This window comes from Streptomyces sp. NPDC045470 (assembly GCF_040646595.1).
GTDB lineage: Bacteria > Actinomycetota > Actinomycetes > Streptomycetales > Streptomycetaceae > Streptomyces.
This window is the reverse complement of sequence record NZ_JBEZAN010000006.1, coordinates 1-115343: the sequence shown is the minus strand read 5'-3', so window position 1 is coordinate 115343 and position 115343 is coordinate 1. Positions and strand designations below refer to the sequence as shown.

At 72.1% G+C, this 115343-nt stretch carries 92 protein-coding genes, 2 pseudogenes and 1 riboswitch (1 of these 95 running past the window's edge); of the genes and pseudogenes, 42 read left to right on the top strand and 52 right to left on the bottom strand.

Annotated elements, in window-relative coordinates; all coding sequences use genetic code 11:
* A protein-coding gene (locus tag AB0A97_RS19740) for a sugar ABC transporter permease (protein WP_361151351.1) crosses the window boundary here: on the bottom strand, positions 1-512 show its 5' portion. The gene continues 412 nt to the left of window position 1, outside the view; the window shows 512 of its 924 coding nt (coding positions 1-512); the start codon lies at positions 510-512; the stop codon falls past the left edge of the window.
* Between the two features lie 70 nt (positions 513-582).
* Entirely contained in the window at positions 583-2025 is a 1443-nt protein-coding gene (gene ngcE, locus AB0A97_RS19735; protein WP_361151349.1) for an N-acetylglucosamine/diacetylchitobiose ABC transporter substrate-binding protein, read from the bottom strand.
* A gap of 422 nt (positions 2026-2447) precedes the next feature.
* On the opposite strand from ngcE, the gene AB0A97_RS19730 reads away from it, so the two are divergent.
* Together AB0A97_RS19730 and AB0A97_RS19725 are read left to right on the top strand one after the other, a co-directional pair.
* Positions 2448-5861: a GH92 family glycosyl hydrolase gene (locus AB0A97_RS19730; RefSeq protein ID WP_361151347.1), complete on the top strand. Its 3414-nt coding sequence runs from the start codon at positions 2448-2450 to the stop codon at positions 5859-5861.
* A gap of 128 nt (positions 5862-5989) precedes the next feature.
* Entirely contained in the window at positions 5990-6937 is a 948-nt protein-coding gene (locus AB0A97_RS19725; RefSeq protein ID WP_361151345.1) for a VCBS repeat-containing protein, read from the top strand.
* A gap of 214 nt (positions 6938-7151) precedes the next feature.
* Here AB0A97_RS19725 and acnA read toward each other — a convergent pair whose 3' ends face one another.
* The gene (gene acnA / locus AB0A97_RS19720) at positions 7152-9869 is read right to left on the bottom strand and encodes an aconitate hydratase AcnA (RefSeq protein WP_361151343.1); all 2718 of its coding nucleotides are present in this window, start codon (positions 9867-9869) and stop codon (positions 7152-7154) included.
* Positions 9870-10133: 264 nt separating this feature from the next.
* On the opposite strand from acnA, the gene AB0A97_RS19715 reads away from it, so the two are divergent.
* From AB0A97_RS19715 to AB0A97_RS19695, 5 genes are all read left to right on the top strand, one after another.
* Complete coding sequence (locus tag AB0A97_RS19715) at positions 10134-11051, top strand: ABC transporter ATP-binding protein (protein WP_361151341.1); 918 nt, start codon at positions 10134-10136, stop codon at positions 11049-11051.
* Complete coding sequence (locus tag AB0A97_RS19710) at positions 11048-12025, top strand: iron-siderophore ABC transporter substrate-binding protein (RefSeq protein ID WP_361151339.1); 978 nt, start codon at positions 11048-11050, stop codon at positions 12023-12025. The genes AB0A97_RS19715 and AB0A97_RS19710 overlap by 4 nt, the downstream gene beginning before the upstream one ends.
* Before the next feature lie 22 nt (positions 12026-12047).
* Positions 12048-14123 (top strand): iron ABC transporter permease, encoded by a 2076-nt coding sequence (locus tag AB0A97_RS19705; RefSeq protein WP_361151337.1) that lies wholly within the window; start codon positions 12048-12050, stop codon positions 14121-14123.
* A 256-nt stretch (positions 14124-14379) separates the two neighbouring features.
* Positions 14380-14811: a helix-turn-helix domain-containing protein gene (locus AB0A97_RS19700; protein WP_361151336.1), complete on the top strand. Its 432-nt coding sequence runs from the start codon at positions 14380-14382 to the stop codon at positions 14809-14811.
* Complete coding sequence (locus AB0A97_RS19695; RefSeq protein WP_361151334.1) at positions 14808-15677, top strand: alpha/beta fold hydrolase; 870 nt, start codon at positions 14808-14810, stop codon at positions 15675-15677. Before AB0A97_RS19700 ends, AB0A97_RS19695 begins: the two co-directional genes overlap by 4 nt.
* A gap of 43 nt (positions 15678-15720) precedes the next feature.
* Here the strand turns inward: AB0A97_RS19695 and dnaE are convergent, their stop codons facing one another.
* Entirely contained in the window at positions 15721-19329 is a 3609-nt protein-coding gene (gene dnaE / locus AB0A97_RS19690; RefSeq protein ID WP_361151332.1) for a DNA polymerase III subunit alpha, read from the bottom strand.
* 166 nt (positions 19330-19495) lie between these two features.
* On the opposite strand from dnaE, the gene AB0A97_RS19685 reads away from it, so the two are divergent.
* Positions 19496-20443 carry a LysR family transcriptional regulator gene (locus AB0A97_RS19685; RefSeq protein WP_361151330.1) on the top strand — a complete coding sequence of 316 codons (948 nt, stop codon included), beginning with the start codon at positions 19496-19498 and terminating at the stop codon, positions 20441-20443.
* Here the strand turns inward: AB0A97_RS19685 and AB0A97_RS19680 are convergent.
* From AB0A97_RS19680 to AB0A97_RS19670, 3 genes are all read right to left on the bottom strand, one after another.
* Positions 20422-21513 carry an FAD-dependent oxidoreductase gene (locus AB0A97_RS19680; RefSeq protein ID WP_361151328.1) on the bottom strand — a complete coding sequence of 364 codons (1092 nt, stop codon included), beginning with the start codon at positions 21511-21513 and terminating at the stop codon, positions 20422-20424. The two genes, AB0A97_RS19685 and AB0A97_RS19680, sit on opposite strands and share 22 nt — an antisense overlap.
* Before the next feature lie 125 nt (positions 21514-21638).
* Entirely contained in the window at positions 21639-21998 is a 360-nt protein-coding gene (locus tag AB0A97_RS19675; protein WP_361151326.1) for a GntR family transcriptional regulator, read from the bottom strand.
* A gap of 1 nt (position 21999) precedes the next feature.
* Complete coding sequence (locus AB0A97_RS19670; RefSeq protein ID WP_361151324.1) at positions 22000-23034, bottom strand: DUF1648 domain-containing protein; 1035 nt, start codon at positions 23032-23034, stop codon at positions 22000-22002.
* Positions 23035-23191: 157 nt separating this feature from the next.
* Here AB0A97_RS19670 and AB0A97_RS19665 point away from each other — a divergent pair, with 157 nt between their 5' ends.
* The 4 genes and pseudogenes from AB0A97_RS19665 to AB0A97_RS19650 all read left to right on the top strand — a co-directional run bounded on the left by AB0A97_RS19665 (position 23192) and on the right by AB0A97_RS19650 (position 26626).
* Positions 23192-24721, top strand: coding sequence for a UDP-N-acetylglucosamine 1-carboxyvinyltransferase (locus AB0A97_RS19665; protein ID WP_361151321.1), 1530 nt, complete (start codon positions 23192-23194; stop codon positions 24719-24721).
* 33 nt (positions 24722-24754) lie between these two features.
* Positions 24755-25078, top strand: coding sequence for a hypothetical protein (locus tag AB0A97_RS19660; protein ID WP_361151319.1), 324 nt, complete (start codon positions 24755-24757; stop codon positions 25076-25078).
* Positions 25079-25579: 501 nt separating this feature from the next.
* Positions 25580-25870 (top strand): annotated as a pseudogene (locus tag AB0A97_RS19655) (LysR substrate-binding domain-containing protein); the annotation flags it as partial.
* A 264-nt stretch (positions 25871-26134) separates the two neighbouring features.
* Entirely contained in the window at positions 26135-26626 is a 492-nt protein-coding gene (locus AB0A97_RS19650; protein WP_361151316.1) for a hypothetical protein, read from the top strand.
* Positions 26627-26856: 230 nt separating this feature from the next.
* On the opposite strand, the gene AB0A97_RS19645 is transcribed toward AB0A97_RS19650, so the two are convergent.
* The 4 genes and pseudogenes from AB0A97_RS19645 to AB0A97_RS19630 form a co-directional block, all read right to left on the bottom strand.
* Positions 26857-27078: a helix-turn-helix domain-containing protein gene (locus AB0A97_RS19645; protein WP_361151313.1), complete on the bottom strand. Its 222-nt coding sequence runs from the start codon at positions 27076-27078 to the stop codon at positions 26857-26859.
* 810 nt (positions 27079-27888) lie between these two features.
* Positions 27889-28086: a hypothetical protein gene (locus AB0A97_RS19640; RefSeq protein ID WP_361151311.1), complete on the bottom strand. Its 198-nt coding sequence runs from the start codon at positions 28084-28086 to the stop codon at positions 27889-27891.
* 536 nt (positions 28087-28622) lie between these two features.
* Positions 28623-29033, bottom strand: coding sequence for a YceI family protein (locus AB0A97_RS19635; protein WP_361151309.1), 411 nt, complete (start codon positions 29031-29033; stop codon positions 28623-28625).
* Between the two features lie 26 nt (positions 29034-29059).
* Positions 29060-29305: pseudogene (locus AB0A97_RS19630) on the bottom strand (IS5/IS1182 family transposase); the annotation flags it as partial.
* Between the two features lie 792 nt (positions 29306-30097).
* On the opposite strand from AB0A97_RS19630, the gene AB0A97_RS19625 reads away from it, so the two are divergent.
* On the top strand, positions 30098-30451 hold the full coding sequence (locus tag AB0A97_RS19625; RefSeq protein WP_361151306.1) for a hypothetical protein: 354 nt from the start codon (positions 30098-30100) through the stop codon (positions 30449-30451).
* Between the two features lie 551 nt (positions 30452-31002).
* Here AB0A97_RS19625 and AB0A97_RS19620 read toward each other — a convergent pair.
* From AB0A97_RS19620 to AB0A97_RS19610, 3 genes are all read right to left on the bottom strand, one after another.
* The gene (locus AB0A97_RS19620; RefSeq protein WP_361151303.1) at positions 31003-31692 is read right to left on the bottom strand and encodes a GAF and ANTAR domain-containing protein; all 690 of its coding nucleotides are present in this window, start codon (positions 31690-31692) and stop codon (positions 31003-31005) included.
* Positions 31693-31762: 70 nt separating this feature from the next.
* Positions 31763-32491: a GAF and ANTAR domain-containing protein gene (locus AB0A97_RS19615; protein WP_361151301.1), complete on the bottom strand. Its 729-nt coding sequence runs from the start codon at positions 32489-32491 to the stop codon at positions 31763-31765.
* Positions 32492-32507: 16 nt separating this feature from the next.
* Entirely contained in the window at positions 32508-33230 is a 723-nt protein-coding gene (locus AB0A97_RS19610) for a GAF domain-containing protein (protein WP_361151299.1), read from the bottom strand.
* Positions 33231-33518: 288 nt separating this feature from the next.
* On the opposite strand from AB0A97_RS19610, the gene AB0A97_RS19605 reads away from it, so the two are divergent.
* On the top strand, positions 33519-34259 hold the full coding sequence (locus AB0A97_RS19605; RefSeq protein ID WP_361151297.1) for a GAF and ANTAR domain-containing protein: 741 nt from the start codon (positions 33519-33521) through the stop codon (positions 34257-34259).
* Between the two features lie 233 nt (positions 34260-34492).
* On the opposite strand, the gene AB0A97_RS19600 is transcribed toward AB0A97_RS19605, so the two are convergent.
* The 3 genes from AB0A97_RS19600 to AB0A97_RS19590 form a co-directional block, all read right to left on the bottom strand.
* Positions 34493-34729 carry a helix-turn-helix transcriptional regulator gene (locus AB0A97_RS19600; protein ID WP_361151295.1) on the bottom strand — a complete coding sequence of 79 codons (237 nt, stop codon included), beginning with the start codon at positions 34727-34729 and terminating at the stop codon, positions 34493-34495.
* A complete protein-coding gene (locus AB0A97_RS19595) occupies positions 34729-35262 on the bottom strand; it encodes a DUF2975 domain-containing protein (RefSeq protein WP_361151293.1) in 534 nt (177 codons plus the stop codon). The genes AB0A97_RS19600 and AB0A97_RS19595 overlap by 1 nt, the downstream gene beginning before the upstream one ends.
* Before the next feature lie 480 nt (positions 35263-35742).
* Positions 35743-36315, bottom strand: coding sequence for a helix-turn-helix domain-containing protein (locus AB0A97_RS19590; RefSeq protein ID WP_361151290.1), 573 nt, complete (start codon positions 36313-36315; stop codon positions 35743-35745).
* Between the two features lie 83 nt (positions 36316-36398).
* On the opposite strand from AB0A97_RS19590, the gene AB0A97_RS19585 reads away from it, so the two are divergent.
* Positions 36399-37319, top strand: coding sequence for an NADP-dependent oxidoreductase (locus tag AB0A97_RS19585; protein ID WP_361151288.1), 921 nt, complete (start codon positions 36399-36401; stop codon positions 37317-37319).
* Positions 37320-37465: 146 nt separating this feature from the next.
* On the opposite strand, the gene AB0A97_RS19580 is transcribed toward AB0A97_RS19585, so the two are convergent.
* The 3 genes from AB0A97_RS19580 to AB0A97_RS19570 form a co-directional block, all read right to left on the bottom strand.
* Positions 37466-38410: a Gfo/Idh/MocA family oxidoreductase gene (locus AB0A97_RS19580; RefSeq protein ID WP_361151285.1), complete on the bottom strand. Its 945-nt coding sequence runs from the start codon at positions 38408-38410 to the stop codon at positions 37466-37468.
* An 84-nt stretch (positions 38411-38494) separates the two neighbouring features.
* A complete protein-coding gene (locus tag AB0A97_RS19575; protein WP_361151283.1) occupies positions 38495-38896 on the bottom strand; it encodes a VOC family protein in 402 nt (133 codons plus the stop codon).
* Positions 38897-39019: 123 nt separating this feature from the next.
* A complete protein-coding gene (locus AB0A97_RS19570; protein WP_361151281.1) occupies positions 39020-39859 on the bottom strand; it encodes a VOC family protein in 840 nt (279 codons plus the stop codon).
* 210 nt (positions 39860-40069) lie between these two features.
* Between AB0A97_RS19570 and AB0A97_RS19565 the strand changes: the two genes are divergently transcribed.
* The gene (locus AB0A97_RS19565) at positions 40070-41032 is read left to right on the top strand and encodes a WYL domain-containing protein (protein ID WP_361151279.1); all 963 of its coding nucleotides are present in this window, start codon (positions 40070-40072) and stop codon (positions 41030-41032) included.
* Positions 41033-41150: 118 nt separating this feature from the next.
* Entirely contained in the window at positions 41151-41399 is a 249-nt protein-coding gene (locus tag AB0A97_RS19560) for a hypothetical protein (RefSeq protein WP_361151277.1), read from the top strand.
* A 252-nt stretch (positions 41400-41651) separates the two neighbouring features.
* Here AB0A97_RS19560 and AB0A97_RS19555 read toward each other — a convergent pair whose 3' ends face one another.
* Genes AB0A97_RS19555 through AB0A97_RS19545 form a run of 3 tightly spaced genes read right to left on the bottom strand, consistent with a single transcriptional unit; the run spans position 41652 to position 45570 of the window.
* Positions 41652-43865 carry a hypothetical protein gene (locus AB0A97_RS19555; protein ID WP_361151274.1) on the bottom strand — a complete coding sequence of 738 codons (2214 nt, stop codon included), beginning with the start codon at positions 43863-43865 and terminating at the stop codon, positions 41652-41654.
* Positions 43866-43867: 2 nt separating this feature from the next.
* A complete protein-coding gene (locus AB0A97_RS19550; protein WP_361151271.1) occupies positions 43868-44737 on the bottom strand; it encodes a hypothetical protein in 870 nt (289 codons plus the stop codon).
* Complete coding sequence (locus AB0A97_RS19545; protein WP_361151268.1) at positions 44734-45570, bottom strand: vWA domain-containing protein; 837 nt, start codon at positions 45568-45570, stop codon at positions 44734-44736. Before AB0A97_RS19545 ends, AB0A97_RS19550 begins: the two co-directional genes overlap by 4 nt.
* A gap of 391 nt (positions 45571-45961) precedes the next feature.
* On the opposite strand from AB0A97_RS19545, the gene AB0A97_RS19540 reads away from it, so the two are divergent.
* Complete coding sequence (locus AB0A97_RS19540) at positions 45962-46351, top strand: hypothetical protein (RefSeq protein ID WP_361151266.1); 390 nt, start codon at positions 45962-45964, stop codon at positions 46349-46351.
* A 31-nt stretch (positions 46352-46382) separates the two neighbouring features.
* On the opposite strand, the gene AB0A97_RS19535 is transcribed toward AB0A97_RS19540, so the two are convergent.
* From AB0A97_RS19535 to AB0A97_RS19525, 3 genes are all read right to left on the bottom strand, one after another.
* Positions 46383-46868: a PTS sugar transporter subunit IIA gene (locus AB0A97_RS19535; RefSeq protein WP_361151263.1), complete on the bottom strand. Its 486-nt coding sequence runs from the start codon at positions 46866-46868 to the stop codon at positions 46383-46385.
* A complete protein-coding gene (locus AB0A97_RS19530; protein WP_361151260.1) occupies positions 46865-48124 on the bottom strand; it encodes an MFS transporter in 1260 nt (419 codons plus the stop codon). The genes AB0A97_RS19535 and AB0A97_RS19530 overlap by 4 nt, the downstream gene beginning before the upstream one ends.
* 171 nt (positions 48125-48295) lie before the next feature.
* Entirely contained in the window at positions 48296-49054 is a 759-nt protein-coding gene (locus AB0A97_RS19525; protein WP_361151257.1) for a DeoR/GlpR family DNA-binding transcription regulator, read from the bottom strand.
* A gap of 164 nt (positions 49055-49218) precedes the next feature.
* On the opposite strand from AB0A97_RS19525, the gene AB0A97_RS19520 reads away from it, so the two are divergent.
* The 4 genes from AB0A97_RS19520 to AB0A97_RS19505 all read left to right on the top strand — a co-directional run bounded on the left by AB0A97_RS19520 (position 49219) and on the right by AB0A97_RS19505 (position 53864).
* Positions 49219-49809, top strand: coding sequence for an HAD family phosphatase (locus AB0A97_RS19520; protein ID WP_361151254.1), 591 nt, complete (start codon positions 49219-49221; stop codon positions 49807-49809).
* Positions 49810-50623: 814 nt separating this feature from the next.
* Positions 50624-51892: an aspartate aminotransferase family protein gene (locus AB0A97_RS19515; protein ID WP_361151251.1), complete on the top strand. Its 1269-nt coding sequence runs from the start codon at positions 50624-50626 to the stop codon at positions 51890-51892.
* Positions 51889-52851 carry an inositol monophosphatase family protein gene (locus tag AB0A97_RS19510; RefSeq protein ID WP_361151248.1) on the top strand — a complete coding sequence of 321 codons (963 nt, stop codon included), beginning with the start codon at positions 51889-51891 and terminating at the stop codon, positions 52849-52851. Before AB0A97_RS19515 ends, AB0A97_RS19510 begins: the two co-directional genes overlap by 4 nt.
* Entirely contained in the window at positions 52848-53864 is a 1017-nt protein-coding gene (locus AB0A97_RS19505) for an alcohol dehydrogenase catalytic domain-containing protein (protein ID WP_361151245.1), read from the top strand. The genes AB0A97_RS19510 and AB0A97_RS19505 overlap by 4 nt, the downstream gene beginning before the upstream one ends.
* Positions 53865-53945: 81 nt before the next feature.
* On the opposite strand, the gene AB0A97_RS19500 is transcribed toward AB0A97_RS19505, so the two are convergent.
* Positions 53946-54287: a hypothetical protein gene (locus tag AB0A97_RS19500; protein WP_361151243.1), complete on the bottom strand. Its 342-nt coding sequence runs from the start codon at positions 54285-54287 to the stop codon at positions 53946-53948.
* A 188-nt stretch (positions 54288-54475) separates the two neighbouring features.
* Positions 54476-55759, bottom strand: a complete 1284-nt coding sequence (gene aceA, locus AB0A97_RS19495; RefSeq protein WP_361151241.1) for an isocitrate lyase — start codon at positions 55757-55759, stop codon at positions 54476-54478.
* Between the two features lie 364 nt (positions 55760-56123).
* Between aceA and AB0A97_RS19490 the strand changes: the two genes are divergently transcribed.
* From AB0A97_RS19490 to AB0A97_RS19445, 10 genes are all read left to right on the top strand, one after another.
* Positions 56124-57533: a short-chain fatty acyl-CoA regulator family protein gene (locus AB0A97_RS19490; protein WP_361151239.1), complete on the top strand. Its 1410-nt coding sequence runs from the start codon at positions 56124-56126 to the stop codon at positions 57531-57533.
* A gap of 104 nt (positions 57534-57637) precedes the next feature.
* Positions 57638-57811, top strand: a riboswitch (cobalamin riboswitch).
* Positions 57812-58015: 204 nt separating this feature from the next.
* Positions 58016-59515, top strand: a complete 1500-nt coding sequence (locus AB0A97_RS19485; protein WP_361151237.1) for a CoA-acylating methylmalonate-semialdehyde dehydrogenase — start codon at positions 58016-58018, stop codon at positions 59513-59515.
* 14 nt (positions 59516-59529) lie between these two features.
* Positions 59530-60732: an acyl-CoA dehydrogenase family protein gene (locus tag AB0A97_RS19480; RefSeq protein WP_361151936.1), complete on the top strand. Its 1203-nt coding sequence runs from the start codon at positions 59530-59532 to the stop codon at positions 60730-60732.
* Positions 60729-61799, top strand: coding sequence for an enoyl-CoA hydratase/isomerase family protein (locus AB0A97_RS19475; protein WP_361151235.1), 1071 nt, complete (start codon positions 60729-60731; stop codon positions 61797-61799). Before AB0A97_RS19480 ends, AB0A97_RS19475 begins: the two co-directional genes overlap by 4 nt.
* Positions 61796-62767 carry a 3-hydroxyisobutyrate dehydrogenase gene (gene mmsB / locus AB0A97_RS19470; protein WP_361151233.1) on the top strand — a complete coding sequence of 324 codons (972 nt, stop codon included), beginning with the start codon at positions 61796-61798 and terminating at the stop codon, positions 62765-62767. Before AB0A97_RS19475 ends, mmsB begins: the two co-directional genes overlap by 4 nt.
* The gene (locus tag AB0A97_RS19465; protein WP_361151230.1) at positions 62764-63573 is read left to right on the top strand and encodes an enoyl-CoA hydratase; all 810 of its coding nucleotides are present in this window, start codon (positions 62764-62766) and stop codon (positions 63571-63573) included. The genes mmsB and AB0A97_RS19465 overlap by 4 nt, the downstream gene beginning before the upstream one ends.
* Before the next feature lie 574 nt (positions 63574-64147).
* Positions 64148-64702, top strand: a complete 555-nt coding sequence (locus AB0A97_RS19460; RefSeq protein WP_361151227.1) for a DUF5994 family protein — start codon at positions 64148-64150, stop codon at positions 64700-64702.
* Positions 64703-64960: 258 nt separating this feature from the next.
* Positions 64961-65263: a hypothetical protein gene (locus AB0A97_RS19455; RefSeq protein WP_361151933.1), complete on the top strand. Its 303-nt coding sequence runs from the start codon at positions 64961-64963 to the stop codon at positions 65261-65263.
* Positions 65260-65718 (top strand): DUF5994 family protein, encoded by a 459-nt coding sequence (locus AB0A97_RS19450; protein WP_361151224.1) that lies wholly within the window; start codon positions 65260-65262, stop codon positions 65716-65718. Before AB0A97_RS19455 ends, AB0A97_RS19450 begins: the two co-directional genes overlap by 4 nt.
* A 115-nt stretch (positions 65719-65833) precedes the next feature.
* On the top strand, positions 65834-66841 hold the full coding sequence (locus AB0A97_RS19445) for a fatty acid desaturase (protein ID WP_361151221.1): 1008 nt from the start codon (positions 65834-65836) through the stop codon (positions 66839-66841).
* A gap of 21 nt (positions 66842-66862) precedes the next feature.
* Here the strand turns inward: AB0A97_RS19445 and AB0A97_RS19440 are convergent, their stop codons facing one another.
* Positions 66863-68002 carry an acyl-CoA dehydrogenase family protein gene (locus tag AB0A97_RS19440; protein WP_361151219.1) on the bottom strand — a complete coding sequence of 380 codons (1140 nt, stop codon included), beginning with the start codon at positions 68000-68002 and terminating at the stop codon, positions 66863-66865.
* Positions 68003-68307: 305 nt separating this feature from the next.
* Here AB0A97_RS19440 and AB0A97_RS19435 point away from each other — a divergent pair, with 305 nt between their 5' ends.
* Both AB0A97_RS19435 and AB0A97_RS19430 read left to right on the top strand, forming a co-directional pair.
* Positions 68308-69987 carry an AMP-binding protein gene (locus AB0A97_RS19435; RefSeq protein WP_361151216.1) on the top strand — a complete coding sequence of 560 codons (1680 nt, stop codon included), beginning with the start codon at positions 68308-68310 and terminating at the stop codon, positions 69985-69987.
* Positions 69988-70201: 214 nt separating this feature from the next.
* Positions 70202-71110, top strand: a complete 909-nt coding sequence (locus tag AB0A97_RS19430; RefSeq protein ID WP_361151213.1) for a PaaX family transcriptional regulator C-terminal domain-containing protein — start codon at positions 70202-70204, stop codon at positions 71108-71110.
* A 13-nt stretch (positions 71111-71123) separates the two neighbouring features.
* Here AB0A97_RS19430 and AB0A97_RS19425 read toward each other — a convergent pair whose 3' ends face one another.
* Complete coding sequence (locus AB0A97_RS19425) at positions 71124-71888, bottom strand: HAD family hydrolase (RefSeq protein ID WP_361151210.1); 765 nt, start codon at positions 71886-71888, stop codon at positions 71124-71126.
* 423 nt (positions 71889-72311) lie between these two features.
* Here AB0A97_RS19425 and AB0A97_RS19420 point away from each other — a divergent pair, with 423 nt between their 5' ends.
* On the top strand, positions 72312-72965 hold the full coding sequence (locus tag AB0A97_RS19420; RefSeq protein WP_361151207.1) for a TetR/AcrR family transcriptional regulator: 654 nt from the start codon (positions 72312-72314) through the stop codon (positions 72963-72965).
* Between the two features lie 41 nt (positions 72966-73006).
* Here the strand turns inward: AB0A97_RS19420 and AB0A97_RS19415 are convergent, their stop codons facing one another.
* Positions 73007-74107: an NADP-dependent oxidoreductase gene (locus AB0A97_RS19415; protein WP_361151204.1), complete on the bottom strand. Its 1101-nt coding sequence runs from the start codon at positions 74105-74107 to the stop codon at positions 73007-73009.
* Positions 74108-74317: 210 nt separating this feature from the next.
* On the opposite strand from AB0A97_RS19415, the gene AB0A97_RS19410 reads away from it, so the two are divergent.
* Entirely contained in the window at positions 74318-74914 is a 597-nt protein-coding gene (locus AB0A97_RS19410) for a ScbR family autoregulator-binding transcription factor (protein ID WP_361151201.1), read from the top strand.
* A 205-nt stretch (positions 74915-75119) separates the two neighbouring features.
* Positions 75120-76124 (top strand): ScbA/BarX family gamma-butyrolactone biosynthesis protein, encoded by a 1005-nt coding sequence (locus tag AB0A97_RS19405; protein ID WP_361151198.1) that lies wholly within the window; start codon positions 75120-75122, stop codon positions 76122-76124.
* A gap of 4 nt (positions 76125-76128) precedes the next feature.
* On the opposite strand, the gene AB0A97_RS19400 is transcribed toward AB0A97_RS19405, so the two are convergent.
* The 16 genes from AB0A97_RS19400 to AB0A97_RS19325 form a co-directional block, all read right to left on the bottom strand.
* Positions 76129-78429: a bifunctional salicylyl-CoA 5-hydroxylase/oxidoreductase gene (locus AB0A97_RS19400; protein WP_361151195.1), complete on the bottom strand. Its 2301-nt coding sequence runs from the start codon at positions 78427-78429 to the stop codon at positions 76129-76131.
* 2 nt (positions 78430-78431) lie between these two features.
* Positions 78432-79259, bottom strand: coding sequence for an enoyl-CoA hydratase family protein (locus tag AB0A97_RS19395; RefSeq protein WP_361151192.1), 828 nt, complete (start codon positions 79257-79259; stop codon positions 78432-78434).
* A gap of 198 nt (positions 79260-79457) precedes the next feature.
* Entirely contained in the window at positions 79458-80933 is a 1476-nt protein-coding gene (locus AB0A97_RS19390; RefSeq protein ID WP_361151189.1) for an amino acid permease, read from the bottom strand.
* Positions 80934-81171: 238 nt separating this feature from the next.
* Entirely contained in the window at positions 81172-82173 is a 1002-nt protein-coding gene (argF, locus tag AB0A97_RS19385; RefSeq protein WP_361151186.1) for an ornithine carbamoyltransferase, read from the bottom strand.
* A gap of 143 nt (positions 82174-82316) precedes the next feature.
* Positions 82317-83540 (bottom strand): arginine deiminase, encoded by a 1224-nt coding sequence (locus AB0A97_RS19380; RefSeq protein ID WP_361151183.1) that lies wholly within the window; start codon positions 83538-83540, stop codon positions 82317-82319.
* 125 nt (positions 83541-83665) lie between these two features.
* Positions 83666-85747, bottom strand: a complete 2082-nt coding sequence (locus tag AB0A97_RS19375; RefSeq protein ID WP_361151180.1) for a hypothetical protein — start codon at positions 85745-85747, stop codon at positions 83666-83668.
* On the bottom strand, positions 85744-86838 hold the full coding sequence (locus AB0A97_RS19370) for a hypothetical protein (RefSeq protein ID WP_361151177.1): 1095 nt from the start codon (positions 86836-86838) through the stop codon (positions 85744-85746). The genes AB0A97_RS19375 and AB0A97_RS19370 overlap by 4 nt, the downstream gene beginning before the upstream one ends.
* The gene (locus tag AB0A97_RS19365) at positions 86835-87950 is read right to left on the bottom strand and encodes a hypothetical protein (protein ID WP_361151174.1); all 1116 of its coding nucleotides are present in this window, start codon (positions 87948-87950) and stop codon (positions 86835-86837) included. Before AB0A97_RS19365 ends, AB0A97_RS19370 begins: the two co-directional genes overlap by 4 nt.
* Positions 87951-87959: 9 nt before the next feature.
* The gene (locus AB0A97_RS19360; RefSeq protein ID WP_361151171.1) at positions 87960-90611 is read right to left on the bottom strand and encodes a hypothetical protein; all 2652 of its coding nucleotides are present in this window, start codon (positions 90609-90611) and stop codon (positions 87960-87962) included.
* Positions 90608-94015, bottom strand: coding sequence for a tubulin-like doman-containing protein (locus AB0A97_RS19355; RefSeq protein ID WP_361151168.1), 3408 nt, complete (start codon positions 94013-94015; stop codon positions 90608-90610). The genes AB0A97_RS19360 and AB0A97_RS19355 overlap by 4 nt, the downstream gene beginning before the upstream one ends.
* Before the next feature lie 111 nt (positions 94016-94126).
* Positions 94127-96592, bottom strand: coding sequence for a vWA domain-containing protein (locus AB0A97_RS19350; RefSeq protein ID WP_361151930.1), 2466 nt, complete (start codon positions 96590-96592; stop codon positions 94127-94129).
* A gap of 2 nt (positions 96593-96594) precedes the next feature.
* Positions 96595-97191, bottom strand: a complete 597-nt coding sequence (locus AB0A97_RS19345; protein WP_361151167.1) for a Pycsar system effector family protein — start codon at positions 97189-97191, stop codon at positions 96595-96597.
* Positions 97188-98867 carry a hypothetical protein gene (locus tag AB0A97_RS19340; RefSeq protein ID WP_361151164.1) on the bottom strand — a complete coding sequence of 560 codons (1680 nt, stop codon included), beginning with the start codon at positions 98865-98867 and terminating at the stop codon, positions 97188-97190. Before AB0A97_RS19340 ends, AB0A97_RS19345 begins: the two co-directional genes overlap by 4 nt.
* A complete protein-coding gene (locus AB0A97_RS19335) occupies positions 98864-101173 on the bottom strand; it encodes a hypothetical protein (protein WP_361151161.1) in 2310 nt (769 codons plus the stop codon). Before AB0A97_RS19335 ends, AB0A97_RS19340 begins: the two co-directional genes overlap by 4 nt.
* Positions 101170-102141, bottom strand: a complete 972-nt coding sequence (locus AB0A97_RS19330) for a hypothetical protein (RefSeq protein ID WP_361151158.1) — start codon at positions 102139-102141, stop codon at positions 101170-101172. The genes AB0A97_RS19335 and AB0A97_RS19330 overlap by 4 nt, the downstream gene beginning before the upstream one ends.
* 66 nt (positions 102142-102207) lie before the next feature.
* Complete coding sequence (locus tag AB0A97_RS19325) at positions 102208-102954, bottom strand: Crp/Fnr family transcriptional regulator (protein ID WP_361151155.1); 747 nt, start codon at positions 102952-102954, stop codon at positions 102208-102210.
* Between the two features lie 439 nt (positions 102955-103393).
* Here AB0A97_RS19325 and AB0A97_RS19320 point away from each other — a divergent pair, with 439 nt between their 5' ends.
* Positions 103394-103927: a hypothetical protein gene (locus AB0A97_RS19320; protein ID WP_361151152.1), complete on the top strand. Its 534-nt coding sequence runs from the start codon at positions 103394-103396 to the stop codon at positions 103925-103927.
* Positions 103928-104014: 87 nt separating this feature from the next.
* On the opposite strand, the gene AB0A97_RS19315 is transcribed toward AB0A97_RS19320, so the two are convergent.
* Both AB0A97_RS19315 and AB0A97_RS19310 read right to left on the bottom strand, forming a co-directional pair.
* Complete coding sequence (locus AB0A97_RS19315) at positions 104015-106618, bottom strand: polynucleotide kinase-phosphatase (RefSeq protein ID WP_361151150.1); 2604 nt, start codon at positions 106616-106618, stop codon at positions 104015-104017.
* Positions 106615-108156, bottom strand: a complete 1542-nt coding sequence (locus AB0A97_RS19310; protein WP_361151147.1) for a 3' terminal RNA ribose 2'-O-methyltransferase Hen1 — start codon at positions 108154-108156, stop codon at positions 106615-106617. Before AB0A97_RS19310 ends, AB0A97_RS19315 begins: the two co-directional genes overlap by 4 nt.
* 170 nt (positions 108157-108326) lie before the next feature.
* Between AB0A97_RS19310 and AB0A97_RS19305 the strand changes: the two genes are divergently transcribed.
* Positions 108327-109250 (top strand): LLM class F420-dependent oxidoreductase, encoded by a 924-nt coding sequence (locus AB0A97_RS19305; protein WP_361151144.1) that lies wholly within the window; start codon positions 108327-108329, stop codon positions 109248-109250.
* Positions 109251-109386: 136 nt separating this feature from the next.
* Here AB0A97_RS19305 and AB0A97_RS19300 read toward each other — a convergent pair whose 3' ends face one another.
* Both AB0A97_RS19300 and AB0A97_RS19295 read right to left on the bottom strand, forming a co-directional pair.
* The gene (locus tag AB0A97_RS19300) at positions 109387-110628 is read right to left on the bottom strand and encodes a PP2C family protein-serine/threonine phosphatase (RefSeq protein WP_361151141.1); all 1242 of its coding nucleotides are present in this window, start codon (positions 110626-110628) and stop codon (positions 109387-109389) included.
* A gap of 118 nt (positions 110629-110746) precedes the next feature.
* Positions 110747-111304: a quercetin 2,3-dioxygenase gene (locus AB0A97_RS19295; RefSeq protein ID WP_361151139.1), complete on the bottom strand. Its 558-nt coding sequence runs from the start codon at positions 111302-111304 to the stop codon at positions 110747-110749.
* Positions 111305-111445: 141 nt separating this feature from the next.
* Here AB0A97_RS19295 and AB0A97_RS19290 point away from each other — a divergent pair, with 141 nt between their 5' ends.
* A complete protein-coding gene (locus AB0A97_RS19290; protein WP_361151136.1) occupies positions 111446-111928 on the top strand; it encodes a MarR family winged helix-turn-helix transcriptional regulator in 483 nt (160 codons plus the stop codon).
* 476 nt (positions 111929-112404) lie between these two features.
* Positions 112405-112845: a hypothetical protein gene (locus AB0A97_RS19285; protein WP_361151133.1), complete on the top strand. Its 441-nt coding sequence runs from the start codon at positions 112405-112407 to the stop codon at positions 112843-112845.
* A gap of 33 nt (positions 112846-112878) precedes the next feature.
* Here the strand turns inward: AB0A97_RS19285 and AB0A97_RS19280 are convergent, their stop codons facing one another.
* On the bottom strand, positions 112879-114075 hold the full coding sequence (locus AB0A97_RS19280; protein WP_361151130.1) for an FAD-dependent monooxygenase: 1197 nt from the start codon (positions 114073-114075) through the stop codon (positions 112879-112881).
* A gap of 172 nt (positions 114076-114247) precedes the next feature.
* On the opposite strand from AB0A97_RS19280, the gene AB0A97_RS19275 reads away from it, so the two are divergent.
* The gene (locus tag AB0A97_RS19275) at positions 114248-114964 is read left to right on the top strand and encodes a TetR/AcrR family transcriptional regulator (RefSeq protein ID WP_361151127.1); all 717 of its coding nucleotides are present in this window, start codon (positions 114248-114250) and stop codon (positions 114962-114964) included.
* Positions 114965-115343 lie beyond the last annotated feature (379 nt).

The following is a 115343-nucleotide window of genomic DNA, read 5'->3' as shown; positions in this document are numbered from 1 at the left end:
ATGATGCACCAGAGCGCGAGCTGCGGGTCGCCCAGCCAGTTGGGCTGCACGTCGTCCAGCCCGACGGCCTGGAAGAAGGCGTTCAGCGCGCCGCTCTCCGGGTTGTAGGCGAACTGGAAGAGCAGGGCGACGATCGGGACCGACAGCACCTGCGGGAAGAAATAGAGAATCTTGTACGTGCCGGATCCGCGTACGCCGCCGATGACCGCCTTCTTCCTGCGGCGGCCACCGACGTTGAGCATGAAGGCGAAGAAGAGCCCGAGCGAGAGCGTCACCACCGGCAGCAGCAGCAACAGCGCCACGCTGTTTCCCACCGAGGCCCAGAAGACGCTGTCCTTGAAGAGGCGCGTGTAGTTGTCGAACCCGACCATTTTCATGTCCGAGCTGAGGCCGGTCCAGTCCGTGAAGGAGTAGTAGATCGCCTGCACGAACGGCGATATCACGAAGATCGCGTATATCGCCAGGGGGAGGACCAAGAACCCGGCTATGAAGCGGTATTTACCGTGCTGCATGACTACCGATCCCGTTCTTTCCCCGCGACTGCCGTAAAGGCCACCGCTGGTGACGCGTGAGATGCACCGGTCAGCGCTTGTACTTCTTGACGCTGCTGTCGTCGCGCGTCTCGTCCGCGTACTTCTGGATCTTGTTGATCGCTTCGTCGGGAGTCATCCGGCCCGCCATCATCTCGCCCAGCGCGCCGACGCCGATCTTCTCCTTCTGCAGGGCCACGTACCAGTCCTGGATCCGCGGGTTGACGATGTTCCGGCCGGCCTTCCGCAGGACCTGCTGCGCCGAGTCCAGGCCCGGGGGCAGGGTCAGGCCTTCCGTGCCGCCGTTGAGCGAGGTGAGCGAGGAGACCTGCTTGATGAAGTTCTGCGAGGACTTCTTGCTGAGCATGATGCGCAGCATCTCCATGCCGCCGGGGGCGTTCTTGGCCTGCTTGGGCACGATGAACGGTTCGCCGCCGGAGGCCCAGATCGTGCCGAACGGCATCTTGTCCGAGCCGGAGAGGCTGGACGGGGGGCCGACCGCGAGCTGGAAATCCGGGTTCTTCTCGATCTGCTTGGCCGACTCGTTCTCGACCCATGAGCCGTTGGGAATGAAGAGGGCGCTGCCCTCGGCCCACGCCTTCCCCGCCTGAAGGTGGTCCAGACCGGGCGAGCCCTTGAGGACGTACCCCTTCTTGTACAGCTCGTAGTACGCGTCGAAGGCCGCCTTGACCGCCGGGTCCTTCCAGGCGTTCGGCTCCAGGTTGTCGATCTTCCGCAGCACCTCCGTGCCGCCGATCTTGGCGATGAAGGGGTACAGGCTGAAGGGGAGGTAGTAGGGGTACTTGCCCGGGTAGACCCAGCCGGCCACACCCTTCTTCTTCGCCTTCTCGCACACGGCGAGCATCTCGTCCCACGTCTCGGGGTATTCGGCGTCGGCCACCTTCTGGAGGTTGGTCCTGGAATACCAGAGACCGTAGACCGTGTACGCGTAGTACAGGATCCAGGTTTCCTTGCCGCCGAACTGCCCCATCTCGACCACGCCGGGGCGCAGGGTGTCACGCACCTTCTTGTCCGGGTCGTCCGCCGACGGGGCGTCGAGCAGCGGCGTGAGGTCGGCGAGCTGGTTCTTGGAGACCAGCGTGCCGAAGTCCATCTGTTCGGCGCCGGAGTTGTCCACGAGATCCGGCGGGTTGCCTCCGTTGAAACGCGGCTGGAGCGTGGACTGGATCTTCTGGGTGGAGGTGAGCTTGACCTTGCCCTTGGTCTTCGGGAAGGCGACGATGTATTCGGCCTGGGCGTCCTTGGCGTACTTGTCGCCGAATCCGCCGTCGAAGATGACGACGTCGAGGGCGGCGCTGTCATTGACCGCCAGCGGATTCTTGGCGGACTTCTCCCCCTTTTCGACCTTCTCGCCGCCCCCACCGCCACTGCTGGCACACGCCGACAGCGCGCTCATGGCCGGTACGGTGACGATTCCGAGCGCCGCGGCCCGCTTGATCAGGTCGCGACGGCTGAAATTCGAGGTGGATCCCATGCGCAAGTCCTCGCCTTCTTCAGGACTCAGGCGGTGTACCGGAGCCACCCCGGCACCGCGGGTCAGATGAAGCTGAGTTGTACGGGATGTGCACCGGGCGCGCTAGGGATGTGCGGGGCCGATTTCTTGTGCTGCCTCGCAGGTCCTCCCGGGTCCGGGACGTCGTTCGCACAGACGCTCGGACGCCGACAGGTATAGTCCACTTCACGTCAACTCGGCAAGATCGTAAGCAAGTTCGGGCCGCCATCTTTCCCGAGTTGAGACCTCGCCGGTATGCACCGCTTCCGCCACGGACTTCCGGCCGCCGCGCGCAGGGCCACCCTTGACAACAAAGGCCCCACCCACCTTACTTATCCCTGCATTATGTAGCTGACAACGATGTCACCTTCGTTGGAATGCCAACTCCGTCGAGAGGTACGCGCGTGCGGCTCAGACACCGGCACAGACCCCTGCCCGGCACGGCCCGCCCCGTCGCCCTCGCGGCCGCGGCCCTGCTCGTCCTGACGGCCTACTCCCCCGCCGTCGCGGCCCCGCCCCAAAAGCCCCCGGCCCCCCGGGCGTTCAGCTCCTCCTTCGAGGCCGGTGATCCGCTGCCGGACTGGCGGGACACCGTCGAGACCGGTCCGGACGGCACCGCGAAGACCTCCGGGGTCGGCCCGGAAAGCGGCCCGGGCACCGGGATGAGCAGCCACCCCGACTCGGGCCCCACCGCCTCCCCCACCGCCAGGGCGAACGCGGGCTTCAGCGGGCTGCGGGCCCTGCGGTACGCGGGGACGCACACCGCGGCCGGCCGCGGCCACTCGTACAACAAGGTCTTCGACGTCGACGTGCCCGTCACCCGCGCGACCTCCCTCTCGTACCAGGTCTTCCCCGAGATGGCCGCCACCGACCTGGGCTACCCCGCGACCCACGTCGCGCTCGACCTGGCCTTCACCGACGGCACCTACCTCAGCGAGCTGCGCGCCACCGACCAGAACGGCGCCCCGCTGACCCCGCGCGGCCAGGCCGACGCCAGGACGCTCTACGTCAACCAGTGGAACCACCGCCAGTCACGCATCGGCGAGGTGGCGGCGGGCAAGACCGTCGACCGCATCCTGGTCGCGTACGACGCGCCCGCCGCGCCGAAGACCACGCCGGTCTTCCGCGGCTGGGTGGACGACATCACGCTCGGCCCCGAGGCCCGGCAGAAGCCGCCCGCCCACCTCTCCGACTACGTGGCGACCACCCGCGGCACGAATTCCAGCGGCAGCTTCTCGCGCGGCAACACCTTCCCCGCCACCGCCGTGCCGCACGGCTTCAACTTCTGGACGCCGGTGACCAACGCCGGCTCCACGGACTGGCTGTACGAGTACGCGCGGAAGAACAACGCCGACAACCTCCCCACCCTCCAGGCGTTCGCCGCCAGCCACGAACCCAGCCCCTGGATGGGCGACCGGCAGACGTTCCAGGTCATGCCGTCCACCGCCGCGGGCACGCCGGACGCCGGACGCACCGCCCGCGCCCTGCCCTTCCACCACAGCAACGAGACCGCGACGCCGCACCATTACGGCGTCACCTTCGACAACGGCCTCAAGGCGGACATCGCCCCGACCGATCACGCCGCGCTGATGCGCTTCACCTTCCCCGGCGACGACGCGAACCTGATCTTCGACAACGTCAACAACAACGGCGGGCTCACCCTCGACGCCGCGCGCGGCGTCGTCACCGGCTTCTCGGACGTCCGGAGCAACCTGTCCACCGGCGCCACCCGGCTGTTCGTGTACGGCGTGCTCGACGCGCCGGTCACCGCGGGCGGCAAGCTGAGCGGCGGCGGAGGCCCGGACGTCACCGGCTACCTGAAGCTGCGGCCCGGCGCGGACCGGACGGTCACGCTGCGCATCGCCACCTCCCTGATCGGCGTCGACCAGGCGCGCGCGAACCTGGAGCGGGAGATTCCGGCGAGCGACTCCTTCGAGCGGGTCCGGGACCGCGCCCGCGCCCAGTGGGACGGCATCCTCGGGCGCATCGAGGTCGAGGGCGCGAGCCGGGACCGCCTCGTCACCCTCTACTCCAACCTCTACCGGCTCTACCTCTACCCCAACTCCGGGTACGAGCAGGTGGGCGCGCGCACCCGGTACGCGAGCCCGTTCTCGCCGCGGACCGGTCCGGACACCCCGACACACACCGGGGCGAAGATCGTCGACGGTGAGGTGTACGTCAACAACGGCTTCTGGGACACCTACCGCACCACCTGGCCCGCCTATTCCCTGCTCACGCCGGAGCAGGCGGGGAAAATGGTCGACGGATTCGTCCAGCAGTACAAGGACGGCGGCTGGATCTCCCGCTGGTCCTCGCCCGGTTACGCGGATCTGATGACCGGTACCAGCTCGGACGTCGCATTCGCCGACGCGTACGCGAAAGGCGTGCGGTTCGACGCCGTCGCCGCCTACGACGCGGCGGTGAAGAACGCCACCGTCGCCCCGCCCAGCCCCGGTGTCGGCCGTAAGGGCATGACCACCTCGCCCTTCCGCGGTTACACGAGCACGGACACCAAGGAAGGCATGTCCTGGGCCCTGGAGGGATATCTCAACGATTACGGCATCGCCCGTATGGGACAGGCGCTGTACGAGAGGACGAAGAAGCCGCGGTACAAGGAGGAATCCGCCTACTTCCTCAACCGCGCCCGCAACTACGTCAAGCACTTCGACAGCGAGGTCGGATTCTTCCAGGGCAAGGACGCGGCCGGGAACTGGCGGCTGCCGCCCGACCGGTTCGACCCGCGCGTCTGGGGCCACGACTACACCGAGACCAACGCCTGGACCTTCGCCTTCGCCGCCCCCCAGGACACCCGTGGCCTGGCCAACCTGTACGGCGGCCGGGCGGGCCTGGCCGAGAAGCTGGACGCCTACTTCGCCACCCCGGAGACCGCGGCGAAGGAATTCGCCGGCTCGTACAACAACGTCATCCACGAGATGACCGAGGCCCGGGACACCCGCATGGGCATGTACGGACACAGCAACCAGCCGTCGCATCACATCGCGTACGCCTACGACGCCGCCGGACAGCCGTGGAAGACGCAGGAAAAGGTCCGTGACGTCCTCTCCCGGCTCTACCTCGGCAGCGAGATCGGCCAGGGATATCCGGGCGACGAGGACAACGGTGAGATGTCCGCCTGGTACGTCTTCAGCGCGCTCGGGTTCTATCCGCTGGTGATGGGGTCGCCCGAATACGCGGTCGGCTCGCCGCTGTTCACCAAGGCCACCCTCCACCTGGAGAACGGCCGCGACCTGGTCGTCAAGGCACCGCGCAACAGCGACCGCAATGTGTACGTACAGGGTCTGCGGGTCAACGGAAAGCCGTGGCACTCCACCGCACTGCCGCACGCCCTGCTCGCCCGCGGCGGCACCCTGGAATTCGCGATGGGCCCGCGCCCGTCCTCCTGGGGCACCGGCAAGAACGCGGCGCCGTCGTCCGTCACCCGCGACGACCGGGTGCCCGCACCGGACGGCGACCTGACCGTGCCCGGCGGCAGCCCGCTCCTGGACGACACGTCGGACACCGCCGCGTCCTTCACGACGCTCCCGGTGTCCCTCCCGTCGGCGGCGCGGGTGACCTCGTACACCCTCACCTCGGCGGCGCGGGCGGACGCGCCCGCCTCCTGGGTGCTGGAGGGCCGGGACCGGCACGGGAAGTGGCGGACCGTCGACCGGCGGACGGCCGAGTCCTTCACCGCGGACCGGCAAACCCGAGTATTCACGGTCGAAGCGCCCGGCACCTACACCGATTACCGTCTGATTCCGTCAAGCCGCGCCAGACTTGCGGAAGTTGAGCTCATCGGGCCAGACAAACGGACTTAACGGACTAATTCATCAGACCAGCCGCAAACCAGTTGACATGTGAAGGGCTTGTGCAAAGATCCTGAGGATCCCGCGACGCACCTCATGTGGGTGCGTCGCGTCTCATCACATGGCAAATGGAGAATTACGTGGCCAAACTTCCCGGCCGTAAGCGCGGACGCGCCCTGACGCGTCTGGCTGTCGCGGCGGTCGCCGCCGCCCTGGTCGGCACCAGTGCCTCAGCCGCGGTGGCGGACACGCCGGCGCCGGTCCCGGCCCCGGTCAAGAAGCTCGACATCGGCGCAGTGACGCAGACGGCGCCGAAGGCCCGTGCCTCGGCCCGTGTGCAGGCCCAGGACGCGCCGGTCTTCGGCCTCTTCGGCATCGAGCGCTCTTCCGGTTTCCTGTACCACTACGACCCGAACGGCACCGGCGGTCTCGACGAGCGCCTGTTCGCCGGAGCCGACTGGGACCTGCTCAAGGCCGCGGCCCCGGTCGACCACAACGGCGACAGCCGGGGTGACGGCCTCTGGGCCTGGGACTACGCCGGCAACCTGTACTACTCCGACGCCCAGACCGAGGACGAGGCCCGGACGATCGGCAGCGGCTGGAACATCTACGACAAGGTCCTGTCGCCGGGCAACCTGGGCGGCGGCGCCGCGTACGACATCCTCGCCCGCGACAACTCGGGCGTGCTGTGGCTCTACCTCGGCTACGACAACGGCAAGGTCGACCCGCGCGTCAAGGTCGGCGCCGGGTGGGGTGGCTACACCCAGATCTCCGGCAAGGGCGACCTGACCGGCGACGGCAGGGCCGACATCGTGGCCCGGGACTCCTCCGGTGTGCTGTGGCTCTACAAGGGCACCGGCAACTACAAGGCGCCCTTCTCTCCCCGTGTCAAGATCGGTGCGGGCTGGAACGCGTACAACGCCCTGGTGTCCACCGGTGACGTGGACATCGACGGCCAGGCGGACCTGCTCGCCCGTGGCAACGACGGCAAGCTGTGGCTGTACAAGGGCACCGGCAACGCGTCGGCTCCCTTCGCGCCGCGCAAGCAGCTCGGTTTTGGCTACAACATCTACAGCTGGATGTTCTAGTCCGTAAGGACACCGGCAGCCGGGAGACTCCTGTCGCCCCGGCCGCCCGCCGGTGAGGTGGTGGTGCGGCGCGTCCCTCCGGGGCGCGCCGCACCGCTGTTTCGGCGCTCGGAGGCAGCCGGGCGACGCCGCAGAGATACGACGAGGGCCGCACCCCGGTCGAGGGTGCGGCCCTGGTCGCGTCACCCGCGCGCGTACGCGGCAGGCGTGCTGCTTACTTGCGGATCAGCGAGCGCAGCACGTACTGCATGATGCCGCCGTTGCGGTAGTAGTCCGCCTCGCCGGGGGTGTCGATGCGCACCTTGGCGTCGAACGCGACATCGCCTGCCTTGACCTTGACGGTCTCCGGGATGCCGCCGTCGTTCAGCGCGGTGACGCCGGTGATGTCGAAGGTCTCCTCGCCGGTCAGGCCCAGCGACTGCGCCGAGGCGCCCTCCGGGAACTGGAGCGGCAGTACGCCCATGCCGATGAGGTTCGAGCGGTGGATGCGCTCGTAGGACTCGGCGATGACGGCCTTGACGCCGAGCAGCGCGGTGCCCTTGGCGGCCCAGTCGCGGGACGAGCCGGAGCCGTACTCCTTGCCGGCCAGGATGACCAGCGGGATGCCGGCCGCCTGGTAGTTCTGCGACGCGTCGTAGATGAAGGAGACCGGGCCGTCCTCCTGCGTGAAGTCACGCGTGAAGCCGCCCTCGGTGCCCGGCGCGATCTGGTTGCGCAGGCGGATGTTGGCGAACGTGCCGCGGATCATGACCTCGTGGTTACCGCGGCGCGAGCCGTAGGAGTTGAAGTCGCGGCGCTCGACGCCGTGCTCCGTGAGGTACTGGCCGGCCGGGGTGTCGGCCTTGATCGCACCGGCCGGGGAGATGTGGTCGGTGGTGACCGAGTCGCCCAGCTTGGCCAGGACGCGGGCGCCCTGGACGTCGGAGACCGGGCTGGTCTCCATCGTCATGCCCTCGAAGTACGGGGGCTTGCGGACGTAGGTGGACTGCGGGTCCCACTCGAAGGTGTTGCCGGTGGGGATCGGCAGCGCCTGCCACTGGGCGTCGCCCGCGAAGACGTCCTCGTACGACTTGGAGAACATGTCCTCGCCGATGGCGTTGGCCACGACGTCGTTGACCTCGGCCTCGGAGGGCCAGATGTCCTTGAGGTAGACCGGGTTGCCATCCTGGTCGGTGCCGAGCGCCTCGGTGGTGATGTCCACCTTCATGGAGCCGGCGATGGCGTACGCGACGACCAGCGGCGGGGACGCCAGGTAGTTCATCTTGACGTCGGGGTTGATCCGGCCCTCGAAGTTGCGGTTGCCGGAGAGCACCGAGGTGACCGCGAGGTCGGCCTCGTTGATCGCCTTCGAGATCTCCTCGTCCAGCGGACCGGAGTTGCCGATGCAGGTGGTGCAGCCGTAGCCGACCAGGTTGAAGCCCAGCTTGTCCAGGTAGGGCGTCAGGTTCGCCTTGTCGAAGTAGTCGGTGACGACCTTCGAGCCGGGGGCGAGGGTGGTCTTGACCCAGGGCTTGCGGGACAGGCCCTTCTCGACCGCCTTCTTGGCCACCAGCGCGGCGGCGACCATGACGTAGGGGTTCGAGGTGTTGGTGCAGGAGGTGATCGCGGCGACGGTGACGGCGCCGTGGTCGATCTCGTAGGTCGAGCCGTCGGCGGCGGTGACCAGGGTCGGCTTGGTCGGCGTGCCGTTGGAGACCGCCGGGGCGTCGGAGGCCGGGAAGGACTCCTTGCCCGCCTCGTCCAGGTCCGCCTCGCTGACGTAGTTGCGCACGTCCTGCGCGAACTGCTGGGCGGCCTCGGCCAGGATGATGCGGTCCTGCGGGCGCTTCGGGCCGGCGATCGACGGGACGACCGTCGACAGGTCCAGCTCCAGCTTCTCGGAGAAGTCCGGCTCGGCGGCCGGGTCCAGCCACAGACCCTGCTCCTTGGCGTAAGCCTCGACCAGGGCGACCTGCTGCTCGGAGCGGCCGGTCAGCTTGAGGTAGTTCAGCGTCTCGTCGTCGATCGGGAAGATCGCGGCGGTGGAGCCGAACTCCGGCGACATGTTGCCGATGGTGGCGCGGTTGGCCAGCGAGGTGGCGGCGACGCCCTCGCCGTAGAACTCGACGAACTTGCCGACGACGCCGTGCTTGCGCAGCATCTCGGTGATGGTCAGCACCAGGTCGGTGGCGGTGGTGCCGGGCTTGAGCTCACCGGTCAGCTTGAAGCCGACGACGCGCGGGATGAGCATGGAGACCGGCTGGCCCAGCATCGCGGCCTCGGCCTCGATGCCGCCGACGCCCCAGCCCAGCACGCCCAGGCCGTTGACCATGGTGGTGTGCGAGTCGGTGCCGACGAGGGTGTCGGGGTAGGCCTGACCATTGCGGATCATGACCGTACGGGCCAGGTGCTCGATGTTGACCTGGTGGACGATGCCGGTGCCGGGCGGGACGACCTTGAACTCGTCGAAGGCGGTCTGGCCCCAGCGCAGGAACTGGTAGCGCTCCTTGTTGCGGCCGTACTCCAGCTCCACGTTCTGCTGGAAGGCGTTGGCGGTGCCGAACTTGTCGGCGATGACCGAGTGGTCGATGACCAGCTCGGCCGGGGCCAGCGGGTTGATCTTGGCCGGATCGCCGCCGAGCTCCTTGACGGCCTCACGCATCGTCGCGAGGTCCACGACGCACGGCACACCGGTGAAGTCCTGCATGATCACGCGGGCCGGCGTGAACTGGATCTCCTGGCTGGGCTGCGCCTGGGAGTCCCAGCCGCCCAGCGCACGGATGTGGTCGGCGGTGATGTTCGCGCCGTCCTCGGTGCGGAGCAGGTTCTCCAGCAGCACCTTCAGGCTGTAGGGAAGGCGGGCGGAGCCCTCGACCTTGTCCAGCCTGAAGATCTCGTACGACTCGTCGCCCACGCGCAGCGTGCTGCGGGCGTCGAAGCTGTTCGCCGACACGACAGTCTCCTTCAATGCATGATTCGCGCGTACCACCGCAATCCTGCCGTCACAGATCCTTGCCGATCAGCTAAGGTAAGGCTAAGTTAGGCAAGCCTCACTAGCGCGGCAGCGGTACGCCTCCCGGCAGATATCTCGATGTCGAGATAACTCTAGTACATCCCCGCCGCGCGGTCATGCGCGCCCGGCCGTCCAGGACAGGCGGACATCACCCCCGAACCACCCGAATTCGGCCAAAAATTAGGTTAGGCTAACCTTCTCTGCGTGAAGGCCGGTGAAGAACTCCCCCAGGCCGCGCAGTCCCGCGGCCACACCCTGACCGCCACGGACATCACCGTGGCGTACGACGGTGTCGACGTCGTGCACGACGCGTCCCTGCGGCTCTCGCCGGGGCAGGTGACCGTACTGGTCGGCCCCAACGGCAGCGGCAAGTCGACGCTGCTGCGGACCGTGGCACGGTTGCAGCGGGCGCGGAACGCGGCACTGACCCTCGGCGAGGAGACGGACGGATTCGCGCTCTCCCCCCGCGCGTTCTCGCGGCGGGTGGCGCTGCTGCCCCAAGGGCGGCCCACACCCAGCGGGCTGACCGTCCGGGACGTCGTGGAGTTCGGGCGCTACCCGTACCGGGGGCGCTGGGGCCGGGCCGACCCGGACGGGCCCGCGGCGGTGGAGCGGGCGCTCCGTCTGACCGGGGTCGCCGACCTGGCCGAGCGCGGTGCCGAGCACCTCTCCGGCGGCCAGTTGCAACGGGTGTGGCTCGCGGGCTGCCTCGCGCAGGACACCGGCGTACTCCTGCTGGACGAGCCGACGACCTACCTCGACCTGCGGTACCAGGTGGAACTCCTGGACCTGATACGGGACTTGGCGGACGACCACGGGATCGCCGTCGGTGTGGTGCTGCACGACCTGGACCAGGCGGCCGCCGTGGCCGACCGGATCGTGCTGCTCCGGTCCGGCCGGGTGACCGCCGACGGAACGCCCGAGGACGTCCTCACCCCGCAGCGGCTGACGGACACCTACGGCATCCGGATCGAGGTCTCCACCGACCCGTCGACCGGACGGCTGCGCACCCGCGCGATCGGCCGGCACCACACCCGGCGGCCGCCGCACGGCGACACGACACGGAACAAGAAGCACAACGCGCACGACGCGCACAGTGAAAGGCTCGGTGCCACCTCATGAGACGACTCCTCCTCACCGTCGCGGCGGCCACCGCCGCCGCGCTCACCCTGGGGGCGTGCGGCACCGCCGAGCCCGCCACCGACCAGGCGAAGAAGACCGCAGGACACCTCACCCTCACCGGCGCCTCCGGGACGAAGGTGGAGCTGGACGGGCCCGCCAAGAAGGTCGTCGGGACCGAGTGGAACGTCGTCGAGCACCTGGTGGCGCTCGGTGTCGCACCGGTCGGCATCGCCGACGTCAAGGGATACAAGTCCTGGGACAAGGCCATGCCGCTGAAGAACGAGCCGAAGGACATCGGCACCCGCGGCGAGCCGAGCATGGACACCGTCGCCTCGCTCGCGCCCGACCTCATCGTCGCCACCAGCGACCTGCCCAAGGCCGCCCTCACCCAGCTACGGAAGATCGCCCCGGTGCTGGACCTGAAGTCCGCCGACGCCACCGACCCGATCGGGCAGATGACGCGGGACCTGGACCTGATCGCCCGGGCCACCGGCACCACGGAGCAGGCCGGCAAGCTGAAGAAGGGCTTCGAGGCGAAGCTCACGGCGGGCCGGCAGGAACTGGAGAAGGCCGGGCGCAAGGGCACCGCGTTCGCCTTCGCCGACGGCTACGTGGACGGCAGCCAGGTCACCATCCGGCCGTACACCGGCGGTTCGCTGGTCGGCGCGGTGAACGAGAAGCTCGGGCTGAGGAACCCCTGGACCATGAAGGGCGACCCGGCCTACGGGCTCGGCACCACCGACGTCGAAGGGCTGACCAAGCTCGGTGACGTGCAGTTCGCGTACATCGGCAGCGACGACGACAAGACCAGCAACCCGTTCACCGGGGCGCTCGCCGACAACGCGGTCTGGAAGTCGCTCCCGTTCGTGAAGGCGGGCAAGGTGCACCGGCTGCCCGACGGTGTGTGGATGTTCGGCGGCACCGCGTCGATGGAGTCGTACGTGGACTCCGTCGTCGCCGCGCTGAAGAAGTGACGGCGAGGCGCGCGTAGACATCATGGCCGTCACCACCACCGCTCCCCCTGCCCCCGCCACGGCGGCGTCCCGGAAAGGCGGCGCGGCGGCGGTGACGGCTGTGCTCGTCCTGCTGATCGCCGCCCTCGCCCTCGTCGACATCGCACAAGGCACCTCCGGCGTCGGCGCCGCGGAGGTGTGGAAGGCGCTCACCGGACAGGCCGACGCGGCGGACGCCTCCGTCGTCGTCGCTTCCCGGCTGCCGCGGATGGCCGCCGGGCTCTTGGTCGGCGCGGTGCTCGGCATGGCGGGCGCCGCCCTCCAGGCCGTCAGCCGCAATGTGCTCGCCGCGCCGGACACCCTCGCGGTCAACGCCGGTTCCTACTTCTCCCTCGGGCTGGTCGCCGCGACCGGCGTCTCCCTGCCGCTGCTCGCCTCCTCCGGCGTCGCCTTCGTCGGCGGCCTGGCGGCCGCGGCCCTCGTCCTCGGACTGTCCGGTCTCGGCGCCGGAACCGTACGGCTGGTACTGGCCGGCAGCGCGCTGACCCTCGGCCTCAGCTCCGTCACGGAGGGACTGCTGCTGCTGTTCCCCGAGCAGACGGAGGGGCTGTACGCCTGGAACCAGGGCAGCATCGCGCAGAACGGTTTCGGCGGGGTGCTGTGGATGCTGCCGCTCGCCGTCGCCGGACTGGCCGGGCTGCTGCTCGTCGCCCGCCGGGTCGACGCCTTGGCGCTCGGCGACGACGCCGCGCGGGGACTGGGCGTCTCCGTGCGCGCCACCCGGGTCACCGCCGTCGTCCTGGCCGCGCTGCTGTCCGCCACGGCCGTCACCCTCGCCGGGCCGATCGGCTTCGTCGGGCTGAGTGCCCCGGCCGTCGTCCGCCTGCTGGCGCGCCGCTACCGCGGCCTCTCCCGGACGCGCGCGAACGTGACGCGGTCCGCGCTCACCGGCGCGGTCCTGGTCCTCGGCTCGGACGTCGCGCTGCGGGCGCTGGTGCCGGCCGACGTGGCGGTGGCCGTGCCGACCGGCGTGGTCACGAGCCTGGTCGGCGCCGTCTTCCTGGTGGTGCTGGCGACCCGCGGCCGGGACACCGGCGCCGCCGCCCCGCCCGACCGGCTGCACATCCGCAGCCGGACCGTCTTTTTGACGGTGGCCGGGACGCTGGTGGCGGCGCTGATCGCCGTGACGGTCGCATCCGTACTGCTCGGCGACTCCAAGCTGCTGCTCGGCGACGTCCTGAACTGGGCGCAGGGCCGAGCCGGCCGGGTCGTCTCCTTCGTCCTCGACACCCGGGTGCCACGGGTGCTCGCCGCCCTCCTCGCGGGCGCCGCCCTCGCCCTGGCCGGCACGCTGGTCCAGGCGGTGACCCGCAACCCGCTGGCCGAACCGGGCGTCATGGGCGTCTCCGGCGGCGCCGCGCTGGGCGCGGTGGTCCTGGTGACGACCGCGCCCGAGGCCGGGCCGACGGGCCTCGCCGCCGCCGCTTTCGCGGGCGCCGCCGTCGCCTCCGCGCTCGTCTTCGGGCTGTCGGCGCGCGGCGGCTTCCGGCAGAACCGCCTGGTGCTGGTCGGCATGGGCGTCGCCACCGCGAGCGCCGCCCTGATCAGCCTGCTCATCGTCCTCACCGACCCGTTCAACGCCACCAAGGCGCTGACCTGGCTGTCCGGTTCGACGTACGGGCGGACGCTGCCCGACCTGCTGCCGCTCGCCGTCGTCCTCGCGGTGGGCGTCGCCGTGGCCCTAGCCCGGCGCACCGAACTCGACCTCGTCTCGCTCGACGGGGACACCCCGCGGCTGCTGGGACTGGGCGTGCCCGGGGCGCGCCTCGGCTTCCTGGCGCTGGGCGTCCTGCTGAGCGCGGCGGCCGTCGCCGTGACCGGCACCATCGCCTTCGTCGGCCTGGTCGCCCCGCACGCGGCGCGTGCGCTGGTGGGCCGCCGGCACGTACGGGTGGTGCCGGTGGCGGTACTGCTGGGCGCGGTGCTGGTCGGTACGGCGGACATGGTGGGCCGGACGGTGATCGCCCCGGCCCAGCTCGGCGCGGGCCTGCTCACGGCGGTCATCGGCACGCCGTACTTCCTGTGGCTGCTGATCCGGACCCGGTCCTCGGCCCGGTAGCGGCACGAGGCCCGGCCACGTGCCGGGGCGGACGGCGGGCGGTGTACGCGACGGAGGCGACGCGTACACCGCCCACCCGCTTCTGCCCGGCCGGCTTCCCGCCCTCTGCCCGCCATCGCTCCGGCCCGCGCCCTCATGCCGCTGCCCACCCGCGGGGATCACTAGCGCCCGCACCATCCGGCCGTTCCCTAAGCTTCCGCAAACTTCCCTAACCTTCCCTATTGCTCCTCCGGGTAGGGGAGGTTAGAGTCCTTGCGTGAACGACCGCTTCTACTCCGTCGACCAAGTAGCCGAGCACTTGGGCCTGCACGTCCGCACCGTCCGCAATTACGTGCGGGACGGGCGGCTCGCCGCGGTCCGCATCGGCAAGCAGTACCGCATCGCGCACGAGGACCTGGAAGCCTTCACCGGCCGCCCGGTCCCGGCCGCCCCCGGGGAACCGGCCGGGGGGCCGCTGCACAGCGAGGTGTCGGGCATCGTGGAGATCGACGCGGTCGACCGCCGGACCGCCGACCGGCTGTCCACCCTCTTGACCAGCGCGGCGGCCCATCGCGGCCCCGGCGACCGGCCGCTGCGGATCGAGACGGTGTACGACCCGGAGCGGGCCCGGATGAAGGTCGTGATTCTCGGCGGTCTGGCGGACACGGCCCGGCTGTTCGACTACATGGAGGGAGTGCTCGCCTCGTGAGCACGCGCACGGGCACCGACCCGCACACAGCCACGCTCTACAAGTCGGCGGCCGGGGAGCGCGAGATCCGGCGGCGCTACCTGGAAGCCCTGGACGACTGGCCCGTCTCCACCGAACGGATACGGGTGCCGACCCGCGAGGGCGAGACCTTCGTGCTCGTCTCCGGGCCGCCGGACGCACCTCCGGTGGTCCTGCTGCACGGCTCGGGGGCCAACGCGACCATGTGGCAGGACGATGCCGCCACCTGGTCGCGGCACTTCCGTACGTACGCCGTCGACGTCATCGGCGAACCGGGCCTGAGCGCGCCGTCCCGCCCGCCCCTGGCCTCCGACGCGTACGCCCGGTGGCTGGACGAGGTACTGGACGGACTGGGCATCTCGGCCGCCTCCTTCGTCGCCACCTCCTTGGGCGGCTGGCTGGCCCTGGACTACGCCACCCGCCGCCCCGGCCGGGTGTCCCGCCTGGCCCTGCTGTGCCCCGGCGGCCTGGGAAAGCAGCGGATGGGGCTGCTCTTCAAGTCCCTGCTGCTGCGGCCGTTCGGGCGCTGGGGGGTTCACCGGACGGTGCGCAGCGCCACGGGGCTGTACACGCCCGAGGCAAGGCCGGTCCTCGACCAGGTGGTGCTGACGTTCACCCAGTTCAAGCCCCGCAGGGATCGGCTGCCGCGGTTCTCGGACGACGCGCTGCGCGGCCTGGACGTCCCCGTGCTGCTGATCGCCGGTACCGACGACGCCTTCTTCGACTCGGCGGAGACCGCCCGTCGCGTACGGGAGAACGTTCCGGACGCGACGGTGCGGCTGCTGCCCGGGGTCGGGCACGCGGTCCTCGGGCAGACGGACGCTGTGGCGGAGTTCCTGCGGGGGTGAGGAGGCGCGGGGGCGGGGTACGGGGGCGCGGGTTACGGGCACGTCATGCGACGCCCGTCCACGCGTCAGCTCCGAACGCGCCCTTCACGTCGGACGCGACGGTGGCGGCGTCCACCGTGGCCTGGAGGGCGTACACGGTCGTCCTGCGAGGGCCGCGGACGCTGAGGTGGACCGGGCTGTCGCCGGGGTGGTCCGCGAGGATACGTTTCAGCTCCCGGACGGACTCTTCGGTGATCCGGTGGGCGGGGAGGGCCAGCCGCACGGGCGGGCGGCCGCCGTGCTCGGCGGAGGACACGTCCAGTACCGCGAGTTCCTTGCCGAAGACCTGCACGGTTCCGTCCCGCTCCTCGGCCCTGCCCCGGACGGAGACGACGTTGTCCTCGGCCAGGGCGTGCTGCACGAGCTGGTAGGCGGCGGGGAAGAAGAGCACTTCGACGGCGGCGTCGCGGTCCGTGAGCTGCACGACGGCCCAGGCGTTGCCCTGTCGGGTCACCTTGAGCTGGATGCCGGTGATCAGCCCCGACAGCCGCACCTCTGCGGTGGTGCGGCCGGAGGCGAGCAGTTCGGCGATGGAGTGGTCCCGGGCGCCGGCGAGGATGTGTTCGGCGCCGTCCAGCGGGTGGGCGGAGACGTAGAGGCCGAGCATGTCGCGTTCGGTCGACAGGAGCTGCCTGCGGGGCCACTCCGTGTCGTCGACGGGGAAGTCGAGACCGAAGACCGGCCCGCCGCCCCCGCTCCCGTCGCCGTCTCCGCCCAGACCGGCGAAGAGATCGCCCTGTCCGTGACTCGCCGCCTTCTTGACGGGGATGACCGCGTCGACGGCGTCCTCGTGGACGGCCGCGAGGCCCTTGCGGGAATGCCCCAGGGAGTCGAACGCGCCGGCCTTGATCAGGGATTCCACGGCCCGCTTGTTCAGTGCGGGCAGGCCGGCCTTGCCGAGGAAGTCGGCGAAGGAGGTGAACCTGCCTTCCCGGCGGCGCGCGTCGACGACGGCCGCGATGACGTGCTCGCCGACGTTGCGTACGGACCGCAGCCCGAACCGTACGTCGTCGCCGACGGCGGTGAACTCGGCGACGGACTCGTTCACGTCCGGCTGGAGGACGCGGACACCGTTCTTGCGGGCGTCGGCGAGATAGACCGCGGCCTTGTCCTTGTCGTCACCGACCGAGGTGAGCAGCGCGGCCATGTACTCGGCCGGGTAGTTGGCCTTGAGGTAGGCGGTCCAGTACGAGACGAGTCCGTACCCGGCGGTGTGGGACTTGTTGAACGCGTAGCCGGAGAACGGCAGCATGACGTCCCACAGGGCCTTGACGGCTTCCTCGCTGAACCCGTTGCTGCGCATACCGTCGTGGAACTTGTCCCACTCGGCGGCCAGTACCTCCGGTTTCTTCTTGCCCATCGCACGGCGCAGCAGGTCGGCGCCGCCGAGGGTGTACCCGGCCAGCTCCCGGGCGATGGCCATGATCTGCTCCTGGTAGACCAGCAGGTGGAAGGTGTTGCCGAGGATCGGCTCCAGGGCGTCCCGCAGTTCGGGGTGGATCGGGGTGATCTCCTGGCGGCCGGTCTTGCGGTGCGCGTAGTTGGTGTGCGCGTCGGCCGCCATGGGGCCGGGCCGGTAGAGGGCGTTGACCGCGGCGATGTCCTCGAAGCGGGTGGGTTCCATCTGCCTGAGCAGGACGCGCATGCCGCCGCCGTCGAGCTGGAAGACACCGAACGTGTTGCCCTCGGCCAGCAGCCGGTACGTCTTCGGGTCGTCCAGCGGGATCACGACGGTGACCGGGTCGCCGTCCAGGGGGTCCACGGTGGCCAGGCTGACGCCCCGGTTCTCCCGGATGTTCTCGATGGCCTGGTCGATCACGCCCAGGTTCCGCAGGCCCAGGAAGTCCATCTTGACCAGGCCCATGGCCTCGCAGGACGGGTAGTCGAATCCGGTGATCTTCACGCCGTCCGCGGCGCGCATGTGCAGCGGGATGCGGTCGGTGAGCTTCGTCTTGGACAGGATCACCGCGGCGGCGTGCACACCGGTACCGCGGGTGAGGCCCTCCACCCCGCGGGCGGTGTCGACGACCCGCCGCACGTCCGGCTCACTCTCGTACAGGCGCCGGATCTCGGCGGCCTCCGCGTACCGCTCGTGGGCGGGGTCGAAGACGGCGGCCAGCGGGGCCGGTTTGCCGTTCTGGTCCGGCGGGAGCGCCTTGGTGATCCGCTCGCCGTGGGCGTAGGGGTAGCCCAGGATGCGCGAGGAGTCCTTGATCGCGTTCTTGGCCTTGATCCTGCCGAAGGTGTTCACCATGGCGGTGTACTCGTCGCCGTACTTCTCGGTGACGTAGCGGACCATCCGGTCGCGCTGCCGGTCGTCGAAGTCGAGGTCCACATCCGGCGGGTTGATGCGCTCGGGGTTCAGGAACCGTTCGAAGAGCAGGCCGTGCTCCAGGGGGCACAGCTCGGTGATACGGGTGGCGTAGGCGACGAGGGAGCCGGTGGCCGAGCCGCGGCCCGGACCGAGCGGGATCCGGTGCTGCCGGGCGTGGCGGCAGATGTCCGCCACGACGAGGAAGTAGGAGCTGAAGCCCATCGGGCCGATGACCGACATCTCCGTCTCGAAGCGCTCCAGGATGTGCGGGGGCACCGGACTCCCGTACCGCATCGCGAGCCCTTCGAGGACTTCCTTGCGCAGCCACGACTCCTGCGTCTCGCCCTCGGGCACGTCCGGGAACCGCGGCATCTCGTCGACGTGGTCGAAGACCTCGTCGTAGGACTCGACGCGCTCGGCGACCAGCAGGGTGTTGTCGCAGGCCGCCGGCAGTTCCGCGAAGAGGGCGCGCATCTCGGCGGCGCTCTTGAGGTGGTAGCCGGAGCCGTTGAAGCGGAAGCGGTTCGGGTCGTCCTTGTTCTTGCCGACACCGATGCACAGCAGGCTGTCGTGGGCGTCGGCCTGGTCCTCGGTGACGTAGTGCGCGTCGTTGGTGGCCAGGAGGGGAAGGTCCAGGTCCTTGGCCAGGCGCAGCAGGTCCTCCCTGACCTCCCGCTCGATGTCCAGGCCGTGGTCCATCAGCTCCAGGAAGTAGTGCTCGCGGCCGAAGATGTCCTGATAGGCCGCGGCGGCGGCCCTCGCCTCGGCGTACTGGCCCAGCCGCAGGCGGGTCTGGATCTCGCCGGAGGGGCAGCCGGTGGTGGCGATGATGCCCTCCGGACGTCCGGCGATCAGCTCGCGGTCCATGCGCGGCTTCCCGGCGGGGAACTGGCCCTCGTAACTGGCCTGCGTACTGAGCCGGAACAGGTTCCGCAGGCCCTGGCTGTTCCGCGCCCACATGGTCAGGTGGGTGAACCGGCCGCCACCGGAGACATCCTTCGAACCCTCCCCGTCCGCGCCGACGGCACGCCGGCCTCCCGGCCCCCAGAACTCCTGCTTCCGTACGAACCGGGACGAAGGCGCCACGTACGCCTCGATGCCGATGATCGGCCTGATGCCCTCGAAGCCCTTGGCGACCTGCGCGAACTCATAGGCCCCGAACATGTTGCCGTGATCGCTCATGGCGATCGCCGGCATGCCCTGCCGGGCCACCTCGCCGAACATCGGCCGCAGCTTCTGCGCGCCGTCCAGCATCGAGTACTCGGTGTGATTGTGCAGGTGGACGAAGGAATCCGGCACCGGTGCATCGCCTCCGGGAGGGAGCCAAGGGGGGAGCCTGCCAAACCGCAGGTTGATCGCCGCACATCAAAGCGAGCGCGGAGAGCCTGGATCAAGCAACCAGGTGGCCGCCCATGCTCAACGATCGGTTGTCCGCCCAGGCCGTCCGTCCGCCTAGGATGTCGGCGTGGATCTCACTGCCGTACGCACCTTCGTCGCCGCCGCGGACGCGGGACAGTTCCAGGAAGCCGCCGCCGACCTGTCGATCACCCCGCAGGCCGTTTCCAAGCGCATCGCCGTACTGGAGAAGGACCTCGCCGTGCCGCTGTTCAGCCGTACGGCCCGCGGGGCCCGGCTCACCATCGACGGGCAGGCGTTCCTGCCGTACGCCCGTGCCCTCCTCCAGGCCGAGGAACGGGCCGCCGCCTCGGTACGGCCGGGGCGGCGGGCGCTGCGCGTCGACGTGATCGGCCGCCGGGTCTCGGTCGCCGGGCTGCTGCGCGGCTTCCACCGTGCGCATCCCGGGACCGAGCTCGACGTGGTGACCCTGTTCGACTCCGACGCGGCCATCGCCGCCGTCCGGTCCGGGGCCATCGACGCGACCTTCCGCGCCGTGACCATGCCGGGCCGGCGGCTTCCCGACGAGGTGCGGGCCACGCCGGTCTTCGACGAACCGCTGATGCTGTTCACCGGACCGGCGCACGAGTTCGCCACCGCCCGCGCGGTCACGCCCGCCCAGCTCGCCGGGTGCCGGATCTGGATGCCGGGCAACATGCCCGGCACCGAGTGGGCCGCCTACTACGACGAACTCGCCGCCGCCTTCGGTTTCACCGTCGAAGCGACCGGCCCCCACTTCGGTATCGAGCACCTCCTCGACACCATCGCGGCCTCCTCGACCCTGGCGACCTTCGTCAGCGAGCAGACTCCCCTGGTCTGGCCGGCCGGCCACGACCTGCGCAGCATCCCCCTGCACGACCCGACCCCGGTCTACCCGCACTCACTGGTCTGGCGCACCGACAACCCGCACCCCGCCCTGACCGCGCTGCGCGACCACCTCACGTCCGCGTACCCCGGGCCCCCCGAGAGCGGGGTGTGGATGCCGGAGTGGGCGCTTCAGGCCCGCAGCCAGGTGTAGACGGCGGTGCGGGCGCCGAACTTCGCGTAACGGCAGACCCGTTCCTTGAACACGGCCGCGGCGCGCCCGGCGAAGTAGAGCCGCCGCGCCGTACCGTCCCCGCGGTCGACCTGGAGCAGCCCGTCGCGGCGGCCCAGGCTCACCCCCTGCCCGGTGTACCCCATGGCGTACGGCTTGGGCCGGCGCCCCTGGACCGTCCGTGCCAGCGTGTCCGCCGCGTGTGCGCCCTGCGGCATGGCCGTCGCACAGGCCGCCCGCGCGCCGGGGACCGCCGCGCAGTCACCGACCACGAAGATCCGCGGATCGGTGACGCTGCGCAGGAATCCGTCGACCACCGCACGTCCGGCGCCATCCACCTCCAGTCCGCTACGGGCAGCCAGATCGGGCACGCTCCCGATGACCGCCCACAGCGTGAGGTCGGAGGTGAACCGCCGGCCCGCCCGGAGATGCACCATGTCGCCACCGCCGTCCCCGGCGCCGGGGACGACCCGCGTGACCGTGTCTTCCACGACCTCCGCGCGCAACCGCTCCAGCCCCGTACGCACGCGCTTCCGCGCCCCCGCCGACAGGCTCGCGCCGATTGTCCGCCCCACGAGGCGCACACGGAGGTCGGGCCGCCCGAAGGCGATCTCGGCGGCCGTCTCGATGCCCGTCAGGCCGCCGCCGACGACGGTCACCGCTGCCCCGCCGGGCAGCTCGGCCAGCGCGGCCCGCGCCTTCTGCGCCCCCTCCCAGGTCCCCACCGCGACGGTGCCCGGCTGCGGTACGGCCGTGCTGCCCACCGCGAGGAACAGGTGGTCGAAGGCGAGGCTCGTCCCGTCGTCGAGAGCGACCTGCCCGTCACCGATCTTGTCGACGGTGCCCACCCGCGTCGTGATCCCTTCGCCCAGCATGGAGGCCAGCGGAACCGCCGCGGCTCCGGTCCCCGCGACCTGCTCGTGCAGCCGTACCCGTTCGACGAAGTCCGGCCGGGGGTTGAGCACCGTGATCTCCGCCGACTTCACCTTCTTGGCCAGCCGGTTCGCCGCGATCGTCCCCGCGTAGCCGGCTCCCACCACCAAGACCTTCATGTGCGCCTCCCGTTGTGTCGTCACTTCACACACGGGACGGCTCCGGGCCACGCATCTGTGACAGCGGGCCCGAGTGAACTGCGTCACCCGCGGCCGTCACGGGACGGAGCGCCGCGGCCCCTCCCCTACCTCGTCGACAGCCTCGTCCGGACCAGCGTCACGACTTCGTCGTCCGTGAGGCCGAGGGTGCGGGCCTCGGCCACCAGTTGGCCCACCTGTTCGGTGAGGCGTACGCGGGCCGGGGAGGCGTCGCCGGTCACCACGGCGCCACGGCCGCGGCGGAGTTCGATCAGGCCCTCGTCCTTCAGCCGCTGGTAACCGCGCAGCACCGTATGGACGTTGACGCCCAGGGACTCGGCGACCGCACGGGCCGCGGGCAGCCGTTCGCCGGACTTCACGGAGCCTTCGGCGAGCGCGCCGCGTACCGAGGCGGCGATCTGGTCACCGAGCGGGACCGGGGAGGTGTGGTCGACACGGAAGAGCACATCAGCCTCCTTGGCCGGGGCCGGTCGCGGGGCCGGCGCCGGTCGCGGGGGTCCGGGCCGCGAGCCCGTTCAGGAGTGCCGCCGCGGTGGCCGCGTCGTCGACGGTCACCACGAACGCGCGGCCGTTCGTCAGCCGCAGCGCCAGCGCCTCGCCGGCACGCAGCACGATGCCGCTGCGCCCGGACCGCATCCGGTACCCCCAGCCGCCGAAGTCGATCAGTGGGTTGATCCGCTGGACACCCGCTTCGGCCACACGGGCGAGGGGAATACGCAGACGGGGACGCGGTACCACGGGCGAGGCGACGGTCAGACCATGGTGGTCGACGGTGACCCGTACACCCGCGAACGCGACACAGAGCAGACACGCGACGGCGAAGGCGGCCGCCCCGGCCCAGCTCCCCGAGATGCCGATGAACACACCGGCGACGAGGAGCCCGGGGCCGAGGGCGAGCAGGGCGGGCGAACCGACGGTCCGCGACCAGCTCGCCCGCTCTCCGTCCGCGAGGGTGAGGGGCGGCGTGCTCCGTGACGGCCCGGCCACCTTGTCCGCCCGTACCCGGTCGGGTCCGGCGCACAGCCACCCCACCCCGCCGCTGAGTACCGCCACTCCCAGGGCCACACCCAGATGCTCCAGAGGAAGCCGGACCGCCGACGCGTCACCGGCGTCCGCGTTCGCCAGCAGGCTCGACACCCCCAGACAGCCGAACAGGCCCGCCAGTGCGTAGCCGACACCGATCGCCCAGCGCAGGGCGCCCGCCGCTCCGTTGTAGAGCACCAGTACGCCGATGACGACACCGAAGACGAGTGGCGTCACCGACCACGTCATGAGGAAATCGGAGGCGGCGGCCGCACCGTCACCGGTGCCGTCGGCGCTGAAGTGCACGGCCAGCGGGTCGGGCAGCCGGTCGCGCAGCGTCCAGAAGACCGTGGTGACGGTCGCGAAGGCGAGGAGGAACGGCAGTACGGCGATCAGCGCCCGCCCGGGGCGACGCGCATCGGGCGGCCCGACGGCGGATCCGGCATGCACGGCATTCATGAGCACCCCCATCATTGTTTGCCTAGTAATAGAACAACTATAAGCCCGTCACAGATCAGCCGGTCATGGAGCCACCCCGCCGAAACCGGACCGGCACAACACGCCCTACCCCCACCCGACTGTTCGCCGATCTCATATCTGAGATACCGTCTTGCTCATGGCAGACGACTACCTCGTACGTATCGGCAGGCTCATCCGCGACGCGCGGCAGCATCGGGGCTGGACCCAGACGCAGCTCGCGGAGGCGCTCGGCACGAGCCAGAGCGCGGTCAACCGCATCGAACGCGGTAACCAGAACATCAGCCTTGAGATGATCGCGAGGATCGGCGAGGCCCTGGACAGTGAAATCGTCTCGCTCGGGTATGCGGGACCCATGCACCTTCGCGTCGTCGGTGGCCGGCGCCTGTCCGGAAGCATCGACGTCAAGACGAGCAAGAACGCGTGCGTGGCGCTGCTGTGCGCCACGCTCCTCAACGCGGGCCGCACCACGCTGCGCAGGGTGGCCCGCATCGAGGAGGTCTACCGGATCCTGGAGGTGCTGGGCAGCATCGGCGTCCGCACCCGCTGGATCAACGACGGCAACGACCTGGAGATCGTGCCGCCGGCCGAACTCGACCTGGACGCCATGGACACGGAGGCGGCGCGCCGCACCCGTAGCGTCATCATGTTCCTCGGTCCGCTGCTGCACCGCATGGACCACTTCAAGATCCCGTACGCGGGCGGCTGCGACCTCGGCACGCGGACGATCACGCCGCACATGACGGCGCTGCGCCACTTCGGCCTGGAGATCACCGCCACCGAAGGCACCTACCACGCGGACGTGGACCGCTCCATCTCCCCCGGGCGCGCGATCGTGCTGACCGAGCGCGGGGACACCGTCACCGAGAACGCGCTGCTGGCCGCGGCCCGCCACGACGGCGTCACCGTCATCCGCAACGCCTCCTCCAACTACATGGTCCAGGATCTGTGCTTCTTCCTGGAGGAACTGGGCGTACGGGTCGAGGGCGTCGGCACCACCACGCTGACCGTGCACGGCGTCGCGCGCATCGACCGCGACGTGGACTACGCCCCGTCCGAGGACCCCGTCGAGGCGATGAGCCTGCTGGCGGCAGCCGTCGTCACCGAGTCCGAACTGACGATCCGCCGCGTCCCGGTCGAGTTCCTGGAGATCGAACTCGCCGTCCTGGAGGAGATGGGCCTCAACCACGAACGCAGCGCGGAGTACGCCGCCGACAACGGCCGCACCCGCCTGATCGACCTGACGGTCCGCCCCTCCAAGCTCCAGGCCCCCCTGGACAAGATCCACCCCATGCCGTTCCCCGGCCTGAACATCGACAACGTCCCGTTCTTCGCGGCCATCGCGGCCAGCGCCCAGGGCCAGACCCTGATCCACGACTGGGTCTACGACAACCGCGCCATCTACCTCACCGACCTCAACCGCCTCGGCGCCCAGGTCAAACTCCTCGACCCGCACCGCGTCCTCGTCGACGGCCCCACCCGCTGGCGCTCCGCCGAAATGATGTGCCCGCCGGCCCTGCGCCCCGCGGTCGTCATCCTGCTGGCGATGATGGCGGCGGAAGGCACGTCCGTCCTGCGCAACGTCTATGTCATCAACCGGGGTTACGAGGATCTGGCGGAGCGGCTGAACTCGATCGGGGCGCAGATCGAGATCTTCCGCGACATCTGACGGGACGGTGCCGCCGCGCCCTGCCTGACCTGCATGTATGCGGGTCAGGAGGGGGTGCGGCGGCTCCTCTGGTACTACGGCGCCACCCCGCGCTTGGAGTTCACCGGCCGGGGCCGGCTTCCGCTCTTCCTTTACCGGCGAGAAGCTCACCGAGAGTCGGGGCCACGAGGCCGTCGCGACCGCCCTGCCCGCGGTCTGTGCGGGCGCCCGCTGTTCACCTGCGTTCCCGTACGGGACGCCCCGCCGCGCCATCACGTGGTCGTCGGGGGAGTCGCCGACCTCGGCTCGGCCGGCCTGGAGTCCTTCGCCAGGGACATCGGCACCGCCCTGCGTCGCGTCGAACACCACTGGCTGTAGCGGCCGGGACATACTCGACCACCTGGCAGAGCAGGGGCTGCTCACGACCACCACGGAACCGGGGTTGACGCTCGTCCCCGTATCGACCGGGGCCGGTGCGGCCCGATGAGCGCGGCGACAGCACGTTCCCAGGGCCGTACGGCTCTCTCGCTCACCACCTCCGACGGCCCCGAACTCGCGCTTCACCACCGGGCACCCCGGCGCCCACCCACCGCGGCCGTGTTCCGCATCTGGCCAATGACATCCTGACGGCCCGTCACTTCACCGCGTATACCCGCTCGGTGAGGGTGCGTGCACCTGCGCGGCGGAACCTGGGACACGGCGTCAACCGCGCGTCCGCTCTTGCTCAGCCGGTCGCGTCTGGGCCAATCAAAGCTGTACGAACCAGAGTCCGGGCGACAGAGATGGCGGCAGGCCACTCCTCCGTTCGAGCGAGTCGCCCCACGCGGTATGCCCTCCGTTCAAAGATCCACGGCGACCCACAAGATCTGCGGCAGCAGACCACCCTTCTCTTACTCGGCCGACGGCGCCGAAATGGGCAAACTCATGGTCGCAGAAGGGCTCGGCGCCGCCGTCCTACCTGACTACAGCGTGCACGACGATCCACTGGAACGAAGCGGCACCATCACCTACCGCCCCCTCGCCGACGACAACACCGGATTCCGCGTCATGCTCCAGCGACGTCACGCACACACGGCACGCACAGCCGCGCACGACCTGCACAGCACCCTTGTACGCCAAGCCGAAAGGCGACGCGCAAACCTGCCTGCACGAAGGAAAAGACAACGATGAGATCTTCGTCGCCCCCCGCAGGCCGCGTCTTCAGCGAGGCGCCGGGGATCAGCCATGCTCCGACAGATCCGATGCCTTGTGGCGAGAAGGATCCGAGCAGACACAGGGGCTGAACAGACGGAAAGGACGAGCCGAAAACCCGCGCAGGGACGCTTGAACCCGCGCAGGGACGCTTGCGCGCACTGGCCGGGCGCTGTGGTCTGCCCGTTTGGTAACCTTTACTTACCAGCCCTGGTAAGTAAAGGTTACCAAGGAGGTAGTGTCATGAATCCGGTCCCTCAGCAGGCCCTTGAAGCGGTCGGCCGGGCCCGCGACACCGAACTGGCGGTGCGCATCGGCAACAAGGCCCGCGCCGCGCTCGCCCACGAACGCACCGCCTTGGCGGCCCTGGCCGCGGCCGACGCCGGCGCCTCTCACCGCGCCATCGCCGCGAAGATGGACATCTCCCATGTCGCCGTCGGCGCCCTGATCGCCAAGGCCCGGGCGCTTCCGCCTCTCGTGGAAGGGCGCGTCGGCCGCAGCCCGCTGGGCATCGCCATGCGCTACGCCGCCGGCGAGATCGACCGGGACACCCTTGTCCAGGCGCTGGCCACCTGGCCCTACGCCCCGCGCGCGCTCCCTGTGGGACTGCCCGACGGCGGGGCCGCGCTGCCGGTACCGGGCGCCTTCGACGAGGTGCGCGGCGCACTGGAATACGGCTACATCGACCAAGACGTGTACGACGCGATCCTGCGCCGTCGCGCTGAGCAGCGGTAACGCCCGGACCGAGCTTCCTGGCGCACCCGGAGAAGGTGTCCGCAACGGGGCGGTGGTCGTTGCGCAGGGTGGCGGTGTCACGCTGCCTGCCCTGATCTCCAGGCAGCCCAGGCCCTCAGCCGCCGCCTGACCGGTCCATACCTCGACGGCCTGTCGGCACGAAGGCGCGCTGTCGAAGGCTCTCCGGCTGCTCTGCTGGGCGACGGGGTCCAGGCGAGCGGCCCCGTCGGTCAGGCCGAGGCGGCCTTTTTGCCCCTGGTGGCTCCGCCACGGCCACGCAGGGTCACACCGGATTCGCTGAGCATCCGGTGCACGAATCCGTAGGAGCGGCCGGTCTCTTCGGCCAGCGCCCGGATGCTCGCTCCGGAGTCGTACTTCTTCTTCAGGTCTGCCGCGAGCTTCTCGCGCGCGGCGCCGGTCACCCAGCTGCTCTTCTTCAGAGTCTCGACCACCTGTGCCTCCTGGAAAGTGTGCTCTGTACTGTCATTATTTCGCCTCCCGGCCTTCCTGGTCACCCATTCGGCGCGGTCCGTAGGACATCGTTTGCCGTCATGGCGCTGCATTGGCCTGCGGAATTGGAGGGGTCGCCCCCCGCGGTCCGGCTCGCGCATTCCGAGCGAGCAGGCAGGCCGAAAGGGGGCGGTATGTCGGCCCGCCTGTCCGGCCGTACGCAGGCGGGGCTTGGTGAACCAAGGATGCGAGGCCGGGGCAGCAGCCTGGGCATGCTGTTACCCCGGCGGTATCATACCGATAGGACATTCAGCCCCGGAAGGCGTGCTTGATCTTTTCCTTGACTTCCCGGAGGTTTCCCTTCACCTTGGCGCCTGCGCCCTCGGCCGCCGTCTGAGCGTTTCCCGCTGCGCGCCCGATCTCCTTCTTGACGGCGCCTGTGAGCTGCTCGACCTCGGCCTTCTCGGTTGCGCTAACGATATCTCCCTTGTGCAGGTTGCCGGATATGAACGCCGCTGCCCGCGACAGGCGGAGAATCGGGCGGCATGATCATTTCCGCTGATGCGAGTGTGCGTGAGGGCACAGAGTGCAGGCTGTCTGTCGCGAAGGGCGACCGTGCAGTTCGCCTGGTGCTCGCAGTGCCTCTCGCACTGTTCCTGATCGGGCCAGGATTTGCCGCCAAGGCACTCGGGGTGCGGCCATGATGTGGAGGCGGGTCGGTCGGCAGGTGATCCGGTCTGGTTTCCCGCGGGATCAGCCGGCCGAGGCCGTCAAGACGGGTTCGCGGACGATGAGCTCAGAAGCGCTCGCCATCACCATGGCTTGGACTTCCAGTCCGGGTGCCCGGGCATGGGCGGAGTCTTGGCGTCGTACAGCCAGCTCTTGACATACGGTGCGAGGTCGCGGCCTGAGACCTTGTCGGCGACGTCGATGTAATCCTGGGTCGACGTCGCCTTGTCGCGGTACCGGTCGAAAAAGCTCTGCTCGATGCGAGCGGAACGTCGAGTCACCGACCTGGTTGCGCAGACCGTGGAGCATCAGCGCGCCCGGAGCGTTTGTACGGAACATCACTGCGGAGGGGGACGTGAGTTTGCCGGCCGGGCCGCTCTCTTGGCGCTCCTTCGCATCGTGCTCGTACAGCGTCAGCGTCGTACCCGCCATCGCCGAGCTTCGGAAAGAGCCGGTCGCCGGCGCTCTCCGCTCCCACTCGGCCGGTGGGCTCACCGGCCTGGGTCGAGGGGGCCACGACGGCGGCCGCAACCGTTCCCGCGACGGCTGCTGCGGAAACGGTGAGAAGCACCTTTTTACGAGGTCTGCGCAACATATCAACGTCCTTGCTCTCGTCTCTTGCCGCGCCCCCTTGCACCGCAGCCCCGCCTCGGGGGCGCCGTAACAGAGGTGTGTCCGACATTACGAACTCAGGCCGCCCGTGTGATCAGCACACAGGCTGAATCGACGTCATACGACAGAGGTATGTGCCGCCCCCGCCTCCGACGGCAGATGGTGTGTCGAGTTGCTGGTGGACGCGGGAACGCGCTGGAGGTGGTCAGCTCTTGAGGATGGCCTGGATGTCGAGGTCGACCATGATTCTGTGCCCGACGGCCGCGATGCCGCGCGCGAGCATCTTCGGCCAGGTGACCGTGAAGTCGGCGCTGGGCAGCTCGGTGGTAGCGCGGCAAGCCGCGCGGTTCTCGCCCCCAGCCCGTGGCCCACTCCGAGGTACTCGGTATCGAGCGTGACCGTCCGCGTCACACCGTGCAGAGTCAGCCCACCCACCGGATATCGCCCGGCGATTGCCGCTCTTGTGCTCCATCGTCGGAAACCGCGCTACGTCCAGGAAGTCACTTGAGCGCACATGGTCGTCGCACATCTTGACTGCGGTGTCGATGGAGTACGCGTCGATTACGACGTGCAGGGCGCAGTCCTCCACTCGCTCGCCCATCCAGATCGCACCCACGAAGCTGTTGAATCTGCCGTGGACATGGGCGAGGCCGATGTGACGCGCGGCCCGAAGGAATCGGTGAGGACCTGGACGTTCATGCCGTGGCGTTTATCTTTCCCGGAGTAGCACGGGGTGGTGGCGGCAATGCGGTCGATCGGCAGCAAAATGCCGTCGAGGATGACGAACGCCTTCGCCCAAATCGTCTTCACCGCCTCGGCCAGGGACGGAGCGAGGGCGGTCAGGGCCTCGACGGCTTCACGTATGCAGCGGTACATGGTCGCGGCCCCGGAACTCGGCGAGTCACCGGCCACCGGTCAACTTCAGTGGCCAAGGACAGTCTGGCCTTGTTCCCGAGGATGAGACAGGGCCGGAACAGCGTGCAGAGCCGGAACTCATCACGGGATGTGGCCGCATTTCCGCGTACAGCGGAGGGGCCTCGCCATGCTGCGGTGAGGTCCTGCCCAAACGGCGGAAGCCAAGGTGCGTCCGTGGTCGGGCGTTGCCAGCCTGATTGCAGTAGCCACCCCTTGACCTGGAGAGACATTATGCGTCTGGGTACCGCTCTCGCCGCAGCAGCGCTCGCCTCCACTGCCGTACTCGGTAGTACTGGGCTGGCCGACGCCCAAGAAGTGGCCAACGACCCCGGCCCCAGCGCCGAATGCGCCCAGGACGTGGAAAATACCGCTGTGGCGCCAGGTCTTACCGGGACGGGCGTCCCGGACGTCCTCAATAGCGGAGACGGGACAGCCCCTAACTGCGACCAGGGAGACCCGCCGGCTCTGGACCTGCTCTGAAAGTCGGCCGACCCCGCGGAACAACAACTCGCCCCCATCAGGCGGCCCCGCCGGGAGGTTGGCACCCCGCCCTGGTCGGAGCCGTCCCCTTCCGGCCAGGGCGGGAAGTTGTTTGTTAGCCGGTCAACGACCACCACCCTTGGGGGCCTCCAGCCAGCGCACGGCGCTTCCCCTCGACCGCTACGGTCAGCTCGAAGGCTGGTTCCGTACTCGTCGCCCGGCGCCACGCCCCAGGCGGCGTGGGCGTCCACCGCGTACCAGGCGGTGCAGGCGGTCCCGCGGAGCGTGCGGGCGGGGACGAGGGCCGGCTGCGACCACCGGCGGGCGGCGTACTCGGAGAACGCGCACCACACGGCGCCGTCGTGGTCGGGCCAGGCCAGCAGCAGACGGTCGCCGCGCCCGGCCCCGGTCCGGCCGACCGCCGAGGGCCAGGAGCTGACCGCCGTGGCCGGCGCCCGCTGGACGTTGCGGTGGCTCCACGTCGCGCCGTCGGGTGGGGGGCACAGGCGGATCGCCCGGTCCTGCCCGGCGCCGGTGAAGGTCAGCCATACGCGGCGGGTGTGGGTGGTGGTGGCGCTGGGGCGGGAGGAGGTCATGGGCCAGCCGCCGAACATGGGCCAGCCGCCGAACAGCGTGTGAGCCGGGGGCCCGGAGCCCCCCGTCGAAGGCGGCGTGGAAGAGGCGTTCGTCCGCGTCTGGTCCGTTCCAGTACAGGTGCAGTCCGTGGAGGCCGGCCACGAGTGCGGGGGCATGGCTGGAGCGGGCGCCGGGCACCGCGCGCGGACCGCTCCAGCCGTGTCCGTCCCTCACCGCCCACCACAACGCCTGATCGCGTTCGTCCCGCCAGACCGGATACAGCAGGTCGCGCCGCCCCGCCAGCGCCGGGCGCTCCATCGACGCCGCGCCGAACACCCGCTGCTGCGGCGTCCCCTCGTCGTCCGCGGGCATTCCTGGAGCCGGCGGACGTGCCCCGTGCGGAGGAAGCATCACCACTTGGCCGATGACGCTGTGCAGCGGCGGAAGCCGTGCGAGTCCGGCGGCCACGATCGGCCGGTTGCGGCATCTGCCGGAGATGTCACCTCGGCCCAGCGTCGCGGTGCAGGTGCTCCACCTCGACGGGCACACGGCGTCCGCCTCACCCCTCTGTGCTTCCCGGAGGGCCGGCATCGCCCGCGGCGCGCATGCCCGTTTCAGTCGAGGGTGTGGTTGGCCAGGACGTGGTCGGCGGTCTGCAGGAGGGGCTGGTTGTGGCGGAAGGCGTGGGCCCGCAGGCGGGCCAGGGCGTCGTCGGTGCTGAGGCGGTGCTTCTCGGCGAGGATGCCGGCGGCCACGTGGACACTGGCGGGGTAGCCCTGCGGGCCGGGCCGGGGGAGGCGGAATTCGGCGGTCAGCAGGTGGGGGTGCTCGTCGAGGGTGAGCAGGGACAGGATGCGGGCGTAGGCGAGGGCGCGGGTCTTCTCGGCCGGGCTCAGAAGGCCGGGGGCGGTGCGGTAGAAGTCGACGGCGCCGAAGCGCAGCGCGCCGATGACCAGGGGAAGTGCGGTGACGCTGCGCATGTGCTGTTCGGCCGCGGTCTGGGTGAAGGCGGGCCACCGTTCGAAGGCGTGGTGCAGGTCGGCTTCTTCGACGAGGGTGCCGGTGACGTAGGCGTCGGTGCAGGGGCCTTCTCCGGAGACGAGCTGGGCGTCCTCCATGAGTTTGGCGCGTTCGTCGCTGGCATGGCCCAGCATGCGCAGGTCGTCGGCGACGACCAGGGTGATGCCCAGGCAGTCGGCGTTCACGTCGGCGGCGCACGCCTGACAGGCCGCCGCCAAGGTGACGTCGCCGCCGGCGGTGGCGGTGATGCGGTGCCAGACGTAACTGTGGTCGTCGTCATGCATAGGGCATCCCAACGGGTCGGGGATGGCGGGCTGCCGCACCGGCAGGGCTGTGCGGCCTGGCGCGTGCCGGTCAGGGCGGCGGGATCTCGCCGGTGTCGATGTCTGCGGTGGTCACCTGGCGGCACAGATCGGACAGCCGCAGGTGGTTCCTGCGGGCGTGCCGGCGCAGCGCGTCGAAGGCGTCGTCGAGGTTGGTGTCCCAGCGTTCGGCGAGGATGCCCTTGGCCTGTTCGATGACGATGCGGCTGGACAGGGCGGCCTGCAACTGGGCCCGTTCCTGGTTGCCGTGGGCGATGGTGCGGTGTTGCAGGATGGCGATGGTCGCCACGTCCGCCAGCGCCTGCGCCACACGCGCGTCGGCACGGGACAGGTCCTGCCGGCGGGTGTGGAAGAGGTTCATCGCTCCGACGGACCGCTCGCGCAGGCGCATCGGCAGCGCGTGGCTGACGGCGAAACCGGCCTGGCGGGCCTGCTCGGCGAACTGCGGGAAGCTGTCGGTCTGTTCGGGCGAGGCGAGATCGACGTTGAGCCGGGCGACGTGGTCGCGGTGGCATTCCACGCACGGCCCCTCCTCGTGCTGCAGCGCGAAGAGTTCCAGCAGGCGGGCGTGCTCGTCCGAGGCGGCGATCAACTGCAGCCGGCCGCCCGGGTCGGCGAGCATGACGCCGACCGCCGACACGTCGAGCAGCTCGGTGCAGCGGTCGCACAACGTGTGCAGGAATTCGATCAGGTCGAAGTCGTCGACCAGCGTATCGACGGCATCGAGAACGGCTGCCAGCAGGCGTTCCTCTCGATTCATGACTCTTTTCATCCCTTCACCGGTCGGACGCGCCCGGCCCGTCCTGATCATTGCGGAAGTGCACCCGCCGGGCCACCACGTCCTCGGCGACCTCCACCACCGTCCGGCCACGGGCGAAGGCGTAGGCCCGCAGCCGCATCAGCGCCTGGGCCAAGGTGGTCTTCGCCTGCACGCTGACCATCCCGGCTGCCTGATGCACCGCCGCCCGGTACAGCACCGAATCGTCTCTGGTGTCGGCGACGGCCCACTGCTGACCGCCGTCCGCCAGTACGGCGGTCAGCGCCCCCGCCACCAGCCAAGCATCGGCCCGCTCCGTCTCCCTCAGCGGGCCCGGGGCCGTACGCTGCAGGGTCAGCGTGCCCAGACAGGCCCCGCCGAGCAGCAGCGGGAAACAGAACACCGCCCCCACGCCCAGCTCGATGGCCTCGGGCAGCAGCGCCGGCCACCGGCCGGCCGCGACGTGCGCCAGGTCGGGCTCGGCCACCGGCGCGCACATGACGGCCGCCTCCAGAGCAGGGCCCTGGCCGAGGGTGTACTGCAGGTCCTCCAGCCGGGCGCTGGTCCCAGCGGTGGACCACACCAGCTCCCCCAGTTCGCCGGTCACCGGCACCGAGACGGCGACGCCGTCGACTCCGAGCACCTGCGCGCACCGGACCGCGTCTACGCCGATCAGCTCTTCTCCACCGGACGAGGCGCGAAGGTCCCCCAGCACAGCAGCCAAGTCGCCCTTGGATGCCATGCCCGTCACCTCCCGTACCGTTCCGGTCCACGGCTCCTCCAGCTTAGTGTTTCCGCCGCCCGCACAACCACCGCCCGACGGCGCGCGGAATGCGGCGCGGCTTCCCGCCCCCAGGGCGCACGACGGGCGTAAGCTGGGGAGGCGAGGCCGCCCGAACGGATAGTTTCGGGTTGTCTGCACGACACCTGGCCCAGACCCGTCCGGGCGGCATCGGTGAATGCCCACAGATCGGGTCACCACAATGCGCGCACACAGGGCATGGAGCCCTCCGTCGGTAGCGAGCCTGCCGTGACAGTTCCCCGGGCCGAAGCCGTCGTCCTCGCCGCCCGCCACCTGAACGAACCGGCCCCGGCCCGCAGCCTCGTCACGGCGTGCCGCACCGCGCTCGACCGGTCCTGCTCGGTGGGGCTGGCCCTGGCCGTGAACGCCGCACAGGCCCAGCGGGTGACCCTGGCGGCCGCCGGGCCCCTGGCCGCCCCGGGCGAAGCCCTTCAGCTCGACCTCGGGGAAGGCCCGTGCATCCAGGCCCTGGACCAGCACCCCCCCGTCCTCGTCGCCGACCTGCACCACACCGACACCGCCCGCCGGTGGCCCGTCTACGCCGAACGCGCCCTCGCCTGCGGCATCCAGGCGGTCTTCGCCTTCCCGGTCCTGCACGGCCTCCCCGGCACCGGCCGGGCCGGGCTCATCCTGACCGTCTACCGCAACCGGCCCGGCCCGCTGTCCGACGCACAGCGGGACACCGCCCATACCCACGCCCACGCCGCCGACCTGCTCCTGCTGACCGCCCTCGCCTCGGCCGAGGACGACACCACCGATGCCTGGTTCCTGCCGTCCGACGCGGTGATCCACCAGGCCATCGGCAAGATCAGCTACCGCCACTCCGTCACCATCGACCAGGCCCTGGCCCTGCTGCGCGCTCACGCCCACACCCACGACATCAGCCTGACCGACCTCGCCCGGGCCATCGTGCACGACGGTCTGACCCTGCCCGACCTGCCCCGCCCGCCCGCCCCCGGACACCACTGACCCTCCACATCCCCGGCGACCACACCCAAGCTCATGGGAGCGCGGAGGACACAGCCTCGGCGGGCGACAGCTTGCCGCGGACCCGGGACCCGGCCGGGGACGCAGGTCGTCAGCGGCTGATGACGACGAACCGTCCGGCGATCGTCGACCAGGACGGGCCCGACGTGGGTCCGGGCGGCAGTCGCGCCCCCGCCGCGCATCCCGTGGAGCAGCCCGTCCGCTCGCGTGGTCTTCTAGGCGGATCCGGCGGAGTCGTCGTAGGTGATCAGGTCTCCCGGCTGACACCGCAGGACCTCGCAGATCCTCGCCAGGGTCGAGAAACGGATCGCCTTGGCCCGCCCGTTCTTCAATACGGACAGGTTGACGACGGTGATGCCCACCTGCTCGGACAGTTGGGTCAGTGTCATACCGCGCTGGACGAGAACGCGGTCGAGGTGGATCCGGATCGCCTGGAGTTCCTCATCGGGCATCAGATGGTCCCTTCGAGGTCCTCTCGCATGCGCACGCCCTCACGCATGATCTTCCCCATGATCACTGCGGCGAGACCGGCCAGGACGAGCACCAGCGGCCCGGAGACGGTCGGCCCGGAACCCACGATCGGCGCCATGCTCCCGACGAGCCAGGACTCCGACCAGCCGGCGACGAGCCCGGCCAGCAAGGTGCCCCCGGTGACGAACCAGCCGAGCGCGGAGAGACGCTGCGACACCGTGTGAGTGAACGGCCCCTGCCCCAGGACGGACTTCAGCAGCCGGGAGAAGAGCAGCAGCGCGACGGACGCGAACAGCGGCCAGGGCAGTTGCCTGCCGAGGTCGGCGGCGCGCTGAACTGCGGAGGGGCTGCTCTGGCACAATCGCGTGGCGCTGCTGGACGCCTTCACGCCTTCGCTGATCGGCAGGCTGCCGTCCAGTGAGGCATTGGCCCAGAAGCCCGTCTGCACACAGACCGCCCCGTCGTCGAGCAGGTGTGTCACCCCCGTGCCGAGGAAGACAAGTCCCCAAAGCACCGCCAACACAAAGGTCCCCGAAGCCAGAGTCCTCGTCAGTCGCGTGTTCATCGCACCCCTACCTATCGACTTTCGATAGGTAGAACACTAGGGGAGCATATCGATATTCGACAAGTTCCTGGCTGCCGACGACACGGACCCGGCAGGCAGAACGACCGACTGACGCGCACGCAGGCCGGATACGCGTCCACCCCACCCGGCTCCCGCCTCGTCCCCCGCAACCGGCGTGACGGCCCCTGGAGCGCGGGACCCAGGTTGCGACGAGTACGGCGAGGATGGTCTTTCCGCCACCAGGGTCAGCGAGGACGGCCAGCCCCTCGGCCAGTCGGGCGGTGACCCCGGCATGGAAGACGCCGACCGGTTCCCACCCGTGGCGCCGCCTCCTTGCAGTAGCCGTAGCCCGCGTCGGCGGCCACCCGGCCGGACTACTGCCGCAGCGCCGGGACACTCCGCCGAGCCGTCACCAGGAGCACCGTTGCGTTACCGGCGCACGGCTGCGGCCGCGCGCACTTCGGCGAGGGCCTGCCGTGCCAGCGGGCCGAAGCCCTCGCTGCTGCCGGTGTCGATCCACCGCTCAAAGGCGATCTCCCAGGCGAGCGCGCCCAGTTGCGCGGCCACGCGCGCGGTCAGGCGCGGGGCTCCGCGCCGATGGAGAGCCTCGATCAGCGAGGCGGTGAGGTCGAGCCTCTTCAGGGCTTCGCGTTCACGCAGCTCCGTATTGGCGTTCAGCACGGCCTGGCGCCGGCGGCTGAACTCGCGGCGGTCGGCGGTGAAGAACGTCCGGCCGAGCGCGTCGAGGGCGTCCGCCACCGCGTCGAGCGGCCCGGCCTCCGGCGGCGCCGAGGCGAGCCCTTCGACGAGCGACCCGGTCACCGCGCCCTTGTCGAAGAGCACCTCGCGCTTGTCCGGGAAGTGCCGGAAGAACGTGCTCTTGGTGAGCCCCGCGCGCGCCGCGATCTCGGTCACGGTCGTGTTCTCGTAGCCGTGCTCCTCGAAGAGGTCGAGGGCGGCGGCGGCGAGTCGTCCTGGTGCGTCGGGTTGCCAGCGAGCCATGGGAGCAGTCTACGGGACTTGGTCCCATCACTGCTGTAGGGTCGATGAGACCAAGTCCCATCACTGGCCGAGAGAGGTCACCGATGAGTAAAGCTGTCCGTTACCGGCGCTTCGGCGGTCCCGAAGTACTCGAACTGCAGGAGATACCCGAGCCGCACGCCGCACCGGACGAGGTGCGCGTCCGGGTCACGGCCGCCGGGCTGAATCCGATGGACTGGCAAATCACCACACAGCCCGACATGGCGGCGCGGTTCGGCATCACCTTGCCGGCCGGGTTCGGCAGCGACTTCGCCGGAGTGGTGGACGAGGTGGGCGCCGACGCCACGGGATTCGCGGCCGGCGACCGGGTGTTCGGAGCTGCGATCGGCCGGTCCGTCGCCGATTTCGTACTGGTCAAGACACCTACGGCAACGCTGTGGCCCACCCCGGAGGGCATCGGCGACGAGGTGGCGGGCACGCTTCCGGTGTCCGGCCTGACGGCCTCCGCCGCGCTCGCCGCGATCGGGCTCCGCACCGGGGACACCGTCCTGATCGGTGGGGCGGCGGGTGGCGTGGGCATCTTCGCCGTGCAGTTGGCGAAGCTCGCGGGCGCCCGGGTGCTCGGCACCGCCTCCGAGGGCACGTTCGAGTTCCTGCGCGGGCTCGGCGCCGAGCCCGTGGCGTACGGCCCCGGCCTGGCGGACCGGGTGCGGGCCCTGGCGCCCGAGGGGATCACCGCCGCGACCGACCTGTTCGGAAGGGAGACGGCCGAGACCGCGCTGAAGCTCGGCGTGGCACCCGAGCGGATCTCCGTCGTGGCCGACGGCCCCGCCCCGCCGCCCGGTGTACGCAAGGCCGGCGCCCTCGATGCGGGTCCGGGTGCCCTGGAACGGATCGTCGACGCGATCCGCTCCGGCGAGATCACGGTGCCGATCGCGGCGACCTTCCCGGTCGAGCAGATTCGCGAAGCCGTGACGACGCAGGCCGAGAGGCATGTTCACGGCAAAATCGTGATCGCCCTGTGAACCGGCACGGGGTGGACTCAGCGGTCGGGACGAATGCGGCGCCCACATCTGGAGGTTGATCTCACCGGTGGCGCGGGCGAGGACGTCGAGCTGGGCGGGGCCGGGGTTGCTGGGCGGCCACCGATGGGGTGGACACGACGCGTGCGTCAGTGGCCCGGGGTGACCTGCTGGTCGACGCGCAGGGTCAGCTTCAGCGCGTCCAGGGCGCTGGCCGGGGTGATGCGGTTGTCCGCCTCGCCGCGCAGGACGGCCAGGACGTGGTCGATCATCGCGGTGTACTGGTCGGCCGGGGGCAGTTCCACCTCGTGGGCGCCGTCGTTGGTGTAGGCGGTCAGGGTGGCGGTGGGTTTGCCGTCGTAGCCCATGGTGCCCACCGATTCCAGGACGCCGTCGGTGAAGGCGGCGGTGTAGCCGCCGCGCCCGCCCCACGGCATCGGCCGCAGGGAGGAGACCGAGCTGCGGGCGATCGCCCCGTCGAAGGTCATGACCGCCTCGACCGCGCCGGCGTCCGCGTCCCGTTCGACCGCGGTGACGTGGACCTGCCGAGGTATGCCGAGGGCGCGGGTGATCAGGTCGAGGTCGCTGTGCATGGCCTCCATCGGCAACACCTTCGCCCCCAGGGACGCGCCGGGCCACAGCGGCGCCATCGCCGACCAGCAGGTCAGTTCCCGCAGCCGGCCGTAGGTGTTCTCGCGTACGGCGTCGGCGAGGGCCTGGTTGGCGGGGAGGAACCGCTCGAACATGTCCACGAACACGTGTCGGTCGCCGGCCTCGGCGGCGGCCACCAGCCGTCGGCCCTCCTCCAGGGTGGCGGCCATGGGCAGTTCACTCAGGACGTGCTTGCCCGCTTCCAGGGCACGGAGCGCCATCGGGGTGTGCAGCGCGATGGGCAGGCACAGGTCGACCAGGTCGAAGGAGGCGTCGGTGAAGGCGGCCTCCGGGTCGGTGGAGGCGGTGAAGCCGAACCGGCCGGCCACCTCGGCGGTCTTGGCCGCGTCGCGGCCGAACATCACCACGTCCACGTCGTCGCGGGCCGCGTAGACCGCGGCGTGCGCCTGGCCGAAGTTGGTCCCCAGCAGTGCGATCTTCATGTGTCTTCCTTCCGGATGAGAGCGAGGCGGTGCGGCCGCGGCCGGTGCCGCGGCCGTGGGCCTGGAAAAGGTGTGCTGGTGCGGTCAGGAGGGCTGGGCCTGGCTGATGCACACGGGCTGGCCGGAGGGGTCCAGCAGGACCGTCCAGTGGTCGCCGGGCTGGAAGTCGGGCCTGGTGGCCCCGAGTTCCAGCAGCCGCTTCTCGGCGGCGGCCACATCGGGAAAGGCCAGGTCCATGTGGAAGGGCAGCTCCTGCTCGGGCCAGGTGGGCGCGGTGAAGGAGCTGGAGGTCCAGAAGACGTACATCGCGTTGCCGACGGTGACGGGGAACGCGACCTCGTTGCCGTGCTCGTCGGGGTAGGGCTGTCCGACCTCGCTGCCCAGCGCGGCGGCGTAGAACTCGGCGAGCCGGCGGCCGTCGTCGGCCCAGATCGCGTACGAGATCACCGAGCCGCTGAGAGTACCGGTGGAGTGGGTGGTGCTCATGGGGGATACATCCTTTCCGTGTTCCCGCGGCCGCCGGGTGTCGGGCCGCGGAGCGTGCAGTCGACGTCGGCGGACCGGGCGGCGCGGGGGGGGCGCCGGCTGCGGTCCGCTTCCCCGCAGGGGTCAGGCGTCGGCGGTCCGGGCGGGCGAGGAGAACAGCCCGAATCGGTTGCCGCGCGGGTCGCGGAGGCGGCAGAAGGCCGGTCCGTCGGGGTTGGTGTCGGGCCCGTACTCGACGCGGGCGCCCGCCTGCTCCGCCACGGCGGTGGTGACGGCGACGTCGGGGACCAGGAAGCAGGGCATCATGTAGTCGGCCCCGGCCCCCTCGGCGCTGCCGCCGCTGTGGTCCCACAGGCCGCCGGACGGCCACTCGGCTCCGGGGCCGAAGATGCTGAAGTACGGCTTGCCGCCGGCCGTCTCGTCCTTCTCGATGCGCCAGCCGAACGCGGCGGCGTAGAAGTCGGTGGTGGCCTGAAGGTCGGTGGTGCCGATCTCGAACCAGGCCATCGCGCCGGGCTGCGGCACGGTCGCGGCCTGCTGCATGTGCTCCTCGGTCGCCTGCGCCCGCTCGGCGAGCCGGGCCGACTCGCCGCGGGAGAACAGGGACAAGACGTTGCCGCGCGGATCCTTCAGACGGGCGAAGACCGTCACGTCCGCCACCTGGGTGGCCGGCACCACGACCGTGGCGCCCAGCCGGGTGAGCTGGTCCACGTCCGCGGGGACGTCGGCGGACAGGACCGAGAGATTGATCGCCTCGCCACCGGTGTCGCCCTGCTGGACGGCGCCCATCGGCCAGGGTGCGCCCGGGGCGAAAACGCGGGTGTAGGTGCGGCCGTCGACCGAGGAGTCCGGGTCGGCTTCGAAGCTCCAGCCCAGCAGCGGGCCGTAGAAGCCGGTGACGGCATCGGGATCAGTGGTGCCGATCTCGAACCAGACCACCTGGCCGGGAGACAGGAAACCCATGATGAGAAGGCCTTTCGCGGGTGCGGTACGGGGTGGCGAGGGAGCGGGAACGGCTGTGGTGTCGAGCCTGGTCCACCACGGCCGGCGCCGCCCGTCTGCGCGGTTCGACCGCTTTCGAGGGTGTTCGGAGGGGTTTGTTCTCGGGTATGCCCTCACGCTAGGAGGCTTTTAGGACACCTCACGTCCGTAAAGGGCGCCATTCTGGAAAACATGACGAGCGACCTTCCCGCACGGATGCTGCGCCTGCTGTCCCTGCTGCAGACGCGCCGCGAATGGTCCGGCACCGAACTCGCCGAGCGCCTCGGCGTCACCACCCGCACCATCCGCCGCGACATCGACCGCCTTCGCGAGCTCGGCTACCCCGTCGAAGGCACCACCGGCCACGCCGGCGGCTACCGCCTGGCCTCCGGCACCGCCATGCCGCCCCTCCTGCTCGACGACGACGAAGCCACCGCCACGGCCGTCGCCCTGCGCACCGCCGCCGGCCACCTCACCGGCATGGAGGAAACCGCCCTGCGCGCCCTGGCCAAACTCGAACAGGTCCTGCCCCACCGGCTGCGCACCCAGGTCGCCGCCCTGCACCAGGCCACCGCCACCATCGACTGGAGGCAGCACGTCCCGCGCACCGACCCCGCGGTCCTGGCCCTGCTGGCCGCCGCCTGCCGCGACCACGAGACCGTCACCTTCGACTACACCACCCGCGGCGGCGCACAGGCCCCCCGTCGCGTCGAACCCCACCACCTCATCGCCTCCGGCGGCCTGTGGTACCTCCTCGCCCGAGACACCGGCAAGGATGACTGGCGCATCTACCGCCTCGACCGCGTCGCCCGCCTCTCCCCCACCCGGCACCACTTCGTCCCGCGCCCGGTACCGGGTGACGACCCCGCCGCCTACGTCGCCGACAAGATCGCCACCGCCCCCGTCCGCTACCGTGCGACAGCCACCGTCCACGCCTCCGCCGAGACCGTCCGCCGCCGCACCTGGGCGCTGGCCGGCCGCATCCGGCCCCTCGACGAGAAAAGCTGCACCGTCGACTGTTCCAGCGACCACCTGACCGGCGTCGCCCAGACCCTCGCTGCGCTCGACACCGACTACACCCTCGACGCCGGCCCCGACGTCACCGCGTATCTGCGCGAGACGGCCGAACGCACGACTCGCGCCCTGATCGACTGAACGGGCGCGGGAACCCTCGCGGTGTGTGCCGGCCCGGAGGTTTTTGGGCCGCGCGGGTGAAGGCAGGCATAGCAGGTGCTCAGCGGGGGAGGATGGCGGCGTCAACGTGGGGAGAGTCATGATTCCGCCGCCTCAGTTCCCGGCCGCCGGTACGGGCGCGGTACGTGGTCCTGGCGTCCAGGGCGAACTGATTCCGCCGTCCGGCACCGACGGCCCGGTGCGGCCGGACCTCGCGGAAGTGGTCCGAGTCGCCCGGCGGATGCGCGAGCGCTCACAGCAGCAGCGAGCCGATGCCCGACGGATGCGGCGCGACCTGCGCATCCTGCTCGCCCGAGGCACCACTCCCACCGCACGTGACCGCCTGTGAGTCCCACCGGTATCGGCTCCTCGTACGGGGCAGCCGCCAGCGCCGGGTCACCGGGGTAGCGGGAGCACCTCGGTGAGGAGGCGGGACCAGCCAGATCCGGGGGGCAAGTCCTGGACGGATCAGAACGGTCGAACGCGCCACTCAATGGCCGCAACCGGGCAGCCGGGCATTCGCCGTCTGCACGGGTCAGCGCCTCACAGCTACCCGTCTGGGCAGGCCACGGAGCCGCCCGGTACACCTGAGGGGCGGGCGTCAGGAGGCGGCCCTGCACCTCACCGGCCGCTGAACAGAAACCGTACGTAGCGCGCGTAGGTCAGCCCGCTCTGCCGGCTTCGGGCCGCCTCCAGGGCGACGGTGAGGGGCCCCGTGAAGGGCGCTGCTCTGCTGGATTTCAGCGGTACGACGGCTGAACTCCTGGCGTTGTCGGCGGGCCCTGTCCCCGGCGGTGGTGTTCTCCCTGGCGAGTTGTTCGCGTCCCTCCTCCAGGCGCTTCTTCGCCTGCGTGCGGGCAGTGTCGGCTTCGGACTCGACGGCGGTGCGCCGGGTCGTGAGCCGGTCCCGGCGGTGGGCGATGTTCTGCTCGACCGGCTGCTGCTCTGCCGAGCTGAGGGTGGTCGGCTGCCGGGCCACGGCGGAAGCGATCACTTCTCGGCGCCAGGCGACCAAGGCGGCGGCCTTGGCCTCGCCGATGCCGCGGACGTCGGCGCGGTGGCCGCCAGGCAGGACGAGTACGGCTCCCGTGCTGTTGTAGGAGCTGTTCTGTACGGTGCGGTAGCCGGTGAAGTCGGCTGCCGTCCGGATGCCGTGCTCATCGGCGAGACGGGCGACGAGCTTCGGGCCGACACCGTGCGGCGGTGACTGTGCGACGAGCCGCCGGGCGAGCTGGGCCTGGACGTACGCGGACTGCTTGTCGGCCAGGGCCTCGGCCAGGGCCCTGCGGCGTTCCTCCGAGAGGCCGTCGATCTTCTTGGCGATGTCACGGAGCTTGCGTGTCCTGCGCTGCTCGGTGTCCTTGAGCGCGGCGTGGTACTGGGCGGTGAGCTCGTCCTGGGCCCGTGGGTAGGCAGCCTGGCGGTGTGTTTCCGCTGCTTCGAACTTCGTCCGTTCCTTGCGCAGCTTCGCGGCGGCTTTCACCGGGTCCCCGACCTGGGCCAGTTGCTTCGTCAGGGCGGCCAGGTCGGCCCGTGACCGGACCCGTTCGGTACGGCGGCTCCGGGCGAACGCGGTGGCTGTGGCGGCGAGGGCCAGCGGGGCGACGAGAACGGGGGAGGCCGCCGGAGATCCGGCGAGAGGCAGGACGAGAGGCAGGAGGAGCGTCGCCATGAGGGCGAGGCACCACAGCACGACTGCGACGACGTCTAGCGCCGTGCGGGTGTGGAAACCGTCCGGCGAGGCCGTGACGGGAGTGGCCGGTGTGGTCGCGGGCTGTTCCGCGAGGTGCCCGGACATCCAGCCGGGCAGTCCGCCGGCGCCCGGAGCGGTCGGGCCCGCGGCCGGCGGCGTGGGGCTCGCCGTGGCGGAGGTCCGCGGTCCCGGTACGGCCCGGGCCAGTGGGGGAAGCAACTCCAGCGGCTGGAAGGCCAGCGATCTCACCTGCTCCGCGAGGTCGCTCACCGTCCGGTCCGTGTGGGCGAGCAGTGTCCGCAGGCCGGTGGAGCCGGCCGGGCTCGTGAAGTCTTCCTCGGTGAGGAGCAGGAACTCACCGCTCGGCTCGTGCAGCCGGTTCCACAGGGCGGGATCGGCGGCGATCGCCTTGAGCGACAGGAAGATGACCCAGGCGGAGAACCGGTCCAGCTCCGCGCCGAAGTCGTCGCTCCCGCGCAGCGGCGACTGGTAGTTGCGGTGGCCCCGTTCGGTGCCGCCCAGGCCGGCCAGGGCGGGGACGTACATGCCGTCGTAGTCGACGAGACGGAAGGTGCCGTCGCTCGCGACCAGCAGGTTGCCGTGCTGGAGATCGCCGTGGGCGATGCCGTGGGCCGACAGGTCCCGGGTCAGCGCCTCGAACCGGTCCGCCAGCCCGCTGACGGCCGACCGGTCGGCGTGGTGGGCGTCGAGCCAGGCGGACAGCGTCACGGCGTCGATCCAGTCCATCTTGAGGACGGGGTAGAGGTCGTTACCGACGCGAACGGCGTCGGTAAGGTACTCGAAGCCGAGTTTCCACGGCTGGGAGAGCCCGGCCGGGTCCAGCAGCGCGAGCCGGGAGCTGATCGCCTCGTACCGCTGCTCCTGGTCCGGGACGTGGCGGGTGAAGCACTTGACGGCGTACCGCTGCCCCGAGGCGGCGGACGTCAGCGAGAAGACGCTCGCGAAAGCGCCGGACACGGCACGCGGCAGGCCGAGTCCGGTCAGTTCGGCGCGGGCGCCCTTCAGTTCGGGGTGCTGGAAGCACAGCCGTGTGTGCTGCAAGGCCTCCGCGTAGGCGGCACCGCTGGGGAACTGCCGCTGCGGGCCGGTGGGCGAACCCACTGTCACCTCCCTTCGAAATCGATCCGTACGACGGCCACGTCGTCGTTGCGCAACTGCCGGCGTTCTCTGAGGCCGTCCAGCCAGGTGCGGAAGGCGTCCAGGTCGTCGGGGCCGGAGAAGTCCAGCAGTTCGCGTACGGCGCTGTCCTGGTCGGCGGCCGTCAGGAACCAGGCGGCCAGTGCGTCGGTCATCAGGAACAGCCGGTCGCCGGGCTCGCACCGCCCTCGGGCGAACCGGGCGCGGCGGGCCAGCAGTCCGGCGTCGTGGTTGCGGCTGCCGAACAGATCGGGCGCGGTACCGAATTCCTCGGGCGTCGCTACGGGGAACGCCTGGAGCAGCCGATCGTCCCGTAGCTGGAACAGGCAGCTGTCGCCCAGGGCGGCGGCCCGCCAGCGCCAGGCCGCCGGCTCGCACGCGTCGGGGCCGGGGGTGAGGGCCGGGCCAGGGCCGGGCTCGGGGTCGATCCGTACGGTGAGCAGGGTCGCGTACGCGCCGGCGGCGAGCTTGGTGTGCTCGTACCATTTCAGCGGGCGTCCGTCCGCGACGCGCGCCCGCGTGTAGGCCGCGAGCCAGGGCTCCCACCGTGCCACGGCCGACGACGCGAACCTCTCGAACGCGGCGCCACCCGCCAGCAGTTCGGGGCACTCCATGGCCTGCTCGGCCGCCGCGCGGGACAGCAGCCGGGCCCAGTCCTTGGCCAGGGCGCTCTCCGTCGCCCCGTCGCAGACGCCGGCGGTGAGCGGTCCGCGCAGCATGTCGTCGTGCGCACAGCCCGGGAGCACCGCGACCGCGTCCTCGCATTCCGCTTCCGTGCTCCCGTACTTGGGAGTCACGAGGTGCGTGACGTACACGCAGGAGAGCGACGTGGTCACCGCAGCTCGGTGGCGCGGGTGCCGATGTCGAGGAACTGGACGACCGAGGTGATGTCCGCGTTGTAGACGAAGCCGCGGGTGGTCTCGCTGACCCGCTGGCCCTGCGAAGCGGCGTACGCGCGCATGTGGCCGGGCAGCGGGCTCGACATGGCGAAGAGGGTGCGGGCGTAGCTGTCGGGGAGCCCGTCGGCCGTGTCGGGGAAGGCGGTGGGTGTTCCGCCCGCGGCGGAGACGTGCAGGTTGAACAGCAGAGCGGCGCCGTCGGCCGTGGCGTGCGAGGTGACGGCCTCGGCGGCCGCGCTGGGCTCACCGTCGGTCGACTCGCCGTCCGTGAGGTTGATGACGATCGGCGGGAATCCGGCCGGGTGGCGCTCGGTCCAGTCGGCCACGAGGTTCGCGGCGTACCGCAGGGCCCGGTTCATCGGCGTACCGCCGCTGGCGACGGGGTCCATCCACAGCGGGAAGCTGACCGTCGTCTCGACCAGGCCGCCCGCGCCGTCGGGCACCCGCTTGCTGCGTTCGTCGATCCGGGCCGGGTGGTCCGCCACCTCGCTGAGGGGAACGATGTCCCGGCCCGCGAGCGAGCCGGCGAACGCCGAGCCGACGGTGGCGCCGTAGCCGATGACGGCGACGTGGAAGTAGTCCCGCACACCTTCTTCCTTGGCGCACTTGACCGACAGTTCGGTGAGGAGCCGGTTGATGGCGTCGGCGACGACATCGGCCTTCTGCTGCGGGATTTCCCCGCCGATGGGATCGCTCATCGAGGTCGACTGGTCGACGAGGAAGATGATGCTCGTCGGATTGCTGCGGCTGATCTCGGCCGTGTACGGCACGGTGCGCTCCCGGCGGGTGGCGAAGGCGAGGAAGACAAGGGGGTTGTCGGGAGGAAGCCGCCGGGAGGAGGTGGTCGGAAGGAACGTTCACGGCGCGGTGACGTCCCGGTCCCGGAACGGCGCATGCCGAGGACGCGGGCCCCTGTCAGGCCCCGCTCCCACGAGGTGCCGCTTCTGCGAGATCCCCCCCACGAGACCCCCCGATGGCATCGTAGTACCGGCGCTTCGGCGTACGGGAGGGAACGGCCGAAGTGGGGCCCGCTGGCGGAGGGCTGGCCGCAGCCGTGCCGCATGGGGGCGGGGGGGGCATACTGCCGTCGGCCACGCCGATCACCTCGCGTTGCCCGCCCACGCGCCACCACGCGCTTCCAAGCGCGGAAAGGACCACCTCGTGCTCGCATCCCTCCCCCTCGCCTGGCTGTTACTCATGGCGGCCGTGGCGACCTTTGTCTTCTCTTTCGCGATGGCCGCGTGGATACCCGGGCGCAAGGGGAGAGTTGTGTTCCCTCTCGTCTCCCTCGCCTGCTGTCTCGGCATGGTGCTGGTCGGGCAGTTCCAGTATCAGCACTGGTCCCCGCGGCACATGCTGGTGCTGTACTCGTTCGCCTGGGTCGGCATCACGATCGGTCTGTTCCCGTCGCGGAAACTCATGTACCGCTACGCCGAGGAGATCAGCCGGGGCGTGAAGCGGGAGAAGTACCCGTTCCCCGCGCGCTACCTGGTGGCCGCCGTCGCCTCTGTCGTCGTCATGAGCTTTCTGGCGTACGGCCTGACGCGGTAGCTCCGCGGGGCGGACGGGCGCGGGCAGCCGTTCAGCGGACGAGGCGGAAGAGTTCGTACAGGTCGTCGGTGGTGCGCGCCGCCGCCAGCATGCGGCGGAAGCCCGGGTGGGCGGTGTGGCGGGCGAGGACGGAGTAGGCCCGTACGCAGCCGGCGTCGCGGAGCTTGCGGGGGGCCGCGAGAAGGAAGACGTCGCGGACCGGGCGGTCGTCGGCGCCGTGCCAGCCGAGTTCGGCCGGTACCCGCGCGAAGGCGGCCGCCGGGCCGTTGACCGCCCGGCTCCGGGCGGCCAGCAGGGCGATGCCGTGGAAGCCGTTGGCGCCCTGTGCCATGCGCAGGCGTACCGCGCGGACGAAGGCGCGGACGTCGCCGAGGGCGCCCGCGGCGTGCAGGCCGCCGGCCAGGGCTTCGAGGAGTTCGTCCCGGGTGGCGGCCTGTGCGCGGGGGTGGATGTGCTGCTTGTCCAGGTAGTCGGCGAGGCTGCCGGTGCCGCCGGCCACCGTACGGGCGCGGGTCATGCCTCGGCCGGCTCCGGTTCGGGAGCGGTCGTCGTCGTGCGGGCCGGGCGGAGGATTCCGGCGGAGAACACCGCTGCCACGCAGAAGGCGACGGGCAGGAAAAAGGCCAGGTTCAGGGGCACCAGGTGGGTGAGCGGTCCGATGATGGCGGGGCCCGCCAGCATTCCGACGTATCCCATGCCCGCCACGCGGGACACATTCGCGCCGGACGACGCCGGGTCGACATTGCCCGCCGCGGTGAAGAACTGCGGAATGCACCCGGACAGGCCGATACCGAAAAGGGTCCAGCCGAGAAGGGCCAGGGGCACCCAGGGGGAGAGCGAGGCGAGGGCCAGGCCGAGGGCCGCGAGGCCGGCTCCGTACCGTACGACGAAGACCCGGCCGAAGCGGGCGACCACCCGGTCGGTGACGAACCGGCCCACGGTCATGGCGGTGGAGAATCCGCCGTACGCCAGGGCCGCGGTCGCGGCGGGAGCGTCGAGCACGTCCTTGAGGTGCAGCACACTCCAGTCGTTCGCCACGCCTTCGCACAGCATGAGCATGAAGGCGAGCAGGCCCAGCGCCCAGACCTGGGACGGGGTACGGCGCCTGGCGGCCGGGACCGGGGCCTGCGAGGTGCCGGGTTCCGCCGTCTTCGGGCCGGTCGGAGCCGGTGCGGGCTTCTCCGGGGGCAGCATGCCGGGCACCAGCGCGAGTGTGATCAGTACGCCGGCCACCGCCACGACGGCGAGGGTGAGGGAGGGCTGCCAGTCCCAACTGATGGTGCGGGCGCCGATCAGGGCGGCGATGACACCGCCGACCGAGAACACCGCGTGAAAGGCCGACATGACGGGACGGCCGTAACCGCGCTCCACCTGAACAGCCTGTGTGTTCATACTGACGTCCAGGCAGCCGTTGCCGAAGCCGAGCGCCAGCAGGGCCGCCGCCAGGGTCCACGGCGAGTCCGCCAGGCCGGGCAGCAGGACCGTGGCGCTGCACAGGGTGCCGCCGGCCAGCACGACGGTGCGGCTGCCGAACCGGTCGGCCAGCGCCCCGCAGATCTGCATCCCCGCGAAGGCGCCGCCGCCCAGGAAGAGCAGCAGCCAGCCCAGGACGGCATGGGTGATGCCGACCCGGTGCTCGATCGCGGGGATGTGCACGATCCACATCCCCATGACGAAACCGTTGAGCGCGAAAGCCAGGAAGGTGCAGGCGCGCGCCGTACGCAAGCGCCGCGACGGCGGCGACCCGGTGGTGGGGGCAGTCGATTCACTCATCACGGCTGACCATAACGCACACCGAGTATGTGCGTAAGGGGTTTCGGTGACTTCCGGCACGTTCTCGGCCGGGGTGGGGCGGCGACGCCGGACGGCTCTGCGGTGGCGGCCGGTCGTCGTCCAACTGAGCACCCATGCGTCGGAGTTGACGGTCGAGCCGCGGCGGGGGCGTCACACGTGCACGATGTTCACGCCCGCCGCGCGCATCTCCTCGACCACCGTCGTGCCCTGGGGCGCGTCGGTCACCACCACGTCGAGCTGTTCGACCGAACAGATCCTGCCGAGCGCCACCCGCCCCAGCTTCTCGGCGGTGGCCACCAGGATGATGCGCCGCGCCGCCCGCGCCGCGACCCGCTTCACGTGCACGTCGTCCAGGCTGTAGGCGGTGGCGCCGCTGGCCGCGTCCACCCCGCAGCAGCCCAGGATGAAGGTGTCGTACCGCAGGTCCTCGAAGGTGCGCAGGGCCGTCTCGCCGTAGAAGGACAGCTCTCCCGGCCGGACCTGCCCGCCGGGGAGCAGCAGGCGGATGCCCTCGTGTTCGGCGAGCGGCATGGTCGCGTGCAGGGACAGCGGGGTGACGGTGAGCCGGCGGCCCGCCATCGCGTGGGCGACGGCCACCGCCGTGGTGCCGGTGTCCAGGGCGACGGTCTCCCCGTCGTTGAGCATCCGCACGACCACGTCCGCCAGCTTCGCCTTGGTCTCGCTGCCGACCATGGACCGCACCGCGTACGGCGGTTCCACCCCGCTGAGCAGGGCGGTCACGGCGCCGCCGTGCACCCGGCGGAGCGCGCCCCGGGACTCCAGGAGCTCCAGGTCCCGGCGGATGGTCATCTCCGACGTCTGGGTGGAGCGGGCGAGTTCGGCCACGGAGGCCCGGTTGCGCTCGGCCAGCAGGGCCAGGATGAACCGGTGGCGTTCGGAGACATTCATGCCGCTGATGTAGCACATCAACACGCCCGCTGCGAGTTGCTTCCCTTCCGCCCGTAGGGCTCCCGGGCCTGCCGGAGCCTCGGCGGTTGACATCCGACCATGCTGAGTGTGTACTCACACGCACACTGTGTGCATACGGGGCCGGCTCCCGGAGAGGTGATGTCATGACCGCGGTGCTCTTCGACATGTTCGGCGTGATCGCCCGGCAGCAGTCCCCCGCCGCCTGCGCCCGGCTGGAGGAGACGGCCGGACGGTCCGGGGCCGCCTTCTGGGAGAGCTACTGGGGACTGCGGCAGCCTTACGACCGGGGTGACCAGGACGGTGCGCGGTATTGGCGGACGGTCGCCGAGGCGCTCGGAACGCACTTCGACGAGGAACGCGTCGCGGAACTCATCGCCGCCGATGTGGCGAGCTGGAGCCGGACCGACGACGAGATGGTGGAATGCGTCGCGGGACTTGCGGACAGCGGCACCACCCTCGGTCTGCTGTCGAACATTCCGGAGGAATTGGCGGCGCACTACGAGGAGACCCAGGAGTGGCTGAAGCACTTCTCGGTCCTGGCCTTCTCCTGCCGCATCGGACACGCCAAGCCGGAGCCCGGCGCGTACACGTGGTGCAGTACGGCGTTCGGCCTGCCGCCCGAGCGCATCCTGTTCGTCGACGACCGGGCGGACAACGTCCGGGCGGCCGAGGCGCTGGGGATGCGCGGGCACCTGTTCACGTCGCTCGCGGAGCTGCGCCCGGCGCTGAGCTGACGACACGCTGAGCCGACGACAGCCGGCCGAGCGATCGACCGTGCGACCGGCCGCCCCGGTGCGGCCAGTGCCACCGGTACGGCCGGTGCGACCGGTGCGACCGGCGGAAGCCCGGACCGCCCTTCCATACCGGCGCCGGGGCGGGTGACCTGACACTCCCGCCCCGGCGCCTCGCCGTGCGACGCGCCCGCCCCGGCCGACGCCCCGACGCCCCCCGGTCCGGCCTCCCCAGCCTCCGCAACTTCCCCGATCGCTCCGGCCTCCCCACCCGCTCCAACCACTCCCACCGCTCCACCCGGCCCGAACAAACACGCCGCCCAAGTTCTCATCAATAGTGTTTGAAATTTGCGTAAGGCCGTGAAACGAACACCCCAACCCTCCGTATGCCGCCCCTTAGAGCCTTGTCGAAGTCTCCTGCGGCCCCGGCGACAGAACTCCGCCACCGCCCGGCCGAACTCCGACCCTCCCCCACACCACCCCGTCTGTGCAGCTCACGCACCCCATCACGGCTTCCCCCGCGAGGCCGGCCGACCGCCGATCTGATGGAATCCAGCCGATTCACAGATGATCAAGCGAAACGAACATCCTGACTGTTAGTGTCGTTGGCGTCAGAAGGTGAAGTGCCCGGCCGGGGACCGACCGCCCCGCGGAGTCCGGGCCCGCCACCGGAGAGCACGCCACCCCTGCCACCACCCCGCCACCGGCCGGCGTTCAGGCCCGCGCGAGTGGCGCAGGTCAGGGGCCGGGCAGGCGTGCCCATGCATCCCGTCACCCATATCTGGCAACAGCATGTCTTCTTCGAGGAGAAATGTTCATGGACGCCACAAACGTACGTGATCTGCTCTATTACCCCGTCAGCGCCCAGAAGATGGTGCGCGGTGAAGGGATCTACCTTTACGACGAGGACGGCAACGAATACCTCGACTGCGCCTCCGCCACCTTCAACCTGAGCCTCGGGTACTCGCATCCGGCGGTCATCCAGGCGATGAAGGACCAGTTGGACGTCTTCACCCATCTGACCTCCTCCGTGCAGAGCGACCCGATCAACGGCCTGGTGCGCCGGCTGGTGGAGGTCTCCCCCGACAACCTGACCAAGGTGCACCCGAAGGTCTCCGGCGGTTCCACCGCCAACGAGGGCGTCATCAAGATGGCGCAGCACGCCACGGGGCGCTCGGAGGTCATCTCCCTGTTCCGCAGCCACCTCGGGCAGACCATGATGATGACCTCGATGTCGGGCAACGCCTTCCGCAAGGAGCCGTTCCCCTCGCTCTTCCCGCGCACGCTCCAGGTGCCGGACCCGTACTGCTTCCGCTGCTTCTACGGGCAGCAGCAGGGCAGTTGCGGGATGATGTGCGTCGACCGCATCGAGGACTTCCTGGAGTACGCCAGCACCGGCCAGGTCGCCGCCATCATCGTGGAGCCGATCTCCGGCAACGGCGGCAACATCGTCCCGCCGGACGGCTATTTCCCGAAGCTGCGGGCCTTCTGCGACGAGCACGACATCGTGCTGATCTTCGACGAGATCCAGACCGGCATCGGCCGTACGGGGCAGATGTTCGCGGCGCAGCACTTCGACGTGGAGCCCGACGCCATCACCACCGCGAAGGGGCTCGGCGGTTCGGGCGCGCAGGTCGCGGCGATCCTGACCAACGAGCGGCTGGCGGGCCTGCCGGCCAACCACCACTCCTTCACCTACGGCGCCAACCTGCTGGCGGCCTCGGCGGCCAACGTCACCCTGGACATCGTCCGGCAGCCGGAGTTCCTGGCCAACGTCCGGGCCACCGGCAACTACATCCTCGGCCGGCTCGCGGACATGCAGACCCGTCACCCGGCCATCGCCGACGTCCGCGGCGTCGGCCTCATGATCGGTTTCGAGATCGCGCACCCCGACGGCAAGCCAGCCGTCAAGCTGACCAACCACCTGGCGAGCGCGGCCGGGCAGCACGGACTGATCCTGCGCACCTCCCGGTACGGCTACGGCAACGTGCTCAAGATCCGGCCGCCGCTGATCCTCACCCTCGACCAGGCGGAGCTGCTGTGCGACCGCCTGGAGAACCTCTTCCGCGCGGAGCTGGCCGCATGACCCGGCTGAAGAAGCTGCTGACGGGACTGGGGCAGCACGTCAGGGCCGAGCTGATGACCTACGCCGATCAGGGGCTGGCCCGGCAGGTGCACGGCGACTCCCCCGGCGGCGACGCGCAGTTCGACGTGGACGAGGTGGCCGAGCGGGCCGTCCTGACGTATCTGCGCGCGCACGCGGACGTACCGCTCGCGGTCTACACCGAGGACGGCTCGCTGGTCGAGCTGGCACCCGATCCGCGGTACGTGCTGGTCGTGGACCCCATCGACGGCACCCGGCCGACCTCGGCCGGGCTGGAGATGGGCATGGTCTCGATCGCCGCGGCGCCGCTGGCGCGGTCCGCGCCGACACTGGACGACGTCACCGCGGCGTACCTGCTGGAGATCAAGTCGGGTGCATGGATCTACGGTGACGACGACGAAGGACTGACGCACGGCGGCTTCCCGCACGCGCTGCCCCGGCTCAGCCGTACCACCGACCCGGCGAAGATGTTCTGGTCGATCGAGTTCAACGGCCACCCCATGCACCTGATGACGGCGGCGTACGCGCATCTGGTGGACCGGTCCGCCAACACCGGCGGCATCTTCGTGTTCAACAGCGCCACCTTCTCGATCTCGCGCATCATCACCGGCCAGCTCGACGCGTACGTGGACATCGGCAACCGCGTCCTGCGCGACCACCCGGCGACCGAGCCGGACTTCCTGGCGGCCGGGCGCGGCTCGATCCTGCACCTGTTCCCGTACGACATCGCCGCCGCGACCTACCTCGCCAAGCGCGCCGGGGTCACCATCACCGACGCCTACGGCGACGACCTGGGGACCACCCAACTGCTCGACCTGGACCCGATGAACCAGAAGTCGTGCATCGCGGCGGCCACCCCCCAGCTCCACAAGGAACTGCTCGGCGCCATCCGGTGGGACCTCCCCGGCGCCGCCCCCACCACCGCAGGAGGAACCCGGTGAAGGCCCTGATCCTGAACGAGCGGCGCACGGTGTCGCTGGTCGACCACCCGAAGCCGGAGGCTTCCGCGCCCACCGACGTCGTGGTGCGGGTCGTGCAGACCGGCATCTGCGGCACCGACCGCAGCGTGCTCGTGGGCAAGTTCCCCGCCGTGCCCGGTGTGGTGATGGGGCACGAGGCGGTCGGCACCGTGGACGCGGTGGGGGCGGCGGTGACCGCGCTCAAGCCGGGCGACCGGGTCATCGTCAACCCGACGCTCTACTGCGGCGGCTGCCCGTCCTGCCTGCGCGGGCACTGGGACTTCTGTGCCAACAAGGCCGGTACGGAGGTCGGGCTGGACCTGGACGGCGCGTTCGCCGAGTTCATCCGGCTGCCCGAACGGTTCGTCCACACCATGCCCGAGGGCATGGATTTCGACCGCGCGGTGGTCGTGGAGCCGCTGGCGTGTGCGCTGAACAACATCGAGGCGGGCCGCCTGGAGGCAGGCGAGACCGCGGTGATCGTCGGCGGCGGGCCGGTGGGCGTGGTCTGTGCGATGGCGGCTCAGCACTACGGTGCCCGGGTCCTGCTGATCGAGCCGGACCCGTACCGGCAGGAGCTGTGCCGCAAGGTGTTCGCGCAGGACGGTGCGGGCCGGGTGACCGTGCACACCCCGGACGAGGCCGAACTGGCGCGGCGCGGCGACGTGGTCATCGACACCGTGGGCAACCTGCTGGAGCAGAGCCTGGGGTACGCGGCGGCCCGCGGACGCGTGGTGATCATGGGCTACAACAGCAAGGCCTCGGCCACCGTGCGGCCGCTGGAGATCCTCCAGCGCGGTCTGCAGATCATCGGGGCCGGTGACTACAACAGCCAGGTGTTCCCGAAGGCGATCGAGCTGGCCCGGTGGCTGCCGCTGGAGCGGCTGGTGACCCACCGCTTCCCGCTGGAGCGGCACGAGGAGGCGTTCGCGGCGCTCGCCGCGGCGCCCGGGACGCCGTACTCGGCGCTCAAGGTGGTGCTCGTACCGGAGTGACGCGGTCCGGTCCCGGGCCCCTCCGGCCGGACGACGAAGCCGGCCGGAGGGGCCGACCGTGCGGGCCGGCCGGCGGGGCCGTCAGGAGAAATCGACGGCGGCCAGCACCGGGCCGGCGGCCAGCAGGGCGTACTGGACCCACACGGTGTCGCGCCGTGCCCGGTAGCTCATCGGGACGGCGAGCGCGACCAGACCGGAGACGAGGGACAGCCACATGACCGTTTGGGCCACGCCCACCAGCGGTCCACTCGCTCCGTCGCCGCTGTGCGCCTGGTTGAGGACGATGATCGCGAACAGCACGTACGCGACGCCGAGCAGCGGGATGCCGAGGGCGGCGAACACCCGCAGGGCGGTCGTGGAAGGGGCGAACGGATCGGGCGCCGACAGGTCGGCGGAGGCGGGCGAAGGGGCTGGTGCGTTCATGGTCGTCAGCCTGCCCGGGACGGGACGGCGCGGTATCGGGTCGGGTACTCAGGGCCGGGCGGGCACGTACTCAGTGCCCGTCAGGTCTCGTACGGGGGGTCCGCCCGGCTGGAGGGGCCATTGTCGAGGACCGTACTCAGAGGCCGCCCCTGGTGCCCGTCCCCAGCGGCCGTCTCCAGCGGCCGTCTCTAGTGGAACTGCTCCTCCTCGGTCGAGCCGCGCAGCGCGGTCGTCTCGGAGGCCGGGTTGACGGCGCCGGCGACCAGGTCGAAGTAACCGGTGCCGACCTCGCGCTGGTGCTTGACGGCGGTGAAGCCGTGCTGCTGGGCGGCGAACTCACGCTCCTGGAGGTCGACGTAGGCCGTCATGCCGTGTTCGGCGTAGCCGCGCGCGAGGTCGAACATGCCGTGGTTGAGGGAGTGGAAGCCGGCCAGGGTGATGAACTGGAAGCGGTATCCCATCGCGCCCAGCTCCCGCTGGAACTTGGCGATCTGGTCGTCGTCCAGCGCGGCGCGCCAGTTGAAGGACGGCGAGCAGTTGTACGCCAGCATCTGGTCGGGGTGGTGGGCGTGGATCGCTTCGGCGAACTCGCGGGCCTGGGCCAGGTCGGGCGTGCCGGTCTCCATCCACAGCAGGTCCGCGTACGGGGCGTACGCCAGGCCGCGGGCGATGGCGGGGGCCATGCCGTTCTCGACGCGGTAGAAGCCCTCCGCGGTGCGTTCCCCGGTGCAGAAGCGGGCGTCGTTCTCGTCGACGTCGCTGGTCAGCAGGTTGGCGGCGAGGGCGTCGGTGCGGGCGACGAGCACCGTCGGCACATCGGCGATGTCGGCGGCCAGGCGGGCCGCGCCCAGGGTGCGCAGGTGCTGGGAGGTGGGCACCAGGACCTTGCCGCCGAGGTGGCCGCACTTCTTCTCCGAGGCGAGCTGGTCCTCGTAGTGGATGCCGGCCGCGCCCGCCTCGATCATCGCCTTGGTCAGCTCGAAGGCGTTGAGCGGGCCGCCGAACCCGGCCTCGGCGTCGGCGACGATCGGCACCAGCCAGTCCGTCGTGTCCCCGGCCTCCTCGGCGGTGGCGATCTGGTCGGCGCGCAGCAGCGCGTTGTTGATGCGGCGCACCACCTGCGGCACCGAGTTGGCCGGGTAGAGACTCTGGTCCGGGTAGGTGTGACCGGCCTGGTTGGCGTCGGCGGCGACCTGCCAGCCCGAGAGGTAGACCGCCTGCAGACCGGCCTTGACCTGCTGCACGGCCTGGCCGCCGGTCAGCGCGCCGAGGGCGTGGAGGTAGTCCTGCTCGTGGAGTTGCCGCCACAGGCGCTCGGCGCCGCGCCGGGCCAGGGTGTGCTCCTCGCGGACGCTGCCGGAGAGCCGCAGCACGTCGGCGGCGCTGTGGGTACGGGTGGTGCCCTGCCACCGCGGGTCGGTCGCCCACCGCCGGGCCAGTTCCTCGGCCGTCTCGGTACCTGTCTGTGCCATGACCATCTCCCGGGTGTTCGCTCGGACCGCTGTGCTGAGCCGTGGACTGCTCTGTGGTGGTGGGTGGTGGGCTGCTGTGGTGGACTGCCGGTGAAGGGTGCGAATCCTCGGCACCGCGTGCACCGAGTGCCGTAGCAGCGCCACGAATTGCTGAGGTGCGGCCCGCCGGAGGTCCCGGTGGCGGGGTGAGCAATGCTGCCGGGGGGCCGCACCACCGACTCTGGCAGTGGCACTTGGTGCCATCAACGGTGGCCCGCAGCCAAGTTCTGCCCATCTTGTGGCGCCTTTCTGCCAAGGTTGCGAAGGTCCGTGACCGCCGTACGGCGACTAGGGTGAGCCGGGCGGCAGCGACGGAGGGGACACCGTGAGCAAGATCTACGCCGGGGCGCGGCTGCGCCGGCTGCGGGAGGAGCGCGGGTTCAGCCAGGCGGCGCTGGCCCGCGTCCTGGCCATCTCGCCCAGCTACCTGAACCAGATGGAGCACGACTCACGGCCGCTGACCGTGCCCGTACTGCTGCGGCTGACCGAGACCTTCGGGGTGGACCCCGGCTTCTTCTCCGAGCGCGACACCAGCCGGATGCTGGCCGACCTGCGCGAGGCGCTCGCCGACGAGCTGGCCGCCGGCCGGGTCTCCCCCACCGACCTGTCCGAACTCGCTTCCCGGCAGCCCGCGGTGGCGTCGGTGCTGCTCGGCCTCGGGCGGCGCAACCTGGCGCTGACCGAGCGGCTGGCGGAGGTGGCGGAGGGCCGGGACGGCGGCGGCACCGACCCGGCCGCGCCGCTCTCCCCGCACGAGGAGATCCGCGAGTTCTTCTACCGGCGGCAGAACTACCTGCACGAGGCCGACACCGCCGCCGAGGAACTCGCCGCCGAGCTGGGCATCCGTCCCGGTGAGGCGGGACGCGCCCTGACCGCCCGGCTCACCGGACGGCACGGCGTACGCCTCGTCGACACGCCCGACGGGCCGCTGCACCACTACGATCCGTCCGCCCGGGTGCTGCGCCTGTCGGCGGGACTGCGGCCCGGGCAGCGCGCCTTCCGCATGGCGACCCAGCTCGCGCTGCTGGAGGCCGGCGAGGAGCTGTCGCGGCCCGCCTCCGAGGACTTCGAGGAGGGCACGACGGCCTGGTCGCTGGCCAGGATCGGGATCGCCAACTACTTCGCGGCGGCGCTGGTGCTGCCGTACGGCCCGTTCCACGCCGCGGCCGAGGAGCTGCGGTACGACATCGAGCGGCTGACCGACCGGTTCGGCCTCGGGTACGAGACGGTGTGCCACCGGCTGAGCACCCTGCAACGGCCGCGCCGGCGCGGGGTCCCGTTCTCCTTCGTCCGCGTCGACCGGGCCGGCAACATGTCCAAGCGGCAGTCCGCCACCGGCTTCCACTTCTCCCGGGCGGGTGGTACCTGCCCGCTGTGGAACGTCTACGAGGCGTTCACCGCGCCCAGCCGTATCCACGTACAGATCGCCGCCATGCCGGACGGCCGCCGCTACCTGTGGACGGCCCGCACCGTCACCCGGCACCGCGGCGGCTGGGGCGATCCGGGCAAGACCTTCGCCATCGGCCTCGGCTGCGAGATCCGGCACGCCTCCCGGCTGGTCTACTCCGACGGCCTCGACCTGGACAACGCCGGTGCCGCCATCCCCATCGGCATGGGCTGCCGGGTCTGCGAACGCCTGGAGTGCCCGCAGCGCGCCGTGCCGCCGCTCGGCCGTCCCCTGGCCATCGACGAGAACAGCAGCACGTTCGTGCCGTATCCGGTGCGGGAGGGCTGAGGGGTACGGGAGGGCTGAGAGGCGTACGCGGTCCCAGCGGCCCGCCCCGGGGCACCCGGAAGATCACCGATCCCCCTGGACTTACTAGGACGTCCAACTATATGTTCGTGACGTAGGCCCGCGGTGCAGGGAAGCCGGTGCGAATCCGGCGTGGTCCCGCCACTGTGACCGGGGAGTGCGACGCCGAGCAACACGCCACTGACGCGGGTGCGTCGGGAAGGCGGGCGGCGCACGACGATCCGGAAGCCAGGATACCGGCCGCGGGTGTTGTTCCGTGTTGTCCACGAGGATGGAGCAGACACGCATGGCATCGGTGCGTACCCACAACCCAGGTGATCCGGCCCGGCCCGCGGCACCGCCCGCGCGCTGACGGTTCCACGCCTTTCGCGTCCCACGGCCCCGCCACGGTCCGCGCGCCATCCGCGCCGCCCGTGGGCCCGGCCGTGCCATCCCCGGATCTCACCTGACGAGAGCAGGCCCCCATGGTCCGAGAACTGACCCATTTCATCGGCGGCGAGCACGTACCGGGAACATCGGGCGCGCACGGCGAGGTGTACGACCCCAACACCGGCACCGTGCAGGCCCGGGTGCCGCTCGCCGGCCAGGCCGAGACGGCGGCCGCCGTCGCCGACGCCGCGGCCGCCCAGCCCGAGTGGGGCGAGTGGAACCCGCAGCGGCGCGCCCGCGTCCTGCTGAACTTCCTGCGCCTGGTGGAGGGCGAGCGGGACGCGCTGGCCCGGCTGCTGTCGAGCGAGCACGGCAAGACGGTCGCGGACGCGCACGGCGATCTCCAGCGCGGCCTGGAGGTGGTGGAGTTCGCGGCCGGCGTCCCGCACCTGCTCAAGGGCGAGTTCACCGACAACGCCGGTACCGGCATCGACGTGCACTCGCTGCGCCGTCCCATCGGCGTGGTGGCCGGGATCACCCCGTTCAACTTCCCCGCGATGATCCCGCTGTGGAAGGCCGCGCCGGCCATCGCCTGCGGCAACGCGTTCCTTCTGAAGCCGTCCGAGCGGGCGCCTTCGGTGCCGCTGCGGCTGGCCGAGCTGTTCCTGGAGGCGGGACTGCCGCCGGGCATATTCAATGTCGTCCACGGCGGCAAGGAGGCGGTGGACACGCTGCTGGCGGACCCGCGCGTCGAAGCGCTGGGCTTCGTCGGCTCGACGCCGATCGCCGCGCACATCTACGCGACCGCCGCCGCGCACGGCAAGCGCGCCCAGTGCTTCGGCGGCGCCAAGAACCACCTCATCGTGATGCCGGACGCCGACCTCGACCAGGCGGTGGACGCGCTGGTGGGCGCCGGGTACGGATCGGCGGGTGAGCGCTGCATGGCGATCTCGGTCGCCGTGCCGGTGGGCGAGGAGACCGCCGACGCGCTGGTGGCGCGGCTCAAGGAGCGGGTCGGCACGCTGCGCGTCGGCCGCTCCGACGACCCGCACGCCGACTTCGGGCCGCTGGTGAGCCGTGACGCGCTGGACCGGGTCCGCGCCTATGTGGACCTCGGCGTCACCGAGGGCGCGGAACTCGTCGTCGACGGACGCGGCTTCACCCTGCCCGGCCACGAGGACGGCTTCTTCGCGGGCGCGTCGCTCTTCGACCGGGTCACCCCGGACATGCGGATCTACCAGGAGGAGATCTTCGGCCCGGTCCTGTCGGTGGTACGGGCCGCGGACTACGAGGAGGCGCTGCGGCTGCCCACGGAGCACCCGTACGGCAACGGCGTGGCCATCTTCACCCGCGACGGCGACACCGCGCGGGACTTCAGCCGCCGGGTGGACACCGGCATGATCGGCGTGAACGTGCCGATCCCGGTACCGGTCGCGTACCACACCTTCGGCGGCTGGAAGCGGTCCGGCTTCGGCGACCTGAACCAGCACGGCCCGGACGCGATCCGCTTCTACACCCGTACCAAGACCGTCACCTCGCGCTGGCCCTCCGGGGTCAAGGAAGGCGCGAGCTTCACCCTCCCGACGATGGGCTGAGCGCGATGAGCGTCATGACCACCGCCACCACGGCCGCCTCGCTGACCTCACTCACCGCCGACCAGCTCGCCATCGTCGAGACGACGCTGGACTTCGCGCAGGAGCACATCGCGCCGCACGCCGTGGCCTGGGACCAGGACAAGCACTTCCCCGTGGACGTGCTGCGCAAGGCCGCCGGGCTCGGGCTCGGCGGGATCTACGTACGGGAGGAGCACGGCGGGTCCGCGCTGAGCCGCGCGGACGGCGTGCTGGTCTTCGAGGTGCTGGCCACCGCCTGCCCGTCCATCGCGGGCTATCTCTCCATCCACAACATGGTCGCCTGGATGATCGACCGGTACGGCGACGACGCGCAGCGCGCCCGCCGGCTGCCCGGCCTGTGCTCGATGGCCGACCTGGGCAGCTACTGCCTGACCGAGCCGGGCGCCGGGTCGGACGCCGCGGCGCTGCGCACGCGTGCGGTGCGCGACGGCGACTCCTACGTGCTGACCGGAGTGAAGCAGTTCATCTCCGGCGCCGGGACCTCGCAGGTGTACGTGGTGATGGCCCGTACCGGCGAGGACGGCCCCGGCGGCATCTCGGCGTTCCTCGTGGAGCGGGACGACCCGGGGCTGTCGTTCGGCGCCAACGAGAAGAAGATGGGGTGGAACGCGCAGCCCACCCGGCAGGTGATCCTCGACGAGGTGCGCGTCCCCGCCGGCCGGCGGCTCGGTGCGGAGGGCGACGGCTTCCGTATCGCGATGAGCGGGCTGAACGGCGGCCGCCTGGGCATCGCCGCCTGCTCCCTCGGCGGCGGGCAGAGCGCGCTGCACGCCGCGCAGGCGTACCTCGCGGACCGGGAGGCGTTCGGAGGGCGGCTGCTGGAGGCGCAGGCACTCCAGTTCCGGCTCGCCGACATGGCGACCGAGCTGACCGCCGCCCGCGCGCTGGTACGGCAGGCGGCCGAGGCGCTGGACCGGGCGGACCCGCAGGCGCCGCAGTTGTGCGCGATGGCCAAGCGGTTCGCCACCGACACGGGTTACTCCGTCGCCGACCGCGCGCTGCAACTGCACGGGGGCTATGGCTACCTGAGTGAGTACGGCATCGAGAAGATCGTCCGCGATCTTCGGGTGCACCAGATCCTGGAAGGGACGAACGAGATCATGCGCTTGATCGTGGCCCGCGGGCTGACCGGGGCGAAGACCGGCGGCGCCCGCGCCGGGACGGGGGCCGCCCGATGACCGACGACTCCGTACTGCTGCGGACCGAGGGCGGCGCGGCGTACCTCACGCTCAACCGGCCGAAGGCGCTCAACGCCCTCGACCACGCCATGGTGCGCCGGATCGACGCGGCCCTGGACGCGTGGGAGCACGACCCGACGGTCGAGACCGTCGTGATCACTGGAGCGGGCGAGCGCGGCCTGTGCGCCGGCGGCGACATCCGCGCCATCCATGCGGACGCGCGGACCGGCGACGGCTCGGCCTCCGCCGCGTTCTGGCGCGACGAGTACCGGCTCAACGCCCGGATCGCGCGCTACCCCAAGCCGTACGTCGCCGTCATGGACGGCATCGTGATGGGCGGCGGCGTCGGCGTCTCGGCGCACGGCAGCGTACGGATCGTCACCGAGCGCTCCCAGGTCGCCATGCCCGAGACCGGCATCGGCTTCGTACCGGACGTCGGCGGCACGTACCTGCTGGCACTCGCACCCGGCGAACTGGGCACGCACCTGGCGCTCACCGGGGCACCGGTGCGGGCCGGTGACGCGCTGCTGTGCGGGCTCGCCGACCACTTCGTCCCGTCGGAGCGGGTGGCGGGGCTGCTGGCGGACCTCGCCGCCGCCCCGGTGCCCGAGGTACTGCCCCGGTACGTACAGGAGGTGCCCGAGGGCGAACTGGCGGCCCACCGCCAGTGGATCGACCCCTGCTACGCGGCCGGCACCGTCGAGGAGATCGTGGACCGGCTGCTCAGCAGCGGCGTCCCGGAGGCCAAGGAGGCCGCCGAGACGATCCTCGCCAAGTCCCCCACCTCTCTGAAGGTCACCCTGGCCGCACTGCGCCGGGCCCGCGACCTGGGGCCGCTCGAACGGGTACTGGACCAGGAGTACCGCGTCTCGTGCGCGGCGCTGGCCGCGCCGGACCTGGTCGAGGGCATCCGCGCGCAGGTGATCGACAAGGACCGCGCGCCGCGCTGGTCCCCCGCCGGGCTCACCGAGGTCACGGACGAGGACGTGGCCCGCTTCTTCGCCCCGCTCGGCGCCCGCGAACTGGGTCTCGCCGACGGCGCCGGTACGCAGGAGGTGCCCTGGTGACCACGGAAACACGCCAGGGGGATGGCGCGCCCCTCACCCTCGGATTCGTCGGACTCGGCAACATGGGCGGCCCGATGGCCGCCAACCTGGTCAAGGCCGGTCACCGGGTGACCGGTTTCGACCTCGTACCGGAAGCGCTGGCGACCGCCGCCGAGGCCGGTGTCGAACCCGCCGTTTCGGCTGTGGCTGCGGTGGCGGACGCGGACGTGGTGCTCACCATGCTGCCCGCCGGACGGCACGTCCTGGGCCTCTACCAGGACGGCGGGCTGCTCGCGGCAGCCCGCCCCGGCACCCTGTTCGTCGACTGCTCGACCATCGACGTGGCCGACGCCCGTGCCGCCCACGAGGCCGCCGTACGCGCGGGCCACCAGGCGCTGGACGCTCCGGTCTCGGGCGGTGTGGTCGGGGCCGAGGCCGGCACGCTGACGTTCATGGCGGGCGGCGGCGCGGCGGAGTTCGCGCGCGCCGAGCCGCTGCTCACGGCGATGGGCAAGAAGGCGGTGCACTGCGGCGCGGCGGGCGCCGGGCAGGCCGCGAAGATCTGCAACAACATGATCCTCGGCATATCGATGATCGGCGTCAGCGAGGCGTTCGTCCTCGGGGAGAGCCTGGGCCTGTCCCACCAGGCCCTGTACGACGTGGCGTCCACCGCCAGCGGCCAGTGCTGGGCGCTGAGCGTCAACTGCCCGGTGCCGGGCCCGGTCCCGGGCAGCCCCGCCAACCACGACTACCGCCCGGGTTTCGCGGCACCGCTGATGGCCAAGGACCTGGGCCTGGCCGCCAACGCGGTCCGCTCGGGCGGCGTGGACGCGGAACTCGGCCTGCGCGCCGCCGAACTGTACGCGGCGTTCGCCGAGGGGGACGGCGCGGCGGAGGACTTCTCCGGGATCGTACGCACCATCCGGCACCGCTCCGGCGGCGGCGCGGACCCGCAGGAAACCGACCAGAACGGAACAACCGCCATATGACCGGCGCCACCACACCCATGAACGCCCGTACCCACCCGTACGAGACGATCCTCGTCGAGCGCACCGGCCGTACCGCCACCCTCACCCTCAACCGCCCCAAGGCACTCAACGCCCTCAACCTCCAGGTGATGACCGAGGTCGTGGCGGCCACCGAGGAACTGGACCGCGACCCGGACATCGGCTGCATCGTCATCACCGGCTCGGCGAAGGCGTTCGCCGCCGGAGCCGACATCAAGGAGATGCGCCCGCAGTCGTACATGGACATGTACCTCAGCGACTGGTTCACCGCCTGGGACCGCCTCGGCGCCCTGCGCACCCCCACCGTCGCGGCGGTGGCCGGCCACGCGCTGGGCGGCGGCTGCGAACTGGCCATGCTCTGCGACATCCTGCTCGCCGCGGACACCGCCGTCTTCGGCCAGCCCGAGATCAAGCTGGGCGTCATCCCCGGCATCGGCGGCTCCCAGCGCCTCACCCGCGCCGTCGGCAAGGCCAAGGCGATGGAACTCTGCCTGACCGGCCGCACCATGGACGCGACGGAGGCCGAGCGCGCCGGCCTGGTCTCCCGGGTGGTACCGGCCGCCGACCTCCTGACCGAGGCCGCCGCCGTGGCCCAGACGGTGGCGGCCATGTCCGCGCCGGTCGCCATGATGGCCAAGGAAGCCGTCAACCGCGCCTTCGAAACCACCCTTGCCGAGGGCGTCCGCTTCGAACGGCGCCTGTTCCACGCGGTGTTCGCGACCGCGGACCAGAAGGAGGGCATGACGGCGTTCGTGGAGAAGCGGGCGGCGGAGTTCAGGCACCGGTGAGCGCCCTCGGGGCCCGCCGCGCCGGGGCGGGCCCCGACCACCGGATACGGCACATGCGTCCGTCACCGGTCCGGGGCGACGCTGAGCCGACCGGCCGCCGGAGGGCTGGCGCTGCTGGGCGCAGTCGCGGCGTTCGTACAGGTGGCAGCCGGGGCCGATGGGGTCCACCGGCACAACCCGGTCGACGCCCTCGTCCGCGTCGGTCTGAGCCATCAGCGCGGTGCGCACTCCCTCCCAGGTGCCGTCGGTGGCTCGCCACCGCAGCCGGTTGCAGGCGCCTCGCCGGTTGCCGTACTTGTCCGGCAGGTGGACCCGCTGTGTGCCGGTCTGGGACTCGAAAGGCGATCCAAACGGAACTGCACGGTCGGCACTGAGGCTGCTTCACCAGCCAAGCGGCACCGGTGTGAGCAAGCCGGAGCCCTTCGCCCAGGCCGATCGCTCGCCGGTCGCGGTAGACTGGGTGTCACCGAGAGCATTTCGCACGCTGGCTCAGAGCTGGAGTCGTTCTCGGAGAACGACGACCCCCAGGCAGACGACGTCGCCCGTCGTGGTGCCTCTCAGGTGGGACCGAGCCATGACCGTGCTCGACGAACCAACGACTGCTTCCACCGGCCCCCGGGCAGCCAGGATCCTTCTGACGCCGGCGGATCGCCGCAGTGGCCCGCTGGACGGCGCCTGGTGGCCCTGCTCCCGCGACCTGGCACGCGAACTCCCTGACCTCACCGCCGCCTTGGACCCCCTGTGGGGCCGCATCACACATGTCACAGTGAACCCGGCCCGCTGGCCGGTGATCCCGCGCAGGGTGCCCGTCAACGGACATGTGGTCCGGGTGGGCGCGTTCGGGGCCGAACAGGACCCGCACGAGCTGTTTCTCGCCTCGTACACCGTGGGGCGCTGGGACCTGCTGATCGTGCCGCCCGAAACCGCTCCCGACCGTGCGGCGGCTCTCATGCGCGCGGCCGCCGATCCGCACAACACCCGCACGGCGAGCGGCCTGTTGGAGACCGTCGGTCCGCTGAACGTTGCGTGTAGCCACCGGACAGCGGGTACTCGGACCGTGCCGCCCGGCACAGCCGAGTGGGAGAGCGAGGGCGGAGCCGTCCGCACGGCCCCGGCCCCGACCAGGTAGAACGGGCTGTCGCGCGTTCGGCGGGTCGCCACGGTGACCGCGGCGCCTGAGCAGCCCGCTGCTCGGCCCCGGCTTCGCGACCGCACCGCACCGCACCGCACCGGAGGAATCCTCTTCGGCCGCCCCCTACGGACCACCGCGCCCCCGATGCCGCCTCCGTGCGGCCCGGAAGGATATTTCATGACAGACCACCCACTGACCGACCGCCCCGAGCGCACCACTCCCGCTCCGCAGCCCGCCGAGGCCGCCCAGGAGTCCTTGGTGGCACCCGGTTACGCCGATGTCCGCATCGAGGCGGCGTCTCCCGAAGCGGCCCGGCTGGTCGCCCAGACGCTGCGCGAGCGCTACGCCGGCGCCGAGCAGCGCAGCTATCCCGACGCGCCCGACGGCGGCACCAGGCTCCACCTGACGGTCGACACCACCCGCACCCCCGACGCCGCAGAAGCCCCCCGGCCGTGGCCGATCGCCGGCCGGCCCCACCACGACGAATGCGCGGTCGCCGTCCCACGGCGGCCCACGCCCTCCCCGCACGAACCGTCCGCAGACAGGCTGACATCATGACCACCACCAGCGCGCCCCCGGCCGTTCCGCACCACATCCTCCCTGCCCGCCTCGCCCTGCTCCCGCGGGGCACCGGCTTGCACCGGATCGACGGGGCATGGTGGCCGCGCTCCCGCCACCTCGCCGACGAACTCCCGCCCCTGCTCGACGCGCTGGCGCCCCGCTGGGGCCGCATCACCCGGGTCACCGTCGACGACACCATGTGGCACACCGGCCCCGACCGCCTGGTCCTCGGCCGACGAGTCATCCACATCAGCCGGTCCGTCGGGATGGGGCACCACCACAGCGTGTGCCTGCTCACCCTGGGCACCGGCCGGTGCGACCTGCGCGTCATAGCGCCCGATACCCCACCGGACCAGGCCGAGCACGTCATGACCGCCGCCTCCCGCGCGGGCGGGGACACCGAAGCGCCGGCCGGCCCAGCGGGCTACGGCCCGCGCCGTCTCCCCACCTGACGGGCCCCGCGGCCGTACACAGCGTGCCGCCTCCCGCCGTTCCCGCACCTTCCTTCCCCACAGGCCCAGGACCCCGGCCGCACCTGACCCGTCCGACCAGGCCGAGGAGCCATGTATGACCACGACCACCGCGCCGTTGTCACCGCCCGAACGGCCAGGAGCCACCCCCGCCGCCTACGACGGGACAGCCCCCTTCCCGTCCAAGGAGGGACCCGGCACCCCCCGCACCGGCGCCCAGCACCTCCAGATGCTTCTGACGGGGACCATCGTGGCGTTCCCGCTGCTGGCCGTGGTCCTGGCCGGCTGGGTGCTGTGGGGGCGCCTGCTCGGGCCGGCCGACCTCCTCATCGCCTTCGTCTTCTACGTCGTCACCGGTCTGGGCGTCACCGCGGGATTCCACCGGGGCCTGACGCACCGCGGTTTCACCGCCACCCGGCCGCTGCGTCTCGTCCTGGCGGTGGCCGGCTCGATGAGCTTCCAGGGCGACGTGATCGGCTGGGTCGCCACCCACCGGCGCCACCACGCCTTCACCGACCGCCCCGGCGACCCCCACTCACCGTTCCGCTACGGCACCAGCCTGCGCGGTCAGCTCCGCGGCCTGGCACACGCCCACGTGGGATGGCTCTTCCACCGCGAAACCAGCGCCACCGTCCCCGCCGAACGCTACGCACCCGACCTGCTCGCCGACCGCGGGCTGCGCACCGTCTCCCGCGCCTTCCCGGCCTGGTGCGCCCTCAGCCTCGCGCTGCCGTTCGCCATCGGCTGGGGCGTCGGAGGCACTCTGCACGGCGCCCTCACCGCGCTGCTGTGGGCCGGCCTGGTACGCATCGCCCTGCTCCAGCACGTGACGTGGAGCGTGAACTCGCTGTGCCACATGGTCGGCACCCGCCCGTTCCGTACCCGCCGCCACGACCGCGCCACCAACCTGTGGCCGCTGGCCCTGCTCTCCTTCGGCGAGAGCTGGCACAACCTCCACCACGCCGACCCCACCTGCGCCCGGCACGGCGTCGACCGCGGCCAGCTCGACCCGACCGCCGCCGCCATCCGCCTCTTCGAACGCCTCGGCTGGGCCACCGACGTCCGCTGGCCCACCCCCGCCCGCCTCGACCACTGCCGCCGATGACCCGACCGCCGCGCGGCCCGCTCACCGGTCCCGGTACAGCTCCTTCGCGATGACCGACCGCTGGACCTCCGTCGCCCCCTCGTAGATGCGGGGCGCCCGCACCTCGCGGTAGAGGTGTTCCAGGAGGTGGCCGCGGCGCAGGGCGCGGGCGCCGTGGAGCTGGACGGCGGTGTCCACGGCATGCTGGGCGGTCTCGGTGGCCAGGAGTTTGGCCATCGCGGAGCGCTTGGCGATGTCGGGGGCACCGCTGTCGTACGCGGACGCGGCCGCGTAGACCAGGAGGCGGGCGGCCTCGATCCGGGTGGCCGTCTCGGCGAGCTGGTGGGAGACGGCCTGGAGGTCCTTGAGCGGGCCGCCGAACGCGGTGCGGTCCGCGGTGTGCGCGAGGGTGGCGTCCAGGGCGGCCTGGGCCATGCCCACCGCGAAGGCGCCGACGCTCGGGCGGAAGAGGTTCAGCGCGCGCATCGCGACGCCGAAGCCACGGTCCACCTCGCCCACCACGTCGTCACGGGTGACCGGGACGCCGTCGAAGGCCAGGGTGCCGATCGGGTGCGGGCTGAGCATGTCCAGCGGGGTGCCGGACAGGCCGGGGCGGCCGGCGGGTACGAGGAATGCGGTGATGCCGCGGGAGCCCGCGCCGCCGCCGGTACGGGCGAAAACGGTGGCGAAGTCCGCCTCGGGCGCGTTGGAGATCCAGCATTTCTCGCCGGTGAGCCGCCAGCGTCCGGCGCTCGGCGGTCCGTCCGGCTCGGCCGCCAGGGTGAGCGCGGCGGCGTCGGAGCCCGCGGCCGGCTCGCTCAGCGCGAAGGCGGCCACCGCGCGGCCCGCGACCACCTCGGGCAGCCAGCGGTCCCGCTGGGCGGCCGTACCGGACTGGACGACCGGGTAGGTGCCCAGGCCCTGGAGCGCGAGCGCGGTCTCGGCCTCGGTCGACTCCTGGGCCAGCGTCTCGCGCAGCAGGCACAGGTCGAGGGCGCGCACCGGGCCTTCGGCGGGGAACATGCGGCGCAGCAGGCCGAGTTCGCCGAGGGCGGCCACCAGGGGCCGGTTGACGCGGCCGGGTTCGCCGCGTTCCGCCAGCGGGCGCAGTCGCTCGGCGGCGAGGGCGCGCAGTTCGGCGCACCACTTCCGGTCCTGCGGTTCCAGCGCGAATGCGGTCACGGGCGGCTCCCTCGTCTCGGGCCCGGGGTGGCCGGGCGGGTCGCTCGGGGCAGTGCGGGGTGGGGCGGTGCGGTGCGGGGTGCTGCGCGGTCGGGGTGCGGCGGTGCCGGCGGGCTGTGCGGTACGGCCCGCGCCGCCGGACCGTATCGCGCTCTGTTGACTGTCGTCACCGACACGTTACGCTGACGGCGGGCCGGCACGGCAGTACCCGGACGGTTTCCCCAGCACGTCACAGCCGGGGCGCCGGGCAGGTCCGAGCAAGGTTCCGAGCGTCCCCGCCGTCGTCCGCAAGGGGGCACACCGGCATGGACCTGACGCCTTCGGCGCACATCGACACCTTCACCCGCGACCACCTCCCGCCGGCCGGACAGTGGCCACGCCTCACGGACCTCGGCTACCCCGGCCGGCTCAACTGCGGTGCCGAACTGCTCGACGCCACGATCGAGCGGCTGGGCACCGGCCGCCCGGCCTTCCGGGACGCGTCCGGCGCGGTCTGGACGTACGGGGAGCTGCGTGACCGGGTGGACCGCATCGCGCACGCCCTCACCGACGACCTCGGCGTGCTGCCCGGCCACCGGGTCCTGCTGCGCGGCCCCACCACTCCCCTGCTGGCCGCCTGCTGGCTGGCGGTGATGAAGGCGGGCGCGGTGGCCGTGACCGTGCTGGCCGCACAGCGCCCGCACGAGCTGGCGACCCTCTGCGGCCTGGCCCGGGTGCACCACGCGCTGTGCGACGTACGGGTGGTCGGGGACCTGGCGGCGGCCGGGGTGCCGGGGCTGCGGATCATCCCGTACGGCGGGGACGGCCCCGACGACCTGCTGCGGCTCGCCGGGCGGCACCCGGGTCCGTACGAGGCGGTGCCGACCGCGGCCGACGACGTCGCGCTGATCGCCTTCACCTCGGGCACCACCGGACGGCCCAAGGGCTGTATGCACTTCCACCGCGACGTGCTGGCCATCGCCGACACCTTCTCCGCGCAGGTGCTGCGGCCCACACCGGACGACGTGTTCGCCGGCAGCCCGCCGCTCGGCTTCACCTTCGGGCTCGGCGGGCTGGTGATCTTCCCGCTGCGGGCCGGCGCGTCGTCGTACCTGGCCGACTGGGGCGGCCCGGAGCAGTTGCTGCGCGACATCGCGCGGCACCGCGTGTCCGTTCTCTTCACCGCGCCGACCGCCTACCGGATCATGCTGCCGAAGCTGCCCGGACACGACATCTCCGCGCTGCGCCGCTGCGTGTCGGCGGGCGAGAACCTGCCCGCCGCGACCTGGCGGGGGTGGGAGCGGGCGACCGGGCTGCGCCTCATCAACGGCATCGGCGCGACGGAACTGCTGCACATCTTCGTCTCGGCCGCCGACGAGCAGGCCAGGCCGGGGACGACGGGCCTGCCGGTGCCCGGGTTCGAGGCGCGGGTGGTCGACGCGGACGGCCGGACGGTGCCCGACGGGACGCCGGGGCTGCTCGCGGTGCGCGGCCCGACCGGCTGCCGCTATCTGGCGGACGAGCGGCAGCGGGAGTACGTACGCGACGGGTGGAACCTGACCGGTGACACCTATGTCCGGGACGCGGACGGCTACTTCAGCTACGTGGCACGGGCCGACGACATGATCATCTCGGCCGGGTACAACATCGCCGGACCCGAGGTCGAGGACGCCCTGCTGCGCCATCCCGACGTCGCCGAGGCAGCGGTCGTCGGGCGGGCCGACGCGGAGCGCGGCCAGGTCGTGGTGGCCCACCTGGTGCTGCGTACGGGGGTGCCGCGCGGCGCGGAGACCGAGGCCGAGCTGCGCGCGTTCACCAAGGCGGCCATCGCGCCGTACAAGTGCCCGCGCGAGATCGTCTTCCACGACGCGCTGCCCCGGACGCCGACGGGCAAGCTCCAGCGCTTCCGGTTGCGTGGGGGCGGGGGCGCGGGCGGGAGTGCGGGAGGCGGCGGTACGGCGGACACGGGTACGGAAGGCAGGGGCGCGGACGGTGCCGCCGTATGACCGGTGGCGTCCGTGGCGCCGGTACGCCGTGCCGTCGTACCTGCCGCGCCTGCCGCGCCTGCCGCGTCTGCCGCGCCCTTTGTACCTGCCGTACCGCGTCCCGGCGGCTGCGGTTACGATCGCGCCCTGAGCGGCCACGGTCCGGCTGCCGTTCGCGCGCACCCCTGCGTCCCGGGGCCGCGGGCCGGAGCACGACAAGGCGGGAAACGACCACGTGAGCGACCTGTACGCGCATGGCACGCCGGGGTCCCTGATCGTCACCTTCTACGGTGCGTACGGGCGCGGCCGGCCGGACGGTCCCGGTGGTCCGGGCGGCTCGGGCAGCTCGGACGATCCGGGCGGCCCGCCGGGCCCGGTGCCGGTCGCCGCGCTGATCAGGCTGCTCGGAGTGCTCGGCGTCGACCCGCCGTCGGTGCGCTCGGCGGTCTCCCGCCTCAAACGCCGCGGTCTGCTGGTCGCCGCCCGTACGGAGTCGGGAGCCGCCGCGTACGGGCTCTCGGACGCGGCGCACCAGCTCCTGGACGACGGTGACCGGCGGATCTACGGCCGGCCGTCCCCCGCGCCGTCGGACGGCTGGGTCCTGGCCGTCTTCTCGGTTCCCGAACAGGAGCGGCACAAGCGGCACTTGCTGCGCTCGCGGCTGGCCCGGCTCGGCTTCGGCACGGCGGCACCGGGGGTGTGGATCGCGCCGTCCCATCTGTACGACGAGACCCGGCACACCCTGGACCGGCTCCACCTTTCGTCGTACGTCGACCTGTTCACGGGCGCGCACGCGGGCTTCGAGCCGACCGCGGACGCGGTGGCGCGCTGGTGGGACCTGGAGTCCCTGGCCGGCCGGCACCGGGCCTTCCTCGCGGCCCACGAGCCGGTGCTGCGCCACTGGTCCAGCCGCCGCCCCGTCCCCCCCGAGGCGGCGTACCGCGACTACCTGACGGCGCTCGACGCCTGGCGCCGCCTCCCCTACGCGGACCCCGGACTGCCCTCTCCCCTCCTGCCCGAGGACTGGCCGGGCGGCCACGCGGCGGACGTCTTCGGCCGGCTGCACACCCGGCTGCGGGCGGCGGGCGCCCGGTTCGTGCGGACGGCGCTGGACGGACCGGGCCGGGCGGCGGCCACCGCCTGACGCCCGCGCGCGGTCAGCGCCTTCTCTGGTGGGAGGCGGTGGCGGCCATCGGCCGCGGCCGGGCGGCGGCGATGGTGGAGACGACCTCCTTGAACGAGCCGCACATGCGAGTGCCGGCCACCGCGGCCAACTCACCGAAACTGCCCACTCCGTAGGTGACCGCGACCGGTTCCATGCGGGCCGTCACCGCCATCCGCATGTCGCTGACCGTGTCACCGACGTACGCGCTCTCCCACGGCGCCACGCCCAGGTCCGCGGCGGCCCGCAGCACCATCTCCGGGTGCGGCTTGCCGCGCCGGACCATCTCCTGGCTGACGACGGGGCCCAGCAGGTCCCGGATGCCCAGCACGTCCAGCAGGGCCTCGGCGCCGCGGGTCCCCTTCGAGGTCGCCACGGCCAGCTCGATGCCGTGCGCGCGCAGCGCGGACAGTCCGGCGGCCACTCCGGGGAAGAGCAACCGGGGCCCCTCGCGCAGCACTTCGCACGCGAACAGTTCGCGGTAGCGGCCGATGGCGGCCGCTACCGCGTCGTGGTCCTCCGGCATGCCCAGCAGCTTGCCGAAGGCCGGTCCCGGCGGCTTGCCGATCGCGGCGGCGGCCTGCCGGGACGTGACCGAACGGCCCTGTTCGGAGGCGACCTTGACCAGCAGCCTGCTGATCGCCGGCAGGGTGTTGGCGAGGGTCCCGTCGAGATCGAAGACGGCGGCCCTGATGGTTTCGCCGACCGCGGCCCGCGCGGCACCCCCGGGACGTGGCACGGCTCCCGCTGAATCACGCATTGCTCGACACCTTCCGATTTCCTGTGAGCCTTGTGCATCTGTGGGTCCGGTCGCCGTCTTCGACGACGGCGCCGGACGCGGGAAGACGTGCCGACGGCGCCCACCCGGCAAGCGGCGGACGCGCCGGTGCACACCGGTGTCCAGGAGCGGCGTGCCCGCGCCGGAGCGGTCCGCTCCGGCAGAGCCCCTCCCCTGCCTCGCCTCCGCCAGATTTAAAAACCGTCTGCGCTGTTTGTCAATGCACCCTGCGGTACCCACCGCCCCCGGCGACAACGACCCATGTCGCCCCGGTGGCAGCGGAACTGATGCCGATTGACACAAACAGCAAACACGTTCACACCACCAGAATCAGAAGGTCACCGAGACCACAACAGCCACTCTCTGGTCCAGTTTCCGAACCGCATGGTTGGTTTAGTATGTAGAATGCGGTGCGCTCACAGCCGGACTAGAGACAGGACGGACACTGTGCCGACGCAGCATCGAGCGATACAAAGCCGCCAGGCTCTCCTCCGATCGGCCGCCGAGGCCTTCACCGAGAAGGGCGTGCCCGCCTCGGGCATGGTCGACATCAGCCGACGCGCCCGGCTGAGCAAAGGAGCCCTCTACTTCCACTTCGCGTCCAAGGAAGACCTCACGTTCGCGGTACGGGACGAGGCCCTCGGCGCCCTGCGGATCCTGGAGGACGAACTGGCCCGCACTCCGCACCCGGCCCCCGCCGCCGTACGGGACTTCGCCGTCGGGCTGCTCGGCCGGGTGGACACCGACGTCGTCGTACGGGCCGGACTCCAACTGCGCCCGGAAACCGCGCCGGGCATCGCCGAACCGGAGCTCCAACAGCGATGGTTCGCCCTCTTTCTGGAGAAGATCACGGCCGATCAGGCAGCCGGGAAGCTGCCGCCCGGCGACGACCCGCGGCGCTCCGCGCGACTGCTCACCGCACTCGTCGTCGGCCTGCTGCACCTGGGCCAGGAAGACCGTACCTGGTGGGAGAAGGACGTCGTCACGGACCTGTGGGCACAGTTACTGCCCGGCGGGGCGGAGACGGTGGCCGAGCCCGTCCCCGAACCGGCCCACTGACCGGTCCGCAGCAGCTCACCACCCGGCCGGTACCGGCTCTTTCACCACTCGACCAGCACCGCGCCCGTATGACAGCCCCGCGTCAGTTCGCACAGGGCCCGCGGTGCCTGGTCGAGACCCCGTACCCGGGTGTGGGCGAAGACCAGGGAGCCGTCCCGCAGCCCGCGCCCGAACTCCGTCGTCCACTCCCGGACCAGATCGGGGTGGTCGACCATCGAGAAGCCCCGCATCGCGACCCGGCGCGTCACCATGAGTACGGAGTCCACCTCGACCGGCGCCGCCATTCCCGCGCCGCCGCCCAACTGCCCGGAGAGCGCGCCCACCAGAGCGAACCGCGCGCCGGTACGGGCCACGGAGAGCGCCGCGCGCAGTTGTTCGCCGCCGACGAGATCCAGCAGGACGTCGATGCCGTCCGGCGCCGCCCGGCGCAACTGCTCCTCGACCGGGCCCGCACCGCGGAGCACCACGTCGTCGTAGCCGAGCGTCTCCCGGAGGTACGGGACCTTGTGCGCGGACCCCGTGCTCCCGATGACACGGGCCGCGCCCAGCCGTTTGGCGAGCAGTCCCGCCATGCTCCCGACGCCGCCCGCCGCTCCCGTCACGAACACGGTGTCGCCCGCCCCGACCCGCGCGGCGCGGGTCAACGCGCCCCAGGCGGTCGCGCCTTGGGACAGATGCGCGGCGGGATCGGGCAGCTCCCCCGGTCCGACGCGCCGGGCCCGGTCCTCCTCCACCGCCGCGAACTCCCGCCAGCCGTACGGGTGCACCACCAGGTCGCCCGGCGCGAATCCACCGCCGGACGCCCGTACGACCTCGCCCAGCGCCGGCCCCCACAGCGCCTGTCCCGGAACGAAGGACGGCATCGGCAGCTCGGCGTCGGTCATTTTCGTGCACATGGCCGCCGTCACCGTCATGATCCGGTTGCGGACGAGCAGCCGGCCCGGTCCCGCGGTGGGTACCGGCGCCTCGGCGAGCGTGAAGTGCTCCGGCCCGAGGGCTCCCCGGAGGCGGGCGGCGAGCCGGACCTCCCGGTGGGTGGCGGGAACGGCCGGGGCCGGGGAGACGGATGGGACTAACCGGGCGGACGGGCCCGACGGGTCGCCGGGGGCGAGGGGTTCGGGTACGGCGTTCGGTGTGGTCACGGCAGAACTCCTCTGGGTCGGCGGCTTCCGGCGGCCTCCGGCGGAGGGCCGCCGACCAGCCGGTTTCAATACCGCATGGTTGGCTTTTTTAACGTGCCGAAAATAGACTGACGGACCGGACTCGTAAGGTTGCCCCCAAGTACGACACCCCCCTCGAAGAGCACTCGAAAAGCATACGGAGGACGATCGGTGGTCAAGCAGGAACGCGCAGTGCGCACACGACGTGCCGTCCTCGAAGCGGCGGCCCAGGTCATCGGCACGCGCGGGTACGAAGCGGCCACGATGGCGGAGATCATCCAGCGGGCCGGCGTGACGAAGGGCGCCCTGTACTTCCACTTCGCCTCCAAGGACGCCCTCGCCCGCGCCGTCATCGCGGAACAGACCGACCCCTTCATTCCGCAGGTCACCGACTCCCGGCTACAGGACGCCATCGACTTCACGCACCAGGTGGCGGTGGGCCTGCGGGACGACCCGCTGCTCCAGGCCGGCACCCGGATCGCCGTCGAGACCACGTTCACCGACGAGCCGCTGGTCCCCTACCAGGCATGGATCGACATCGTGACGACGATGTTCGCCGACGCCAAGGAGAAGGGCGAACTGCTCCCGGCGATCGCGCCGGACCGGGCGGCGGAGTTCTTCGTCTCCGCCTACATGGGGGTGCAGCTCTTCTCGCACGCCGCCTCCAACCGCCACGACCTGCCCGAACGCGTCACGGCACTGTGGAAGCACATCCTCCCCGGGCTGGCCTCGCCGGGCGCGCTGAGCCATCTCGACCCGCACGGCCGCTCGGTACGGACCGCGGCCTGACGGCCCCTCGGGCCGCACCCCCCACACCGGCCGCCGTCCCGCCCCTCCCCGTCACCCCCTCCCGCACCGGCCGCCACTCTTGGTAAGAAAGCCGGTGGAAGCACTAGAAAACAAACCATCCGGTTTGTATCTTAGGCCGCGTCGGTCCGCCACCGAGGCCCACTCCGTCCGAGCGGAGTGAGCCGCTACCAGGGAAGGAATCCGCATGGCCAGCGCCACGCTCACCGCGCCGTCCACCGCAGCAGACCACCGTCCGTCCGCCGGACGGGAGCACCGCAGCCTCTCGGACCTGCCGCCGCTGACGACGACCGTGCCCCGGCAGTACGTGCACCGGACCGCCGTGTCCGAGGTGTTCCTGACCGACTGGCGCCGGGCGGGGTCCGGGGCCTGGGTGGTGAGCGCCCAGTGGCCGCGGGCGCACAGTTTCTACGGCCCCGTCGACGGTCTGCACGACCCGATGCTGCTGGTGGAGACGATGCGGCAGGCGAGCATCCTGCTGGCCCACGTGGCACACGGCGTACCGCTCGACCACCCGATCATCTGGCAGGACCTGCGGTACTCCGTCCATCCCGAGGCGCTGCGCGTCACCGGCGCTCCCGCCGAGATAGAACTGCACATCACCGACCACGCCCTGCTGTACCGCGGCAGGCGGCTGGCGGGCGCGCGACTGCGGTACCACGTCCTGCGGGACGGCGCCGAGCTGGCCACCGCCGAGTTGCACTTCGCCTGTCAGACCCCCGCCGTCTACCGCCGGCTGCGCGGCGAGTACAGCGACCTCCAGCGGGCCAACGCCCGCACCCTGGACCTGGCCGAGCCGGTCGCGCCCCGCCTCGTGGCACGCGACCGCACCCACGACGTGGTCCTCTCCCCCACCGGCCACGCCAACCGCTGGCAGTTGCGGGTGAACACCGCGCACCCGGTGCTCTTCGACCACCCCGTGGACCACGCCCCGGGCATGCTGATGGTGGAGGCCGCCCGGCAGGCCGCGCACGCCGCCGCCGGCCCCGGCTTCTCGCTGCCCGCCGACATGGAGTGCTCCTTCCACCGCTACGGCGAACTGGACGCCCCGTGCTGGGTCGAGGTGACCCCCGGCCACGACGGACGGGGCCGCCGCCTCCTCGACATCGACATCCAGCAGAACGGCCGGTCCGTCTTCACGGCCCGCACCGCGAGCCGGTCCGCCCCCGGCCGGCCCACCCCCACCGGCTGACCGCTCACCCCAGCGTCAGCCGCGGCTTCGGCGCGTCCGTACGGCCGGTGGGCGGGGTGCGGCTGCCGGCGCGGTACGGCAGGGGCCACGGCGCTCCCGGCCCGGTGTAGCCCTGTTCGGCGGCCGCGTGCAGGGTCCAGTGCGGGTCGTACAGATGGGGGCGGGCCAAGGCGCACAGATCGGCGCGGCCGGCCAGGACCAGGGAATTGACGTCGTCCCAGGAGGAGACGGCGCCCACCGCGATCACCGGGACGCCCAGGCGGTTGCGGATGCGGTCGGCGAACGGGGCCTGGTAGGAGCGGCCGTACTCGGGCTGCTCGTCGGGGACGACCTGGCCGGTCGAGACGTCGATGGCGGCGGCGCCGTGGGCGGCGAAGGCGCGGGCGATCTCCACCGAGTCCTCGGCGGTGGTGCCGCCCTCGGCCCAGTCGGTGGCGGAGATCCGTACGGTCATGGGCCGCTCGGCTGGCCAGACGGCGCGTACCGCGTCGAAGACCTCCAGCGGGAAGCGCAGCCGGGCGGTGAGGTCGCCGCCGTACGCGTCGGCGCGCCGGTTGGTGAGCGGGGAGAGGAAGCCGGAGAGCAGGTAGCCGTGGGCGCAGTGCAGTTCGAGGAGGTCGAAGCCGGCGCGGGCGGCGGAGCGTGCGGACCGTACGAACTGCTCGCGGACGCCGGCCAACTCGGGTGCGGTCAGGGCGTGCGGTATCTGGTTGACGCCGGGGCGGTACGGCAGCGCGGAGGGCGCCACGAGCGGCCAGTTGCCGTCGGGCAGCGGCTGGTCGATGCCGTCCCACATGAGGCGGGTGGAGCCCTTGCGGCCGGAGTGGCCGAGCTGGACGCCGATGGCGGTGCCGGGCGACTGCGCGTGCACGAAGTCGGTGACCCGGCGCCAGGCCGTCTCGTGTTCCGGTGCGTACAGGCCCGTGCAGCCGGGCGTGATGCGGCCCTCGGGGCTGACGCAGACCATCTCGGTCATCACCAGTCCGGCGCCGCCGAGCGCGCGGGCGCCGAGGTGGACGAGATGGAAGTCGCCCGGCGTGCCGTCGCCGTCGGCGGAGTACATGTCCATCGGGGAGACGACGACCCGGTTGCGCAGGGTCAGGCCGCCCAGCTCGAAGGGGGTGAACATGGGCGGCGTGCCGTCCGGGACGCCGGCCTCCTCCTCGACCGCCGCGACGAAGGCCGGGTCGCGCAGCCGCAGGTTGTCGTGGGTGACGCGGCGGCTGCGGGTGAGCAGGTTGAAGGCGAACCGGCGGGGCGGCTGGCCGACGTACTCCGCCAGTTCCTCGAACCAGGCGAGGCTGGCGCGGGCGGCCCGCTGGGTGGAGGCGACGACCGGTTGCCGCTCGGCCTCGTACGCGGCCAGCGCCTCGGGGAGACCGGCGTGCTCCTCCAGGCAGGCGGCCAGGGCCAGGGCGTCCTCGACGGCCAGTTTGGTGCCGGAGCCGATGGAGAAGTGCGCCGTGTGCGCGGCGTCACCCAGCAGGACCGTACGGCCGTGCGACCAGCGCTCGTTGACGACGGTACGGAACGCGGTCCAGGCGGAGTTGTTGGAGCGCAGCGGGCGGCCGCTCAGCGCGTCGGCGAAGACCTTGGCGCACCATTCGGCGGACTCCCGTTCGTCGCAGCGGTCCAGGCCGGCCCGGCGCCAGACCTCCTCGCGCAGCTCGACGATCACGGTGCTGGCGCCGTACGGGGGCTCGGCGCTCGCCCGGGCGTACGGGTAGCCGTGCAGTTGGACGACGCCGTGCTCGGTCTCAGCGATCTCGAAGCGGAACGCGTCGAGGGCGAAGTCGGCGGCGAGCCAGATGTAGCGGCAGCGGTGGGTGGTGACGCGGGGCCGGAAGACGTCGGCGTGGGCGGCGCGGGTGAGGCTGTGCACGCCGTCGGCCGCGATCACCAGATCGTGCGTGGCGGCGAGTTCGGCGGCGGGCGGGGCCTGGGTACGGAAGTTCAGCCGTACGCCGAGGGCTCGGCAGCGCTCGTGGAGGATGCGCAGCAGCGTACGGCGGCCGAGGGCGGCGAAGCCGTGCCCGCCGGAGGTCAGAGCGTGCCCGCGGTGCACGATGTCGATGTCGTCCCAGCGGACGAACTCGCGCTGGAGCGCGCGGTGAACCTGCGGGTCGGCGTGTTCGATGCCGCCGAGGGTCTCGTCGGACAGCACGACGCCGAAGCCGAAGGTGTCGTCGGGGGCGTTGCGCTCCCAGACGGTGATGTCGCGGTCCGGGTCCAGGCGCTTGAGGAGGGCGGCGGCGTACAGGCCGCCCGGGCCGCCCCCGATGACGGCCACCTTCCGGGCGGCCACCCCTACTTCCCCTGCCACTTCGGGGGCCGCTTCTCGGTGAAGGCGGCGTGGAACTCGGCGTAGTCGGCGCTGTTCATCAGCAGCGCCTGGGTGGCGGCGTCCATCTCGACGGCGGCGCCCAGCGGCATGTCCAGTTCGGCGGTGAGCAGCGCCTTGGTCTGGGCGTGGGCGAGCGCGGGCCCTTCGGCGAGCCGCTGGGCGAGGAGGTGCGCGGCGGTGTCCGCGCGGCCCTCCTCGGCCAGTTCGCTGAGCAGGCCGATGCGCTCGGCCTCGGGGGCGCGGACCGGTTCGCCGAGCATCAGCAGCCGGGTCGCGTGGCCGAGGCCGACCACGCGCGGCAGCAGGTAGGCGGCGCCCATGTCGCCGCCGGAGAGGCCGACCTTGGTGAAGAGGAAGGCGAAGCGGGCCGAGGGGTCGGCGACACGGAAGTCGGCGGCCAGGGCGAGCACGGCACCGGCGCCCGCCGCGACCCCGTGCACCGCGGCGATCACGGGGAACGGGCACTCCCGTACGGCCCGGACGACCTGGCCGGTCATCCGGTTGAAGTCGAGCAACTGTGCGGTGTCCATGGCGAGCGTGGCGCCGATGATCTCGTCGACGTCGCCGCCGGAGCAGAAGCCGCGGCCTTCGCCGCCGAGGACGAGGGCGCGCGCGGACCGTTCCCTGGACAGCTCGGTGAGCAGGTCCCGCAGGTCGGCATAGGCTTCAAAGGTGAGCGCGTTGAGCTTGTCGGGGCGCGCGAGGGTGACGGTGACGATGCCGTCTTCCCTGGTCACGCGGATGTGCTGCCATGCGTCGGTGGTACGGGCGGAACCTGTGAACGGGCTCATCGGGCAACTGCCCCCTTCAGCCGGACGGCTGGTGCAGACACGCAATCGCGCTTCGAAGCTATCACCGTTACGTGACTGTCGTCACGAGTGCGCGATAACCGGCCAGTGGCGTCGGAGGCGGGCGCGGCGGAAGCGGAATGAGCGCCTGCGCGCTGCGGGGCCTGCTCGCCCGGCTGCCGCAGTGGTGCGGCGCTCCCGTCAGCCGACCGTGCCGCGGTGGCCCGCGGCGGCGGTTTCCCGGCCGTCGCCGGCGGGTTCCGCACCGCTCCGCCCCAGCCGGGAGTTCCGCTGCCCGTACAGCGCGTAGACGAGCGCGCCGACCACCAGGAACCCGGCGAACTGGAGCCAGGTCGCCGGACCCGTCCCGTAGATCAGGTAGCCGCAGAAGGCGATGCCCAGCACCGGGCTGAGCGGGAAGAGCGGCACCCGGAAGCGGCGCGGCAGGCCGGGGCGGGTGCGGCGGAGCACCATGACGCTGACGTTGACCACGGCCATCACGGCGAGCGTGCCGATGGTCGTCAGATTCATGACGACGTCCAGCGGGACCACCGCGGCCGGTACCGCGAAGAGCACGGCCACGATCCAGGTGCCCGCCACCGGGGTGGAGGTCTTCGGCGAGATCCGTTCGAAGACCCGCGGGACGAGCCCGTCACGGGACATCGACATCAGGATGCGGGTCTGTCCGTACATGACGGCCAGGACGACGGAGGCGATGGCGACGACCGCGCCGAAGGCGATGACGCCCCCGCCGACGGCGGAGCCGGTGACCTGGTTGACGACGAGTGACAGGGCCGCGGGCTTGTCGCCGACCTCGTCGGCGGAGAGCGCGCCGATGGCGGAGAGCGCGACCACGCAGTACAGGACGGTCACCAGACCGATGCAGATCATGATCGCGGTGGGAATGTTCCGGCGCGGGTTCTTCACCTCTTCGCCCGCCGTGGTGATCGCGTCGAAGCCGATGTAGGAGAAGAAGGCGACCGAAGCGCCGGAGGTGACGCCGGCGATCCCCTCGGGGGCGAACGGCGTGAGGTTGCCGTCCTGGAAGGCCGTGAAGGCGATGGCGCAGAACAGGACGAGGACGCCCAGCTTCAGCACGGCCATCGCGGCGGTCGCACGGGCGCTCTCGCGGATGCCGCGCACCAGCAGCACCGCGGCCAGCAGCATCACCACGACGGCCGGGATGTTGACGATGCCGCCGTCGCCGGGCGGGCTGGACAGGGCGGCGGGCAGCTGCCAGCCGACGAGGCTGTTCAGCAGCTCGTTCAGGTACTGCCCCCAGCCGACGGCGACGGCCGAGACGGAGACGCCGTACTCCAGCAGCAGGCACCAGCCGACGAGGAACGCGGTGCGCTCGCCGAGCGTGGCGTACGCGTAGGAGTAGGAACTGCCGGACACCGGGATCGCGCCGCCCAGCTCCGCGAAGGAGAAGGCGGTGAAGACGCAGGTGACGGCGGCGAGCACGAAGGAGACGAGGACGGCGGGGCCGGACCGGGCGACGGTGTCGGACAGGCCGACGAAGATGCCGGTGCCGACGATGGCGCCGATGCCGAAGCACACGAGCTGGAAGAGCCCCATGGTGCGCTTGAGGCCGTGGCCTTCGAGATCCGCGCCGGATTCGGCGACGAGGACGTCGGGGGACTTGATGCGCAGTCCGGACGGACCTGACGGAGGCATGGGGGTGGTTCTCATCTCTGGTGGAGCGTGGTGCGTGGTGCCTGGTGCGTGGTGCCTGGTGCGGTGCGCGGCGGGGTGGGCCGCGTACCGGGCGGGGCCGGGGCCGGTGGGCCCGTTCCCGTGCGTCCGTTCGATGGTAGCCCGTATGCCTGCATGATCGCCCATGGGGCCGTATAGCCATGCAATACGGGCGCGCGGGGCCGCGCGACGCCGGGCCGCGCGGCCGTGGCGACGGCTCTCAGGCCATGGTGGCGACCAGGACCGCCTTGATCGTGTGCAGCCGGTTCTCCGCCTCGTCGAAGACGACGGAGTGCGCCGACTCGAAGACCTCGTCGGTGACCTCCAGGGAGGTCAGACCGTGCCGCTCGAAGATCTCCCGGCCCACGGCGGTGCCCAGGTCGTGGAAGGCGGGCAGGCAGTGCAGGAACTTCACGTCCGGGTTGCCGGTGGCGCGCAGCACGTCCATCGTGACGGCGTAGGCACCGAGCAGCGCGATCCGCTCGTCCCAGACCTCCTTGGGTTCACCCATCGAGACCCATACGTCGGTCGCGACGAAGTCCGCGCCGCGCACGCCCTCGGTCACGTCCGCGGTGATGGTGACGCGGGCACCGCTGTGCGCGGCCAGCTCCTTGGCCCGGGTGACGACCTCCTCGTCCGGCCACAGGCCCTCGGGCGCGACGATGCGTACGTCCATGCCGAGCAGCGCGCCGGTGATCAGGTAGGAGTTGCCCATGTTGTAGCGGGCGTCGCCCAGGTAGGCGAGGGTGACCTCGGTCAGCGGGCGGCCGGGCACGTGCTCCTTGATCGTGAGCACGTCGGCGAGCATCTGGGTGGGGTGCCACTCGTCGGTCAGGCCGTTGAAGACCGGGACGCCGGCGTACGCGGCCAGCTCCTCGACGACCGACTGCGAGCTGCCCCGGTACTCGATGGCGTCGAACATCCGGCCGAGGACCCGGGCGGTGTCCCGCACCGACTCCTTGTGCCCGATCTGCGACCCGGCGGGGTCCAGATAGGTGGTCGAGGCGCCCTGGTCCGCGGCGGCGACCTCGAAGGCGCAGCGGGTGCGGGTGGAGGTCTTCTCGAAGATCAGGGCGATGTTGCGGCCCCGCAGGCGCGCGACCTCCTCGCCCGCGCGCTTGGCGGCCTTCAGCTCGGCGGCCAGGTCGACGAGGCCGTGGAACTCCTCGGCGCCGAAGTCCAGCTCCTTGAGGAAGTGGCGGCCCTTGAGGTCTGTCGCCATGGGGTGGGCTCCTAGGTCGCGGCGATCGGGACGTTGGAAGTGTATACGACAGTCCGTATCCCTATACAGGGAGGCCGCCGGTCCCGGCCCGTAAGGGCGCCGCACCCTCCCGCTGTTCTTCCCCGCCGCGGGCGGCTCCTCCCCTACACGGGGTCGCGTTCCACCGGGCAGCTCATGCAGCGCGGTCCGCCCCGGCCGCGCCCCAGCTCGCTGCCCGGAATGGTAATGACCTCGATGCCGCGCTTGCGCAGGAAGGTGTTGGTGGTGACGTTGCGCTCGTACGCCACCACCACGCCCGGCTCGACGGCCAGCACGTTGCAGCCGTCGTCCCACTGCTCACGCTCGGCCGCGTGCACGTCCTGCGTCGCGGTCAGCACCCGGATGTCGTCCAGGCCCAGCGCCGCCGCCATGGCCCGGTGCATGTGCTCCGGCGGGTGGTCGGTGACCTTCAGCTCCTGGTCACCGGCGCCCGGCTCGATCGTGTAGGAGCGCAGCATCCCCAGCCCCGCGTACTGCGTGAACGTTCCACCGTCCACCATAGTCATGACCGTGTCCAGGTGCATGAACGCCCGCCGCTTGGGCATGTCCAGCGCCACGATCGTCCGGGCCGACCCCGCCGCGAACAGACCGCGCGCCAGCATCTCGACCGCCTGCGGGGTGGTCCGCTCGCTCATCCCGATCAGCACGGCCCCGTTGCCGAGCACCAGCACGTCGCCGCCCTCGATGGTCGACGGATAGGCCGCCTGGCCCTCCGACCAGACGTTGAAGCCGCCGCCGCGGAACAGCTTGTGGTGCCGGTAGATCGCCTCGTAGTGCACGGTCTCGCGCTGCCGGGCCGGCCAGCGCATGGCGTTGATGGACACCCCGTCGTAGACCCACGCCGAGGTGTCGCGGGTGAAGAGGTGGTTGGGCAGCGGGCGCAGTACGAAGTCGTCGAGGTCCATCACATGGAAGCGGACCGAGGTGGGCTCCGGGTGCGCCGCCAGGTACTCCCGCTTGGTCATCCCGCCGACCAGCGCCTCCACCAGCTCGGGGACGGCCATCGCGTCGAAGACGGCCCGCAGGTGGTCGGTGGCCAGCGGTCCGTACTCCTTCTCGTGGAAGACCCGGTCCAGGACGAGCGTCCGGGCCTCGGGAACCTGAAGGGTCTCGGCCAGCAGATCCGCGAACAGGTGCACCTCGACCCCCCGGTCCCGGAGGATGTCCGCGAAGGCGTCGTGCTCGGCACGCGCCCGGCGCACCCACAGCACGTCGTCGAAGAGCAGGGCGTCCTTGTTGGTCGGGGTGAGTCGCTTCAGCTCCAGATCGGGGCGGTGCAGGATGACGCGGCGCAGCCGCCCGGCCTCGGAGTCGACATGGAATCCCATGTCCCCATCTTCGCCGCTGAAGGCCCCGACGGAGGGTCACGGAACGGCCGCGCCACGGGTTTCCGCGTCCGCCGTACGACCGTGGTCCGGGCCCCGGCGCGGGGCGTACCGGGCGGGCAGGCCGCCTAGGAACCCGTCAGGGCGATGACGGCGATCATGATCACGGCTACGGCCACCACCATGAGGAGCGCACCGACCCATATCCGGCCGGCCGGAGCCTCGTCCCGGTCCGGGTCCGGGTCCCGTGCGCCGCCCGGCGCGCGGCCGCCGCGGGAGCGCGGCGCCCAGGACCGGAGGCCGCGTCCGGCGCTCCGGCCGGCGAACCCGCGGACGCCTCGCCGCGGCTCTTCCCGCACCGAGGAGGCCGCCGTCGTCTCCGGGGCGGTGTGTGTCGCGGCCCCGAACAGCGCCCGCCAGCCCTGCTCACCGAAACCGGTGGGCCTGCCGTCGTCGAGCAGGTGCCCCAGCGCCTCACGGCCCAGTCCTTGGTCGCCGTTCCACAGGTCCGGCAGGACCTGGCGCAGCAGGGCAGGGATCTGGCCCTGGTCGCCGTACGGACGCACCAGCCCGTCGTACAGGCGCACGGCGGTGTGCACCCGCCCCTGGTCGGCCGGCCCGGTGACCGGGTACTCGGCACGGCGGTCCCCGTGCGGGCCGAGGAACAGCCGGGCCCGGAGCAGCCGTTCGCCGAGCTCGTGGGCGTCGGCGGCGGAGCGGTGCGGAGCCCGGAGGATCAGCACCCGGGCCACGCGGTCGGCCTGCTGGGCGGGGAGGCCGCCGCCGAGCACCTCCAGGAGCACCCGGTCCGCACTGTTGGCCAGGTACTCCCCGGCCTCCGTGCCGTCGCGGCGCAGGACGTCGTCGAGCACCTGGGCGCTCACCCCGCGGGCGAGCCCGGCGTCGGCCCGGACGGCCGGTGAGGCGGGCGGGTCGTAGGACCGGCCGTCCCCTCCGTCGCGGGACCGTTCATACGCCTGGCGGTCATGGTCCCGATCGTGGCCTCGGTCCTGGCCGCGATCTCGGCCCCGGCCCCGGTCCCGGTCCTGACCCTGATCCCGATCCTGACCGCGATCCCTGTCCCAGTCCTGGTCCCGGCCCTGGTCCGGTGTGCGGCGGCGCGTCGGCCTCTCCTGGTCCTGATCCTGCCGCATGTTGTCGAACACCGTGGCGTCGTACGGCTGGCCGCCGTACGCCGCGCTGTCGTACCGCTGCTCCTCCCGGGCCCGGTCGTACAGCGGTTCACGTGGCTCGGCCGTCCGGCCGGTGCGGGTGCGGCGGTGGTCCCCGGCGTGACTGAGCCACTTCAGTGCCTCGTGCACCAGGCGTACCCGCTCGTCGAGGCGTTCCTTCTCGAAGACGTGCAGCTCGGCCAGGGCGCGACGGGTCTCGCGCAGCGCGCCGGGGTCGTGGCGGATCTCCATGTAGTGCTCGGCCAGCCCGGCGGCGGCCTCTCCGGCCGGGTCACCGTGGTCCGGACGGGCGGGGTCCAGGCGGGTCAACTGCTGGTCCTGAGTGGCCGACACGGGCCAGCGCGGGACGAAGACGTAACGGAACGGTCCGCCGTCCCGGGTGTCGTGGGTGGCGAACGACCAGCCGGGCAGCGCCCGGCCGGTCAGGTTCCACAACGCCCACAGAACGTGGACCGGGCCGTCACCGCCGGTGTGGTCCCGCACGGAGAGCCGCTGCCGCGGTTCGCGCAGGCGCCCGGCGAGCACCGTCGTCAGTTCCGCGTCGAACAGACGGGCCCGCTCGGTGAGTTCCGGCGCCGCCCGCTCGGTGGCCGCCCGCAGGGCCTGGGCCGGTACGCACTCCAGGGACCGCCCCTCGGCCTCCAGCAGGTCGATGCCGCTGCCCTCCCAGCGCCAGGAGTGCAGGCCCAGGCAGCGGCCGGGCGTCAGCACGGACGGGCTGCCCAGCAGCGCGTGGGAACAGGTGGTGGGACGGCCGCCGTGATCCTGGCCGGGGATGCGGCGAATCAGCAGGACCGAACTCTCGGCTCCCCGCTCCCCCCGCAGCTCCACCCGGGCCAGGCTCTCGCGGGCCCCGTCGCCGGGCACGCTCAGCAGCGTGGCGACCTTGCGGTAGATGGGCCCCAGCCCGTCCCGGTTGCCCGACCAGGCGACCGGGCCGACGCCCGCGCCGCCGACGGCGAGGTCCGCGTCCCAGCGGAAGACGATCTGGTGCACCGGCGCGTCGGTCCCGCTCACAGTCCCACCTCCTGGGAATCGGCTCCCGGCAGGAGCCCGCACATCGCGAAGATCGACAGCAGCGGGGCGAGCACCCGCCTCGGCCGTACGCCCTGGGGGAAGCCGCCCGCGTCCTCCTGGCCGCCGGTGGCCGACGCGAAGTGCAGGGTGCACCGCGCGCAGTCGCTGAACGGTTTGAGCCAGGCGGGCCCGCCGTGGTGGCGCAGGAAGGCGTACACGTCACGGCTCTCCTCGCGCAGGGCCCGGGCCGTCGGCCGGGCGCTCTCGGGTGCGGTCAGCCAGCGCGCCACGGCCGGCTCGAAGCGGATCAGGTCGCTCTTGCCCACGACGACCGCGGCCGCCTTGTCCACGTACGGCCGCCCGTGGCGCGGCAACCGGTCCAGCACGGTGCCGAACGAGCGGTCGCCGAGGTCGTCGGTGCGCTGCTTGGTGCGTTCGCGTACGGCGTCCAGGTACGGCAGCGGCAGCGCGCGCAGCGGGTCGACCACGAAGAGGAACGCGTCGACGGCGGCGAGGAACCGGGTCACCCGGCCGGTGCGTTCCAGGTCCTCGCCCGACAGGTCGAAGAAGACCACGGGCCGGGGTCGGTCCGTGCCGCCCCCGCTGACCAGCAACCCGTCGGCGAACTCGGCGAAGTCCGTCTGCTCGGTGTGCGCCAGCAGCTCGCCGGCCCGCAGCTTGAGCACCCGCTCGTCGAGGTAGGAGCGGTGCGAATCGGTGTGCAGCGCAGTGGCCTTGAGGCCGTGGGCGTCCAGCGCGCCGCGCTCCACCTCGCCGATCATCGAGGCGAGCAGATGGGTCTTGCCGGCGCGCGAGCTGCCGACCAGGGCCACGGTCAGGGGTTCGCCGTTGCGGAGGTAGGGCGCAGGCAGGAAGTGACGCTGCATGCCGCCCGAGTTGGAGCACTCCTGGAAGGCCTCGCGCAGGGCGTCCTCGCGACGCAGCTCGTTGTCGTCGTTCTCGATGTCACGGGAGACGAAGTTGTTCTCGTGATCCCGCACGAACAGCCGCGTCCTGTCGTAATGGATCGTGTCGAGGCAGTGCGGACACACCACGCGCCGGGCGCCGGACTCTTCTTCCCACGTGCTCACCGGCGCCCTCCCGTGCCCGTACGGCCGGTGCCGAACAGGGCGGCGCGCAGCCCGCGGCCCGGCGCCCGGGCGCCGTTTCCCGCCGCCGCCTCCTGGTCGCCGTTCAGTCTCAACTCCGTTCTTTTGCGCGCCAGTTCTTCGTCGAAGGCGCGGCGCCCCGGCTCCAGGGGGTCGGCCGGCAGGGGGCGGCTCTGGAGCGGGTCCTGCCGGTTGAGCATCCGCAGCACCTCGACGGGGTGACCGCGCTCCGCCGCCCTGGGCGCGAAGGCGGTGGACAGCACGCCGAGCGCGGGCAGCCGCGCCAGGTCGCGCGGCGGCCCGTCCGGCTCCCCTTCGCGGCCGGTGACCAGGTGGTACATCATCTGGGCCACGCTCCACAGGTCGTCGCGCGGGTCCGCTGCGCCGTGCCCGGCACGCTGCTCCGGCGAGGCCCAGGGTGCCTCGCCCAGCGCCTCGCGGGGGTGCCCGGCGCGGGTGGCCAGACCGGGCTCGGGCAGCCGGACGTGGCGGCCGTCCCACCGTACGGAGTGCGGGGTCAGCCCGCGGTGCACGACACCCACGGCCTCCAGCAGCCGTACGGCCAGCACCAGTTCGCTGCGGATGCGCTCCTGCTCCTTGACCGTGGTGCGGCCCGCGAGCGCCGCCAGCGGGCGCCCGCGCGCGGGTTCGTAGAAGACGAACGGCTCCCGTACGTCCAGGTGGTAGCCGCCGAGCCGGGCGAACAGCCGGTGGTACGGGGCGTCGCCGAACGCCCGGCGCACGGCGAGGCCGACGCCCACCTCCGCCTCCAGCCGGTCGCGGGCCCGGTGGTCGCCGCGCACGGTGTGCGCGAGGCGGTACTGCATCACCCGCCAGTCCTCGCCCAGGGTCATCGGCCGGGTGCGCAGCCCGTGCCGCTGCTGTCCGGGCGGCAGGTCTCCCCAGTAGGCCGCCGGGAGCCGGGCGAGCGAGCCTTCATCCGTGAAGAAGGCCAGTTCCACGCGGTCGCGGGCCGGGCGGCCGCCGCCCCGCGCGGCGGCCGCCACGGGCACCTCGTCCTCGGGCTCGGTGCCGCCGTCCGGCCCGCGGTCAGGCGCCCGCGGCGCGTCCTGCCGGTCCGCCCACTCGTCCATGACGTCCCCTCATTCGTTCGCGTTCGCGGGCAGTTCCGGCCCGGTGGTGCCGCCGTCGCGCAGCCGGACCGTGCGCACCGAGCCGGTACGCAGCGGCAGCAGCCGGAAGACGCCCGCGTACCGGCCGGCCGGGGTCCACACCATGTCGTCGGTGCCGAGGGGGTCCTCGGCGTGCCGGGTCGCGTCGGGGGCGAAGCACACCCCGCGTCCCGCGTACCGGTCGCGGGAGAGCAGCCGGCGGTGTTCGGCCGCGCAGAGCGGCACCGTGCCGGTGCCGTCGCCGTGTTCCCGGAGGATCCGGGCGACCCGGTCGGGTGCCAGGCCGAGCAGGACGGCCGGGTCCGGCCGGGACGCGGGGTCGCGGGCGAACGCCGGGGCGGCGGCGACGCCGTCCCGGGCCAGCCGTGCGGTCTCGTCGTCGATCAGCGCCCGTACCTCCCGGTCGAGGGGCAGGGCGGTGGCGGCACCCGGGTCCCGCTCGATGGCGCCCCAGTACGGGTCCAGGAGCCCGGCGACGCCGTCGGCGAGGTCGCCGACGAGGGTGGCGACCAGTTCGGGCCCGCCGTCGCCCGCTTCGCGCTCCAGCCAGGGCACGGGGATGTCGTGGGGCGGCGGTGCGGCCGGGGCGGCGGGGCCGGACGCCGCGGCGCTGTCCGGCGGCCGGGGCGGCGGCACCGTGTCGGCGAGCGGGTCGCGCCAGGGGGCGCCGCGGCCGGCGGCCGGTCCGCCGCCGGGCTCCGGATCCCCGTCCCAGTCGTCCCAGTCGTCCCACCCCTGGGCCGTGGAGTCGTCGTACCGGGGGCCGGCGTCCTCGAAGGAGTCGTACGCGCCCGGCGCGGCGGCGCTCCGGTCGTACGGCGGGCCGAACCAGTCGTCGTCCAGCAGGTCGTCGGCCGGCGGGCCGGCCGCCGAGCCGCCGCCGCGGTCCGCCACGGGTACGGGATCGCGGCCCTCCGCGGCGGCCGCCGCGCGGCGGATCATCCCGGCCACCGCCCGCGCGCCGTCGGCGCAGTACAGGCGGGCGTCCGCGAGCAGCCAGTCGTGGGTGACGGCGTCGGCCAGCAGCCCGTCGAGGGAGTCCAGGACGTCCCGCCCCTCGGAGCCGCCGCCCGCCGCCCACCACACGTCCAGGGCCTCGGTCCAGCGGCGCACCGCCAGCAGCGGCAGCACGATCAACGCCACCAGCAGGGTGCTCAGTCCGAGCCACGCCGGCACCGCGAGCACCTGGCCCAGGGTGATGCCGACGGCCGCGCCGAGCAGCCCGGCGCCCGCCTGCGCCAGGGCGCCCGACCGTCCGCCGCCGTCGAGGTGCCCGTCCCCGGTGCGCCCGGGACGGCGGGCCAGGGCGAGCGTGGTCAGCCCGGCGGCGGCCAGCGCCGCCAGCGGTCCCAGCACCCAGCCGGGACCCGGCCACAGACCGGCTGCGGCGGCGACGGCGCAGCCGCCCGCCAGTTCCGTGACGGCCGCGCCGGGCACCTCGAACGGCCGGGGCCCGGCCATCCGCCGCGGCAGGCCGGGCGGGCACAGCTCGTCGAGCCGGCCGAGGCGGGCCGCGCTGCCGGTGGGCGTGGCCAGGTCGGCCACCGCGCCGAGCCGGGCCGCCGTCGAGCGCAGCGGCAGCCGCTGCGCCAGCAGGCCCTGGGTGTAGTCGCGCAGGCCGGGGCCGATGCGTTCGCGGTCGGCCTCCGGCACGCGGGGCAGGTCGATGCCGCGCTCGTACAGCCGTCGGCGCTGTTCCGGGGGGAGGCCGACGCCGTCCCCGTCGCGCAGGGTCTCGGCGACGGTCTCGCGGTACGCGGTCAGTTCCGCCGCGGCCGCGTCGAGGCGCTCGGCGAGGTCCACGTCCCCGGCCGCGCCGCGCAGCAGACCGCCCGCGCCGCGCTGCCGCCCGTACGCGTCCTCGGCCTTCAGCAGTGCCGACTCGCAGGCCCAGTAGCGCTCGTCGGCCTCACCGCCCGGCCGCCGCCATTCCTCGCTGTGCACGGGCTCGGTCGTCCCGGCGCCGACCAGGGGTGCCAGGACGGCGGGCACCCCGCCCGCCTCCGGGTCGGTGACCGCGATCCGGCCGCCGGGGTCGTCCTGGCCGACCAGGCCGGCCAGCGCCTGCCGCCGGACCCGGTCGCGGGCCGGGTGCGAGAGGTCGTGCTCCAGGACGCGCAGGGCGGGTACGGCCACGCCGTCGGGCAGCCCCGACACCGCGTTCAGGACGGCGTCGAACACCGCGGGGGCGGCGAGGATTTCGAGGAGCGGGCGCAGCGCGCCGTCGTCCTCCTCCGGGGTGGGGGCGGTCGCCGTGCCGCCGTGCGGGTCGAGGATCCACAGCACGCCGACGGCGGGTGGGCGCAGCGGTGAGGGGCGGTCCAGGGCCCAGGGCGTCGGCGCGGGCGGTACCGCGACGCCGTCGCCCGGTTCCGCGGGCGGGGCGCCGACGGCGACGCACAGCGCGTGGCCGGTGCCGTAGGCGAGGACCTGTTCGTAGACGTGCTGGTGACGGGTGAGTCCGGTGGCGGTGTCCACGAGCAGGAAGCGTTCGGCCTCCTGGGCGGGGGCGCCGCCCAGCGCGGTGCGGACGGCTCTGTGCAGGCCGTCCGCACCGTCCAGGCCGGCGTGGTCGCCCCGCAGGTCGAGGGTGACGACCGGTGCGGCGGTGCGGGCGCTCACAGCAGGTCCTCCTCCCTCGGCTCCTCGTCCCACGGGTCGGCCCACAGGTCGTGCTCGGCCGCGTCTCCCGGGCGGCCCGCGTCGGCGGGCTTCGCCGGCGACCCGTGCAGTTCCTTGGTGTGCGGTTCGTGCGGCTCGTGCGGGTCCTTCGCCCGCGGGGGCGGGGGCTCGTGCGGTTCCGGTTCGTACGGCTGGGTGTGCCGCGTACGCGTGTCACCGGCCGGATCGTGGCCGTTGGCCCGGTGCAGGCGCGACGCGGCGGTGCCGGTCTCCCGGAGCTGGGCCTGGGCCTGGGCCAGGGCGCGCAGCGAGGGCCGGTTGGCCCGCAGGCTCCTGGGGAAGCGCAGGTCCAGGGCGCCGTCCAGGGTCGTGGTCCAGAAGTGGGACAGCGGCTCGATCCAGTCCTGCTCGTCCTCGTTCAGGTCGTGGGCGCGTTGCCGCAGCCGTGCCGCCTCCGCCGGTGCCACCCGGCGCAGGAAGGTCCAGAACAGCCGGTCCGGCTCCCTCGGTGTGGTGCTCAGCCCTTCCGGCAGGGACTCCATCAGCACCGAGCAGAAGTCCTTGACCGCCGATCCGGCGTCCAGCAGCGCCCAGCGCTCGTACGCCCGCAGCAGGTCGGACCAACTGGAGACGTCCCGGTCGTACGGCTGGAGGGCGAGGGTCATGGTGGCCGAGTCGCCGCCGCGCAGCCGGAAGCAGACGGACTCCGGGGAGAGCGGGTCGCCGGTGACCTCGACGCGCCCGTTCCACATGGCGCTCAGCATGCGTTGCAGCACCCGCTGCCGGTCGCTCTCCGTGCTGGCGAGCCAGGAGTCGCGGTAGCCGGTGCGCTGCCGCCACTGGAGGTGGTCCTCGCGGCCCTCCCGGTCCCTGGCCCGGCCCCACAGGCGCAGCACCTGCCGTACCTCGGAGATGTCGGTCAGGCTCATCTCGCTGCGGAACAGTACGACGGTGATCGACTCGGTGACCACGGCGCGGAATTCGGGCGGCAGCCGGTTCTCGTCGCGCGGCAGCAGCAGCGACTGCTCCAGGAAGCGGTCCACGCTGCCCTTGGCCTTGGTCTGCGGGCGGACGATGAGCGTCTTGAGCTTGCCGGTGCCGTCCGGGGTGAAACCGGCCGGCAGCAGCCCGGCGAGCTGGGAGCGGAACTGCTCCAGCCACTTCTCGTCGACCGCGTCGGCGGCCTCCTCGTCCCCGGAGGCCGCCGCGAGGAGGTCGCCGAGGGAGGGCAGCAGCGGCCGCTCGTGGTGCACGCCGGCCTCGCCGAACAGCTTCTTGATCCGGCCCTCCAGGACCTGCTTGACCTCCTTGACGACGGCGCGCGGCGAGCGCTGGACGGCTTCCAGGGCGCGTTCCCAGTGCCGCGGTTCGACGATGCGGACGAGCAGCGTGGCCTCGTCCTGGCTGTCCGGGATGCCCTCGCGCTGGAGGAGGCGGGTCAGGACGTCGTCGTAGAACGCGTCGAGGGAGTTCTGCGGCGGCAGGAGGTACGACACGCCCGTACGGTCCTCGCGGTACAGCTCCCGGCGCCGCTCGCGGAACAGGCCGTTCTCCCCCTCCTCGTGGTCGCGGAAGGCGCGTACCAGCGCGGAGAGTTCCTTCATGGTCCGGTCGGCGATCGGCCGCCAGCGGGGCTCCTGCGCCTTCCACCGCTCGTGCCACGTCCGGTTGGTCGCCCAGCGGTACCAGGCGTCCTGCTCCTGGATGGCGTTCTCCACCTCGGGGTCGCCCCAGCGCGCGGGCACCACGCCGGCCATCCGGCGGCCGATCCTCGGCACCTGCGGCGCGTCGTTCTCCACCCCTTCGGGGCGCTCGGGACGGTTGCGCCGGTTGTCGAGCATCCCCGAGAAGCCCTCCCGGGCCACCCGGTCGCGGTCGCCGGGGTTGCCGGTGAACACCCGCTCCAGCCGGAACGGGTCGTGCTCCTTGAGCAGATGGAGCAGTCCGCGGCGCGGGTTGAAGCGCTCCGCGCTCTCCACCGTGCGGCGGGCGAGATCCTTGTCGAGCGCGCGCAACTGCTGCTCCATGTTGGCACGCCGGTGATTCAGCTCCTGGCTGATCGCCCGCACGCCCTTGGGCACCTGCTCGGGCGCCCGCACCGGCCGCGGCTCGCGGACCCACACGTCCTCGATGCCGGACTCCTTGAACGCCTCGACGACGAGGGCGCGGTGGTCCTCGCCGCCCTGCCGGGCGCGGTCCAGCAGACCGCGGACGGCGCAGGCCAGCATCCGGGCGGCGACGATCTCGGCGAGTTCGTCGACGGGGACGGTCATGGAGGCCGCGAGGCTGGTGGACATGCCCTGCAGGCCGATGCCGGTGGCGGCGGCCGCCGACCGGCTGGCCCCGCGGTTGACGAAGCTGGCGGCGAAGGACTGGTAGGCGTCGTCGGCGCGCCCACGGCCGTTCTCCTCGCCCAGGTCGGTACCGATCAGCGAGGTCACCATGGCGGTGATGGAGCGGCGCAGGTCGTCGGGGCGCATACCGGCGGTACGGCTGAAGAGGAACGCCGTCTGGACGGTGGAGGTGCGCAGGCTGACCGGCACCATGTCGGGGTACTTCACGCTCAGCGAGCCGCGCTGCTCCACGTCGCCGAGGTCGGGGGTGGCGTCCGCCGCGTTCTGGTCGTCGACCAGGTGCGAGAGGTCCACCAGGGCGCGTGCGGCGTTCAGTTCGGCCTCCCGGCCGCCGCCGGCCTCCGGCGGGAACGCCGACGGCATCACGACCAGCGGGTAGATCTTGGCGCCGGGCAGGTTCACCGAGTGGAAGGCGTGCCCGAGCAGGTGCAGGAAGTCGTAGAAGATGCCGGCGCCGGTGCCGCCCGCGACGGAGAACGCCACGAACACGTCGTAGCCGCGGATCTGGCCGCCGCCCAGCTCCTGGAGGTCGCCCGCCGACTTGCTGAGCGCGTCGATCGCCGCCCGCAGCGGGCCGAGCACCTGGTCGGGGCCGTTGCGCAGGGTGGCGAACAGCGCGGCCCGGCCGACGGTGGGCAGCTGGCCCGCGCCGGTGTGCAGCGGGGAGACCCGGGGCTCGTCGACCCGTGGCGGCAGCCAGCCCACGGTCTCGTCGTGCTGCGCGATGCGCAGCATCCGGGTCATCTCGGGTGAGTTGTCGTAGGTGGGCAGCAGGTTGTGCACGGCGCGGGAGGTACGGGCGTACGCCGCCGCCTCCGGACCGCGGGCGCTCAGGTGCGGCAGCCGGTCCAGTTCGGCCTCGCTGAAGTCCGCGTAGACGAACTGCAGGCAGTCCGGCAGTTGGAAGGGGACCCGTTGCTTGCCGCGGCCGACCAGGTCGGTACCGTCCGGGCCGCACAGTTCGCGGCGCAGGTTCCGCTCCAGTTCGGCGCCGATGCGGGCGCCGGTGCCGCCCAGCCCCACGAACAGCATGGGCTGGTAGATCTTCATGTGGTCGCTCCCCTCGTCCGCCCGTCGTGGGCGGCCTGTGCTGCGAGATGTGGTGCCGCCGGTGGTCCGGGCGGGCGGCCGCCCGGGCCTCGGCGCCGTGGCGCGGGCGCCTCAGAACGCGGAGTCATAGCCGGACGATCCGCCCGCTCCGCCTGGACCGCCGCCCGAGCCGCCCGGGCCGCTCGTCCCGGCCGGTCGGCCGGTGCCGTCGGCCGGGGCGCCGCGCCCGCCCCGCCCGTTCACTCCGCCGGGTGCCGCGGTGCCGCCCCGGCCGGTGCGGCCGCCGAACAGGCCGGCCGTACCGCGGGACCCGGCCGCCGTGCCCGGGCGGCGTCCCTGGCCGGTACGCCCCCGGCCCGTGGGTGCCCGGTCCGCCCGGCTTCCGCCGCGTACGGACAGTTCCAGGTCGTGGGCGAGCCGGGCGGGCGCGCCGCGCGACACGGTCCGTTCCTTGCCGTCGGGGCCGCGCAGCCGCAGCCCTTCGCCCTTGCGCCGGAGCCGGTACACCTGCGCCGCGCGCTTGTTGCGGAGCTGCAGGCCGGGGCGGTCCGAGGAAGGCTCCTCCACCGCGAACCAGAACTTCTTCGTGCGCTGACCGCGCACCTCCAGTTCGTCCAGCACATGGCCGCCGCGCCGGAGTTCCAGCGTCAGTCCCCCCAGCGAGCTGCGGACACCCCCGTACCAGACGCGGATCGCGACGACGGCGGCGAGGGCGAGCAGCAGCCCGGCGCCCCCGATGACCGCCCACCACCACCGGTCCCACCAGGTGGGCGCCGGGGTGACGGTGACGGTCAGGAAGGCGGAGCCGATCTCGCGGCCTCCGTCGGTCCGGTCGGTGACGGTGATCCGGCCGCCGGCGTCCCCCGGCGGCGCGCCCGCGCCGAAGGACACGGTGAACGGCACCGGCTCCTGCGCGCCGGGCGCGACGGTGACGGTGGCCGGGCTGATCCGCAGTGCCGCCGCCGTGGACTGGTCGGCCAGGCCGAGGCGCAGGGTGTGCGGACGGCTGTCGTTGTTCCGCGCGACCAGCTTGCCGGTGACCGAGCCGCCCGGGTGCACGTCGTGGCCCTCCAGTGTCACTCCGGCCGCCACGGGCGCGGCACCCGAGGACACCCGGGTGTCGTAGGGCCGCCGGTCCCCGACCACGCCGGGTGCCGCGATCGCGCCGGTCAGCCGCAGCGCGCCGGTGGCCGTCTTCGGCACCGTCACCGACGCCCCGTACAGCACGTCGCCCGCCCGGTCGTCGGGGCCCTCGCCGTCGTCGCGCAGCGGGACGTCCACCGGCTCGAAGCCGTCACCGGACAACTGGGCGGCGGCCCGTACCCCGGCCAGTTGTCCGGGGTCGGTGATCACCACGCCGCGCCGGGTCTGCAGCCGCATCCGTACGACGACGTCCTCGCCGGGCCTGGGCGCGGACGGCTCCAGGGTGACCGAAGAGCGCAGCACGCCCTGCCAGATGGCCCGTACGGTGGCGGGCTGGTCCCGGTGCCCCGGCGGCGCCGACAGCCGTACGCGCCAGGTGCCGGGCAGCGGGTCCTTGACCCGCAGCGCCTCGACCGGCCCGTCCTGGCCGCTGACTTCGAAGCGGGAACCGTCGAAGTCCCCTTGCAGGGGCACCTTGCGGCCCTTGGGGTCGTAGTAGGTGGCCGTCACCCGCGGGTCGCGCTTGGTGACGGTGATCGAGCCGTCGGTCGCGATGGGCGGGATGTCCACCGTCAGCTCGCCCGGCGGCTTGCTGCTGGTGCCCTCCTCCACGCGGGCGCAGCGGGCGGCGGCGAACGCGCTCTGGAGCGCCTTGTCCACGTCCGCGGCGCCGTCGACGACCTCCGGCCGCGGGCGGGAGCCGGGCACGTCGGCACAGCCGTTGCGGTAGCCGCCGTCGGCCATCTGCCGGAGGGCCTTCTCGTCGATGCCCTTGCCGAAGCCCAGCGGCCAGATCTGCACCTGTTCGCGGCGCGCCCGGTCGAGGACCTCGCGCAGCCGCTTCTCGCCCTCCTGCTTCCGGGCGGCGGGGTCGGCTCCGTAGGCGGGACTGTCCTCGACGTTCAGCCTGCCGTCGGTGAGCAGGAAGACGACCTTGGGCGTGCCCTCCCTGCTGGTCTCCTTCAGCCGGGTCAGGGCCTGGGTGAGGGCGGCCGGGAAGTCCGTTCCGGGGCCGAGACCGGCGCCCTCGCGGTCGGTGAGCCGGCGGGCGCATTCGCTGATGCGCTGCCGTCCGGCGGCGTCGACGACGGTGGGCGGGCACACTTCCCGTACGGGCTGCTGCCCCTCCTTCTCCGCGCTGCCGAACCCGATGACGCTCGCCCGGGACCGGTCGGAGATCTCGCCCTGGCCGATCAGCGCGGCCGCTTCCGCCTCGCGGGCCAGCGCCTCCTCGCCGATGCTGGCCGAGGCGTCCACGACGACGGAGAAGTCGACGGGCGTGGGGCCCACGGACGGTGCGGCGGGGGCGGGCGCGGCCCATGCGGGCGGCGGCCCGAGCGGCACGGTCGCGCAGAGCGCGGTGAGGGCGGCGACGGTGGCGCGGCGCACTCTGCGCCGCGTCCGCGCGGTCGCCGGTTCGGTCCGGTGCGGCATGTTCACCACAGCCCTCCGGTCAGGGCGCAGCAGCCGCCGGCCGCCAGGCAGCCGACTCCCCAGCGCAGCCAGCGGTACTTGGCGCCGAGGATGCGGCCGAGCGCGCACGCCTGCTCGACGGCCCACTGCCCGGTGTCCCGGCCCGCGAGGGCCACCCGGGGCAGCAGGACTTCGGCGGTGGCTCCGCCGGTAAGCTGCGGGAAGAAGGTCAGGTGACCGTCGGCCGCGGTACGGGTGCGGGGCAGCACCGCCACCACGAACATGGCTATGCCCAGGGTCCACAGCGCGGCCCCGGCGAGCAGCAGGGCGGCGCGGGTGGCGGGCATCGCCGGGAGCTGCCCGTCGCGGCCGAGGAGCAGGACCAGCGCCGCGGTGGCGCCGGTCATCATGACGGACGCCTTGGTGTCGGCGCGGTTGATCTCTTCCCGTACGACCTTCAGCAGGCGTTCGGCGACGAAGTCGCTGCCGGTGCCGGGGGCCGGGGCGGGGGCCGCGGTGGTGCCGGTACAGGGGCAGGCCCTGGAACAGCGGCAGGGGCCGGGGTCGGGGCCGCGGCCGGTGCCCCGGGTGGGCGCGGGCGGAGCGCTGGTGGCCATCATTTTCCCCAATCCAGACCTTCGCCGCGGCCGCGGCGCGGCGCGGGGCGTTCCCGGTCGTCGTCGCGGTGGTCGTCGTCCCGTTCGTCGCGCCGGTCGTCCCGGCGGCCGTCGTACCGGCCGTCGTACCGCTCCCCGTACCGGTCGTCGGGGAAGTCCCCGTGCCGGCCTGTGCGGTAGTCGTCGCGCTCGGCGGCCGACTGGACGCGGTCGGGCTCGTAGACGCGGCCGCGGTCGTCCGTCTCGTACGGCTCGTCCTCGTACGGCCTGTCCTCGTACGGCTCGCCGTGGCGGTCGCCGTACCGGTCGTCGGCCTGCCCGCCGTCCTGCCCGACGCCGCCCTGCCCGTCGCCGCCGTAGCCGTCGTCGTGACGCCCGTCGCCGCCGTACGCGTCACCGTCCGGACGGCCGCGCCGCCTCGGCTCGTGCCTGTCGTACGCCGCCTCCCGGCCGGGTCCGGGGCCCGAATCACGGTCCCGTTCCGGCTCGGAGTCCCGTCCGGAGTCCCGTCCGGGGCTCCGTCCCGAGTACTGTCCGGAGTCCCGTCCGACATCCCGTCCGGAGTCGGGCCCGGGGCCCGCTTCGAAGTCCGGTCCGGCGTCCGGATCGGGCTCGTGCGCCCAGTCCATCCGCTGTCGTCCGCGGATCCGCTCCTGTTCGCCGCGGGGCCCGCCGCTCTCCAGCGCGCGCCGCTGCGGCGGCTGCTCCAGGAAGGTGTCGGCCGCACGTCCCACCAGGCCGCGCGTCGACGACCGCATGAGGTCGATGGCGGCCAGGGTCTGGTCGTTGAGATCGTGGCGCTCGATCAGGCCGCCGTCGACGAGGCGGAACACCGTGTCGATCGACAGGACCCGTTCCTCCCGGCGCTCCCGGCGGAACGCCTGCTGGATGTCCCACTCGTGGGCGGAGTCGCGCGCCATGAAGTACGCGAGCTGCCGGTCGTCGCCGCCACTGAGCATCTCCTGCAGCTCGGCGGCCCTCATCCGGATCAATTCCTGTTCCTGCCGTTCCTTCCTCAGTGCCTCCACGTGCTGCCGGCGCGCGAGGTCGCCCTCGTGGTCGATCTCGGTGCGCTGCCGCTCCGCGCTGATCCCGCGTTCACTCAGGTCGATCCGTACGAACACCTCGGTCTCCAGGCCGAGTTCGTGGCCGAGGCGCAGGTCCGCCAGTTCGTTCTCCACCGCCCGGTCGGCCCGTTCCGCCTCGCTGATGCGGTAGCGCCTGGTCACCCCGCGCAGCCCCCGGAGCAGGACCGGCGAGAAGTACTGGGCCAGGTCCCAGACGTTGGCGCGGACCGCCGCGTACGCGTCCACGACGCGCCAGCGCACCTGCACCTCCGCGCGAAAGGACTCCGCGTCGCCGGCCGCGGGCAGTTCGGTGCGGAACTCGGTCAGATGGCGGCCGACCCGCACCTCCATCACCTTGAACGAGCCCCTGAAGAGCGGCTTGTTGACGTCCTCACGGTGGTCCGGCCACACCACGCTGTGGCCGCCGTTCTCGTACATGAGCACCGCGGCCACCTGCACACTGGGCCGCCGGAACCGGCCGGACGACTCGTACTCCTGCACCAGCGGCCCCGGCACCGCCCCTCCGGGCCCCTGGCCGTGCCCCCCGGCCGCACCGGGCCCCGGACCCTGCCCCTGGCCGTGCCGCGCGCCGTTCCGGCCGTCTTGCGTCATCGTCGTCCCTCTCCTTCCAGCACCGCCCGCATCCGCGCGGCCGCCCGGGGGGCGAGCGGTTCGTCACTGTCCCGCTCCAGCCGGGCGACCAGCAGCAGCAACCGGTCCCGGTCGCGCCGCCCCTCCACCAGCCGCGGCAGGAACCCGCACAGCACGTCGAGCTGCCGCGGGTCCTTGGCCGCCCGCCGCATCCAGCCGCCCAACTGCTCCTGTGCCGCGACGCCCGCCCGCGCCGTGTTCAACGTGCTGTGCACCAGGTCCGCCAGCCACGGCGCCCGGTCGGGGTGGGCCGCGACCAGGGCCGCCGCCAGCGGCCAGGAGCCGTAGGACTCCTGGACGGGACTGTCGCCCCGGAGCCCCCACAGGTGGGAGGTCCGGGTGGACAGCGCGCGCAGCACCACCATCAGCGCGAGGTTCTGCCGGTTCTGCCGAGGGTCGCCGAGCCAGCGGGCCAGCCGCCTGAGCACCACCTCGGGTTCGGACCCGGCCAGCAGCCGCACCACGCTGTACGAGGCGGCGTCGGCCGGCTTGCCGCCGTCCTCCCGGCAGCCGATGCGCGCCAGTTCGTCCAGGGACTCGGCGACCGAGCCCGCCGCCATGCCGTAGCCGTGCGTGAACGCCGCGGTCTCGCAGGCGGACCGGTCGTCGCCGCGTGCCCATTCGCGCAGCAGGCCGCGTACGGCGGGCCGCACCTGCGGGTCGCGGGACGTCTCGGCCAGCGCGGTGGCCGCGGCCATCTGCTGCACCGGGCGGTCGGCGCGGGCGAGCGGCAGCAGCAGTTCGGAGAGGCCGTACAGGTAGTCCCGTGCGCACAGCGTGCCCGCGGCCACCGCGGCGCGCACCCACATCTGGGGGCGCTGATCGTCGCACAGGGAGCGCAGCCAGCGGGTCAGCGGGCCGCGGACGTTGTGGTAACCGTCCCAGGCCTCGTACAGGACGGCGGTGGCCAGCTTGCGCCCCTGGAAGCGCATCGCCCGTACGGGAAGGGCGGCGTCGCCCAGATCCTCGACGACCTGCTCCGGTACGGCGCGCGCGGCGGCCAGCCGGGCCTCGGTCTTCGCGGTGAACAGCGGGCGGCCCGGTGCGTACTGGGGGTCGAGGGTGACCGCCAGCTCCCAGGCGAGCAGTTCGGCCGCCTCGGTCACCAGGCTCTCGGCGGAGCCGTTGAAGGCCGCGAGCGAGAGCCGCAGGGCCGCGGCGCGCAGGGCGGGCAGCGCCTCGGGCAGGGTGCCGGGACGGTCGGCCCCGGCGAGCCACTCGCGCGCCTGGCGTGGGGCGAACGTGGCGCACTGGGCGAGCAGTTGGGCGTCGTCGGCCTCGCCCCTGGCGTACGCCGCGAGGTGGTCGGCCAGCCGCGCCGCCTCGCCCGGCCGCAGGGCGTCCAGGCCCAGCGCCTGTTTCACGTCGGGGCGCTCGGCGACGTCCAGGGCCAGTCGGCACAGCTCCGGACCGACGTCGGAGAGCTGGTCCTTCACATGCTGTTCCAGTACGTCGCCGGCGGGCGGGGGCGTGCACTGCGCGCCGTAGCGGCCGCGCACCAGGCGGTCGGCGAAGTCACCGGCGCCCACGACCAGGACGCCGTACGCCCCGCGCCGGGCGAGCAGCGCACTGAGCCGGTCCAGATGCAGGTCGGAAGGTTGTGGTCCGGCGTCCTTCCCCGGGCCGTGGCCGGCGCCCCGGCCGCTGCCCCCGGAAGCGGCCGGTACCGCGCCGGCGTCCTCGGCGGGCAGTTCGAGCAGGTAACCGCGGCCGGTCGCGAACTTCTCCTGGCCGACGCTGTCGAGCGCGGTGGCGGGGTCCAGGCGGGACACCTCGGTGGCGACGTCCCGGAGGAGGGCGAGTCCCGTGGAGGTACGGCCGGTGCCGTGCTCGCCGCAGAGTGCCAGCAGGTGAGTGCGCCGCAGCCGGATCTCCATCGCGTCGTAGCCGGGGGGCGGGCAGTAGACCCGCTCCAGGCGCTCCAGTTCCTCGGCCGGCACCGGCCCGTCGACGAACACGTCGTCGGTGCCGATCCGGACCTGCGTCTGGTAGAAGGTGTTGCCGTCGAAGACCTGGCCGTCGCCCTCGATGTGCAGGCTGGTGCGGGCCTCACGGGCGGTACGGGCACCGCCCGCCTCTCCCGCGCCGCCCAGCGGGCTGCCCTTGGGGGCGTCCAGGCGCGGCTTCTCCTCGGGCGGCCCGTCACCGTCGGCCGCCCGGCCGTCCCTGGCCGCCCGCGCGTCGTCGTCCCGGCCGCCCGGCCGGCCGTCGGGCTGCGGCGGGGGCTGCTCACCGGCCGGCGGCGCCCCCTCGTCCCCATCGGTCACCTGTCGCCGCCTTCCGGTGCGGCTCCGGTGTGCGGGGCGTCGTCGGCGGGCGGTTCGGGGGCGGGCGTACGGGGCGGGGCGGGGGCCTTGTTGATGGCGACGAAGTCCCCGTTGGTCCGGATGGTGTTGTCCCGGAAGGTCTGCTGGTCGCCGCCTACGTACTCGAAGGTGTACTTGTTCGCGTACGGGGCGGGCGCCGGAGCCGTACCGACGGCTGCCCCCGCCCCCTTCGGGCCGGAAACGGGCGGCGGGACCGTACCCCCATGCCCCGCCCCGCCGCCCTGCTCCGGCGGCGGGTCCTGGACCGCGCGCACCCCCGTCGCGCACGGCCGGTCCCGCGCCGGCACCCCCGGTGACGGCGGTGCCTCGTGCGACGTCTGCGCCGGTAGGGGCGGGAACGGCAGCCGGGGGACGTGGAACCACGCCTCGACGTCCGTCTCCTTCTCCGACACCCGCGCCCGGCGGTAGTGCTCGGGCTCGATGCAGGTGCCGCCTTCCGTCACGACGTCGTCGTAGAGCGAGCCGGACACGACGAAGAGCAGCGGCGACCGTTCGGCCAGCCGCATGACGCCGCGGGCGGTCTCGCTGTCGCACAGCCGGCAGGTGAGGTCCACGGCGCGCCCGGCCAGCCCCTTGGTGTCCTGGGCGACCGGGCCCGCGTGCATGGCCACACGCATCCGCAGCGGCTCCAGACGCCCTTCGTTGACCTGGCGCAGCTTCTGGTAGACGCCTTCGAGCCAGGGCCCCACCAACTGCGCGGACGGGACGTCGGGGGCCAGCGCGACCAGTACGCCGTCGCCGCGGTCCTCCATGTGGTAGGCCCCCTCGGTGATCCCGGCGGCGGTGAACCCGGCCTCGAAGACCTCGTACATCGCCTCGCGCATCCGCAGCTTCGCCCGCCAGCCGAGCAGTCCGGATCCGCAGACATCTCCGTTGACGACGAGTCGGTGCAAGGCTTCCGTGCTCACTGGACCTCCAGGTTCGTGCCGACATGAAGCAGCATGGCCGGGGCGGGAAGGCGGGGCTGTAGCCGTTTACACAGCCGGCGGGGATTGCTCGGGACGTATGGGGACGGGGCCGGCCGGCGTACGGCCGCCGACCGCGCGCCCCTCGGCGAGCAGCCGCAGCAGCGCGAGGTCGAGCACGGCCAGCCGCCGGGGGCCGGTCTGCACGACGCCCTGCTCACGCAGCAGGCGCAGTGCCTTGGCCACCGCTTCGCGGGTGGAGCCGACGGCCGCGGCCAGGTCGTGCTGCGGCAGCGGCAGGTCGACGTCCACGCCGCCCGACCCGGGGGTTCCGGTGCGCTCGGCCAGTTCGGTCAGCCGCGCGGCGAGCCGTTGCAGCACCTTCTCCGAGGCCAGGGACCGCCGTTCGCCGTCCGAGCTGCGCAGCCGGGAACTGAACTGCCGCATGATCAGTACGGTCGCCACGGGCCGCGCCGCCAGGTAGCCGCGGAACCGGTCGCCGGGGACGACGACCCCGTCCACCGGGCCGAGCGCGGTGACGGTGGCGCTGCGCGGCCGGTGGTCGACGGCGGCCTGGTCACCGACGACCTCGCCGCTGCCGCGCAGCGCGAGGATGAGTCGCACGCCGCGCTCCGTCTCCAGGGAGACACTGGCCCAGCCGTTGACGATCGCCACCACGAAGGTGCTGGTGTCGTTCTCCCTGAGGACGACCTCGCCCGGCGCATAACTCCGGCCCCGGCCGAGCGCGAGCAGCGCCCGCCGGTCCTGTGCCGGCAGCGCCGTCAAGAAGGGCCTGCCGTCCTCGAAGAGACTCATCCGCCTCCTCCCCCCGCTGGTCTCGCTCACCCCGGCCCCGGCACCCGTCGGCACGGCGGGCGTGCCGCCTCTGTGCATCTGGTCGCCCCAGGGCCCCGACCCGGTTCCTCAGCCTGGCCGAGAAATGGGCTCGTCTCTGATTTCTTTCGTTACAGGCGGGGTTCTTGCGCAAATTGATCGAGCTGCGCTCGGTTGAGTTACAGAAGGTTAGGGTCGTGATCGGGCCCCGTCAACGCTTTCTCAGACCCCAACTGCCGCAACATACAAGGGATTTGACCTCCCCGAACACGTGTGCCTCACTCGGCCCGGATGCGATCATGGCTCGCCGCACCCCTGGGAACCGGGGCGGCCACTTGACGCGCCGCACGCCGGGCCGTCACTCTCCGACTGCGCACGGCGCTCCGAGGGGGGAGCGCTCGCTGTGGAGGGCGGACACACGATGGACGGGCGACTCGACGAGGTGGTGCCCGCATCGGTCCGGCAACAGGTCCGGGCAGCCGAAGCCGCACTGGGCAAGACGGCCTCCGCCGGCCTGCCCGCGCCGGTACGGATGGCCTGCGCTCAGCGCCTCGTCGCGGTGGTGAGCACTCTCTGCGGCCGGCTCTGCGAGAGCGCGACTCCGGGAGCGGAGAACTTGCTGAGCGCTGCACGGTGCTGCGGCGGCGCCGGTGCCGTGCTCGCCGGATACCTCGGAGAGCATCTGATCGAGAAGTACGGCAGTGCCGCCCGTGCCTGCGATCTGCCGGCGGTGCGCGAAGGCTCGCTCACCTTGCGGTGGCGAGCGAACGACATGGACATCGCGGAAGTGGCCGCATGGCTGGCGGGCTCGGTAGCGAAAGCGGACGCCACGCTTGAGGAAGCGGCCCAGTGCGCCACGGCCCCGAAGAAACTCCGCGACGCGGCAGCAGCCGCCGCTGAGTACTCCCACCAGGCGTGGGCCTGGCTCGGTGGTGACAGCGGCGGCTGGCCGTGACGAGGGCGGGCACGGCCTTGCCGCTGGGCCCCCGGACCGGCACGGGCCCCGGACCGCTGCCGCCCCCGGCCCCGGACCCGATACCGGCTACAGCCGCGGATCCACCGGCTCCGACTCCAGCGCCAGTACCGCGAAGACCGCCTCGTGCACCCGCCACAGCGGCTCGCCGTCGGCCAGGCGGTCCAGCGCCTCCAGGCCGAGGGCGTACTCGCGCAGCGCGAGGGAGCGCTTGTGGCCCAGGTGGCGTACGCGCAGCCGTTCCAGGTTCTCCGGGCGGGTGTACTCCGGACCGTAGATGATCCGCAGGTACTCCCGGCCGCGGCACTTGACGCCCGGCTGCACCAGCCGCCCGTCGCCCTTGCGCACCAGCGCGCCCAGCGGCTTGACGACCATGCCCTCGCCGCCCGCGGCGGTCAGGTCGAGCCACCACCGCACGCCCGCCGCGACCGACGCCTCGTCCTCCGTGTCGACCACCAGACGGCCGGTACGACGCAACAGTCCCGTTCCGTCGTGCTCGACGAGCCGGTCCAGCCACGCCAACTGCTCGTCGTGCGGTACGGCGGCCAGGCTGCGGCCCGGTGCGGCCAGGATCTGGAACGGTGCCAGCCGTACGCCGTCCAGGCCGTCGACCGGCCAGCAGTAGCGCCGGTACGCCTCGGTGAACGCGGCCGCTTCGACCGCCCGTTCGCGCTGTCGCGCCAGCAGGTCCGGCACCTCCACGCCCCGCGCGGCAGCCGCCTCCAGCGCGTCCAGCGCCCCGGGGAACGCGGCACCGGACGCCGCGCCGACCGCCGCGTACTGACCGCGCAGCAGCCCGGACGCCTTCAGCGACCAGGGCAGCAACTCGGCGTCCAGCAGCAGCCAGTGTCCGGAACCGGCCGCGGCGGGGTCCGCCAGTTCCTCCCACAGGCCCGCGCCCTCCACGGCCTCCCGTACGGACTTCAGCACCTGCTCGGTGGCGGCCGGGTCGTCGAAGAACGGCCGCCCGGTCCGCGTGCAGACCGCGCCGCTCACGCCCGCCGCCGCGCCGAACCGTTCCCGCGCCGCCCCCTCGTCCCGGCACACCAGGACCACGGCCCGCGAGCCCATGTGCTTCTCCTCGCACACGACCTGCCGTACGCCGTCCGCACGGTACGACGCGAACGCCTCTGCCGGGTGCTCCAGGTAACCGTCCTCCCTGGACGTCGCGCAGGGCGCCATCGTCGGCGGCAGGTACGGCAGCAGCCGCGGGTCGACCGCGAAGCGGCTCATCACTTCCAGCGCCGCCGCCGCGTTCTCCTCCTTGACCGCGACCCGGCCCATGTGGCGCGTCTCCACGACCCGCCGCCCGGCGACGTCCCCCAGGTCCAGCGGACGCCCGTCCGCCCCGCCCGGCGCCTCACTGGCCAGCGGCTTGGCCGGCTCGTACCAGACCCGCTCAGCCGGTACGTCGACCAGTTCCCGCTCCGGCCAGCGCAGCGCCGTCATCCGGCCGCCGAAGACACAGCCGGTGTCCAGGCAGATGGTGTTGTTCAGCCAGCTCGCGCGCGGCGCCGGGGTGTGCCCGTAGACCACGGCGGCGCGGCCCCGGTACTCCTCGGCCCACGGGTAGCGCACCGGCAGCCCGAACTCGTCCGTCTCGCCGGTCGTGTCGCCGTACAGCGCGAAGGACCGCACCCGCCCGGACGTCCGGCCGTGGTACTTCTCCGGCAGTCCCGCGTGGCAGACCACCAGCGCCCCGCCGTCGAGCACATAGTGGCTGACCAGGCCCTCGATGAACGCGGTGACCTCACCGCGGAACGCCTCGTCCTCCCCTTCCAGCTGCGCGACGGTCTCGGCGAGCCCGTGACTGTGCCGCACCTTGCGGCCCTTGAGGTAGCGGCCGAGCTTGTTCTCGTGGTTGCCCGGTACGCACAGGGCGTGCCCGGCGGCGACCATGCCCATCACCAGGCGCAGCACGCCGGGACTGTCCGGGCCGCGGTCCACCAGGTCGCCGACGAAGACCGCGGTACGGCCCTGCGGGTGCCGGGCGTCCACGGCACGGCCGAGCGCGTCGTGCTCGACCTCGTACCCCAGCCGTGCGAGCAGCGTCTCCAGCTCGGAGCGGCAGCCGTGGACGTCACCGACGATGTCGAACGGTCCGGTCAGGTGCCGCAGGTCGTTGAAGCGCCGCTCGGTGACGATCTCCGCCGCCTCGACCTGCTCCACCCCCTTGAGCAGGTGCACCTTGCGGAACCCCTCGCGCTCCAAGTGCCGTAGCGAGCGGCGGAGTTCGCGCTGGTGACGCTGGATGACGCGGCGCGGCATCGAGGCCCGGTCGGCGCGCGCCGCGTTGCGCTCGGCGCACACCTCCTCGGGCAGGTCCAGGACGACGGCCACCGGCAGCACGTCGTGCTCCCGGGCCAGCTTCACCCACTGGGCGCGCGCCTCCGGCTGCACGTTCGTGGCGTCGACGACGGTCCGCCGGCCGGCCGCGAGGCGCTTGGCCGCGATGTAGTGCAGGACGTCGAAGGCGTCGCCGCTCGCGCTCTGGTCGTTCTCGTCGTCGCTGACCAGCCCGCGGCAGAAGTCCGAGGAGAGCACCTCCGTGGACTTGAAGTGACGCGCGGCGAAAGTGGACTTGCCGGAGCCGGTGGCGCCGACGAGCACCACCAGGCACAGGTCGGGGACGCCCAGGGGGCGGCGGGTGGGGGTGGGGGTGGCACCGGTCATGCCTGGGCCTCCTTTGCGGGGGGATCGGTGGGGGTGGGAGCGGCGGACGTGGCTGGTTTGGGTGATGTGGCTGGCGTGTCGTGCGTACGGGCCGAGTTCGGCGCCGCCTGGCGGAAGTACGCGAGCTGGGTGGGCGGCCCGACCTCGGGGTCCTCCGGTCCCACCGGCCGGAACTCCACCTCGTACCCGTGCCGCCCCGCGACCTCCCGGGCCCACGCCCGGAACTCCGTACGCGTCCACTCGAAGCGGTGGTCGCCGTGCCGTACGTGCCCGGCGGGCAGCGACTCCCAGCGCACGTTGTACTCGACGTTCGGCGTGGTCACCACGACCGTGCGCGGCCGGGCCGCGCCGAACACCGCGTACTCCAGCGCGGACAGCCGCGGCAGGTCCACGTGCTCGACGACCTCGCTCAGCACGGCGGCGTCGTACCCCTTGAGACGGGCATCGGTGTACGCCAGCGAACCCTGCACCAGCCGCAGCCGCTCGGACTGCCGCTCGGGCATCCGGTCCAGCCGCAGCCGGCGCCGCGCCTCCTGGAGCGCGCGCATCGACACGTCCATGCCGACGATGTCGGTGAACTGCCCTTCCTTGAGCAGCTCGCCCAGCAACTGCCCCGGCCCGCACCCGAGGTCCAGGACCCGTGCCGCCTTCGCCTCCCGCAGCACGCCGAGGATCGCCTCCCGCCGCCGCACGGCGAGCGGCACCGGCCGCTCCTCGGTGTCGGCCGACTCCTCCACCGCGTTGTCGATCTCCTCGGCGGCGGTGTCGTCCGCCTCGGCGAGCCGCGCCAGCTCCAGCCGCTCCAGCGCGTCGCGGGTCAGCGTCCGGCGGCGGGCGAGGTAGCGGCCGGCGATCAGCTTCTGCTCGGGGTGGTCCTCCAGCCAGCCCTCGCCGGCCCGCAGCAGCTTGTCGACCTCGTCGGGCGAGACCCAGTAGTGCTTGGCGTCGTCCAGTACCGGCAGCAGCACGTACAGGTGCCGCAGCGCGTCGGCGACCGTACGCTCGCCCTCCAGACCGAGGCGTACGTACCGCGAGTCGCCCCACTCCGGGAACGTCTCGTCCAGCGGCACCGGCTCGGCCCGTACCGTCCACCCCAGCGGCTCGAACAGCCGGCGCACCAGGTCGGCACCGCCGCGCGCGGGCACGGCGGGCAGCGCCATGTGCAGCGGCAGTGGCTGCGCGGGCAGCTCGGGGCGCGCCTTGCACTGCCCCTTCATCGCGCTTGCGAAGACCGTGCTCAGGGCCACGGCCAGCAGCGAGGACGCCGCGTACGGGCGGTCGTTGACGTACTGTGCGAGCGCCGAGTCGGGGGCGCCGCCCCGGCCCTTGCCCCGGGCGCGCCGCACCAGCGCGACCGGGTCCACCTCCAGAAGCAGCGCGGCCGTGCACCGGCTGTCGTCCGCTTCGGGGTAGAACACATGGGCCGTGCCGTGCGCCGTCGAGAACGCCTGCGCCTTCCCGGGGTGCTTGTGCAGCAGGAATCCGAGATCGGTCGCGGGGCGCTCAGCGCTTCCGGTGGTGGTCATCGTCAGGAACACGCGTACGAGTATCGCCCGGTACCGACCCGTTTGACGAACCGGTTTTTGCAGGTGGGAACAGAAATGGGCGGCGGGGCGGCCGCTGTCCCGCCCCCTCGGCACACCGGTCGCTCCCGTACGCTGCCGTGCCTGTTCCCGGCTCTCCGCACCCGCAGGGCAAGATGGGCGGCATGGAACTCCGGATCTTCACCGAGCCCCAGCAGGGGGCCACCTACGACACCCTTCTCCGCGTCGCGCGAGCCGCCGAGGACTTGAACTACGGCGCCTTCTTCCGTTCCGACCACTACCTCCACATGGGCAGCACCGACGGGCTGCCCGGCCCGACGGACGCCTGGATCACCCTGGCCGGCCTGGCTCGGGAGACCAAGAGCATCCGGCTCGGCACCCTGATGACCGCGGGAACCTTCCGTCTCCCCGGCGTGCTGGCCATCCAGGTCGCCCAGGTCGACCAGATGTCGGGCGGCCGGATCGACTTCGGCCTGGGCTCCGGCTGGTACGAGGACGAGCACAAGGCGTACGGCATCCCCTTCCCGAAGGAGAAGTTCGGCCGGCTGGAGGAACAACTGGCGATCATCACCGGACTGTGGAAGACGCCCACCGGCGAACGCTTCGCTTTCGACGGGAAGTTCTACCAGTTGACGGACTCGCCCGCGCTGCCCAAGCCGGCGCAGCCGAAGGTGCCGGTCCTCATCGGCGGGCACGGCGCGAAGCGCACCCCCGCGCTCGCCGCCGAGTACGCGGACGAGTTCAACATCCCCTTCGCCTCGGTGGACGACACCGAGCAGCAGTTCAAGCGGGTACGGGCGGCAGCCGAGCACCGCGGCCGCGACGCCGACGACCTGGTGTACTCCAACGCCCTGGTCGCCTGCGTCGGTCGGAACGACGCGGAGGTCAAGCGCCGGGCCGACGCCATCGGCCGCGAGGTCGACGAGTTGAAGGCCAACGGTCTGGCGGGCTCCCCCGCCGAGGTCGTCGAGCGCCTCGGCCGCTTCGCGGCCGTCGGCTCGCAGCGCGTCTACCTCCAGATGCTCGACCTGACCGACCTCGATCAGATGGAACTGATCGCCTCCGAGGTCATGTCGCAGGTGGCTTGAGCGGGGGTGCCTGAGCGGGGCCCTGGGGAGCGGGGTGCCTGAGCGCAGGTCCCCGGGGACGGGGGGTGGGGATGTGGTGCGGGGACGGGGTGCGGGGGCCGCGGGGTCCGTACGACCGCGGCCTCGCCGCCCGGCCTCACACCACCGGCGCCTCCCCGCCCGGGCCCCACGGCCCCGGGCACCACTCCACGAGCAGCAGCGTGGCGTCGTCCCGCAGCTCGTTGCCCTGGTCGTCGACGATGAAGTGGATCAGGCGGCGCAGCGTCTCGAAGGCCAGCTCGCCACCGGCCGTGGCCCGGATGATCGTGTCGGTGAACCGTTCCAGCCCGAACAGCGCGCCGTTGGAGTCCCGCGCCTCGGTCACACCGTCCGTGTAGAGCAGCACCCGGTCGCCGGGCTCCAGGTCCGCGACGTGGACGGTGCGCGGCTCCGGGCTCAGCGCGGCGGGGAGGCCCAGCGGCAGTTGGCCGGGCCGCTCCAGCGCCCGGTCGAGGACGGCGTGGCGGCGGATGAGCAGCGGCGGCGGGTGGCCGGCGTTGACCCAGCGCAGCCGGCCGTCGGCGAGGTCCAGCTGGAGGAAGACGCCGGTGGCGAACCGGTCGGGCAGCCACTGGCAGAGCGCCTGGTCGACGGTGTCCACCGTCTCCCGCAGGTCCGCGCCGGCCCGGCGGCCGCTGCGGCAGCCGGCCAGGGCGACGGACGTGGCCAGGCCGGCGGCCAGGTCGTGGCCCATCGAGTCGATGATGGCGGCGTGCAGCGTGTCCTGCGTCATGGAGTGGTCGAACGCGTCGCCGCCCAGCTCGTAGGCGGGTTCCAGCACCGCCGTGGACACCGCCTGCTCGTTGCCGATCGTGCGCGGCGGCAGGAAGGCGCGCACCATTTCCGCGGGCAGTTGCATCGGCTGTGTACGCGCCTGCCGTACGAACGTGTCGCTGTAGGCCCGTTTCGAGGTGATGACGGGGGCCAGCAGGGCGGCCAGAGCGCGGCAGCGGCGCATCCGCCCGCCGTCCAGCAGGTCGGTGCGTACCTCCAGTACGCCCAGCCGCTCCACCCCGTCGACCAGCGGCAGCCAGACCCGGATGCCGTCCTCCGGATCGTCGACGTCCTCCACCCGCATGGCCAGCGTGCGGTACGTCCATCCGGCGAGGGAGGCGTCCACGGAGAGTGAACGCTGCCCCACACCCATCGGGCACAGTTGCCGCTGCTGGATGTCCACCAGGTAGAGGCCGACGTGCCGCAGGCCGAGGGCCGCGGCGTGCCGGTTCACCAGGTCGGGCAGGTCCGTGGGGGCCGCGCGCTGGGCTTGCTCCAGCAACGCTTCGAGCATCCCGTAGCCCTCGGCGCCCGGATAGGCATCCGCAAAGGCTTCGCCGGCCATCGTGATCACCTCCTACCGCAGTCTCGCACCGTGCCCGAACCCCCGCCGTCCGGGCGACCCGGCGGCGCCCGTCGTTCCCCCACTCGGGTCGCGGGCCCCTGCGGCCGCCCCGTACGCCTCAGCGCGTACGCCACTCGTGCCCCGGCAGGAAGCGCACGTCGTACTGCCCGGGAACCGTCTCGAATGTGCCGGCCTCCGGGACGACCGGCTCCCGCGGCAGGCCGAGCTGCTCGGTGGGGACGCCGAGGTTCTCGAAGAACCGCTCGAACGTACCGCCGGGACCTGCGGCGACGCCCACGACCTGGCTGTGGTGACGTTCCATGCGGTAGGCGTGCGGGCAGTTCATGGGGACGAAGCCGAAATCGCCGGGGGTGAGCAGCTTCTCCTGCTGGTCGCCCCCGGTGTCCTCGACGAACAGCCGGACGGCGCCCTGAGTGACGTAGAAGATCTCGTACGTGTCGGTGTGCAGATGGGCCGGGATGAGGTCGCCCTTGGGGCCCTCGACGGTGAAGAAGTTGAAGGCGTTCCCGGTCTGCTCACCGCCGGCGTAGACGGTGATCAGGTCGCCGAACAGGTGGGCACGGTCCCCCTCGCCCTTCTCTACGAAGTACGGCCGGCCCGGTTCCGCCGGGATACGTGAGGTCCGGCGGTAGCGCGTGGCGAACTCGATGGTCATGGACCCTCCTGGAAGAGACACCCGACGTCAGGCAGCCTGACGTTCATCATGTCAGGTACCCTGACACCTCGACCGTCCAGGAAGCAACTCCTTCCGTCCCACCGCCCCCATCCCCTTCCTCCCCTCACTCAAGGCCCGGCCATGCCCACGTCCACGCCTCCATCCACACAGCCATCCGCGCCTTCGCCCCAGCCCTCTCCCCGCCGCAACCTCCCCCAACTGCTCGGCGACGCCCGGCGCTGGTTCGAGGAAGCCCTCCTGGCGGCCATGAACGCGGCCGGCGGCCCTCCGGTGACCTCGACCCAGGTCCAGCTCTTCGCAGTCCTGGACGCGGAGGGCACCACGGTCGCCGCACTCGCCCGCCGCATGGGCGTGACCCGGCAGACCGCACACCAAGCCGTACACGGCCTGGTGTCGGCCGGGCTGTTGGAGCAGGCACCGGATCCCGCCTCCGCACGGCAACGGCTGATCCGCCGCACCCCGGCGGGCGAGCGCGCACACCACCAGGCCGAACGCCTCCTCCAGGACCTGGAACGCCAACTCGCCGAGCGCATCGGCCACGACGCGGTCAATGCCCTCCGCGCAGCCCTGGAAACCCCCTGGGGACCGACCCCGACCACCTGACGACAGACAGCCGGGAAACCGGGCGAACCGGGGCGGTCACGATCCCCCGCGTTTTCCGCCGCTGGTCGCCCATTCCCCGCCCGGGCCCCGCGCCGGGAAAGGCCGCCCTCTCGGTTGCACAGCCCACCGATTCCGCGAACCACCGATTCCACGGCCCGCACGAAACGACAATCGGATCGTGCGATAACACGCCCCTATCCTTCCTACCTCTACCCCCACCTCTACCCCTCCCCCTACCTTCTCCTCACCCTTCTCCTCACCCGGACCCCGCCCTTCCCGCCACCCCTCCCCCACCCGTCACCTGCACAATCTGGCGCGACCACCACCGAAGTCGACGTCAGCCGGGCCCCCCGCCCCATCTCCCGCATTCCCCCGCCTCACCCTTTCGGCTCAACAACGGGCGCCCCCGCACCCCTCCCGCGCCGCAGAACGTTGATCAGTAAGTCGGAGATAGGACTTACTGAAAGAGGTATGACGTGCCCTGTCCCACCTCCCGTGCAGCCGCGATCTCCACCACGGCACTGACCCTGGCCAGCGCCCTCACCGTCACCGTGGCGTCCGCGCTCGACCACAACGACCGGCCCGCGCCCCTCAAGCGCCTCAACGCACGGGCCTATGACGCGTCGTTCGACGTACTGGCACGCCAGACCAGCGGCCTGAAGGCGAAGATCAGCGAACTCGACGGCACACCGGTGGCGGGTCTGCCGGTCAAGTTCACCGTGGCCGGTGAAAAGGCTCTCCTCTGCGAGGCCATCACGGACACCGACGGTTACGCCGAGTGCAAGAAATCCCGCCTTCCCCCGTTCCTCGCATCCGCCGTCAAACTGCTGACCGGGGGTTATGACACCAGCTTCGACGGCAACACCCGGTACGCCCCCTTCGCCACCCACAATTCCGTCGCCGTGGACATGCGCTGAACCCCTGACCCCCATCCACTACCCCCACACCCGTCACCCGCGGGTACGGGAGGCGGCGGGATAGTCGGGCAGAGCCACGGTGCTGCTGACTTTCTCGCCCAGCTTGAGCATTCCGTTCAGGAACAGGCGGCGGGACAGCAGCGCATTGCGGAGGCGTATGCCGATGGCGGTGCCGGGGGCGAGGAACTTTCCGGTACGGTCGCCGCCCACCTGGCAGCCCCTGGCGTACTTGCGGAGCCTGTTCTCGTACCGGGTGAAGGCCGCCCGGTACTCGCCCTGAGCGCGCGCGAGTTCGCCGGCCAGCACGTAAGCGGCGACCATCGCGGTTCCCGTACCCATACCGCCGATGGTGGCCCCGCAGGCGGCGTCGCCGACGAGGCATACGCGCCCGGTGGACCAGGAGTCCACGTCCGCCCGGCTGATCGAATCGAAGTACAGGTCGGGCGCCTGCTGAAGGGAGGCGAGCAGGCGGGGCACTTCCCAGCCGAGACCGGAGAAGGCGTCGCCGATCAACTTCTTCTGCTGCTCGGGGTCGTGCCGGTCGTACGTCAACGCCGGCGAGGCGAAGACCAGGAACGCCCCTGCCCGCGCCGCGTCCTGGTGGTCCACACCGATGGAGGCGAGCCGCCCCGGCACGTTGTAGCCGACCGATCCCTTTTCGAGCCCCGGACAGCCGCCATCGGGCAACTGCCATGTGGCGGCGTAGTAGCCAAGATGGCTGACGTAGCGCTCCTCCGGACCGAAGGCGAGACGGCGGACGTTGGAGTGCAACCCGTCCGCTCCGATCACCAGGTCGAAGTCGCGTGAGGCGCCGCTGCGGAAGTCGACCCGTACGCCGGAGGGGGTCTCGTCGAGGCTGCTGATCGAGTCGCCGAAGAGGTACTCGGTGTACCGGGCACTGCGCTCGTACAGCACCCGGGCCAGGTCTCCCCGCAGGACCTCCACCTCGCCGCCGGCGAACTCGGCGGGCAGCCGCAGCAGCGTTCGGCCGTCTTCGTCGACGAAGCACATCGGGCTGCCGCCGGTCTGGATGCGGCGCAGTTCAGGAAGCAGGCCCATGCGCTCCAGCACCGTCAGATGCGTCTCGCCACGGAAGTCGACGGCCTGCCCGCCCTCGCGCAGGGCCGGGGCCAGTTCGACGACGGTGGGGTTGAAGCCGTGGCGCCCCAGCCAGTAGGCCAGCGCCGGACCGGCCACGCTCGCGCCGGATATGAGGACGTTCCTGTTCATGGGCCCCTCTTCCGCAAAAACCGTGTCCGGCGGACACTGTTACTACTGTGTACCATAGACACAGTTAAGTGCGTGAGTGCGTGAGTGCGTGAGTGCGTGAGTGCGTGAGTGCGTGAGTGCGTGAGTGCGTGAGTGCGCGAATGAGTGCGACCGGACAGGGCGGGAGCGGAGCGTGGGCAACGAGCACGCCGAGACGGTGCGACTGCTGTGGGGGCCGCACCCCAAGCCCGCACGGGGCCCGAGGCCGACACTCGACCTGAATCGCATCGCCCAGGCCGGCATCCAGATCGCCGACTCGGACGGGCTGTCCGATGTCTCCATGCAGCGGGTCGCCGCGCAACTCGGCGTCACCAAGATGGCGCTGTACCGCTACGTGCCGGGCAAGGCCGAGCTGGTCGCGCTGATGGTCGACGCCGCGATCGGCCCCTGCCCGGCGGCAAAGAGGGCACGTGCCGGCTGGCGGGAGCAGATGGAGGACTGGGCCTGCCAGTTGCTCGCCGTCTTCCGCCGACACTCCTGGGCGCTGGAGGCCACCATCGGGCCACGGGTCATGGGGCCCGGGGAGCTGTCCTGGCTGGAGCGCGCCGTCGACGCACTGGACGGTACGGGACTGACCGGCGCCGAACGGATGGACGCGGCCGTCCTGCTGGTCGGTCACGTACGCGGCATCACCCAGCAAGCCCGCGCGGCCGGCTCAGCGGGCAACCCCGAGGCTCAGCTCGGAGCCATCCTCGCCGACCTGATGCAGACGCGCGGCGACCAATTCCCCGCACTCACTTCGGCACTCGCCTCAGCAGCCCAGTCCGACGGGCAAGATCAAGCATGGGAGTTCGGCCTACAGCGCATCCTGGACGGCCTGGCCGCCCTCATCAACCAACGCACCCGATAACCCCCGACCACACCACACCGCCCCCACCGGCCCAGCCCCCTCCTTCCCCTCTGACCTCCCACGTCTTGCCTCTGACTTCCCCGTTATGTTTTCCGCGGTCCTGCAAGAGGGCCGCTGGCCTCCGGGCCCGGCATGACTGTGTCCCCCTGTCGAACGGATGACCTGGGGGGTGGTGTCCACCGGGCCCGGGAGGTGTTGTCGGAGACGCTGATCAGAGGTCCGGCCACCGTCCGGTCCGGCGCAATGCCGGGCAGTTCGCGGACGGCAGGTCTGCATAACGTGGATGCGCGAGTACGACACCGGCGCCAGGCCAGCCGCACCGAAGGAGTTGCAGCACGATGTTCGACACCGGCGACGTCGGCGTGTTCCTCGGCCTGGA

What these genes read in the sequence shown, in the direction of transcription:
- AB0A97_RS19445 (WP_361151221.1), top strand. Translation starts at nt 65,834, where the DNA reads ATGACCACGACCACCGCGCCGTTGTCACCGCCCGAACGGCCAGGAGCC.
- AB0A97_RS19565 (WP_361151279.1), top strand. Translation starts at nt 40,070, where the DNA reads ATGACGAGCGACCTTCCCGCACGGATGCTGCGCCTGCTGTCCCTGCTG.
- AB0A97_RS19570 (WP_361151281.1), bottom strand. Translation starts at nt 39,859, where the DNA reads ATGGGTTTCCTGTCTCCCGGCCAGGTGGTCTGGTTCGAGATCGGCACC.
- AB0A97_RS19710 (WP_361151339.1), top strand. Translation starts at nt 11,048, where the DNA reads ATGAGACGACTCCTCCTCACCGTCGCGGCGGCCACCGCCGCCGCGCTC.
- AB0A97_RS19610 (WP_361151299.1), bottom strand. Translation starts at nt 33,230, where the DNA reads ATGGCATCCAAGGGCGACTTGGCTGCTGTGCTGGGGGACCTTCGCGCC.
- AB0A97_RS19560 (WP_361151277.1), top strand. Translation starts at nt 41,151, where the DNA reads ATGATTCCGCCGCCTCAGTTCCCGGCCGCCGGTACGGGCGCGGTACGT.
- AB0A97_RS19670 (WP_361151324.1), bottom strand. Translation starts at nt 23,034, where the DNA reads ATGAATGCCGTGCATGCCGGATCCGCCGTCGGGCCGCCCGATGCGCGT.
- AB0A97_RS19435 (WP_361151216.1), top strand. Translation starts at nt 68,308, where the DNA reads ATGGACCTGACGCCTTCGGCGCACATCGACACCTTCACCCGCGACCAC.
- AB0A97_RS19405 (WP_361151198.1), top strand. Translation starts at nt 75,120, where the DNA reads ATGGCCAGCGCCACGCTCACCGCGCCGTCCACCGCAGCAGACCACCGT.
- AB0A97_RS19395 (WP_361151192.1), bottom strand. Translation starts at nt 79,259, where the DNA reads ATGAGCCCGTTCACAGGTTCCGCCCGTACCACCGACGCATGGCAGCAC.
- AB0A97_RS19390 (WP_361151189.1), bottom strand. Translation starts at nt 80,933, where the DNA reads ATGCCTCCGTCAGGTCCGTCCGGACTGCGCATCAAGTCCCCCGACGTC.
- AB0A97_RS19450 (WP_361151224.1), top strand. Translation starts at nt 65,260, where the DNA reads ATGACCACCACCAGCGCGCCCCCGGCCGTTCCGCACCACATCCTCCCT.
- AB0A97_RS19350 (WP_361151930.1), bottom strand. Translation starts at nt 96,592, where the DNA reads ATGCCGCACCGGACCGAACCGGCGACCGCGCGGACGCGGCGCAGAGTG.
- AB0A97_RS19515 (WP_361151251.1), top strand. Translation starts at nt 50,624, where the DNA reads ATGGACGCCACAAACGTACGTGATCTGCTCTATTACCCCGTCAGCGCC.
- AB0A97_RS19665 (WP_361151321.1), top strand. Translation starts at nt 23,192, where the DNA reads ATGGCAGACGACTACCTCGTACGTATCGGCAGGCTCATCCGCGACGCG.
- AB0A97_RS19345 (WP_361151167.1), bottom strand. Translation starts at nt 97,191, where the DNA reads ATGATGGCCACCAGCGCTCCGCCCGCGCCCACCCGGGGCACCGGCCGC.
- AB0A97_RS19365 (WP_361151174.1), bottom strand. Translation starts at nt 87,950, where the DNA reads ATGGACGAGTGGGCGGACCGGCAGGACGCGCCGCGGGCGCCTGACCGC.
- AB0A97_RS19580 (WP_361151285.1), bottom strand. Translation starts at nt 38,410, where the DNA reads ATGAAGATCGCACTGCTGGGGACCAACTTCGGCCAGGCGCACGCCGCG.
- AB0A97_RS19295 (WP_361151139.1), bottom strand. Translation starts at nt 111,304, where the DNA reads ATGACCATCGAGTTCGCCACGCGCTACCGCCGGACCTCACGTATCCCG.
- AB0A97_RS19620 (WP_361151303.1), bottom strand. Translation starts at nt 31,692, where the DNA reads ATGCATGACGACGACCACAGTTACGTCTGGCACCGCATCACCGCCACC.
- AB0A97_RS19280 (WP_361151130.1), bottom strand. Translation starts at nt 114,075, where the DNA reads ATGAACAGGAACGTCCTCATATCCGGCGCGAGCGTGGCCGGTCCGGCG.
- AB0A97_RS19660 (WP_361151319.1), top strand. Translation starts at nt 24,755, where the DNA reads ATGTATGCGGGTCAGGAGGGGGTGCGGCGGCTCCTCTGGTACTACGGC.
- AB0A97_RS19530 (WP_361151260.1), bottom strand. Translation starts at nt 48,124, where the DNA reads ATGAGTGAATCGACTGCCCCCACCACCGGGTCGCCGCCGTCGCGGCGC.
- AB0A97_RS19290 (WP_361151136.1), top strand. Translation starts at nt 111,446, where the DNA reads ATGCCCACGTCCACGCCTCCATCCACACAGCCATCCGCGCCTTCGCCC.
- AB0A97_RS19465 (WP_361151230.1), top strand. Translation starts at nt 62,764, where the DNA reads ATGACCGGCGCCACCACACCCATGAACGCCCGTACCCACCCGTACGAG.
- ngcE (WP_361151349.1), bottom strand. Translation starts at nt 2,025, where the DNA reads ATGGGATCCACCTCGAATTTCAGCCGTCGCGACCTGATCAAGCGGGCC.
- AB0A97_RS19300 (WP_361151141.1), bottom strand. Translation starts at nt 110,628, where the DNA reads ATGGCCGGCGAAGCCTTTGCGGATGCCTATCCGGGCGCCGAGGGCTAC.
- AB0A97_RS19680 (WP_361151328.1), bottom strand. Translation starts at nt 21,513, where the DNA reads ATGAAGGTCTTGGTGGTGGGAGCCGGCTACGCGGGGACGATCGCGGCG.
- AB0A97_RS19520 (WP_361151254.1), top strand. Translation starts at nt 49,219, where the DNA reads ATGACCGCGGTGCTCTTCGACATGTTCGGCGTGATCGCCCGGCAGCAG.
- AB0A97_RS19575 (WP_361151283.1), bottom strand. Translation starts at nt 38,896, where the DNA reads ATGAGCACCACCCACTCCACCGGTACTCTCAGCGGCTCGGTGATCTCG.
- aceA (WP_361151241.1), bottom strand. Translation starts at nt 55,759, where the DNA reads ATGGCACAGACAGGTACCGAGACGGCCGAGGAACTGGCCCGGCGGTGG.
- AB0A97_RS19535 (WP_361151263.1), bottom strand. Translation starts at nt 46,868, where the DNA reads ATGACCCGCGCCCGTACGGTGGCCGGCGGCACCGGCAGCCTCGCCGAC.
- AB0A97_RS19510 (WP_361151248.1), top strand. Translation starts at nt 51,889, where the DNA reads ATGACCCGGCTGAAGAAGCTGCTGACGGGACTGGGGCAGCACGTCAGG.
- AB0A97_RS19475 (WP_361151235.1), top strand. Translation starts at nt 60,729, where the DNA reads ATGACCGACGACTCCGTACTGCTGCGGACCGAGGGCGGCGCGGCGTAC.
- AB0A97_RS19500 (WP_361151243.1), bottom strand. Translation starts at nt 54,287, where the DNA reads ATGAACGCACCAGCCCCTTCGCCCGCCTCCGCCGACCTGTCGGCGCCC.
- AB0A97_RS19355 (WP_361151168.1), bottom strand. Translation starts at nt 94,015, where the DNA reads ATGAAGATCTACCAGCCCATGCTGTTCGTGGGGCTGGGCGGCACCGGC.
- AB0A97_RS19585 (WP_361151288.1), top strand. Translation starts at nt 36,399, where the DNA reads ATGAGTAAAGCTGTCCGTTACCGGCGCTTCGGCGGTCCCGAAGTACTC.
- AB0A97_RS19600 (WP_361151295.1), bottom strand. Translation starts at nt 34,729, where the DNA reads ATGCCCGATGAGGAACTCCAGGCGATCCGGATCCACCTCGACCGCGTT.
- AB0A97_RS19525 (WP_361151257.1), bottom strand. Translation starts at nt 49,054, where the DNA reads ATGAATGTCTCCGAACGCCACCGGTTCATCCTGGCCCTGCTGGCCGAG.
- AB0A97_RS19485 (WP_361151237.1), top strand. Translation starts at nt 58,016, where the DNA reads ATGGTCCGAGAACTGACCCATTTCATCGGCGGCGAGCACGTACCGGGA.
- AB0A97_RS19590 (WP_361151290.1), bottom strand. Translation starts at nt 36,315, where the DNA reads ATGGCTCGCTGGCAACCCGACGCACCAGGACGACTCGCCGCCGCCGCC.
- AB0A97_RS19650 (WP_361151316.1), top strand. Translation starts at nt 26,135, where the DNA reads ATGAATCCGGTCCCTCAGCAGGCCCTTGAAGCGGTCGGCCGGGCCCGC.
- AB0A97_RS19325 (WP_361151155.1), bottom strand. Translation starts at nt 102,954, where the DNA reads ATGAGTCTCTTCGAGGACGGCAGGCCCTTCTTGACGGCGCTGCCGGCA.
- AB0A97_RS19305 (WP_361151144.1), top strand. Translation starts at nt 108,327, where the DNA reads ATGGAACTCCGGATCTTCACCGAGCCCCAGCAGGGGGCCACCTACGAC.
- AB0A97_RS19380 (WP_361151183.1), bottom strand. Translation starts at nt 83,540, where the DNA reads ATGGGATTCCATGTCGACTCCGAGGCCGGGCGGCTGCGCCGCGTCATC.
- AB0A97_RS19340 (WP_361151164.1), bottom strand. Translation starts at nt 98,867, where the DNA reads ATGACGCAAGACGGCCGGAACGGCGCGCGGCACGGCCAGGGGCAGGGT.
- AB0A97_RS19460 (WP_361151227.1), top strand. Translation starts at nt 64,148, where the DNA reads ATGACCGTGCTCGACGAACCAACGACTGCTTCCACCGGCCCCCGGGCA.
- AB0A97_RS19480 (WP_361151936.1), top strand. Translation starts at nt 59,530, where the DNA reads ATGACCACCGCCACCACGGCCGCCTCGCTGACCTCACTCACCGCCGAC.
- argF (WP_361151186.1), bottom strand. Translation starts at nt 82,173, where the DNA reads ATGGCGACAGACCTCAAGGGCCGCCACTTCCTCAAGGAGCTGGACTTC.
- AB0A97_RS19320 (WP_361151152.1), top strand. Translation starts at nt 103,394, where the DNA reads ATGGACGGGCGACTCGACGAGGTGGTGCCCGCATCGGTCCGGCAACAG.
- AB0A97_RS19705 (WP_361151337.1), top strand. Translation starts at nt 12,048, where the DNA reads ATGGCCGTCACCACCACCGCTCCCCCTGCCCCCGCCACGGCGGCGTCC.
- AB0A97_RS19315 (WP_361151150.1), bottom strand. Translation starts at nt 106,618, where the DNA reads ATGACCGGTGCCACCCCCACCCCCACCCGCCGCCCCCTGGGCGTCCCC.
- AB0A97_RS19420 (WP_361151207.1), top strand. Translation starts at nt 72,312, where the DNA reads ATGCGGTGCGCTCACAGCCGGACTAGAGACAGGACGGACACTGTGCCG.
- AB0A97_RS19615 (WP_361151301.1), bottom strand. Translation starts at nt 32,491, where the DNA reads ATGAATCGAGAGGAACGCCTGCTGGCAGCCGTTCTCGATGCCGTCGAT.
- AB0A97_RS19425 (WP_361151210.1), bottom strand. Translation starts at nt 71,888, where the DNA reads ATGCGTGATTCAGCGGGAGCCGTGCCACGTCCCGGGGGTGCCGCGCGG.